The following is a 115,343-nucleotide window of genomic DNA, read 5'->3' on the forward strand; positions in this document are numbered from 1 at the left end:
TCGCCGGAACACAGGCCCAGAAGGTCACACCGTTACGCCGCTGGAGTCGTAGCCAAGCATCGGGGTCCGGGCCCGCTGCCTGAGCTGGCACCACCACCGAGCCGCCGTGCAGCAGGGGGCCGAAGATATCGAAGACCGACATGTCGAAATGCAGGGCTGCAGTGGCCAGATGGCGAGTGGAGGCATTCAGGCCAAAGCGCTCGACGACGTCATAAACGTGGTTGACTACTGCGGCTTCCGGGATCTCGACACCCTTGGGGTTACCGGTAGAGCCGGAGGTGAAGATCACATACGGCGAGTAGTCCGCAGCCAAAGGTGGGAGAGTCAGCTCCGTGTTCTCGGCAGTCCAGTAATGCAGGTCCTCATCGGTCAGTACCAGCCGCTGGACCTGCTCCGGCAACGGGGTATCAATACCGGCGATAACCGTGTGCACTCCGGCCTGCGACAGCACAGAACGAATACGCTCGGACGGCAGATCGATATCCACCGGCACATAACCGACCCCGGCCAGCAGGCAGCCATAGACAGCCGCGTAGTGGCCGCTACCCTTGGGCAGGACGATGCCGACAAAACGTTCATCAGGGTTACGTGTGTGTCGGATCATCTTGCTGATCCGTGCCGCGGCCCGGCCGATTTCACCCCAGCTGTAGCTCCTCCGGGTATCGATCACTGCGGTTTCCCCGGCGCGCTCGGCAATCCGTGCCAGTAGCAGGTCACGCAAGTGAACCTGCGGCACGGGGGCCTGAGTCGCGTTTACGGCACGACGTATGTCAATCTGCGCGGCGGGGCGCAGGTCAAGCCAGGTGCGTTGCCAGATCTCACTGTCGTCGGCCAGTTGCTGCAGCAATGTGCTGAATGCGCCGAACATCGACTCCACGACTTCGGGGCGAATGACCCCGGTGAGGTAATCCCATTTGAAGTACAACGTGCCTTCGGATTCGCGCAGTTGCACATCGAGGGTGACTTGCGGTGTCTGCGAGACGCCGTAAACCTCTGGCCCAAGCACCGCCACATCATGGCGTCCTGGGTGCCCGAGCAGGCTGGTGAGTACGATCGGCATCAGTGGTGCGCCGCCACTGCGTCGGACCCGGGCCAGCTCGCGCAGCACCTCTACACCGTTGAAAAGGCGATGATCCAGCGCCTGCCAGATGGCGCCCTGCAGTTGCTGGCCACGAATCTCGAGGGTGTCGGCGGCCGCGGTTTCATAGGGCACCAGCAAGGTGTTGGTGAAGTCACCGACAACCTGGTCGATATCGGTAGTGACGGGCATCCGGTCGGAGACCGGGAAGTTCAGGGTGAAACGGTCTTCTTCGCTCCAGCAGCGCAACACTTCGCACAAGGCCAGCGCGACCACGCCGGACGGCGATATGTTGCGCGCCTGCGCCCGGGCCTGCAGTCGCTCCCAGGCATCGACGGCGAGGGTGCCTTCGTGTCGCTCGAAGTGCGACGTACCGCTGAACTCTCCAGGCTCCAGTTGAGGCAGGCGCGGGGCTGCCGGCAAGTGATTGATCTTCTCCAGCCAGTATTCGCGGTCGGCCTGGTACTGGGCGCTCTTGAGCACTTTTTGCCGATAGGCGACGTAGTCATGGAAGCTGGTCTGCAGCGCCGGAAGTTGTGGATCATCTTCCAGATACAGATCAATCAGGTCGGGAATGATCACCTGGAAAATCGACCAGGCGTCGGCGATCAACATGTCGATGCACAGATGCACTCGGCTGGCGCTGGCACTGAGGCGGCTGATGCGGAACTGGAACAGCGGCCATTGCGTGGTGCCGATTTCTTCGTTGGCCATGCGGTCGCGAACCGCATCGATCTCGCGCTCGATCTGCGCGCCGTCCAGAGCACTGAGATCGACATATTTCACCGCTTGCGTGCCGTCGACGTCGCCGATGCTCTGACGGCCGCTGGCATCGATGGTCATGCGCAGCATTGGATGTCGCTGCACCAGCAACCCCACGGCACGGGTGAAACGCTCGCTATCGAGGGCTTGCACTTCCCACTCGAAATACCCCTGGCAGCCGACGCCGCCGTAGTCGTAGAACGAACCACGACCGATCCACAGCGCCTGCTGGCTTTCGTTGAGCTCGAACGGCAGCCGTTGCTGCTCTGCCGGCAAGTGCTCGAACGTCGGCAACTGAGTGTTGTGCGAGGCATTGGCCAGGCGCACCAGATTCGCCAGGACCGGCTCCTCGAGGAATGCCCCCATTTGCACATGAATGCCATGCTTGCAGGCCAGCTCGCCGACCATGCGCAAGGCGCGCAGGGAGTCGCCACCGGCGTCGAAGAAGCTCGCCTCCAACATGGCTTCGTCACAGAGCGTCCAGGCCAGCCAGCAGTCACGTACCGCGTGGTCTGCCGGGCTCTGCGGGACAAAAACGGTCTGGTTCGCATCGCGCTCGATCGGGCTGACCTGCAACGCGCTGTAGTCCACCTTGCCATTGCGCCCGAGGGGCAGGGCGCCGGTCAAGATCTGGCTGGGTTGGGCTGCCGGATGCAAGCGCGCGGCCAAGTGCTGGCGAACCCGGGCGACCACTTCGTTGGCACCGGGAGCCAGCTCCAGGAACAATGCCAGCGTCGCGCCGAGGTCATTGCTCAAGCAATTGGCCGCGGCCTTCACCACGCCCGGAACTTGCAGCGCGGTGATCTCCAGTTCAGTCAGGTCGACCCGGTGGCCGCGGATCTTGACCACCGAGTCGGTACGGCCAAAGATTTCCACGGTGCCATCGGCCGCCATGCGCGCCCGGTCGCCGGTGCTGTATTGCAAGGCCGACGTGGCGTCCAGAGTGTTGCCACGAAAGGCTTTCCTGGTGTCCTCGGGATTGACATAGCCCACCGACAGCGTTTCGCCGGTGATGATCAACTCACCGACACAACGGGCCGGCAGTTGTTGGCCGTTGCGGTCGACCACGTACATCCGGGCGCCAGGAATCGCGCGGCCTACCGAGGGTAGCAAGGTGCGGCGCGGGGCGCTCAGGTCTTCGATGGAAACTACGGCGGCTTCTGCGGAGCCGTAGACATTGATCACCCGGTAGCCGAGGTCGCTCGGCGGCCATTGCTTGCAGCGTTCACCGGCGATCAGCATGGTGCGCAGACCGGTTCGGGTGTTCGTTGCCCACAATGCTTCGGCAATGGAAGTCATGGCCAGTGTGTGGTTCATGTCGCCTTCAAGTAGCCAGCGTGCCAGCAGGTTGACGTCCTGTAGCACCTGGGGCGCGGGAATGCATACCGTGCCGCCGGCACACAGAACCGGCAGGGGGTCGACTTCGACCATCCCGTAGCCGGGCGACGACAGCCATGAGCCGCGGCTATGCTCGCCAAGTCCGGCCTGCTCGATGACAGCGTCGAGGGTCGCGGCCATCCCTCGATAGGACAGGCAAACGGCTTTGGGCCGTCCGGTACTGCCGGAAGTCCCGGCGATAAAACAGGCTTCATTGGTGCTGTCGACCCACTTGCCGTGCTCCCAATCGACGAGGGTAGGACGGACCTGCATCTTATCGATATCCAGCAGCGGAAAGGTCAGCAGATCGCACGCGCGTTCGGTGGTGCTGCCAGCGGTCAACACCGCATGCGGGCTGCACTCTTCGATGAAGGCACGGATGCGTTCATCGGGATGCGCCGGGTCGATCAGTACGCAGGTACCGCCCATGCGTTGCACGGCGACGATCGCGACCAGATGCTGCCAGCCGCGTTCCAGGAACAACGCCAGGCGCGGGCTCGAACGGCGAGAAGTGACGCGTTCGCGTATGTGCTGGACCAATGCCTCGGAGGCGTTCCAGAGCTCGGCGTAAGTCAGGGTGCGATCGCTGTTGTCATCGACGATTGCCGCAGCCGAGGGTTTGCTCTGCACATGCCGGTAAATGCGCTCCACGAGAAACTGGCGTTCGACGGCCTCGGCCGGGGCCGGGCGGCCCGGTTGGAGCGCGGGCGCCGGCAGGGCCTTGGAATCAAGCACACGGGCGCAGGCGAAGGCCACCAACTCCAGTAATTCCAGGCTTACCGCCGGGGTCATGTAATCGCTGCGTACCGACAGTTGGCAGCGGCCCTCGTGCACCAACAGCCAGACCGGTGTTTGCGCCGCTGGCAGGTGCTTGCCATCGCTGATCTCGATATCGGCCCGCAATTGCGGCTCGCCATGGGACGCTTCGGCACTGTTGCGCAATTGTGAGATGTAGTCGCGAGCGTCTTCTGCAAGGTTCAATGTCATGCAATCGACGCTGAGCAGTGACGGCTTGGCGTCATCATGTATTGCCAACGTCAGCCGGCCTTCCGGACTGAGCAGGGAGCCCAGAACCGCAGCGACCGTGACCAGGTCATTAATGGTGGCCGTCAGGCCAGCGGGCAAGACGATCTCTTGCTGTTCTCGGGTGTTGTCTGCTGATTGCCCGGCCTGTGGTTGCGCAAAGGCGTCCCACAGGCTGCGCTCACTCCCTGACAGCGATTGTGGCGCTTGGGGTACTGATGTCATGTCGTCCCTCATCTTGTTCATGCTTCCCTGTTTTCACGCTGTGAGTTCGTTTTCGATCTGGTGAATAGCCCCGATCTGCTCCGCCAGAACCGTGGCAGCTTCAAGCACGGCTGCACGTTCCTGGTCAGTCAGTGTCGAGGCATCGACTGCGATGACGCGTTTGCTGCCCTTGGCCGCCGTGTGCCAGGTCGCGGCAGCCCGGCCACCGATGAGCACCACCGGCCGGCCGTTACCGGCCGGGTCGTAGCCGCCGATGCGTTCCAGTTCAAGGCAGTCGCGCTGCCTGGAACCGGGCGCATAGCCCATGACCAACGGGTCCCAGGCCGGCAGAAAGCGGATCTGCTTGCTCGCGGGTTTCTGCTCGCGTTGCATGAACTGCTCAAGACGCGCTTTCCCGGCCTCGCTATGCCACATCTGATCGGCGACCCGGCAGGCTGCACAGCCTTGAAGCAGCGCGCGCGCGGTCTCCTTTGAAACACCGAGCCACCAGGCAAGGTCATCGACCGTGACCGGTCCATAGTGCTCGACGTAGCGCCCGGCGATGTCACGCAGCAACGAGTCGCGGTCCAGTGGCGCACCGTCACCCGGCAACAGGCCTTCAGGTGCAGCTGAATACAGCCAGCGGTTCGACCAATGATTGGCCGCTGGTATGCGAACCAACGCGCCGTCATAGGTCGCCACTGACGTCAACGCCCGCGCCTGGGGCGCCGGCAGTTCGAGTGCTCTGGCGATGTCTTGCAAACGCACGGCGGCGCCTGTGCTCAAAGTGATCAGCGCAGGCAGCAGGCGTCGGTAATCGTCCAGGCCAAGCCCGACGTCCCGTAGCCGCCACTCGTGGCCTGCCAACGGCAGGCGAGTGGCCGCAAAGACGTTGCCTGCCAGCTCGCCGGGCAGCAGGAACTTGGAGCGTCGCATACCCGGGATACGCAACAACTCGCTGTCGTTTTCTTTCGCCAGTACGCTCTTGCGATCAAGGTTTTGATTGCGTGCCATGACCGCCAGCCAACTGGTGGGTCGCGCCGAATAAACGCCGATATAGGCCTGTGCTATCTGTGCCACCGTTGCTTGTGCAAGGCGCTCGAAATGTTCCGACACCATCCATTCCCGCAGGAGAATGTCAGTGAGGCCATTGCAGGCAGTTCTAATGCTCATATGATTCTCGATTGGCTCTGGGGCTGCGCTGTTCAGTCGCCGACGACATCGAAGTTGCAACTGCGAGTGGCCTCGACCTGATACATGTCGGACTTGGTCGGTACGAAGAACTTGCCGTCGTTACCCTCGCGATGGCGTTCCCCAGGCACCGAGACCGGCAGCGCCGGCTGCCCGGTGAGTTGTTCGTAGTCGCGGATCAGACGCGTCATGGACACCATGCGATCAAGCATCCGACGCAGCATCTCCATGCCTTCCTTGTCACCCAGCACTTCGCCTTTCTTGTCGCCTACGAGCATCGCCGGGAAGCCGTAGCCGACCATGATCATTCGGTTGAGCAAGGCGCACTGGAGCATCTGGTTGTAGACCTCGACATGGCCCATGCGCCGACCAGTGACCATGACCCCGGCCACTTTGTTGGTGAGGGTGCGGTCGTGGCGCAGGAACCCGGTGCCGACCCGTTCCAGGAACGCCGACATCAGAGGGGTTGCGCCAAAGCCATGCACGGCACAGGCGAAGATCACGCCATCGCTGGCTTCCATGAGGCGCACGGCGCGCGCGGCGTCATCTTTCTGGGCGCAGGGTTCGTTGCGAAAATTGCAATCACCGCAGGCCCCGCAAGGGTCGATTTTGGCGTTGGCCAATGAGAACACTTCGAGAATGACATCCTGTTTTTCCAGGTACTCAGCCGCCCACTCCAGCGCCCTGGCATTGTTGCCATCCACCCGTTCCGAGCCATTGATGGCGACATACTTGATCTTGTCCGTCATGGTGCTTCTCTCTCCTTAGAGTTTTGCCTGTTCCCAGGCACGATGATCGGCGGACCGTCGTGCCATGCCTCCAGCGTTGCCGGAGACTGTTTTAGCGTGCGAGGTAATCGGCGATCGGATACTTCGCGCAAAGCGCCTCGGCCTCTGCGCAGAATTGCTGGCGTAGGAGCGGATCGAGGGTGAACTCGCTGTCACCGAGCGGCGTTACCTCGTCCAGGATCCGGCAGAGCAGGTCGACGATCTCCCGGCAACCTTGCGGGTCGACATGACGCTGGGCGAGGGCGCCGGTACCTATGCGCAGGCCGCTGGTGACGAAAGACGAGCGGGTTTCGCCGGGCACACGGTTCTTGTTGACGACGATTCCACAGTGCTCCAGCGCGGTCTCGGCGATAGCGCCGGTCATCGCTGCACGCAGGCGGATCAGAATGGTGTGGTTCTCGCTGCGACCACCCACCACTTCATAGTCCCGGGCCTGGAATTCGCTGGCCATTACGTCCGCTGCAGTGCGGATGCGCTGCATCTCGGCATCGAACTCAGGGGTCATGGCGTACCCCAGTGCCGCGGCCTTGGCAGCCATCATGTTGACGGCCGGTGCGCCTTGCATCCGCGGGAACACCGCCAGTTCGAGCACGCGGCTGAACGTCGCTTCACGGCCAGGGACTTTTTCGTGGGCGTCACGGCCGGAGAGAATCAGGCCACCACGCGGGCCGGCGAGCTGCTTGTGGGTACAGGTGGTGGTGACGTGCGCAGCGTTAATCGGGCTTGGATGCCGCCCGGTTGCCACCAGACCGGCAATGTGCGAGATGTCGGCCATCAGGATGGCACCGGCTTCGTCGGCGATCCGGCGGAAGCGCTCGAAATCCACGACTCTGGAGTAGGCCGTGGCACCGCAGATGATCAGTCGCGGGCGATGTTCCAAAGCCAGCCTGCGGACTTCGTCGTAGTCGATCAGGCCTTCCTTGGTGGTGCCATAGCCAATGGCGTTGTAGTAAGTGCCCGAGAACGTCACGGGACTGCCATGGGTCAGGTGGCCGCCGTTATCCAGAGCCATGCCCAGCAGCGTGTCGCCAGGTTCGAGCAAAGCCGCGAGTACTGAGTAGTTGGCGCTGGAAGCCGAGTGCGACTGCACACCGGCGTACTGCGCAGAGAACAGCTCGCGGGCGCGTTGGATTGCCAGAGACTCGACCAGGTCGACGTTCTCGCAACCGGCGTGATAACGGCGTCCGGGCACACCTTCGGCAGTCACGTTGACCAGTACGGAGGAGGACGCGGCCAGGGTGCGCGGCTTGACCGCGCAGCAAGAGGCCACCAGCGAGAGCGTGCGTTGCTGGCGAGCGACCTCGGCGTCGAGAATCCGCGCCAGTGCGGCATCATGTTCCTGCAGATCGGCCAGGCCCCGCTTGAGCAGATCAGCCTGGGTCAGAAGTGGTTGATGATTGACTGTCATGACTTGCTATCCCTTCCTTTGGTGGTTTGTGCTGTAAAAGCCAGTACGGTTTCCTCGACCTCGTGCGCATGGGTACGCACAAAGTAGTGCCCGCCACCGGCGAGGGTGGCGGCTTGGGTGACGTTGATGAACTTGCCCCATTGCGCCAATACGACTTCAGGCTCGGCGGTGGCCGGGTCCTCGTCGCCCAGCAGCACCAGTGCAGATACGCCGTTGGCCGGGTACTGTGTCAGGTAGCGATAGGCTTCGCAGGCGATCAGGTGGTCTCTTCGACCGCGAGCCAGCATGCTCTCGACCTGAGTGTCAAACAGCCCGGTGAAGGCCCCCAGCGATCGCAAGTAGTCGGTCCAGATCTGGTCCGAGGTGGTTTCAGCAGCACGAATCGCGGCGTCTGCATCCAGTACCGGGCGTGAGGCGGCCACCACCAGAGCGAGATGGTTGTGGTGGGCGGCCATGCTTGATGCAATGCACGCAGCGGTCGCCGCGCCTGCGCAGTGGCCATAGATCACCAGATGGGCAGCGCCGATTTCTTCGATTTCGCTGGCAAGGCTGTCGAGCAGACTTTGAAAATCCGCGGCGTTCTCCACCTCGGTATCACCGAAGTCCACGCCGAACACCTGCACATCCGGATTACCTTGAAACAGATTGCGGTAGGCCGTGGCGTCTCCGCCGCCGAAAGGCACCGCAATCACCGCAGTCGAACCCGCGGCTGCTTGAACGTCGCCAAAACAGACCAGACGTGCGGCTTGTCGGGCGGCGGCGCGGACAATGCGTTGAGCAAGTCCCGCTGCCGTCGGGTGCTCGAAAAGAGTCACTATGGGCAAATTGCAAGACAGCCGCGACATCACGCGAATCGCTTCAAAGGAGTCGCCGCCGAGGTTGAAGAAGTTGTCCTCGTGGCCAACACTCGGCAGGCCGAGCACCTCGGCAAAAGTGGCGCAGACGCGAGCCACTTCATCAGCCAGAGCGTGTTCATCAAGCTGGATGTTTTCAGTCATTCCATTCACTCCTATCCATAAATACATCAGCGAGTTCATTGAGCAGATTGGTGGCTGCGCTGGCGTCGCAAAACGGTCCCTCGAGTTCCAGGAGCAGTTGCGAAGCGCCGGTACGCCGTATGTCGATGCCGACCGGAAAAGTTGCACTCATCACATGTGAAGCCGGTATGCCGCGTCGACCGGCACCATTGATGAACAGCTCGGACGCGCGGCAGCAGGCCAGCGCCTGGCGCGCCGCCGGCGAGCGACGGGCGCATGCTTCAAGGCTGATTTGCCCGGGCAGCACAAGCGCTCCAGGGGTCGCCACAGAGCGTGGAACAAGACCCGTCATCATGCCGATGGCATCCTGCTGGTGAGCCTCGCGCCAGTTGTGCGACGAACACAGGGTGTCGCCTTCGGCGATAACAGCGGCCCGCTGCAGGCAGTCCAGGAGTTTCGCTACGGGCGGCTTGTCGGCATTGATTGATGCGATGTCCAGGGTGCGTTGCAGGCTGATGCGCTGCCGTTGGATGTCGAAGGCCAAGCGCCCGGTTTGCAGCAAACGCACGGGGGTCATGGCGTGCGCCGCAGCGGTCAGATGCGCGCCATCAACTTCCGCGAGCTGTGTTTGCGCCCGGATGTATTCGCCATGGCGTTCGCGCCCTCGACGCATGCACATCAGGGCCGAGTCGATATCTTCTGTTTGTAGCTGTCGTGCCAGCACCTCAAGGCTATGTTCGTCGGCCAACCCATGATGGATCGAGACCAGGCAGTGCACTCCAGCGCGGGTGGTCAGGCTGCCGACGGCAAATAGCGCAGTGCCGGATCTGACAGCCAACTGAACCTTGCGCAAGGCTTCTGGAACGCCGTCTTCCTCCAGATCAAGCACTGCAAGATACTGGCCGAGCGCTTCGCCCCATCCAGCGATCACCAACTGACGCAAAAGTCTAAAATCCGGATGGGTCGCGGTTTTGAAAGGTATGACGATGGAAACTTCCTGAGCGACCCCGGCATAGATGCCTTGGGCGACCAGGGCCTTGGCCTCGACACTCAGACTGGCATCGGCAAGTGCTTGCGTCATGCTCATCTGCTCGGTCGATTCTTTGTTCGAGCGTTCAACTGTTATTTTTGACACGTCAGGTCCTCGGCGCATAGGCAGCAGCCGGCGGCGATCTCGATCCATTGAGGAGTACATTCCCGGGCAGTCGCATCTCTCCCGTTCAGCGGGAAAGACATAGAACGCGCACAGGTTTTTGTACGACAGACTCAGTCAGTCATGTCGTAAAAATGTGTCAGTTATTTGCTGGCTATGAGCGGGCCAATCAATTTCTAAGGCGCACGCTAAGGAGAGAGCCTGACGTCATCTCGGGCAGGGCTCTGGGGGTATGGGAAATATTGCTTACAGCATTTCGCTCATGGGGTGAGGTGCTGAAAGCTGGAGACACAGGCGAGTGCGGCAGGCATCGAGCCACAGTCATGTCGGCAGAGAAAAACATTTAGCCATTCCTTAGCTTTGGTCGAAAAGTGTCGCCTCTTGGCGAACTCAACAATGCATCCTTTGACGCGGCTCCAAACTCGTCCTGATGGAGCCAAGGAAACCCCCTACGCGTCATGTGGATAACTTAAGTCGGAAATGTCGTAATCGCAAGTAAGATTTTTCCGATTATTAAAAAATTGTCGGACGATCTGAGACTGCGGTTCGGCAGTGAATAACAAAAAGGGGCTTTTGTCAGCGCAGTATTGGAGGAGTGGTTCAACGGTGAAGTGCGCTACGGCCCGGTAACAGGCCGCAGCGCCGAGGTGAGGGGAGAAATAGAGGGAAAGGGTTCAGCCGTGAATATGTTCAGCCGCATGCATGGCCAGGTAGGCATCCAGCTTCTTGTCGTTCAAACCCAAGGTGTCGAGAATTTGCGCCATGAAACTGACCGGCGCGCTGCCGGGAGCCGTGACCACACCCTGGTCGGCAACAGCGTACGGTACGTCCTGGTAATAATCTGCTCCGCGATAATGCACCTGCTTCAGGTTGTCAACGCAATTAGAGGTGTGCTGCAAGTGATCCAGCACTCCAGCCTTGGCCAGTACGCGGGTACCGTCACAGATTCCCGCCACGACGATATTCCTGTCGTGGGCCTCACGGACCAGCGCCTCGATGGCGGGTGCCTTGTCTGTTTTCCAGATTGGGCCTCCCGTCACAATCAGCAAGTCGACATCGTCCAGCCGAATGACCTCGATGGCCAGGTTGGGGATGATGGTCATGCCTCCGGATGATGTCACTTGCTTGCCACCGGGAGCGGCAAAACAAGTCTCGAAGCCATAGTAGGCTCGGCCCGTGGAGTTGATCAGCGCGGGCTCCCAGTCAGAAAAATTTTCGGTGAGAATAGTAACGGCACGTACCATTTGAGTGTCCTTCTCAAGTTTCCATGATGATCAGCAGCAACCTGCCCAGCAGGGTTTTCCAGGTGGGCATGGCCGTCGAGTGTAGATGCAAGCGGGGCTGATGAATGATGCGGCTGAGTATTGGCAGTGTGTATTTCAACTGACAATGACAGTGATCAACGCGGCGGCATATTCAGCCGCTGGAGAGAACTCCGTCCCTTCATCTGATGCCGACTGCGAATTGGCAACAGCAGCGGATGACCCTGATTCCTTACGAGGCAAGTGCTCGATATCGAGGTAGCGCAATAGAAATCAGAGCCACCAGCAGTACAAAACCACTGGAACAGGCTGGCGGCGGGGGAGGAGACCCCACAGCAAGCGATCTGGTATTGCTGCGTTGCGAGGGGGTAGTCTGAAGCATCAACGCATTACGGCCTATCAAACAGCAAAATTTTCCAATGAACAGACATCCTCATCCTGTTCATCCACTTCTTTGATCTGCTCAATCATCGCCTCCGCCAACGGCGACAATCGGTACCCCGCACGGCTGACAATTCCATAGCGGGTGTAACGCTCCTCCAAGTCCTCAGCCAGCCCATCAATCGTCAAACACACCAATTCCCCCCGGGCCATGTGCAGCACATCGCTATTGGCACTGACGATGCCGATGGCGTCCGAGCGCAACACCACGCCCATCAGGCTGTAGCCGTTCTCGCATTCCACATTGGGCAGGTAGTCCGGCCGCCCGCTGAGGTCGACGATGACCTTGCGCAGGTTCGGCGGGCGGATGGTCACGGCCAGGGGATAACTCATCAGCTCGGCGGCGGTGACGCTGGCTTGCCCGGCCAGCGGGTGGCCGGCGCGGCAGCAGAAATACCAGCGGCGCGCGCGCAGGCGATGGGTGTGGTAGTCGGGGTTGGCTTCGAAGTGGCGGGTGTCGGCGACGAAGAATTCGAACTCTTCGCTGAGCAGGCGCTTGCTCAGGCTTTGCCAGTCATCCACCTGGAATTGCACGCGGGCCTTGGGGTAGCGCCCGATGAAACTGCCGATGGCGCGGGGGATCAAGCCGCCAGCCGGTGCCGGCCCGCAGCCGAAGCGCAGTTCGCCGGCCTCCAGGCCATTGAACTGGCTGATCTCGTTGGCCAGTTGCTGCGCGCCACTGACCAGACGCCGCGCATGTTCAAGCAGCACCTGGCCTTGTTTGGTCGGCGCCAGGTCCTTGCGGCCACGGTCGACCAGTTGGCACCCGGCGCTATGTTCCAGCGCCTGGATGCTGCGACTGAGCGCCGACTGCGACAGGTTCACAGCCAGCGCCGCTGCAACAAAACTGCGGTGTTCGGCGAGGGCGATGAAGTGGCGGAGTTGGCGCAGGTCGATATGCATTTTTCACATCAAAAATATCCGGGAAATGCATTGGCTATGCATCAGGTCGACTCCTTATAAAGGCTATCTCTTATGCAGTAAATGTTCGATAAAAAATAAATAAATAACTTTGTGGAATATGCGCTGTTGGATATTTCCAGGTTTGGGAGCCGCTTATGAGTCTGTTGAAGTCCTTGCCCATGGCCCTGTTAGTGGCCGGCAGCACCCATTGGTCGCCGACCCAGGCCGCCGAAGCACCCGCGTCGGCAAGCAAGGGCGAAAGCGCCGGCGGCCAACTGGAAACCGTCACGGTCACCGCCCGGCGGCGTACCGAAAGCGCCCAGGAGGTGCCCACGCCCATGAGCGTGATCGGCGGCCAGGCCCTGGAAAGTCAGCGGGTGTATCGGATTCAGGACCTGCAGCAACTGGTGCCCAGCGTCAACGTCGCCTATATGCATGCGCGCCAGTCCAGCGTGTCGATTCGCGGGCTGGGCAACAACCCGGCCAGCGACGGCCTGGAAGGCAGCGTGGGCCTGTATATCGACAACGTGTACCTTGGACGACCGGGCATGGCGGTGTTCGACTTGATGGACATCGAGCAGCTTGAAGTGTTGCGCGGCCCGCAAGGTACCCTGTTCGGCAAGAACACCACGGCGGGTGTGATCAACATCAGCACCCGCGCGCCGAGTTTCACCCCCGAGCGCAGTATCGAAACCTCGTTGGGCGAGGACGGTTACTTCCAGACCAAGGGCACGATCTCCGGCCCGCTCAGCGATGATCTGGCGGGACGTTTCTCGGCCTATCGCACGCGCAGCGACGGCGATATCAAGAACGAATACGACGGCCACGACCTCAATGGCGGCTCGCGTCAGGGCTTTCGCGGGCAACTGCTGTACAAGCCCAGCGAGACGTTCAACCTGCGCTGGATCGGCGATTACAACGAGGAAGACTCCAGCGCCGGCACCCGCGTGTTGTACAGCACGGGGCCGACCATCAATGGCACCAACCTCTATGCGTCTCGGGCCGCTGCAGCGGGGGCGACGCTGGTGGATGGCACTCATCGCAAGGTCAACCTGGACAGCGACCAGCACGTCACGGTGTTCCAGGGCGGTACATCGCTGGAGGCCAACTGGACGCTGCCGAGTGACTTCACGCTGACGTCGGTCAGTGCCTATCGCTGGTGGAATTTCACCCCGCGCAACGATGATGGGCTCAACGTGCCGGCGTCCTATAACGCTGGCGTGTCGGTGGAAGATAAACAGTGGTCCCAGGAGTTTCGGCTGGCCTCGCCCACGGGTGGGTTCTTCGACTACGTGCTGGGCGCGTATTACTTCGGCTCCGACCTGGATAACAGCTCCTTCGCCTATTACGGGCCTAAGGCCGATATCTGGAACGGCACGCCGACTGGCGCCTTGAACAATGTCAGCAGTGTCGGTAACGGGCATATCCGTACCGACAGCTTCGCATTGTTCGCCCAAGGCACCTGGCACCTTACGGAGCGCCTGGATTTCACCGCCGGCTTGCGCGGCACCTATGAAGAGAAAAGCGCGTGGGTCACGCGTAATGCCCCACTTGGTGGTGCCGCGGTGGCCGGCGCCGCTGCCACGGCACGACGCGGGCGCACGGGAGCGTATGATTCGGGCGACCTTAATCAGTACAGCGCCACGCCGTCGGGGCTGCTCAACCTCAGTTACCACTTCAATGAAAACCTGCTGGGCTACGCGACGCTGTCCCATGGCGAAAAGTCCGGCGGGGTCAACCTGGCAGTGGGTTCGGCGCCGACTGCGGGTGCCGACTCCTTGCTGATCGGCACCGAGCGCGCCAACAACGCCGAGTTGGGCTTCAAGAGCACGCTGTGGGATCGTCGCCTGCAGCTCAACGCCAACCTGTTCTGGACCCAGGTCAACGGCTACCAGACCAACGCTTACGATCAGGACAACCGCGTGCAGTACCTGACCAACGCCGGTTCCGTGCGTTCGCGTGGCGTTGAAGTGGAAAGCACCCTGGTGCCGATCAAGGGCCTGACGCTGAACCTCAACGGCTCGTTCAACGATGTGAGCTACCTGTCATACAAGGATGCACCCTGCCCGCCGGAAGTCAGCTTGCGCCCCGGCGCCCCGGCATCCTGCGACCTTACGGGGCATCAAGTGGTCGGCGCGTCGAAATGGATCGCCAACGCCAATGGTGAGTACAAATGGAACCTGGATAACGGCTTCGAGCCCTACGTGACCGCCAGCTATGCGTTCCGCTCCAAAGCGGTGGGTACCGTGGAGGATTCCGATTACGGACAGATTCCGGCCTACGCCGTGGTCAACCTGTCCACCGGCCTGCGCGGCAACTACCAGCAAGGGCAGTGGGACGTGTCGTTGTGGCTGAAGAACGCCTTCGACAAAACCTACTACACCACGCTGTGGACGGGCGGCAACGGCGGCTATGAAGGCTTGCTGGGCACACCGCGCACCCTAGGCGTGACCGGGCGCTACGACTTCTGACCCGGTGCGATAGGTGGCCGGGCTGAACACCCGCGTCACCATCAGCATCGCCACCACCGTGACGATCAGCACGACCCAGGCGCTGACAAAAGTGCCGGTGAGTTCACGCAGCCAGCCGGTCAGCCAGGGTGAAATCGCGTTGATCAAAAAGCCTACGCCTTGCACGAAAGCCGCCAGTTGCCCGGCCTGGCGCGGGTCGCGGTGGTGGTCAAGGGTCAGCAGCAAACTCAAGGCGAAGCAGGCACCCAAGCCGAAGCCGATCAGCGCCACCCACACATGGGGGAATTGTTGCGGCGCTATCAGCAGGCCGAGGTAGCCCACGGTCTGTGCCAGCAAACTGATACCGAGCAGGGGACGACGGTCGATGCCGCGCTGTGCCAACACCGGCATCAGTAGTGCGGCAATCACTTGGAAGATGGTCATGAACGCCAGCAACGAACCGCTGGGCAACACGCCCCAGCCCAGTTGCTGATAGTACGCAGGCAGCCACGCCACCATGCTCATGTAGCCGCAATTGACCAAGCCGAAGTACAACGCCAGCAGCCATGCCCGACGATTGCGCAGGCCCTTGAAGGCGGGGATTACCTTGGCGCTCCTGGCCGCACCCAACGGTACGAACCCCCACAGCAACAGGGCGGCTATCGCAGGCAGCAGCCAGATCCCCAGGCCCGCCTGCCAGTGCTGAAAGTGTGTGGCCACCACCGGGCTCAGCAGGGCCGCCAGCCCACCACCGGCCATCAATGACGCGGAGTACACGCCCATCGCCACCGGCACGCGGTGATGGAATTCGCGCTTGATCATTGCCGGCACCAACGCCTGGATCAGCGCCACACCGGCGCCTCCCAGCAGCGCCGTAACCAGCAGGGCCGATGCCTGGCCCATCAGCCAGCGCGCCAGGCAGGCCAGCAGAATCATCATCAAGCCCAGGGCAATGCCGCGCCGCTCTCCCAGGCGCGCCTCCACGCGCACGCCCACCAGCGCCACCAGGCCCATGCAGATCACCGGCAGGCTAGTCAGCAGGGCACTGCTCTGGAAGCTCAAACCGGTGGCCTGGCGAATTTCCCCGAGCAACGGGCTGATGGAACTGAGGATCGGCCGCAGGTTCAGCCCCAGCACTACCAGCAGGCCCCAGCCGGCGAGGGATTTATTCAGCTGCATGCAGGTTTTTCCAGTGTTGGTACAGCGCGGTCATGGCCGCATCGGGCCGGTGTTGGATGGGCAGGCGTTGTTCGCTCAAAGGCAAGCCGACCTGTTGCCCAATGGTCGCCGTCGACAAACCGTACGGCTCGGCCATGGCGTTACTGGCGGCGAACACCACACGCTCGACGCCGCACAGGTACATGGCGCTCAGGCACATCGGGCAAGGTTGGCCGCTGGCGTAGATTACGCAGCCTTCCAGGCGTGTGCCGAGCTGCCGGCTGGCAGCGCGGATCGCCAGCAGCTCGGCATGAGCGGTGGGGTCCTGGCTGAGGTGGATTTCATTCACGGCTTCCACCAGTGCTTCACCTTTGTGCGTCAGCACGGCGCCAAATGGGCGACCGCCTTGGGCCACATTGGCCCGGGCCAGGGCGACAGCGCGGAGCAGGTGCTGTTGATCGGCGCTCATGAACGTTCCTTTGGGCAGGATGGAGGGTGAAGTATGGTCAGTGGTCTTGGTATTCTGAAATTAAATATAAGCATGCCAATCAGTGGCAAATACGATGGTGACGTCCATGTTCGATCCTGTGTTATTGCGCAGTTTTGTCGCCGTGGTGGACTGCGGCAATTTCACCCGCGCCGCCGAACGCCTGCATCTGACCCAATCCACCGTGAGCCAGCAGATTCGCCGCCTGGAAGAGGCGGTTGCGTGCCAATTGCTCGACCGTGACCAGCGCCGGGTGGTCGCCACCGTCGAGGGTGAGCGGTTGCTGGCTTATGCACGGCGCATCCTGGCGCTGCATGAAGAGGCCGCCGATGTGTTGGTCAACCAGCAAAGCGACGGTGTGTTGCGCCTGGGAGTGCCGGAGGATTTTGCCGCCGAACGCCTGATGCCGTTGCTCTCGGCTTTTGTGGTGGCTCACCCCAGGGTGCGGCTGGAGGTCACCAGCGGTCTGGGCCCTGAATTGCAGCGCCAGTACCGGGGCGGTGAGTTTGACGTGTTGCTGGTCAAGCAGATGGGCGACAGCGATGACTGCCTGGCGTCCTGGCCGGAACCGTTGTGCTGGGTCGACAGCCGTAACACGCCATCCCTAGGGCGCGACCCGTTGCCGCTGGTGGCGTTTCCGGTGGGTGGGTTGTATCGCAATGAAATGCTCCACCATCTGGAGGTGGGCGGTTGGCGCTGGCGCATCGGCTATTCCAGCGCCAGTCTGGCCAGCGTGTGTTCGGCGGTGTCGGCGGGGTTGGGGATCAGCCTGCTGCCGCGACGGGTGTTGCAGCCTGGGCATGTGGTACTCGGCGAAGACAGCGGTTTGCCGACGGTGCAGGGCGTACGGCTGGCGGTGTATGGCCGCAGCGGTTTGGGGGCGGCGGGGCAGACGTTGCAACGCCAATTGCTCGATTTGTGTGCAAACAGCCCGGGTTGAACCATGCCTTTGCAGAATATTTTGTATGCCTGCAAAGCATTGAAAAATAACGCCTTCGCCCGAGGCCACGGCGGGCGCGGGTTTGGCGTTTCAGCACGTTTCCCTTATTCAAATCAGGCATATCTATAACTTTAAAGATTACTTTAAGAGATAAGCGTCTGGCCCCGATGATTCAGCCCTCGACGGCCGCTTTGGCAGGCCTGTCGGTTTTTTTGTGTGAAAACCGTAGGGAGTGAACCAATGGGCAATGTCCAGACCGCCGCCAGTGCACACGAGGCGCCATGGCGCCAGGCACCGGGTGGTGAGTTGGTCGACCTTGGCCGGCCGCACCGCGCGCCGTTGGGGCAACTGCGATTGCAGAGGACGCCGAAGCGTATCTCGAGTCGCCGCGAAGGGATTCTGCTGGGGCTGCTGGTGTTGGCTTTGCACGGTGCGGTGATTTATTGGCTCAGCCAGAAACCCACACCGGTGCTGCCGGTCGTGCCGCCGGAAATCCCACCGATGACTATCGAATTTTCCCAGCCGGCGCCGCCGCTGGTTGAACCGCCACCGCCTGTGCCGCCGCCACCACCTCCCGTGGTCGAGCCACCGCCACCGGTAGTGGATGAACTGGCGGCTAAACCTGCGCCGCCAAAACCGATCCCCAAGCCAAAGCCCGTGCCCAAGCCCAAGCCAAAACCTGAGCCGGCACCGAAAGCGGTCGAGCAACCGCCTGCGCCACCGACGCCTGCGCCGCCCGCCCCGGCAGCACCCGCCCCTGTCGCCGCGCCAGCACCGGTCACGCCGGCTTCGGCCAACGCCGCTTACCTGAAGAACCCGGCGCCCGAATACCCCTCACTGGCCCAGCGCCGCGGTTGGGAGGGCACGGTGTTGCTACGGGTACATGTCTTGGCCAGCGGCAAGCCGGGTGAGATCCAGGTCCAGAAAAGCAGCGGTCGCCAGCAACTCGATGATGCCGCATTGGCCGCTGTAAAGCGTTGGAGCTTTGTACCGGCCAAGCAGGGCGATGTAGCCCAGGACGGTTGGGTCAGCGTGCCGATCGATTTCAAGATTCACTAACTATCGCGCTGCGGTGTGCCGTACACGCCGCAATCTGTACAGAGGGAAAACATCATGGCATTAGCATCTCCACTTGAATCCATCGAAAGCGCGGTGATCTGGCTGCTGGTGGTCTTTTCGGTCGCCACCTGGGGCTTGGCATTGCTGAAGGGTGTGCAATTCGGGCGCCTCAAGGCCCAGGATCGCAAGTTCCACAAGCAGTTCTGGGCGGCGTCGAGCCTCGATTCCGCTGCTGAACTGGCCGAGACCCAACCGGGCGCGGCGGCCCGTGTGGCCCAGGCCGGTTATGCGGCGATCCAGGTCGGCGAGGCGCCCCATGCAACAGACCTGAGCCAGGCGATCAATCATCAGGACCGCCTCGAACGTGCCCTGCGCCAACAGATCGTGCGCGAGCGTCGCTCCCTGGAAACCGGCCTGGCCGTGGTCGCCAGTATCGGCAGCACTTCGCCGTTCATCGGCCTGTTCGGCACCGTGTGGGGGATCATGGAAGCGCTCAAGGGCATCAGCGCTGCTGGCTCCGCCAGCCTCGAAACCGTAGCCGGCCCGATTGGTGCAGCGCTGGTCGCCACCGGGGTGGGGATCGCCGTGGCCGTGCCTGCAGTGTTGGTTTACAACTACTTCCTGCGTCGCCTGAAGCTGACGGCTGCCGACCTGGATGACTTTGCCCACGACTTTTACAGCCTGGCGCAGAAGAACGCCTTCCGCGTCCTGCTGCATCCGACGCTGACCAAGAACGCGGCCGGCAACCCGCAAAAAGTGAAGGAGGCATCCTGAGATGGCCTTCTCCACGCAAGACAGCGATGAGGTGCTGAGCGAGATCAACGTGACGCCATTGGTGGACGTGATGCTGGTGCTGCTGGTGGTGTTTATCGTCACCGCGCCGCTGTTGACCAACGCGATTCCGATCAACCTGCCCAAGACCCAGGCCGTGGCTCCCGTGGAACAGAAAGACCCGCTGGTGGTGAGCATCGACGGCACCGGCAAACTCTTTATCAACAAGGACGAAATCCAGCCGGACCTGCTCGAATTCAACCTGCAGGCGGCCAAGGCCAAAGATCCCGATGTGCGGGTGCAACTGCAGGCCGACGACGGTGTGAACTACGGCGAAGTGGCGCGAGCCATGGCGTCTATCGAACGTGCGGGAATTACCAAGTTATCGGTGATAACGGCGCGTTAGCGGACAGCTGCAAGCTACAAGCTACAAGCTACGAGCTACGAGCTACGAGCTACGAGCTACAAGCTACAAGTAAAAGCGGATTGGCTCTTGACTTGTAGCTTGCAGCTAACCGCTCGAAGCTGCTTTTTTAGGCCGTCTCCTTGGCAGGGTGCGGCCTTTTTTTTGCTTTCAACTTGCAGCATGCAGCTTGTAGCTAAAAACTAACTTTCAGTTATTAATAAATAGCTTCTTATTCCTTAACGAACATAAACCCCGTCCCTATACTGATCGGCAACGTTAAACGCTGCAGGAGGGCACACCCATGCACAGCGAGTCGATTCGTTACCTGATCGTGCCGGGCTGGCAAGGATCGCCAGAAGATCATTGGCAGAGTCATTGGCAGAACAGCCTACCCAACAGTGCGCGCGTGGAGCAGGCCGATTGGCTGACGCCACGTCGCGAAGACTGGGTGGCCGCGCTGGCCGAGGCCATCGCCGCCGACAGTACGCCGGTGATTCTCATCGCCCACAGCCTGGGTTGCATCACGGTCGCCCACTGGGCTGCCACGGCACCGCTGGCGTTTTTGCGTCAGGTGCGTGGCGCCTTGCTGGTGGCCCCGGCCGATGTCGAACGCCCGGCCTGTGCTCCCGCTCTGCGCAATTTCGCGCCGATACCGACCGACTTGTTGCCGTTTCCCAGTCACGTGGTCAGTTCCGACAACGACAGCGCCGTCAGCGCGCCAAGAGCCTTGGAGCTTGCGCGCCATTGGGGCGCCGAAGCCGGTATTTTGTCCGGGGCCGGCCATATCAATGTGAAGTCCGGCCACCAGCGATGGGAGCAGGGTTTCGCCTACCTTTATCGCCTGCAAAGCCGCCTCGAACATCACGCCCGGCGCACTGCCTGATATTTTTTCAACGCCCCGTCCCTTGAGTGGATTTGGGGCGGGAGCCTGCCATGAGTCATGAAACCTACGGCCAGCCGCTGCTGACCTTCCCCGATTCGGAAAAAAGCCCGCTGAGCATCCGCGCCAAGGCGTTGGTGTTTGTCGACCCGCGTTCGCGGCAATTGCGCGAAGACTTGGAAAGCCTCGCACCGCTTGCCCTGCCCGTGTTGATTCGCGGCGAGACGGGGACGGGCAAAGAGTTGCTGGCGCGACAGATCCACCGCGGCAGTGATCGCACCGGGCTGTTCGTCTCAGTCAATTGCGGCGCGATCAGCCCCACCTATGCCGATGCCGAGTTGTTCGGGTACGCCGCCGGCAGCCACAGTGGCGCGGCCAGCAGCCGCGCCGGGTGGTTTGGTTCGGCCAATGGCGGCACGTTGTACCTGGACGAGATCGGCGACCTGCCACTGCCGATCCAGGTGAAACTGCTCGCCGCCCTGGAAAACCATGAGGTCACCCGCGTCGGTGCCCATCAGCCCAGTCCGGTGGATGTGCGCCTGGTGGCCGCGACGAGTATCGACCTGGCCCAGGCCGTGGCCGCCGGCAAGTTCCATGAGCGCCTGTTCCATTACCTGAGCGAAGGCCAACTCGAACTGCCTGCCTTGCGCGAACGCGTCGGTGACATCCTGTCTTTGGCCGAATACTTCCTCGGCATCTACAGCCAGCGCCTGGACCTGCCGGTGCCGTTGATCAGTGAAGCCGCCCAGCATGTGCTGGAACGCCACAGTTGGCCGGGTAATACCCGCGAGCTGGAAAACGTCATCCACTTTGCGTTGCTGGTGAGCAGTGGCGATGAAATCCTGCCCGAGCATTTGAACCTGCCGGTGGCGGGCTCGCCGCTGGAACAGGTGCAGCGGATATTCCATAGCGCCACGGCGGCCGAGCAGGAAACCTTGCGCAAATGGCTACATGAACAAAATGGAATATCAACGTGAATAAAAGATATTGTTCGGGAATAAAAAATCTAGGTATTGTCCCATTCACGCCGCGATAGCACTTCGCTGGCACACCACATAAGAACGGTCGTCAGAGACGCCCCGGAATTTCGATAAGGACACTGCATGAAAAAGGTTCTGTTGTTTACCGCACTGGCGGCTGCCCTGACTGCAAGCTTGGCCCAGGCCAACGAGAAACTGGTGGTCGCTGCGACCCCGATCCCGCACGCCGAGATCCTCGAGCTGATCAAGCCGACCCTGGCCAAAGAAGGCGTGGACCTAGACATCAAGGTTTTCACCGACTACGTGCAGCCAAACGTGCAGGTGGCCGAGAAGCGTCTGGACGCCAACTACTTCCAGACCCTGCCGTACCTGGAAAACTTCAACAAGGGCAAGGGCACCAACCTGGTGACCGTGGTCGGTGTGCACGTTGAACCTTTCGGCGGCTACTCGAAAAAGATCAAGAACATTTCTGAGCTCAAGGATGGCGCGACCGTTGCCATTCCAAACGAGGGCTCCAACAGCGGCCGTGCCCTGTTGCTGCTGCAGAAGGCCGGTGTGATCACCCTGAAAGACCCAAGTAACGCCCTGGCCACGCCGAAAGACATTGCCAGCAACCCGAAACACCTGAAATTCAAAGAGCTGGAATCGGCCTTGCTGCCGCGCGTACTGGACCAGGTGGACCTGGACCTGATCAACACCAACTACGCCCTGGAAGCTGGCCTGAACCCGGCCAAGGACGCATTGATCATCGAAGACGCCAAATCGCCGTACGTGAACTTCCTGGTGGCTCGCCCGGACAACAAGGACAGCGACGCTATCCAGAAACTGTCCAAGGCCCTGACCAGCCCGGAAGTCAAAGCCTTCATCGAGAAGAAGTACAACGGCGCGGTCGTGCCTGCGTTCTGATGTAAGCCAAACCCCCTTCAAGGTTTGAACGCCGACGGCTCCTACAGCGTCGGCGTTTTTTTATTGGGCCTTGGCAGGCAAAAACTGTGGGGGGAGCTTGCTCCCGATAGCGGTGGTTCCGTCAGCACATCGATAAGCCGGCAGGTCACTACCGGGAGCAAGCCCACTCCCACATTGGATCTACAGTGGTTAGAGCGAGCGGCTGTTGATCGCCCTGCGCAACGCCACCAGCCACTTCACCAACTCCTGCGGATCCATCGGTTTCGCTTCGTTCATGGTTCGATCCCTCGAATCTTTCGACCCCAAGACCTTAGCTGCCAGCGGTGAAACCCGCGAACCCGGCGGTTATCTTTTTGGGTGATATCAATATGCTATTTGGGTATTTAAATTTTACTTTTTATACCTTTAAAGTTCGCGCTACCCGACGTTACCCACGTTGATATGGACCGCTCTCGCTGCATTACCCCTGCGGCGTCATGGACTCACAATGACCTTCGATTTCGCGTTTATCCTCAGCACCTTGCCGGCATTTCTCAAGGCCGTGGGTGTGACGCTGCAAGTGGGCCTGATCGCTATCGCCACCTCGCTGCTGGTGGCGTTGATCAACGCAGCGCTGCTGGTGTTTCGCACGCCGTATGTGTCGCGCCTGGTGGCGCTCTATGTAGAGTTGGCGCGCAACACCCCGCTGTTGATCCAGCTGTTCTTCGTTTACTTCGCCTTGCCGGCCCTGGGTTTGAATATCTCCGGGTTCTGGGCAGCGATTATCACCATGACGTTCCTCGGCGGCGCCTACCTCACTGAGGTGCTGCGTGCCGGTGTGGAAGCGGTGCCTCTGGCGCAGATCGAGTCGGGCAAGTCCATCGGCCTGTCCGACTGGCAGTTGCTGCGCCATGTAATTCTGCCCCAGGCCGGCATCCTCAGCCTGCCGGCGCTGTTCGCCAATTTCATCTTCCTGCTCAAGGAAACCACCGTAGTGTCTGCCGTGGCGGTGCCGGAGATTCTCTACACCACCAAGAGCTACATCGCGCTCTACTACAAGACTTACGAAATGCTCGCGGTGTTGACGCTGATCTGCGTGTTGCTGTTCTTGCCGCTGTCGTTGCTGCTCAGCCGTCTGGAAAGGAGGCTCCAGCATGGCCAGTTCGGGTCTTGAATTGTTGTGGGTGTCGTTGCCGCAACTGGGCAAGGGCGCTGCGCAAACCCTGTCGATTTCTTTGTTGAGCATCGCCTTCAGCACCGTCGGCGGCGTGGTATATGGCGTGTTGCGCACGCTGAACAAGCGGGCGATCAACCTGGTGCTGCGGGTGTACCTGGAACTGTTCCGGGCGATTCCGGTGCTGGTGTGGTTGTACCTGCTGTTTTTCGGCCTGCCGATTTTCTTTGGCCTGAGCCTCCCCAGTTTCTGGTGTGCGGTGTTGGTGTTGTCGCTATGGGGCGCCAGTGAAGTCGGCGAAGTGGTGCGCGGCGCGTTGCATTCATTGCCCCGTGGCCAGCGCGAAGCGGGCTTGTCGATTGGCCTGTCCGCGCCGCAACTGTACGGCTACGTGCTGCTGCCCCAGGCCCTCAAGCGCATGACGCCACCCACCATCAACGTCTACACACGCCTCATCAAGACCAGTTCGCTGGCCGTACTGATCGGCGTGGTGGATGTGATCAAGGTCGGCCAGCAAATCATCGAACGCACCTATGAGTCGGTATTGATCTACGGCGTGCTGTTTCTGTTTTTTTTCTTTATCTGCTACCCGTTGTCGGCTGCCTCCAAGGTGCTGGAACGGCGCTGGGCCCAAGCATGAGTGCATTGATCGAGTTCCAGGGTTTCAACAAATTCTTTGGCGAGGCGCAGGTGCTCAAGGGCATCGACCTGAGCGTGCAACGCGGCGAAGTGGTGGTGATCCTCGGCCCCAGCGGCTGCGGCAAAAGTACCTTGCTGCGCTGCCTCAACGGGCTTGAGGTCGCGCATAGCGGCAGCCTGCGTTTTGCAGGTAGGGAATTGCTGGATACATCCACTGACTGGCGCCAGGTACGCCAGGACATCGGCATGGTGTTCCAGAGCTACCACTTGTTCCCGCACATGAGCGTGCTCGACAACATCCTGCTCGGCCCCTTGAAAGTGCAAAAGCGCGACCCCCGCGAAGCCCGCGCCCAGGCCGAAAAACTGCTGGAGCGCGTGGGCCTTGCCGACAAGCGGGACGCCTTCCCGCGCCAGCTCTCCGGCGGCCAGCAGCAACGCATCGCCATCGTGCGCTCGTTGTGCATGAACCCTCAGGTCATGCTTTTTGATGAGGTCACCGCCGCCCTCGACCCGGAAATGGTCAAGGAGGTGCTGGAGGTGATCCAAGGCCTGGCCCGCGATGGCATGACCCTGTTGATCGTCACCCACGAAATGGCCTTCGCCCGCGCCGTCGCCGACCGCGTGATCTTCATGGAGGCGGGGCGCATCCTCGAACACAACACCCCCGAAGAATTCTTTACGAACCCGCAAACCGCACGCGCGCAGCAGTTCCTCGAGAAGTTCTCCTTTATGTCAACACTGCCCAAGAAAACCAAGGAACTGGAGCTGATATGAAAAAATTACTGCTGCCGCTGTTTGCCGTCGCACTGCTGGCCGGTTGCGATAAAAAGGCCGAAGAGCCCGCAAAACCTGTCGCCGCTGCTGCGAGTTATATCGACAAAATCAAGGCACGGGACAAACTGATCGTCGGCGTGTTCACCGACAAACCGCCGTTTGGCTTTGTGAACGAAGCTGGGCGTTATGTCGGCTTCGATACCGACATCGGCCGCCAATTCGCCAAGGACCTGCTGGGGGATGAAAACAAGGTTGAATTCGTTGCCGTGGAGCCGGCCAGCCGTATTCCGTTTCTGCAAAGCGACAAGGTCGACCTGATCCTCGCCAACATGACCGTGACGCCGGAGCGTAAGGAAGCGGTGGATTTCACCAATCCCAACCTGAAAGTCGCGGTACAGGCCCTGGTGCCCAACGACAGTGCGGTGAAGCGCCTGGATGACCTGGCCAGCCGTACCACTATCGTGACCACCGGCACCACCGCCGATATCTGGCTGACCAAGAACCACCCGGACTGGAAACTGCTCAAGTTCGAGAAAAACTCCGAGTCGCTGCAAGCGCTGTCGGCCGGCCGTGGTGATGCTTACGCCCAGGACAACCTGGTGTTGTTCAGCTGGGCCAAGCAGAACCCGGGCTATCGTGTGCTGGAGGAGAAGCTCGGTGACGAAGCGCCGATTGCGCCGGCGGTGAAGAAGGGCAATACCGAGCTGCGTGATTGGGTGAATGCCGAATTGGCGAAGTTGGGTGAAGAGAAGTTCTTGCTCAAGCTGTATGACCAGTATGTGCGTAAGGAGCTGAGCGATGACACCAAGCCTGAGAGCGTGATTGTCGAAGGCGGAAAGTGGCAGGGCTGATAGCCTTACCCCTGTAGGAGCGAGCAAGCTCGCTCCTACAGGGGGTTGCGCCTACTCCGGCCAATGCCAGGCCGGCGCATCCAAAACCCGTTGCCCGACGATTTGGGTCTCTCCCATTACCTTTTCCAACACTATCGAGTTACACCCCTCATCCTGCTGCAACGCCGCAATCAAGCGGCTGGCATGGGACACCACCCATACCTGGCATTGCTGAGACGCCTGGATAATCAAGCGCGCCAACGCCGGCAACAAATCCGGGTGCAGGCTGGTTTCCGGTTCGTTCAGCACCATCATGGTCGGCGGGCGTGGCGTCAGCAGTGCCGCGATCAGCAGCAGATAGCGCAGGGTGCCGTCCGATAGCTCCGCCGCCGACAGTGGCCGCAGTAAACCTTCCTGATAGAACTCAATGGCAAAGCGCCCGCCCTGCAACGGTTCGATATTCAGGCGCGCACCGGGAAACGCATCGCTGATTGCGCGCTGCAACGCCTCGGGGTCACCGATTTCGCGGATGGTCTGCAACGCCGCGGCCAGATCCCGACCATCGTGGTGCAGCACCGGCGTGCGCGTGCCTAGTTGTGGTTGGCGGACAGGGGCCTCCACGTCACTGCGAAAGTGATCATAAAAGCGCCACCCGCGAATGCTTTCGCGCAGCAACAGCACCTCTGGCGAGCTGCGTAGGCTGCCGACCTGATCGAACAGGCTGTGGTAGTTGGGCGTATGTTGGGCCAGTACGTCCCAGGAGCGCCCGTCACGCGCTCGCACCATGGGGCCGGAGCGCTGCACCAGCAGGCTGGCCGGGCGATAGAGGTGGCCGGCCCAAATGCATTCCTTCTTGACCTCGGGGTCGAGGGAGAAAAACGACATTGACGGCTCAGGCAGCCCCAGGGAGATGGCGTAACTGAAGTCCTCCCCGGCAAATCCCAGGCGCAGGCGTTTCACACCTTGGCGTGCGGTGGCCTCCACGGGCACCTCACCGTTGCGCATGCGCCGGCTGATGTTTTCCGGCCCGGCCCAGTAGGTCGAGTCCAGCCCGCCCTCGCGGGCCAGGGCATTGATCACTCCACCCTGGGCGGTTTCCGCCAGCAGGCGCAGCGCGCGATACAGGTTGGACTTACCGCTGCCATTGGGGCCGGTGATCAGGTTCAACCGGTCAAGGGGCACCACCAATTTATTGATCGAGCGGTAATTGGCTACCGCCAGGGTCTTGAGCATAAGGGGTCGGTCGCTGTGGGAACCATTGGAGTATGGGAGTCTCCATGCAGATAAGGAACCCTCAACTAAGCTCACAGTCGCATAGACTGGCGAGTCGGCATCACGCGAAAGGAGCCTGCATGGGCGGTCGTATTTCCACCTGTATTCTCGGCCTTGGTCTACTGACGCTATTAAGCGGCTGTGGCCAGGAGAAGGCTGAACCCAAGCAACATTCCAGGGTATTCGTGCAGACCGTGCAGCCGGCGGATTTTGCCGCGGCGGTCACGCTCACCGGTGATATCCAGGCGCGGGTGCAAACCGACCTGTCCTTTCGCGTGGGCGGCAAGATCATCCAGCGCATGGTGGATGTAGGCGACCGCGTGAGTGCCAAGCAAGTGCTGGCCAAGCTCGACCCCAAGGACTTGCAGACCAATGTCGCCTCCGCCCAAGCCCAGGTCGTGGCGGAACAGGCCCGGGTCAAGCAGACGGCCGCCGCCTTTGTGCGCCAGGAAAAGCTGCTGCCCAAGGGTTATACCAGCCGCAGCGAATACGATGCCGCCCAGGCCGCACTGCGCAGCAGCCAAAGCGCGCTTACCGCGGCCCAGGCCCAACTGGCCAATGCCCGCGAGCAGCTCGGCTATACCGCGTTGGTGGCCGAAGCACCGGGTGTGATCACCGCACGCCAGGCCGAAGTCGGCCAGGTGGTGCAGGCCACTGTGCCGATCTTCAGCCTGGCCCGGGACGGCGAGCGCGATGCGGTATTCAACGTTTACGAATCCCTGCTGGTGGAACCGCCGCCGGATGCACCGATCACGGTCAGCCTGCTGGATAACCCCAGCATCAAGGCCGTGGGCAAGGTGCGTGAAGTGACCCCGGCCGTGGCCGCGAATACCGGCACCGTCCAAGTGAAAATCGCCCTGCAAAGCCTGCCCAAAGGCATGGAGTTGGGGTCGGTGGTGAGCGCCACCGCCAATGGCCCGGCCAAGGCCAGTATCGAACTGCCGTGGGCGGCGTTGACCAAAGACCTCAACGAACCCGCCGTCTGGCTGATCGACGCTGACGGCAAGGCGCAACTGCACAAAGTCAGTGTGGCGCGTTACCTCACCGGCAAAGTGATCATCGGCGACGGCCTCAAGGGCGGCGAAAAAGTCGTGGTGGCCGGCGGGCAACTGCTGCACCCCGGCATGCTGGTCGAGATTGCCCAGCAAGGAGCCCAGCCATGAAGCGCCTGACGGCATTACTCGCCGCCAGCCTGTTGCTGGCGGCCTGCTCCAAGGAAGAAGCACCGCCCGAGCCCGTGCGCCCAGTGTTGTCCATGGAAGTGAAGGCTGAAGACCAGGAAAACCTCGGCCGCTTTGCCGGCACCATCCAGGCGCGCTATGAAAGCAACCTGGGGTTTCGCGTGGCCGGGCGTATCGCACGGCGCGCCGTGGATGTGGGCGCCGAGGTGGAGCAGGGCGCATTGCTCGCCGTGCTCGACCCCACCGACCAACAAAACCAACTGCGTGCTGCCCAGGGCGACCTGGCCCGGGTGCAGGCACAGTTCATCAACGCCCAGGCCAGTGCGCGCCGCCAGCAGGAATTGTTCAACCGGGGCGTTGGCGCCCAGGCCCAGCTCGACGCGGCGCAGACCGACCTGAAAACCACTCAGGCTTCCCTCGACCAGGCACGGGCATCGGTCAACCAGGCCAAGGATCAGCTCAACTATGCCGAGCTGCGCACCGATCACGCCGGCATTGTTACCGCCTGGAATGCCGAGGCCGGCCAGGTGGTCAGCGCCGGCCAGCAGGTGGTGACCCTGGCCCGCCCGGACATCAAGGAAGCGGTGATCGATCTGCCTGCCGGCCTCGCCGAGAGACTGCCCGCCGATGTGGTGTTCCTGGTCGCCGGGCAGCTTGACCCCAGCGTCCATACCACCGCCATCGTGCGTGAGATCGAACCCCAGGCCCAAAGCGCCACGCGCACTCGTCGTGCTCGCCTGACATTGGCCGAGACGCCGCCCGCATTTCGCCTCGGCACCGCGATCAGCGTGACCTTGAGCACCGCCATTGCGCCGCGTATCGAAGTGCCGTCGAGCGCCTTGCAGGAGGTCGACGGCAAGACCCGCATCTGGCTGCTCGATACCCAGAGCCGGACTGTGCAGCCGCGTGACGTCACGGTGCTCAGCCGTGACGCCGACAGCGCCTTGCTCAACGGCGGCGTCAAACCCGGCGAACGCATTGTCACCGCTGGCGTGAACAGCCTTAAACCAGGGCAAAAAGTCAAAATCGATGAGGACAGCCCGCGATGAAAGGGAGCTTCAACCTATCCGACTGGGCCCTCAAGCATCAGTCCTTCGTCTGGTACCTGATGTTCGTCGCGCTGCTGATGGGCGTGTTCTCGTACATGAACCTGGGCCGCGAGGAAGACCCCTCGTTCACCATCAAGACCATGGTGATCCAGACCCGTTGGCCGGGTGCGACCCAGGAAGAAACCCTCAAGCAGGTCACCGACCGCATCGAGAAGAAGCTCGAAGAACTCGACTCCCTCGACTACGTGAAAAGCTACACGCGCCCGGGTGAGTCCACGGTGTTCGTGTTCCTCAAGGACACTACCAGCGCCAAGGCCATCCCTGAGATCTGGTACCAGGTGCGCAAGAAGATCGACGACATTCGCGGCACCTTTCCCCAGGGGTTGCAGGGGCCATCGTTCAACGATGAGTTTGGTGATGTATTCGGCTCGGTGTACGCATTTACCGGCGATGGCCTGTCGATGCGTCAGCTGCGTGACTACGTCGAACAGGTGCGCGCCGAAATCCGCTCGGTACCGGGCCTGGGCAAGGTCGAGATGATCGGCCAGCAGGACGAAGTGATTTACCTGAACTTCTCCACGCGCAAACTCGCGGCGCTGGGCATCGATCAGCGCCAAGTGGTGCAAAGCCTGCAATCACAGAACGCCGTGACGCCTGCCGGGGTGATCGAGGCCGGGCCGGAGCGGATTTCCGTGCGCACCTCGGGGCAGTTCGCCTCGGAAAAGGATCTGGCCAACGTCAACCTGCGGCTTAATGACCGCTTCTATCGCCTGGCGGATATCGCCGACATCAGCCGTGGCTACGTGGACCCGGCGCGACCGATGTTCCGTTTCAACGGCAAGCCGGCCATCGGCTTGGCGATTGCCATGCAGAAGGGCGGCAATATCCAGTCCTTCGGCAAGGCCCTGCATCAGCGCATGGATGAACTGACCGCCGACCTGCCGGTGGGCGTCGGCGTGCACAAGGTCTCCGATCAGGCCGAAGTGGTGGAGGAGGCCGTGGGCGGCTTCACCAGCGCGCTGTTCGAGGCGGTGATCATCGTCCTGGTGGTGAGCTTTATCAGCCTCGGCATGCGCGCCGGGCTGGTGGTGGCGTGCTCGATTCCCTTGGTGCTGGCGCTGGTGTTCGTGTTCATGGAATACAGCGGGATCACCATGCAACGGGTGTCGCTGGGCGCCTTGATCATCGCCCTCGGCCTATTGGTGGACGATGCGATGATCACTGTGGAGATGATGATCACGCGCCTGGAAAAAGGTGAAAGCAAGGAACAGGCGGCCACCTACGCCTACACCTCTACCGCGTTCCCGATGCTCACGGGGACGCTGGTGACCGTCGCAGGCTTCGTGCCGATTGGTCTCAACGCCAGCTCGGCGGGCGAGTACACCTTTACCCTGTTTGCGGTGATTGCCGTGGCGATGCTGGTGTCGTGGGTGGTGGCCGTGCTGTTTGCGCCGGTCATCGGCGTGCATATCCTCAGCGCCAATGTGAAACCGCACGACGCAGAGCCTGGGCGGATTGGCCGAGCCTTCAATGGCGGCATGCTGTGGGCCATGCGCAACCGCTGGTGGGCCATCGGCATCACGGTGGGGCTGTTCGTGGCGTCGGTGTTCTCGATGCAGTTTGTGCAGAACCAGTTCTTTCCGTCGTCGGACCGCCCGGAAATCCTCGTCGACCTCAACCTGCCGCAGAACGCCTCGATCAATGAAACCCGCAAGGCCGTCGACCGCCTTGAAGCGATCATCAAGGATGACCCGGATATCACGCGCTGGAGCACCTACATCGGCCAAGGCGCGATCCGTTTCTACCTGCCCCTCGACCAGCAACTGGAAAACCCCTACTACGCACAGCTGGTCATCGTGAGCAAGGGCCTGAAAGAACGCGGTGCCTTGATTGCGCGCCTGCAAAAGCGCCTGCGCGATGACTTCGTCGGCATCGGCAGCTTTGTGCAGCCGCTGGAGATGGGCCCGCCGGTGGGGCGTCCGATCCAGTATCGCGTGTCCGGCAAAGACACCGACCAGGTGCGCAAGCACGCCATCGAACTGGCGACTTTGCTTGATCAGAATACCCACCTGGGGGAGATCATCTACGACTGGAACGAGCCGGGCAAAGTGCTGCGCGTGGACATCGCCCAGGACAAGGCGCGGCAACTCGGGCTGTCGTCGGAAGACGTGGCACAGTTGATGAACAGCGTGGTCAGCGGTGCCTCGGTGACCCAGGTGCACGACGATATCTACCTGATCAATGTGGTCGGCCGTGCCGAAGACGCTGAACGGGGCTCCCCGGAAACCTTGCAGAACCTGCAGATCGTCACGCCCAACGGCACCTCGATTCCGCTGCTGGCATTCGCCACCGTGCGCTATGAGCTGGAGCAGCCATTGGTATGGCGTCGCGACCGCAAACCGACCATCACCATCAAGGCTTCGGTGCGCGATGAGATACAGCCCACCGACCTGGTCAAACAACTGGCGCCGACCATCGAGAAATTCAGCGCCGGGTTGCCGGTGGGCTACAAGGTCGCCACGGGCGGCACCGTGGAGGAAAGCGGCAAGGCCCAAGGCCCGATTGCGAAAGTGGTGCCGCTGATGCTGTTCCTGATGGCGACCTTCCTGATGATCCAGCTGCACAGCGTGCAGAAGATGTTCCTGGTCGCCAGTGTCGCGCCGCTGGGGTTGATTGGCGTGGTGCTGGCGTTGATACCCACAGGCACACCCATGGGGTTCGTGGCGATCCTGGGTATCCTCGCCCTGATCGGCATCATCATCCGCAACTCGGTGATTCTGGTAACGCAGATCCACGAATATGAACTGGCGGGTTACACACCGTGGGATGCGGTGGTGGAAGCCACCGAGCATCGGCGCCGGCCCATCTTGCTCACCGCTGCGGCGGCGAGCCTGGGCATGATCCCGATTGCGCGTGAAGTGTTCTGGGGGCCGATGGCCTACGCGATGATTGGCGGCATCATCATTGCCACGTTGCTCACACTGCTGTTCCTGCCGGCGCTGTACGTGGCCTGGTACAAGATTCGTGAACCCAAGCAGGAACATCAGGCCGAGTGAAATCAAAAAAATGTGGGAGCAAGCGTGCTCCCACAGTTGAATTTTCACAGGCTTCAGCGGTTGTAGGAAACTTCCCGAAATACCTTGCCCTTCCCCTGCACGCCCTCGAGTGTTTTACCCTCCGTTCCCCCCTTTCCCAACAGGTCGATCCCATGAACTGCCTGCGTCCTGTCTTACTGGTCTGCGGCTTACTGATCTCGCCCCTGGCCTTCGCCGCGACCGTGCTGGAAAACCCCCTTTGGCGTATTGAGCTTGACCCCGCGACGCTGGCGCTGCGTGTCACACCTGCCGATGAAGCGCCCGTGCAGGCCTCCAGCGGTGTTGCCGCGCATGCCGTCAGCGAACTGCAGGCGGACGCCGAGCAAGCCACCTGGCAATGGGATGACGGCGCCTATCGCCTGACCGCCCGCCTCGAGCAACGCGACCTTTCCCTGACCATCACCGCTCGCGAGTCGGGCGAGTTGCCGCTGCTGCGCCAACCCGCTCAGGCAGTCGGCAAGGGCTTGATCTGGCCATTGGCCGAGGGGCATTACGTACCGGCCGACAACCCGGTGTGGAAGGCATTCTTGCTGGAGCAGGGCGAGCTCAATACCACGCAGGACCTCAGCCTACCGCTATGGGGTATGGACCATGGCGGTTTCACCTTGAACTGGTTGCTGACCAACCCCTACAACAACCGCCTGCACTGGCAGAAAGGCTTGGCATTGTCCCTGGCCCATGAATTTACCGCGCTCGATCCTTCAGCGCCGATGACCCTGTTATTGCACCTGGGCGACGCCGACCCGTTGGCCGGCGCCAAGCGCTATCGCCAATGGCTGGTTGAGCAGGGGCGCTATGAGCCGTTGGCGGACAAACTGCGGCAAACGCCTGAAGCACACAAGCTGCTGGGCGCCAGCCATGTCTACCTGTGGGGCAATGACCTGTTGGCTGCGCAGGATGTGCGTGACTGGTCGTTGTTGCTCAAGCGCCTGCGTGGTCATGAACTCAAGGGTTTGTTGGACAAGGAGTCCGCACAGGTGCTGGCGCAGACCACGGCGTTGAATCGCTATGAGCAGACGGTGCTGTTGCGCGGCCTCAATGCGGCGATCAACAAGAAAGCCCGGCAGAGCTGGCAGGTGGACGCACCCGACATGAGCCGACTCGCCGCCCGCTACAGCGAGCTGCGCAACGAGCTGGCCGTGACCTTTGCCGGCGCCTTGCGTGATCATCCGCAAACCTGGGGCAGCCAGGCTATCCGCTCGCTGCGCGACGCCGGGCTGCAACGCGTGTTGCTGACCCTCGGCGAAGGCTGGGAAGGCGGCCTCTGGCATCCCGAAGCGATACGTGTCGGAGTTGAGGCCGGTTACCTGATGGCGCCGTACGACTCTTATGAAACGGCGTTATCAGCGACGGAAAACCCGGACTGGACCACCGCCCATCTGGGTAGCACGGCCTACCGCGACTGCGCGATTGTGTTGAAAAGCGGCACATTGAAAACCGGCTTCCAGCAATCCGGCCATTACACCGACCCGCGCTGCGTGCGACCTCTGCTGGAAGCCCGAGTGAAGGCGATCCAGGCTAAGGCCGGGTTCAATGCCTGGTTTCTCGATGCCTATGCCACCAGTATGGTTTTCGACAGCTACCGCGACGGCGCCACGATGACCCAGGCACAAAACGCCGAAGGCAATATCGACGCGTCGCGCTGGCTCAACACAGTACTCAAGCTGCCTGCCGGTTCCGAAGACGGCAACGCCATCACCGCCCAAGGCATTCTGTTCGCCCATGGCATGCAGACGCCGGTGATCGGCTGGGGGGACCGCCAGATGACCCAGGACAAACAGTCGCCCTATTACGTGGGCAACTGGTATCCACCGGAGGAGCCGACCGTATTTTTCAAGCCGGTGCCGCTCAACGAGCCGTTCCGTACCGTGCATTTCGCGCCGGCCATGCGGTTGCCGTTGTATCAGGCGGTGTTCCATGGCTCGGTGATCACCACCCATCATTGGCTGTTCGATAGCCTGAAACTGAGCAATGTGCAGGCTGAGAACGAGCTGACCCAACTGCTCTACAACGTGCCGCCGCTGTACCACCTGAGTGCCTCGACGGTTAAACGACGGCTGCCGGTGATTGCGCGCCAGGAGCGTTTTTTCCGGCCGTTGCATCAGCGCCTGGCCACTCAGGCCATGACGGATTTTCGCTGGCTGACGGCAGACAAACTGGTGCAGCAGACCACCTTTGCCGATGGCACGCGGCTGGTGGCCAATTTTGCTGCGCAGGAACAAGGCGGGTACGCAGCGCGCAGCGTGACGGCGCTGGTGGTGGGTGAAAACCCCGTGGTGTATCAAGTGGATTAGGGGTGCGCACTTCGGGAGCAAGCCCCTCGCACTTTTGAAATGCATTTAAAAAGTGGGAGGGGGATTGCTCCCGATGGCGTCAGGCCGGGCAACGAAAACCTATGATTTGCGCCACACACTCGCCAACCAAGGCTGCTGCTCCCGCGGCAAACCCGTCGGCCGGTAGTAATGCTCCAGCTCCACAAAACCCGCCGCCGTCAGCAACACCTGCCACGCCTCCAGGTCGTGATAGGACCCATAGCGTGGCCCATTCCAGCCCTCCTGGTTTTCACCCCGAGGGTTGGAGCTGAACAGCACGCCGCCCGGCTTCAGCGCGCCATGGAGTTGCTTGAGTACACGGGGCAATTCCTGCTTGGGAATATGGAACAGCACGGCATTGGCAAAAATCCCATCGAAACGTTCGCCAGGCAGATCCAGCTTCAGGAAGTCTTGCTGCAACACTTCGCAGCCACTGTCTTCCCGCGCCATCTGCGCAAACCGCTCGGAGCCGTCTAGCCCCACGGCGATATGGCCCTTGCGCGTAAATGTCTGCAAGTCCCGACCCGGCCCGCAACCGAAATCCAGCACGGTAAACGGTGCCGTGCCGTGGATGTGCCGCAGCAAGGCGTCGATGTTCTGGCTCACATCGTGATCGCGAGTGCCTTCACGGAAGTCTTCGGCCACCTTGTTGTAGTGGTCGAGGGTGGTGGAAGTGATCCGGTTGAGATCGTCGGGCTTGAGAGTCATGGCGGGCCATACCGATTACTGGGATGTCCCGACTATACCTCACCGTTTGTTGAGTACCCGCGCCAGGCGATCACCGCCCAACTGAATCACCGCCACCAGCACCACCAGCAGCACGATCACCGTCAGCATGATCTGGGTATCAAACCGCTGATAGCCATACCGATACGCGATGTCGCCCAAGCCGCCCGCACCAATCGCCCCGGCCATGGCCGACGAGTTGATCATGGTCACCAAAGTGATGGTGAACCCGCCGACAATCCCCGGCAGCGCCTCGGGCAACAGCACGTGCCAAATGATGTGCCAGCGCCGGCAGCCCATGGCCTGTGCGGCTTCGATCAAACCGTGGTCGACCTCGCGCAGGCTCACCTCGGCGATACGTGCAAAGAACGGCGTGGCGGCGATGGTCAGTGGCACCACGGCCGCCCACACGCCATAGGTGGTACCGACAATGAGCCGGGTGAACGGGATCAGCGCCACCATCAGAATCAAAAATGGAATAGAACGGAACAGATTGACGAACGCGCCCAGCACGCGATTCAACGCCGGTGCCTGGTAGATTCCGCCCTTGTCGCTGGTGACCAGGAATACCGCCAGTGGGATCCCCACCAGCAAGGCGATCAGTGACGAAACACCCACCATCAACAGCGTGTCGATGGCGCCTTGCAGCAAACGATCAAACCACATAACCCAGCACCTCCACCTGTTGCGCCCAATTTGCGGCACGCTTGCGCAGCTCCGTGGCGTCGTGGGGCGAGCCATTCACTGCCAACAGCAATTGCCCCAGGGCGTGACCCTGAATACGTTCGACACCGCCTTGCAGTAAGCGCACTCGCCCGCCGAGGGCGCCGAAAAGCGCGGCCAGGTCGGGCTCGTCGTGGGCGCTGCCGGTGAACTGCAAGCGCAAAACCAGCGCAGCCTCAGCCGAGGTCCGGGTGGCTTGCAGACGGTTTTGCAGCTCTTGCGGCAGCCCATGTTGCAGCGGCGCCAGCAGGGTTTTGCTGACCTCGTGCTGCGGGTTGCCGAACACTTGCCACACCGGGCCTTGTTCGACGATGCGTCCGTGTTCCAGCACTACCACGCGGTCGCAGATCTCGCGGATCACCGCCATCTCATGGGTGATCAGCACGATGGTCAGGCCCAGTCGCTGGTTGATCTCGCGCAGCAGGCCAAGGATCGATTGGGTGGTCTCCGGGTCGAGGGCCGAGGTGGCCTCGTCGCACAGCAGGATCTGGGGATCGTGCACCAATGAACGGGCGATGCCCACGCGCTGCTTTTGCCCTCCGGACAATTGCGCCGGGTAGGCATTGTGTTTGTCCCTGAGGCCCACCAGTTCCAGCAGCTCACGGACCTTTTGCTCACGCTGCGGCCTGGGCACGCCGGCAACCTTGAGCGGCAACTCGACGTTTTGCCACACGGTCTTGGCCGACATCAAATTGAAGTGCTGGAAGATCATACCGATGCGCCGACGCAGCGCCACCAGGCGGTCTTCGTCGTACTCACCGATGTCCACCTGGTCGATCAGCACTCGCCCGCTGCTGGGTTGCTCCAGGCGGTTGATGGTGCGTATCAGCGAGGATTTACCGGCACCGCTGCGGCCAATAATGCCGAATACTTCGCCGCGCTGGATGGCCAGGTCGATGCCTTGCAGTGCATGCACCGTGCCGTCATAGGTTTTGCCCAGGTTGATAAAACGCACATGGGCGCGGTTCAGGTCGGGGTGCAATTCGGTCTGCCCGGCCTCCCTGGGCGCGGCGCCCAGGTCGCGCAGTTGGCTGTTGGCGGCGGTCATCTTCAGCCTTCCCAGCCGACTTGATAGAGCTTGCCGAGGGATTTATCCAAGGCGGCGCGGACTACCGGCGAGTGTTGGTAGATATCGACGAATTTGATCACCCGCGGGTCGGTTTTGCTTTTCGGCTGGATCACGAACTGGATCACGTATTCGGGGTGGTCGAGGCCGTCGAACAGCAATGCCGATTCGGCATCGAAGGTCTTGGACAGGCGGATATACGCCGGGTAGCCCTGCACCAGGTCGGCGTCGTCATAGGCGCGCACCAGTTGCACGGCTTCCACTTGCAGGATCTTGATCTTTTTCGGGTTGGCGATGATGTCTTCTTCGGTGGCCTTGTAGCCCACGCCCGGCTTGAGGGTGATCAACCCGGCCTTGGCCAGCAACTGCAGGCCCCGCCCGCTGTTGATCGGGTCGTTGGCGATGGCCACGCTGGCGCCCTGGGGCAGGTCATTCAGGCTTTTGTACTTCTTCGAGTACAGGCCGATGTTGTTGATGATGCCCGGCGCATACGGCACCAGGTCAAAGCCAGCGGCGGCCTTGGCGTTTTCCAGGAACGGGATGTGCTGGAAGTAATTCACGTCGATATCACCGGCCGCCAGGCTGACGTTGGGCGCGATCCAGTCGGTGAACTCCACCAGTTCGACATTCAGGCCTTGCTTGCCGGCCTCGGCCACGGCAGCTTCCAGGGGAATCGCGAACGCGGCGGTAGTGCCGATCTTGAGTGGCGCGTCGGCGGCGAACACCGCTGAGCTGAACAAACCGAGGGCCAGGGCCAGTACTTTGACTGGGTGGGTGAGCAGTGTTTTTTTCATGGTCTTTCCAGTCATAAGTGATTGATGCAAACAGTCGAGATCCAAGGTGAGAGGCGGCTTGCCCCTCGCGCATTTTTCGTTCAGTGGCGGTAGGTGGAACCGGTGTGTTGTTCGGGTAGGTGAGCTCCGGCGTGGAAGACTTTTTCACGCAGCGTGCCGTTCTCATATTCAGTCTTGTACGACCCGCGCTTTTGCAGCTCCGGCACCACCAGATCAATGAAATCCACATAGCTTTCCGGCGTCACGATCCGCGTCAGGTTGAAACCATCCAGCCCGGTTTCGCTGATCCAGGATTCCAGCTCATCAGCGACCTGTTCCGGCGAGCCGACCAAGGTGATGTAGCGCCCGCCGAGGGCGTGCTGCTCCAGCAATTTGCGCCGGGTCCAATCGTTGTTCTGCAGGTTCTTGGTCGCCGACTGGATCGCGTTGCTCTTCACGTACTGGATCGGTTCGTCCAGTTCATATTGGGCAAAATCAATCGCCGTGGAGGCCGAGAAGTGCGCCACGCCGGCTTCCGCACTGGCGTAGCTCAGGTATTCGGCATGCTTGGCCCAGGCCAGCTCTTCGGTGGCGCCAACGATCACGTTGAGGCCCATGAAGACCTTGATGTCATCCGGGTTACGGCCGGCCTCGACCGCGCTGGCGCGCACCTTGTCCACCTGGGCTTTGGTCGCCGGCTTGTTCTGCCCGCTGATGAACACACATTCGGCATGACGCCCGGCGAACAGCAAACCGCGCTCGGAACTGCCTGCCTGGAACAGCACCGGCGTGCGCTGCGGCGAGGGTTCGCACAGGTGATAACCCTCTACCTGATAGAACTCGCCGTGGTGCTCGACCTTGTGCACTTTGTTCGGCTGGGCATACACCCGCGTCTGCGGGTCGTTGAGCACCGCATCATCTTCCCAACTGCCTTCCCAGAGCTTGTAGAGCACCTCCAGGTACTCGTCGGCCTGGTCGTAGCGCCGGTCATGCTCGGGTTGCTCGGTGAGGCCCATGGCCCTGGCGGCGCTGTCGAGGTAGCCGGTGACGATGTTCCAGCCCACTCGGCCACGGCTCAGGTGATCGAGGGTGGACATGCGTCGGGCGAACAGATAGGGCGGCTCGTAGGTCAGGTTGGCGGTGAGGCCGAAGCCGAGATTGCGGGTCACGGCGGCCATGGCCGACACCAGTAACAATGGGTCGTTGACCGGCAGCTGAATCGACTCTTTGAGCGGCACATCGATGGAGTTCTGGTAGACGTCGTACACGCCGACGATGTCGGCGATGAACAGACCGTCGAACAGGCCGCGCTCCAGGGTCTTGGCCAGTTCGGTCCAGTACTCGATGGTTTTGTACTGGGTCGAGGTGTCTCGTGGATGAGTCCACAGGCCATGGTTGATGTGCCCGATGCAGTTCATGTTGAAGGCATTGAGCAGGATTTTCTTTTTCACTTTCTCAAGAGCGGGCATCAGATCGTCCCCCGCAGTGGCGGGTTTTCATCATTGAGGTAGTAATTGCCCACTGCGTGGTACTTCCAGCGCACCGGGTCGTGCAGGGTGTGCACGCGGGCGTTGCGCCAGTGACGGTCGAGGCCGTGCTCGGCCAGTGTGGCCTGGCTGCCGGCCAGTTCGAACAGGGTGCTGCCGGCGGCCAGGGAAATCTCGGTGCTCAAGGCACGCACTTCGGCGACGGCGATGGAGGCGGCGGCAACGGTCTCGGCATTGCTCTGGGCCTGGGCGCGGTCGAGAAACTCTCCCGAGCGCTCCAGCAGCGCCTCGGCGGCATGCAAACGAGCGCTCAGGTGGCCGAAGCTTTTCAGGGTCAGTGGGTCTTCGCTGGCCTTGTCGTTGCCGGCATCGATCCATGGCCGGGTCTTGGTGCGCACAAAGTGCAACGCATCTTCGAAGGCGGCGCGGGCGATGCCGGTGTCGATGGCTGCATGCAGAATCTGCGCGAGCGGGCCGACGGTAGTCGGGCGTTCGAAGGCGCTCTGGAACGGGACCACATCGTGCGCCGCGACCCACACGTTATCGAACACCACCGAGCCGCTGCCGGTGGTGCGTTGGCCGAAGCCACTCCAGTCGTCGATCACGCTCAGGCCTTCGCTGTCGCGAGGAACAAAGGCCAGTTGCTGCACGCCGTGTTCATCCACCACCGAGGTGGGAATGCGCTGGGCGTAGATCGCACCGGTCGAGTAGAACTTGCGACCAGTGATGCGCCAACCATCGCCGTCGCGGGTGAGGGCCGTCACGCGATCGTGGGCAGTTTTGGTGCCCAGTTCCGCCAGGGCATTGCCAAAGCGCTGGCCGGCCAGCACCTCGGCATACAAGCGTTTTTGCTGCGCCGGGCTGCCGTTGACGCGCAGTACTTCCAACGCATAGAAATGGTTCTGCGGAATCTGGCCCAGGGAGGCATCCGCTTGGGCTATCAGCGCGATGACCTTGGCCAGGGTGACGTTGGACACGCCCGCGCCGCCGTATGCCTTGGGTACGCTGATGCCCCACAGGCCGGAGCGGGAAAACACCTCCAGCTCGGGCAAGGGTAGGCGGCGTTCACGGTCACGCTGGGCGCTGTCGCGGCGAAAGTCTTCGGCCAGGTCGCTGGCGACAATGAGCGCTTGTTCATCGCTGGTAATAACCGCGACGTTTGTAGAGAGAGTCATGTGTGTTCTCCAGAAGCTCGTGGAAAAAGTGTTCTGGTCGGTTAAATCCAGGAGTGACGAGCAGGCAACGTACCGTTCAAGCGATAGGCACCGATGGCGTGATACTTCCAGCGCACCGGGTCATGCAGGGTGTGCACCCGGGCATTGCGCCAATGGCGGTCGAGGTTGAATTCGGCGAGGGTGGCGCGGCTGCCGGCGAGCTCGAAGAGCTTTTCGCTGACCTGCAGCGACACTTCGGTGGTCAGCACTTTCGCCTCGGCCACGGCAATCGAGGCCCTGGCGGCGGACTGTGCGGTGATCGGCGCGGCACTGACTTCGTCCAGCACCTTGCCGGCCTTGCGTAGCAGGGCTTCGGCGGCGTGCAGTTCGATTTTCAGCTTGCCGATATCGGCGATCACATACAGGTCATCGCTGGCGCGTTCGACCTTGGCGTCGATCCACGGGCGTGAACGTTCACGCACGAAGGCGATGGTGTCATCGAGCGCACCCCGGGCTATGCCGGCGTCGATGGCGGCCTGGATCAACTGTGAAACCGCGCCCTGGATATTCGGGGTTTCACCGATGCGCCAGTTATCGACCACCAGTTCTGCGTCCACCGGCACGCGGTCCAGCAGCACAGTGCCGCTGGCGGTGGTGCGTTGGCCGAAGCCCGACCAGTCATCAACGATGCGCAGCCCTTCGGTGCCACGGCGCACAAACGCCATGACTTGCTTGCCGTCATCGTTCAACGCCTTGATTGCCACCCAATGGGCGAATAACGCACCGGTGGAATAGAACTTCTGCCCGCTGACGACGTAGCCATCGCCCTCGGCGGTGAGGCGGGACTTGAGCTCCAGGGTATTTTTGGTGCCGCGTTCCGGGCCGCCATTACCGATGCGCCAGCCGTCGAGCACGCTCTGGAACAGGTGTTTCTTCTGGCGCTCGGTGGCGCTGCCCTGCAACAGGTACAGGATGCCGAAGTGATTTTGCGGGATCTGCCCGAGGGCCGGGTCCGCCGCGCTGATGATCGCGAACACTTCGGCCAGGGTCACGAATGACACCTGCGGGCCGCCGTATTCACGGGGAATGGAAATGCTGCCCAGCCCACTGCGGGTGAACTGTTCGATCTGTGCCCACGGCAACTGGCGTTGGCGGTCGCGCTTGGCCGCCTGCAGGCGCGCGGCCTGGGCCAGCTCGTGTGCCGCCTCCAGCGCCTGGGCGTCGCTGCGCAGCACGGTGGCCGGCAACAACAGTGGGGCTACGTCCAGATCACTCTGGGGGGGTGTTAGAGCCAAATTAGACATCAGCGCCGCTCCTTGGCTGCACGTAATGCCCTGGCGTTATGCACCGGGGTAATTCTGACCATACCGACCTCGCATTCAATGAAATAAAACCAGAAAAATCAGAGATGTCCGGTGGTCCGGTGCATATACCCTAAGCGTGTTTATTTTTTTAATAAACTAACTTTTAGGAATATGCATAGAAGGGCTGTCACCCCGGCTCGCAGGGTGAGCCGGGGTGACGCGGTTGATAGATCGACGCAGCCCTGGCCGGGCGGGCCGGCGCCTGTGGCGCACAGGCGGCGATGTTCAAGGTGCGGCTCGGTGCCCAGCGTGAATTATTGCCGACGCAATCGAGAATGCAGTAGGTCACGTCCAGGCGGATGTCGTCGCCGGCTTCGAGGATCATTGTCGAGGGCACCCACACCTGCACCGCCACCCCGATGCCCTTGGCCTGGATTTTCGGCAGGTCCATCCGCACATCGCCCCAGCGCAGGGTAATGGCGTCGCCGCTGGCCATGTTCAGGTAGGGCTCGATGGTCAGCGGGATGCCGCGCCGAACCTGGCTCGGGTTGACCCCATGGCGGCGGATGGTATCGGGCAGTCCGACGGGGGCAAGGTTCTGGTTTTCGTCGCTGAACAGCACCGAAGGCAGGCCGCCCGGGTAGTTGGTCTTCACCCGTACGTGCGTTACTGCGGAGCGGGCCGGGCCGTAGCCGACTTGCATGACTTGGTAATGAACCTGGGCCTGGCCATCCAGCACAAAGCTTTCCGGGACACGCAGGTGTGTCGGCGTACCGACCTTGCAGGCAGTTATCCGCCGTGAGGCGGTAAAGCAGTTGTTCCAGAACAACTCGATCAGGTCGCCTTCCTCCATCCCGGGGTAGGGCGCGATGTCCACCTGCAATTGGGCGGCGGCGAGGGCATTGATGCCATGCCGTTGCGCCTGGGGCAGGGTCGGAGCGGTGAGCATGGCCGGGGTTGCAGTGCGCGTCATAAGTAATCTCCTTGATGCAGCCAGCAGCAATCGTTCCAGCAGCGGTTGCGCGGTTGCGCGCAGGGTGCCGAAAGAAACGATTCAGTGAATAGCCGGGATAGGATCCAATCCTCTGGGGGCTAGATAAGAGGGTTGGCCAGGAGGCGTCAATGGCGGCACAAGGCTAAACGGCGGGTTGGAGCAGATTCAGAAAGGGCTGACTGGGCAGGGGGTTTTAAGCACGCCGGCGCGGGGCGCTTTACCGATTGGAATGAGGATTTTTTGTAGGACTGTGGCGAGGGAGCCTGCTACCGCTGGAGTGCGAAGCGCTCCCTGGATTTCGGGGCCGCTACGCAGCCCAGCGGGAGCAAGCGCCCTCGCCACACTGCAAGGCTGTCAGTGTGCGAGGAATTTGCTCAAGAACTGTTTGGTCCGTTCTTCCCTGGGGTTGGCAAACAGCGCCTTGGCTTCACCCTGCTCCACGATCACACCCTTGTCGAAGAAGATCACTCGGTTGGCCACGTCCCGGGCAAAACTCATCTCGTGGGTGACGATCACCATGGTGCGGTTTTCTTCGGCGAGGCTGCGGATGGTCGCCAGTACTTCGCCTACCAGTTCCGGGTCGAGGGCCGAGGTGGGCTCATCGAACAGGATCACCTCCGGCTCCATGGCCAGCGCCCGGGCAATCGCCACACGCTGTTGCTGACCACCGGACAAACGCCTGGGGTACGACGCTTCCTTGCCCGCCAAGCCAACCCTGGCCAACAGCTTGCGACCCAACTCGGTCGCGGCTTCGCGTGGCATCTTCTTGACCACTATCGGCCCTTCGATGACGTTTTCCAGTGCGGTGCGGTGGGGGAACAGGTTGAAGTTCTGGAACACAAAACCCACGTGCTGGCGCAAACGTCGCACCAGGCCCTGTTGCTGGTTGAGCGGTTTGCTGCCGTCGATCTCGATATCACCCACCTTGATGCGGCCGCTGGTGGGTTCTTCGAGGAAATTCAGGCAGCGCAGGAAGGTGGTCTTGCCGGAACCGCTGGGGCCGATGATGGCGACGACTTCGCCTTCCTTGACCTCAAGGTCGATACCGTTGAGCACCACCTGACCGTTGAATTGTTTGGTCAGTTTTTCAACCATGATCATGCTTCAAGACTCCAGGTCGTGCCGGTTGACCCGGTCTTCCAGGCGATTTTGAAAATGCGCCAGGATGCTTGCCAGTATCCAGTAGATCAGGGCTGCGGACAGGTACATGGTGAAAATTTCGAAGGTGCGCGCCGACACCAGTTGTGCCTGGCGAAACAGCTCTGGCACCTGGATGGTGGCGGCCAGCGCGGTGTCCTTGACCAGCGAAATAAAGCTGTTGCCCAACGGCGGCAACGCTGTGCGCATGGCCTGCGGCAGGATGGCCCGGCGCAGGGTCTGCGCGCGGGTCATGCCGATGCTGGCGGCTGCTTCCCATTGGCCGCGCTCGATGGAGGCAATGGCGGCACGCAGGATTTCACAGGCATACGCGGCCATGTTCAGCGAAAAGCCGATCAGCGCCGCGGGGATCGGGTCCAGCTCGATGCCCACTTGCGGCAAGCCGTAGTAGATCAGGAACAATTGCACCAGCAAGGGCGTGCCGCGAAAGAACGACACATAGATCCGTGCAATCCAGCTCAACAGCTTGAAGCGCGACAGGCGCATCAAGGCCAGGCCGAAGCCCAGCAGCAAGCCGAAAAACATCCCGCCGAGGCTGAGAATCACCGTGTAGTACGCGCCCTTGAGCAGAAAGGGCGCGGAGTCCAGCGCGAGTTGGAAGCCTGCTTCCATTATTCAGTGACGTCAGCGTTGAAGTACTTCTCGGACAGCTTTTTCAAGGTGCCGTCGGCGCGCAGCTTGTCGAGGGCCTTGTTCACCGCGTCGAGCAATTCAGGCTCGCCTTTGCGCAGGGCAATACCGGCTTCCTGACGCGAGAAGGCAGCGCCGGCAGCGGCGGTGTCCGTGGCTTTCTTGGCGTATTCGAGGGCGGCCAGGCGGTCGATCAGGATGACGTCGGTACGGCCGATGCGCAGGTCCTGGAACTTGGTGGGGTCATCGTTGTAGGTCTTGATAATGGCTTTGGGTTGGTTGTCCTTGAGCCATTGTTCGTAGTTGGTACCCAGGCCCACACCGACTTTCTTGCCGGCCAGGTCGTCGGCGGTCTTGATGGTGTCGACGTTTTTCTTCAGGGTCAGCGCCTGGATACCGGAGACGGTATACGGCTTGGAGAAGTCGTACTTCTTCTTGCGCTCTTCGGAGATGGTCACTTGGTTGACCACGGCATCGAGGCGCTTGGACTCCAGGGCGGCGAGGATGCCGTCCCACGGCGTGGCCTGCAGCTTGACCTTCACACCCAGCTCCTTGGCCAGCGCTTCGGACAGCTCGACTTCGAAGCCACTGAGCTTGCCGTTTTCATCGACAAAGCTGAACGGTGGGTAGGTGCCTTCCAGGCCGATCTTGATCTCGCCAGCCTTCTTGATGCTGTCCAGCTGTTCACCTGCGATAGCTTGGCCCATCAGGCCAGCTCCGAGTGCCAGGCCCAAAGTGCCAACCAACAACGTGCGACGGAATACAGAAATAGTCATGAAGAGCCCCTGTGTTTTTATGTTGAGCGAAGCAGGTGACGCAGTAGTCGTATCCTGCCTTAAAGCGCGTAGCGCGTCTTCGCCTACGGCGCGACTATAAAGCCGGTTTTTAAGACTTGAAAATAATATAAATTATCCTGCTTATTTCTTTATTGAATAAAAGAGAGTCTGTAGGAGCGAGCTTGCTCGCGAAAAACGTCAACGATCACTGGGTGAATTGGGGTGAGCGGCGGCGTCTGTTGGTTCTTCGCGAGCAAGCTCGCTCCTGCAGGGGTAGGCGTGAATCAGAAGACAGAGTCGTAGGCAAACAACGCCGGCGCCCCACCGGTATGCAGAAAAATGATCGGGCCGTCTTCAAAGCGCTGACGCCCGATGCCGTCCAGCAGGCCGGCCATGGCCTTGCCAGTGTAGACCGGGTCCAGCAGCAGGCCTTCCTGGCTCGCCAGTAACTTGACCGCAGACAACGTGCCGGCGTTCGGTTCGCCGTAGCGCGGGCTGAAGTATTCGTCCCATAGGATCACTTTGAAGGCTTCGGGAACATCCACACCCAGCAACTCAGCGGTGCGCTCGGCCAGGCCCTGCACTTTCGGACGCTGGGCTTCGTCGGTGCGGGACACCGTGACGCCAATCACCGGCAGGTTCGGCAGCACTTCGCTCAAGGCCAGGGCGAGACCACTGTGGGTTCCCGCACTGCCGGACGCCAGCACCACGGCGGCAAATTCGATCCCGCTGTCTTCGATCTGCGCGGCCAACTCCAGCCCGGCGCGCACATAGCCCAGGGCACCGAGGGCATTGGAGCCGCCGATGGGCACCAGGTACGGTTTCTTGCCGTTGCTGCGCAAGCGGTCGGCGAGGGCGTTGAGCTGTTCGTCGACGTGGTCGAGGTTTTCCACCAGTTCGACCTTGGCGTCGAACAGGTCCAGCAACAGGCGGTTGCCGTTGCCCAGGTAATTGGGGTCTTCGGTGCCAGTGGGGTTCTCCAGCAGCGCGACGCAGCCCAGGCCGAGCTTGGCGGCCAGCGCAGCAGTCTGGCGTACGTGGTTGGACTGGATGGCGCCGGCGGTCACCAGGGTGTCGGCGCCCTGGGCGATGGCATCGGCTGCCAGGTACTCGAGTTTGCGCAGCTTGTTGCCGCCCATGGCCAGAGGCGTGGTGTCGTCGCGTTTGACGTAGATATCCCTGCCCAGCCAGGCCGACAGCCGCTCGAGTTTTTCCAGGGCGGTGGCGCCGCCCAGCAGTTCCAGACGGTTAAAGCGGTCGAGCTGTTGTTTGATCATGGCTACGCACGGTTGCTAAGTGATGGGGCGACTATAGGCAGGCACATTTCATCGGGCAACCGCCAATCGCTTATGCCGTATGGTTCTTAGTATCACACCATTGGTTCTTAAGAGCGGCCAGGGTGCATACCGTAAAGTGAGCGCCATTACGTCAGGAGTGAATACCGTGAGTGAGCGTTCCAGTCATTGGCAATTGCAGACCATCGTCAGCCAACTGCGCAGCGCCCGGGACCAGTGGCGTACGCGCAATGGTCGCTTGAGCGGCGAGCATGGCGGCCGCGAATTACCCTCCCGTGAAGCGGTGGCGCAGATCCTCGAATCACTGTGTGGGGCGCTGTTTCCCATGCGCCTGGGGCCGGTGGATCTGCGTGAGGAAAGTGAAGACTTTTACGTCGGCCATACCTTGGACGTTGCGCTCAACGCGCTGCTCGCCCAGGCCCGCCTGGAGCTGCGCTATGCCGCGCGCCAGGGCGGCAGGAATGACAGCGAAGTCGACGCCCTGGCTATCCGGCTGATCCAGGATTTCGCCCTGGCCTTGCCATCCCTGCGCAGCCTGTTGGACACCGATGTGCTGGCCGCTTACCACGGCGATCCGGCCGCACGCAGTGTGGACGAAGTGCTGCTGTGCTACCCCGGCATCCTGGCGGTGATTCACCACCGTCTGGCGCACCATTTGTACCGCGCCGGCCTGCCGCTGTTGGCGCGGATCAGTGCAGAGATCGCCCACTCGGCCACTGGCATCGATATCCACCCCGGCGCGCAGATCGGTCCGAGTTTCTTTATCGACCATGGCACCGGTGTGGTGATCGGCGAAACCGCAATCATCGGCGAGCGTGTGCGCATCTACCAGGCCGTGACGCTGGGTGCCAAGCGCTTCCCGGCGGATGAGGATGGGCAATTGCAGAAGGGCCATCCGCGTCATCCGATTGTCGAGGACGATGTGGTGATCTATGCCGGAGCGACGATCCTTGGACGCATCACCATCGGCAAGGGGTCTACCATTGGCGGCAATGTGTGGCTGACCCGCAGCGTGCCGGCTGGGGCGAATATCACGCAGGCGAACTTGCAGCATGATGATGGAGCGCAAAAATAAAAAATTGCGCACATCCAATGTGGGTGGGGGCAAGCCCCTCCCACATTTTTGAACGCACTGCACCGAACGATTTCCCCTCCCCACCCGTCATACAACTCCTTGAGCTAGCGTAGGAATTACCTACCATTCAGCCCCGGGATTAGTCCAGAACCGCCTATCCATGTTTAACTTGAACGTTCGTTCAAGTTAAACCCGGTGGTTCGCTGCCCGCTCACAACAGGAGGCTTACCTTTGCTGAGTCCGTTATTTCCAATCACAGCCGATACTCTCGGGGTGCATCGTTCATGAGTGCATCGTCCACCCCATCCAGCGGCCTGGTGCGCATGAATGCGCCCGTTTTCTATTTTGCCGCAACCGCAATCCTGCTATTTGGCATCACTGTCATCGCTATCCCGCAACAGGCTGGAGCCTGGCTGCTGGCGGCGCAAAACTGGGCGGCCAACACGGTCGGCTGGTACTACATGCTGGCGATGACGCTGTATCTGGTCTTCGTGGTGGTCACCGCGCTATCGGGCTACGGCAAGATAAAACTCGGTGCCGACCACGACGAGCCCGAGTTCAGCTACCTGTCCTGGGCCGGCATGCTGTTCGCCGCCGGGATCAGCATCACGCTGTTTTTCTTCTGCGTGTCGGAACCGCTGACGCACCTCGTGCAACCGCCCCAAGGCGCGCCGATGAACGCGGATGCCGCGCGCCAGGCCATGCAGATTCTGTTTCTGCACTGGGGCCTGCACGGCTGGGGTGTGTTCGCCTTTGTCGGCATGGCCCTGGCGTATTTCGCCTATCGGCATAACCTGCCGCTGGCGCTGCGCTCGGCGCTGTACCCGCTGATCGGCAAGCGCATCAACGGCCCCATCGGCTACGCGGTGGATGGCTTCGGCATCATTGCCACGGTGTTCGGCCTGGGCGCCGACATGGGCTTCGGGGTGCTGCACCTCAACTCCGGCCTGGACTACCTGTTCGGCATTGCCCACACCCAATGGATTCAGGTCGGCCTGATCACCCTGATGATGGGCGCCGCGATCATCGTCGCCGTGGCAGGTGTGGACAAGGGCGTGCGGGTGATGTCCGACATCAACATGCTGCTGGCCTGTGCCTTGTTGCTGTTCGTGTTGTTCGCCGGGCCTACCCAGCACTTGCTCAACACCCTGATCCAGAACGTCGGTGACTATCTCGGCGCGTTGCCGACCAAGAGTTTCGATGTGTACGCCTACGACAAGCCCAGCGACTGGCTGGGTGGTTGGACGGTGTTCTACTGGGCCTGGTGGATTGCATGGTCGCCGTTCGTGGGTCTGTTTATCGCGCGGATTTCCCGTGGCCGCACCATCCGTGAGTTTGTGTTCGGTGTGCTGCTGATCCCGTTGGGTTTCACCCTGGCGTGGATGTCGATCTTCGGCAACAGCGCTATCGACCAAGTGCTCAACCACGGTATGGCGGCGCTCGGTCAGTCGGCCATTGATGAGCCGTCGATGAGCCTGTATCTGCTGCTGGAAACCTACCCGTGGAGCAAAACCGTCATCGCGGTCACGGTGTTTATCAGCTTTGTGTTCTTCGTGACCTCGGCCGACTCCGGCACCGTGGTCTTGTCGACCTTGTCTTCAAAGGGCGGCAGCGCCGATGAAGACGGGCCGAAATGGCTGCGGGTGTTTTGGGGCGCGATGACTGCGCTGGTCACCAGTGCGTTGCTGTTTGCCGGCAGTATCGACTCGCTCAAGTCGGCGGTGGTGCTGACCTCGTTGCCGTTCTCGCTGATCCTGCTGCTGATGATGTGGGGGCTGCACAAGGCCTTTTACCTGGAGTCGCAGAAGCAGATCGCCCAGCTGCATTCGCTGGCGCCGGTATCCGCTGCGCGCAAAGGCCGTGGCGGTTGGCGCCAGCGCTTGAGCCAGGCGGTGCACTTCCCGTCGCGAGATGAGGTGTACCGCTTCCTCGACTCCACCGTGCGTCCGGCCATCGAAGAAGTGAGCGCGGTATTTGCCGAGAAGGGTTTGAACGTGGTCACGCAGCCGGACCCGGCCAATGACAATGTCAGCCTGGAAATCGGTCATGGTGAGGAGCGCCCGTTTGTTTACCAGGTGCAGATGCGCGGCTACTTCACGCCGTCGTTTGCCCGGGGTGGCATGGGCAAGAAAGAGATCAACAACCGTCGCTATTATCGGGCGGAAGTGCACTTGAGTGAGGGCAGCCAGGACTACGATCTGGTCGGCTACACCAAGGAGCAGATCATCAACGACATCCTCGACCAATACGAGCGGCACCTGCAGTTCCTGCACCTGGTGCGTTAACCCTCGGTTCCCCGCAAAGCCCCGTTCTACGGGGCTTTCTTAAATTTAATTTCATCCGTCAGGGCGCCGCCTTGACGCGTAACTGTCATCTGGCCACTGCGTAATTGTGTGAAGCGTTTGACGCTTTCATTTCAGAACAGTGACGGAGACCAGTAACAATGAAGACGTTGATAAGCCCCATGGTGGGTGCCGCCATGGCGAGCTTTATGCTGTCCGCCCATGCCGATTTCATCGATGACAGCCACGCCGATGTAACCCTGCTCAACCGCTACCTCAACCAGCAGGGGCGTGATGTGGTGAACAGCAACGCCAAGGCTCATAGCATTCGCGATTGGGGCCAGGGGTTCGAGTTCAACTTCAAGTCGGGCTACACCGAAGGCCCGGTGGGTTTTGGTCTGGATCTGCAGGCCTTTTATGGTCTGAAGCTGGATTCCGGAGGCGACCTCAACGACAAGGATCACCAGGGGCGCTATCCCGGCAGCATGTTCCCGCTGGATAACGGAAAATCAGCCGACCAGTTCGGCGTCTTGAGCCCGACCTTCAAGATGCGTTTCGCCAAGGATGAACTGCGCGTCGGTACGCTGTTTGGCAACAACCCGGTGTTGGCCAACACCGACGGTCGCCTGTACCAGCAGACCAACACCGGTGTGCAATTGGTATCCAAGGACCTCACCGACTTCACCTTCACCGGCGGCGATATCTTCAAGACCAAGATCCGTAATGAAACCGGTGATCAGGGCATGATCACCGCTGGCGGTACCAAAGAAAGCGATCGCTTTCTGTTCGGCGGTGCGGACTACAGCGGCATACAGAACACCACTGTCAGCCTGTGGTATTCCAACCTCGAGGATTACTACCAGCAGTTCTTCCTGGGCGCCAAGCGTCATGATGCATTGTCGGTCGGTGCGATCGATACCGACGTGCGCGTCTTCCGCAGCCTGGGCGTCGGCGCCAACGCCGATGGCGACAAAGACTTTGCCGGTGCCGGCCTCTACGGTGACGGCACCGGCAAGGGGCGCATCAACCAAACCACCGCCAGCCTGCTTGAAAGCTACACGCTGGACGGCCATACCGTTGGCCTGGGCATCCAGAAAAACAGCGGCAACAGTGACTTCCCGTACCTCGATTCCGGCCTGAACAGCGGTGATGCGCGCCAAGGCCCGGGCTCGGGCGCTGACACACCGGCGCTGACCAATATGCAGTTGAACAAATTCCAGCACGCGGGCGAACGCACCTGGCTGGCGCAATACAAATATGATTTCGGCAAGCTCGGTCTTACCGGGCTGACGTTCTCCGCCGCCTACGCCCACGGTGATGACATCCGCACCGCGCAAGGCACGACCAGCGAATGGGAACGTAATATCGCCGTGGCCTATCAAGTACCGACCGGCACCCTCAAAGGCCTGGGTGTTACCTGGAAAAACGCCCACGCCAGCCCGGACATTACCGGTGCCACCGTGCAAGATGAAAACCGCTTTTACGTCAGCTATGTCGTTCCACTCTGGTAGCCAATTGCTGTAAAACGGAAGGGCAGACTTAAGCGATTCAGCCGCTTAAAAGGCCTGGGAATAACCTTATTCCCGGGCCTTATTTGTCCCAAGTTCAAGAGAGGATTCGATGACTTATATTGCTGCCGAAAACCGCTATGAATCTATCCCGTACCGCCGCGTAGGCCGCAGTGGATTGGTGCTGCCGGCGCTGTCCCTGGGGCTGTGGCACAACTTTGGCGACAGCACCCCGATCGATACCCAGCGTGCCCTGTTGCGCACCGCATTCGACCTGGGCATCAACCACTTCGATCTGGCCAACAACTACGGCCCACCCTACGGTAGCGCCGAGATCAATTTCGGGCGTTTGCTGCGCGAAGATTTCAAGCAATACCGCGACGAACTGATCATCTCCAGCAAGGCCGGTTGGGACATGTGGCCCGGTCCTTACGGTCAGGGCGGCGGTTCGCGCAAATACGTGCTGGCCAGCCTGGACCAGAGCCTGCAACGCCTGGGCGTGGATTATGTGGATATCTTCTACTCCCACCGCTTCGACGCCGACACTCCACTGGAAGAAACCGCCAGCGCCCTGGCCACCGCAGTGCAACAGGGCAAGGCGCTGTACATCGGCATTTCGTCCTACTCCGGGGTCAAAACCCGCGAAATGGCCGCGCTGCTCAAAGAGTGGAAAGTGCCGCTGCTGATCCACCAGCCGGCCTACAACCTGCTTAACCGCTGGGTGGAAAAAGACCTGCTGGACACCACCGAAGAGCTCGGCACCGGTGTCATTGCGTTCACGCCGCTGGCCCAGGGGCTGCTGACCGACAAGTACCTCAATGGGGTACCGGCCGACGCGCGGGTGAATCGCCCGGGTGGCGGTTCGTTGCAGGCCAAGCACTTGTCCGAAGCCAACCTTGCTCATGTACGTGCATTGAACGAAATCGCTCAGCGTCGCGGCCAAAGCCTGGCGCAACTGGCCCTGGCCTGGACCCTGCGTGATCCGCGGGTGACCAGTGCGTTGATCGGCGCAAGTCGGCCCGAGCAGATTATCGAGAACGTCGGTGCGTTGAAGAATTTGAGCTTCAGTGCTGAAGAACTGGCGGAGATTGATCGGTTTGCGCAGGAAGGCGGGATCAACTTGTGGGAAAAGCCATCTACTGCTGAATAACCTCACCGATAAACCCTGTAGGAGCCGACAATCCGGCTCCTACAGTAGCGGGTGGGATTAGAAGGGGACGTCGCCCAGGATGGTCGCGCGATGCATCACCCGTCGCTGTGGCCGGTAGTCGTCCACCGCGTAATGCTGCGTCACGCGGTTATCCCAGAACGCCACATCATTTTCCTGCCAGCGCCAGCGGATGGTGAATTCCGGACGTGTCGCGTGGGCGAACAAGAGCTTCAGGATCGCTTCACTTTCCGCCGGCTCAAGCTCATTGATCTTGGTGGTAAACCCATCACTCACGAATAGCGACTTGCGCCCACTCACCGGATGCGTGCGCACTACCGGATGCGACAGCGGAGGGTTTTTCTTGCGGGTTTCTTCCCAGCGCGCCAGGTCTTCGGCGGTGTTGCCAAAGCGCTCCAGCGGGAAGGACTTGGTGAAGTCATGGGTCGCTGTCAGCCCGTCGAGCAAGCGCTTCAAAGGCTCGGACAGTGCCTCATACGCGGCAATGCCGCTGGCCCACAACGTATCGCCGCCAAACGCCGGCAGCAGCTTGGCGCTGAGTACCGCGCCGAGTGCCGGGGTGGGCAGGAACGTCACGTCGGTGTGCCACACGGCGTTGTCGCGCACGTCGGTGACGGCGGTGTCGAGGATCAGCACTTCGGGCTGGTCCGGCACGTTGGGGTAGATCGGGTGGATATGCAGGTCACCGAAATTCGCCGCGAACCGCGCCTGTTGTTGCGGGTTGATTTCCTGGCCGCGGAAGAACAGCACCGAGTGAATGAGCAACGCCTGCTCGATGGCGTCGCGCTGTTCGAGGTTCAGCGGCCGGGTGATATCGACGCCACTGATCTGGGCGCCCAGGGCGGTGCTTAATGGGGTAACGGTCAGGCTGCTCATGCTGTTCTCACTCAATGTGCCTGGCCATGCCAAGGCACTAATCTACGCTGCAGGGCACGCAAGCCCATTTCCATGGCGAAGGCGATCAGGGCGATCACCAGAATGCCCAGTACCACCACGTCGGTGACCAGGAACTGCGCCGCCGATTGCACCATGAAGCCCAGGCCGCTGGTGGCGGCGATCAGCTCGGCTGCGACCAGGGTCGACCAGCCCACACCCAGGCCGATGCGCACACCGGTGAGGATGTCGGGCAGCGCGCTCGGCAGGATCACATGGCGAATCAACTGGGCACGGGTGGCCCCCAGCGATTGCGCGGCCCGTAATTTGGCGGGGTCGACAGTGCGCACGCCGGTCGCCGTAGCGATGGCAATCGGCGCAAAGATCGCCAGATAAATCAGCAGCACCTTGGACAACTCGCCGATGCCGCACCAGATCACGATCAACGGCAGGTAGGCCAGCGGCGGGATCGGTCGGTAGAACTCGATCAGCGGGTCGAGAATACCGCGGGCAATACGATTGGCGCCGATGGCGATGCCCACCGGCACGGCGGTCAGCACGGCAAAGCCCAGGCCCAGGCCGATGCGGCTGAGGCTCGCGCCCAGGTGCTGCCACAAGGTGGAATCCATATAGCCGGTGGTCGCCAGCAGCCAGCCTTTTTGCAGTACGGCGGATGGCGGTGGCAGGAACAGCGGTTCGATCAAGCCGGTGGCGGTCACGGCCCACCAGATGGCCAACAAGGCGGCCAGGGTCAGCAGGCTGATCCAGCGCGTGCTCAGGCTGCGACGTACCGGGATAACCGCGTGCGTCACCGGTTTGGTGGCGGTGGCGGGAAGTTCGTAGCTGCTCATGCGGACACCTGCCGTTGGGAGAACACCTTGCCCAGCACGTGCTCGCGGGTTTCGATAAAGCGCGGGTCGGACTTGATTGCCCGCGCCGACTCACCGGCGGCGTAGCGTTGCCCAAAGTCCAGGCTCAGGCGCTCGACGATCTGACCTGGGTTGGGCGCCAGCAAAATCAGTTCGGTGGCGAGAAATACCGCCTCTTCGATGTCATGGGTGATCAGGAACACCGGCTTGGCCGTGCGCCGCCAGACTTGCAGCAACAGCTCCTGCATCTGTTCGCGGGTGAAGGCATCGAGGGCGCCGAAGGGTTCGTCCATCAGCAACACGCGCGGGTCGGCCGCGAGGGCGCGGGCCAGGCCCACACGTTGTTTCTGGCCACCGGACAGTTGCCAGATACGACGGCTGTCGAAACCCGCGAGATCCACCATGGCAAGCATTTCACGGGCACGCACTTCACGTTGTGCCTTGGGCACACCGGCCAGTTCGAGACCGAAACCGACATTGGCCAGTACGTCCTGCCAGGGCAGCAGGGCGTCGTCCTGGAACACCACGCCACGTTCGGCGCTGGGCCCTTTGACCGGCACGCCGTCCAGGGTGATGCGCCCGGCAGAGGGTTCGACGAAACCGGCAATCAGGTTCAACAGCGAGGTCTTGCCACTGCCGGAAGGGCCGAGGGCCACCAGCAATTGCCGGGGCCCAAGGTCGAGTGAAATGTCAGCCAGTACCGGTTCTGTGGCGCCTGGGTACTGTGCGCTGATGCGCTCCAGTTGTAGCAAGGCCATCGCAATAAACTCCCGATCAGTTGGTGATGAATTTGGCGCTGATGTAAGGGGCGTAGTCCGGCAGTACGGCGTCGACTTTGCCTTGTTCCTTGAGGAACGTCGCGGTGTCGGTCACGGCCTTGGTGGTCGGTGCGCCCAGCAGGGTCACCTGGTCGGCGGCCAGCGGGTAGACGTTGCCTTGCAGCAGTAGCGGGATGTCACTGGCCTTGGCGCCAGAGAGTTTCACCAGCTTGTCGACGTTGCCTTTATCGGCCAGCCAGGCTTGTGGGTCTTTGCGGTAGGCGGCGTAGGCATCCAGGGTCACTTTGGCGAACGCACTGACGATTTCCGGGTGCTTTTCGGCGAAGTCTTTACGCACGATCCAGGCATCGAAGGTCGGTGCGCCGAGCTTGGCCAGTTCGCCCGAGGTGATCAGCACTTTGCCGTTTTCCTTGGCCACGCCCAGGGCCGGGTCCCATACGTAGGTGGCGTCGATGTCGCCGCGCTTCCAGGCGGCGATGATTGCCGGTGGCGCGAGGTTGAGGATGGTCACCTTGGAGGGGTCGATATTCCAATGCTTCAGCGCAGCGAGCAGGCTGTAATGCCCGGTGGAGACAAACGGCACGGCGATCTTTTTGCCGATCAGGTCCTGCGGGTTATTGATGCCTGAACCGTCGCGCGCCACCAAGGCTTCGGCGCCGCCGATCTGGGTGGCTACGAGGAAGGTTTCCACCGGCACTTTGCGGGTAACGGCCGCGGTCAGCGGGCTGGAGCCGAGGTAGCCGATCTGCACGTCGCCGGAGGCAATGGCGGCGATGATGTCTGCCCCATTGTCGAATTTGCGCCAGTTGATCTTGGCTTGGGTGGCTTTCTCGTAAACACCGTCGGCCTGGGCGACTTTGGCCGGGTCTACGGTGGTCTGGTAAGCGACGGTTACATCCGCCGCCTGGGCAAACAGGCTGGCACCGGCCAGGGACAACGCCGCCAGAAGGCGCAGTGGGGTTGAACGTTTCAAGGGGAAGCTCCTCAATCAGGCGGCCGAGGATCGGCGTGTGAGGAGACTAAATGATCTAAGAATCCGAAAATAAATAACCTTTTCGAATTAGCTTAAAACTGTAGGAGCGAGCTTGCTCGCGAAAAAACTTAAGAACGCCGCGTTCATTCAGGTTGAACGCGTCATCGTTAACGTTTTTCGCGAGCAAGCTCGCTCCTACAGAGGGCTGCGCAGGTTCTTAGTTACTGATGGCGAGGATGCTGGCCTGGTAGGAACCCACAAACACATCGAAGTCGCCTACTTCGTTCTGCTCCAGCTCCGCCTGCTGTGCCAGCGACGTACGCGCCAGCTCCTCGAAGCGCGCCTGCTCCTCGGCCGGCAACGGCTCCTTGCGGAAGTATTCGGCATGCAGCTGGCTCTGGTGCAGGGAGAATTGCGCAAAACTCTCTTTACGTTCGGCCATTGCCGCCAACACCTGGGCCGATGGCGTCAGGGACGGATCCTTGACCTTCGCCAGTTGGGCGTCCAGCGCCTGGCTGTGCTCGGTGATGCCGTGGCTTTCATCCAGCAGCGCGGCCAACGGCGCAATCTTCTCCAGCAACTCGGTGGCCCATTCCCTCATGTCCACCGGTGCCCCGTCACGCTGCAACTGCAGGCCCGGTCGACGGCCTTCCTTGACCACGCTGAGGAAGTTGGACGTGGCGTTGCCGCACTCGTTGTTGGCGAACAGCGGGCTGTCGTTCAGGGCGCAGTACAGCAGGAAGGCGTCGAGGAAACGCGACTCCGGCAGGTCGATACCCATCGGCAGGAACGGGTTGATGTCCAGGCAGCGCACTTCGATGTACTGGATGCCACGGGCCATCAGCGCCTGGATCGGCCTCTCACCGGTGTAGGTCACACGCTTGGGGCGAATGTTGGAGTAGTACTCGTTTTCGATCTGCAGGATGTTGGTGTTGAGCTGAACCCACTCACCGTCCTTGTGGGTGCCGACTTCGACGTACGGCGCGTAGGGCGTTGCCACCGCTGTGCGCAGGCTGTCGGTGTAGCTGGCCAGGTCGTTGTAGCACGGCGTGAGTCCGGCCTGGGCGTTGCTCTGGTAGCCCAGGTCGCTCATGCGCAGGCTGGTGGCATACGGCAGGTAAAGGGTGTCGGCGTCCAGTACTTCCAACTGGTGCGAGCGACCACGCAGGAAACCGGCATCCAGAGCCGGCGAGGCACCGAACAGGTACATCAGCAGCCAGCTGTAGCGGCGGAAGTTGCGGATCAGCGCGATGTAGGCATTGGACTGGTAATCGCGGTCGGTGCCGACGAATCCTTCGGTCTCCTTGAGCAAAGGCCACAACTGTTCCGGCAGGGAAAAATTGTAGTGAATGCCGGCAATGCACTGCATGGTCTTGCCATAACGCAACGCCAGGCCCTTGCGGTACACGTACTTGAGCTGTCCGATATTGGAGGTGCCGTAGTAGGCAATCGGAATGTCTTCCTCGGCCGGCAACGGGCACGGCATCGAGGGGCTCCACAGGTATTCGCTGCCGAGCTTGGTGTAGGCAAACCGATGGATCTTGTCCAGGCTGCTCAGGGTATCGGCCGGGTTGGGCAGGGCGGGAGTGATGAACTCCAGCAGCGATTCCGAGTAGTCGGTGGTGATCTGTTCGTGGGTCAGCGCAGCGCCCAGGGCTTCAGGGTGGGGCGTTTGCGCCAGGCGACCTTCACCTGTGACACGTAGGCATTCGCGCTCGATGCCATGCAGGCACTGCTCTAGCAGGGAGAGGTGTTCGCGCTTGCCGAGCAAAGCCAGGCGGCGGTTGAGAAGTTCGCTCAAGTTGGATTCCTTCACGCGTCAGTCGCCCCAATATGGGGGTGGGCAGGACGGTCTACAAGGGTGAAGTTAAAACTGGCGTGATCGCCTGGTTTAGAGTCGATCTGACCCGATCAGTAAAAGCCGACTTCACTCCATGAGTTGGGCTATAGCGCGGCAAGAAAATTCCGACGCTGTTATCGCAGCGCCGAAATTAACTCAAATTGAGGGTGGGGAGCTATAGGGCAGCGAACGTGCCTTGTGCTTTTGCGACTAATCTTTCTTCCTGATACACATCCGCTTCGACCACCAGTGTGCGTCGACCCGCGTGGATCACCCGGGCGGTACACAGCACGTCACCGTCAGACACGGCGCGGATGTAATTGATTTTGCACTCGATGGTCGCACTCTGCTGGTCAAAGCCATGGGCGCTGGAACAGGCCAGCCCCATCGTAATGTCTACCAGGCTGAAGATCGCCCCGCCGTGGAGCTTGCCTGCGCGGTTGCGCAGTTGCGGCTCCAGGGTCAAGGCCACCTCGGCAACGCCCTCGTCGAGGCGTTGCAGGCGGCAGCCGATCAGTTCGCTGAACGCGCTCTGGGTCAAGCCTGCCGGGATTTCCATCAGCGTTTCTTCAACTGCTTGGCATTGGCGAACAGTGACGCCATGGCATTGTTGCTTGGTGCGGCAGTGGCAGTTTCCTTGCGCGGCGCGTTGTTCTGCGACTGGCGCGGCGCCGAGCCGGGGCGGGCACCACGGGCGCCGTCGATTTTCTCACCTGGGGTGTCGCTCATGCGCATCGACAGGCCGACGCGTTTACGCGGGATGTCGACTTCCATGACCTTGACCTTGACCACGTCACCGGCTTTCACCGCTTCGCGTGGATCTTTGATGAATTTCTCCGAAAGCGCGGAAATATGCACCAAGCCGTCCTGATGCACGCCGATATCCACAAAAGCGCCAAAGTTGGTCACGTTGGTGACTACGCCTTCGAGGATCATGCCCGGCTGCAGATCCTTGAGGTCCTCGACACCGTCCTGGAACTCGGCGGTCTTGAACTCGGGACGTGGGTCGCGGCCAGGTTTTTCCAGTTCCTGCAGGATGTCGGTGATGGTCGGCACACCGAAGGTTTCATCGGTGTACTTCTTTGGGTCCAGGCGCTTGAGGAATGCCGCGTCGCCGATCAGCGAGCGGATGTCACGGTTGGTCTCGGCGGCGATGCGCTGCACCAGCGGGTAGGCTTCCGGGTGGACCGCGGAGGCATCAAGCGGGTTGTCACCGTTCATCACGCGCAGGAAGCCGGCGGCTTGTTCGAAGGTTTTTTCACCCAGGCGTGCGACCTTTTTCAGCGCCGCACGGGTTTTGAATGCACCGTTTTCATCGCGGTGGGTGACGATGTTCTGCGCCAGGGTGGCGTTGAGGCCGGAGATACGCGCCAGCAACGCTACGGAGGCGGTGTTTACGTCTACGCCCACGGCGTTCACGCAGTCTTCTACTACCGCGTCCAGACCGCGCGCCAGTTTCAGTTGCGACACGTCGTGCTGGTACTGGCCGACGCCGATGGATTTAGGGTCGATTTTCACCAATTCGGCCAGCGGATCCTGCAGGCGGCGGGCGATGGACACCGCGCCACGGATCGACACGTCGAGGTCCGGGAATTCCTTGGACGCCAGTTCCGACGCCGAATAGACCGAAGCGCCGGCCTCGGAGACCATGACCTTGGTCATCTTCATCGCTGGGTATTTTTTGATCAGCTCGGCGGCCAGTTTATCGGTTTCGCGGCTGGCGGTGCCGTTGCCGATGGCAATCAGATCCACCGCGTGCTTGGCACACAACGCGGCCAGGATCGCCAGGGTCTGGTCCCACTTGTTGTGGGGTACGTGGGGGTACACGGTGGCGTGGTCCAGCAGCTTGCCGGTGGCGTCGACCACGGCGACCTTGCAACCGGTGCGCAGGCCCGGGTCCAGGCCCAGCGTCGCGCGCGGGCCTGCCGGGGCGGCCAGCAACAGGTCGTGCAGGTTGTGGGCGAACACGTTGATCGCCTCGGTTTCAGCGCCGTCGCGCAGTTCACCCAGCAGGTCGGTTTCCAGGTGGGTGTAGAGCTTGACCTTCCAGGTCCAGCGCACGACTTCACCGAGCCATTTGTCCGCAGGACGATTCTGGTTCTGGATGCCGAATTGTTGACCGATCATGCCTTCGCACGGGTGCATGGTGCCCGGCAGTTCGTCGCCGACTTTCAGCGCGGTGCTGAGAATGCCTTCGTTGCGCCCACGGAAAATGGCGAGTGCACGGTGGGACGGCATGCTTTTGAGCGGTTCGTCGTGCTCGAAGTAATCGCGGAACTTGGCGCCTTCTTCCTCTTTGCCGGCGATGACGCGGGCGCTGAGCGTGGCTTCCTGCTTGAGGTAAGTGCGCAGTTTTTCCAGCAGGCTGGCGTCTTCGGCGAAGCGCTCCATCAGGATGTACTTGGCGCCTTCAAGGGCGGCCTTGACGTCGGCGACGCCTTTGTCGGCGTTGACGAAGCGGGCCGCTTCAGTGTCCGGCGTCAGCGACGGGTCGTTGAACAGACCGTCGGCCAAGTCCCCCAGGCCGGCTTCCAGGGCGATCTGGCCCTTGGTGCGACGCTTCTGCTTGTACGGCAGGTAGAGGTCTTCGAGGCGGGTCTTGGTGTCGGCGAGCTTGATGTCGCGTTCCAATTGTGGGGTCAGCTTGCCCTGTTCCTCGATGCTGGCGAGGATGCTGATGCGCCGTTCGTCGAGTTCTCGCAAGTAGCGCAAGCGCTCTTCCAGGTGGCGTAGTTGGGTGTCGTCGAGGCTGCCGGTCACTTCTTTCCGGTAACGGGCGATGAAGGGCACCGTGGAGCCTTCGTCCAGTAGAGCGACGGCCGCTTCGACCTGTTGTGGGCGTACGCCGAGTTCCTCGGCGATGCGGCTGTTGATGCTGTCCATAAAACCACCTGAAATTCTTGAAAGCAGCTTGCCGGCCCGGAAAACAAGGCTTGCAAGGCTGGTTGAGCGGCCCGACTGGCGCCGCTGCCTGGGTCAACAGGCAGCCTATTGACCCTCGAAATTGAAAAAATCACGACAAACGAATGAAAAAAAGCCCGGCAGTAAACGGTAACGATCTGACGTTGCCCCGCACGAAGGCGCCGCATTATAACCAGCGTTCCGACCTTGGGTGGTAACGCGCCGGTGGTCGCCGCACGCGGGTTCGCTGGCGGCAGAGGAAAAATCTGCTAACAATGCACACGGTGCGTATAACGGCACCTAAGCCATAATGCGCGCCGAGATAAGAGGAGCATCCAATGAGCAGCACTGTACAAACTGCTGAAGGCGAAAAAATTCTCATCGTTGATGACGATCCGGGGCTGAGCAGCCTGCTGGAGCGCTTCTTCAACTCCAAAGGCTATCGCGCCCGCGCGGTGCCGAACACCGAGCAGATGGATCGTCTGCTGGGGCGCGAGGTGTTCAACCTGGTCGTCCTCGACCTGATGTTGCCCGGCGAAGACGGTCTTACCGCCTGCAAGCGCCTGCGGGGTGCGAACAACCAGATTCCAATCATCATGCTGACCGCCAAGGGCGATGAGCTGAGCCGCATCAAGGGCCTTGAGCTGGGCGCTGATGATTACCTGGCCAAGCCGTTCAACCCGGACGAGTTGATGGCCCGGGTCAAGGCCGTATTGCGTCGTCAGGCTCCGCCGGTACCGGGCGCCCCAGGCAGCGAAGACGAAAGCGTCACCTTTGGTGACTACGAATTGTCGCTGGCCACCCGTGAGCTCAAGCGTGGCGATGAAGTGCACATGCTGACCACCGGCGAATTCGCAGTACTCAAGGCGTTGGTGATGAACGCGCGCCAACCGTTGACCCGCGACAAGCTGATGAACCTGGCCCGTGGCCGGGAGTGGGATGCGCTGGAGCGTTCCATCGACGTGCAGATCTCCCGTCTGCGCCGGATGATCGAGCCTGATCCGTCCAAGCCGCGGTATATCCAGACGGTATGGGGCGTGGGTTATGTGTTCGTGCCGGATGGCAATAAAACCAGTTGACCGATGATTTGCAGGGACGGGTATTTCGGCGTTTGGCTCCATGAGAGTCAACGGGATGCCCGGCGTCTGCAATTCTGCGAGCGCCCTTCGTTCCTGCAAGGTATCTAGCTGTCTTCTATGAAAACCCCGCTGTGGTTCCCGCAAAGTTTCTTTTCCCGCACGCTCTGGCTGGTGCTGATCGTCGTTCTGTTTTCCAAGGCACTCACGCTGGTTTATCTGTTGATGAACGAAGACGTGCTGGTGGATCGGCAATACAGTCACGGCGTCGCGCTGACCCTGCGTGCCTATTGGGCTGCCGATCCGGAGAACCGCGAGAAGATCGCCAAGGCTGCGACATTGGTTCGCGTGGCGGGCGCGGGTGTGCCGGAGGGCGAGCAGCACTGGCCCTACAGTGAGATCTACCAGCGACAGATGCAGGCCGAGCTGGGTGATGACACCGAGGTGCGGCTGCGCATGCATGTGTCACCCGCGCTATGGGTGAGGGCGCCCAGCCTGGGTCAGGACTGGCTGAAAGTACCGCTTTATCCGCACCCGCTGCGGGGGCAGAAGATCTGGAACGTGCTGGGTTGGTTCCTGGCCATTGGTTTGCTTTCTACCGCATCCGCCTGGATTTTCGTCCGTCAGCTCAACCAGCCCCTGAAACGTCTGGTGTTCGCTGCCCGTCAACTGGGGCAGGGGCGTAGCGTGCGCCTGCCGGTCAGCGATACGCCCAGTGAAATGACTGAGGTGTACAGCGCGTTCAACCAGATGGCGGAGGACGTCGAACAGGCAGGACGCGAACGCGAACTGATGCTGGCGGGCGTATCCCATGACCTGCGCACGCCATTGACGCGCTTGCGGCTGTCCCTGGAGTTGATGGGCAGCCATAACGACCTGACGGATGACATGGTCCGCGACATCGAGGATATGGACGCGATTCTTGATCAGTTCCTGGCGTTTATTCGGGACGGGCGAGATGAAGTGGTTGAAGAGGTCGACCTCACGGACCTGGTTCGTGAAGTCGTGGCCCCTTACAACCAGAACGGCGAGCAGGTGCGCATGCGTCTGGAACCGATCCAACCGTTTGCGCTGCGCAGGGTGTCGATGAAGCGTCTGCTGAATAACCTTATCGGCAACGCTTTGCATCACGCCGGTTCAGATGTGGAAGTGGCGGCCTATGTGTCCGGTGACAGCGCCGCGCCCTATGTGGTGCTGAGCGTGATGGATCGGGGGACGGGTATCGACCCGGCGGAACTGGAAGGTATCTTCAACCCCTTCACCCGTGGCGATCGTGCCCGTGGGGGCAAAGGTACTGGCCTGGGGCTGGCGATCGTGCGGCGGATTGCCTCGATGCACGGTGGCAATGTCGAACTGCGTAATCGTGAGGAAGGTGGCCTGGAGGCACGAGTGCGCCTGCCGCTTGGCTTGATGCTGCCTAGGGACGCGGTGTAGGTGTAGGAGCAGCTACAAGCTACAAGCTACAAGCTACAAGCTACAAGCTACAAGCTACAAGCTACAAGCCACAAGCCACAAGCCACAAGAAAAAAGCAGCCTGCCTTTCTCTTGCAGCTTGCAGCTTGCAGCTTGTAGCTGCTTCATTACCCCTTCCCTTTGGTCCTGGTCATATTCGGCCCGCCATTCTTCTCCAGATGCTGAATGATGATCCCCGCCACATCCTTGCCCGTGGTGGTCTCGATGCCTTCCAGGCCCGGGGACGAGTTCACTTCCATCACCAGCGGCCCATGGTTGGAGCGCAGGATATCTACACCCGCCACGCTCAACCCCATCACCTTGGCTGCGCGCAGCGCGGTCATGCGTTCTTCCGGGGTGATCTTGATCAGGCTGGCGCTGCCGCCACGGTGCAGGTTGGAACGGAACTCCCCTGGCTTGGCCTGGCGCTTCATCGCCGCAATCACTTTGTCGCCCACCACGAAGCAGCGGATATCCGCGCCACCGGCTTCCTTGATGTATTCCTGCACCATGATGTTCTGCTTGAGGCCCATGAATGCCTCGATCACCGATTCCGCCGCCGTCGCCGTTTCACACAGCACTACGCCGATGCCCTGGGTACCTTCCAGTACCTTGATTACCAGCGGCGCGCCGTTGACCATGTCGATCAGGTCGGGGATGTCGTCCGGTGAGTGAGCAAAACCGGTGACCGGCAGGCCGATGCCTCGACGCGAGAGCAATTGCAGCGAACGCAGCTTGTCCCGAGAGCGTGCGATGGCTACCGATTCATTAAGGGGAAATACCCCCATCATTTCGAACTGGCGCAACACCGCGCAGCCGTAGAAAGTGACCGAGGCACCGATACGCGGGATCACCGCATCAAACCCTTCCAGCGGCTTGCCCCGGTAATGGATCTGTGGCTTGTGGCTGGCAATGTTCATGTAGGCTCGCAACGTGTCGATCACCACCATTTCATGGCCACGTTCGGTGCCGGCCTCAACCAGGCGGCGGGTGGAATACAGACGCGGGTTTCGCGACAGCACAGCAATCTTCATGCAGCACCTGGGACAGAAATAGTTGAGACCGGGAACACCGGCTTGTCTTGAACGTACTTGATGCCGGGATTGACCACCAACTGGCCGTCAATCAGCGCCTTGGAGCCGAGCAACAGGCGATAACGCATGGCCTTGCGGCAGGCCAGGGTGAACTCCACCCGCCACACCCGGTCACCCAGCGCCAACGTAGTGCTGATCACGTAACGTACCTGCGCATGCCCGTTGGAGCTCTTGATGGTCTTCATCGTCACCAGGGGCGCTTCGCAACGGCGGTGACGCAGTTGCACAACGCTGCCCAGGTGCGCGGTAAAACGAACCCATTTTTCACCGTCACGCTCAAACGGCTCGATATCGGTGGCATGCAGGCTGGAGGTGCTGGCGCCGGTGTCGATCTTCGCGCGCAGGCCCGCCACCCCCAAGTCGGGAAGGGCCACCCACTCACGCAGACCCACAACGGTCAAATGGTCAAATGTCTTCAATATAGGTAACCGGTCAGTTCGCCCAGGCGTGAGGGGGAACCTCGGCCAGGGCTTTGAATGCGGGCTGGGCGAACCAGAAGCCTTGCATCAGAAATATTCCACAGTCGGACAGGAAGTCGCGCTCGCCGGCACTTTCAATGCCTTCGGCGATGACGGTAACCCCCAACTGCTCACAAATTGTGACAATCCCGTGGACGATCACCTGACGGACACGATCCTGGTCGACATCGCGGATCAGCGCCATGTCGAGTTTTATCAAGTCAGGTTGGAAATCGGCCAGCAGATTTAGCCCCGAATAGCCCGCGCCGAAATCGTCGATGGCGGTCTTAAAGCCGAATTCGCGATATTCACGCAGAATATTCGTCAAATGGCGATAGTTATCTACATGCTCGCTTTCAAGTGTCTCGAAAATCAGCTGGTTGATGGGAAAGTTGTGTAACCGAGCCGCTTCCAGAGTACTGCGTATACACAGTTCTGGCCGATAGACGGCATTAGGCATGAAGTTGATGGACAGGTGAGTCTGCATCCCCAGTGCGGCTGCGCCGGCAATCGCTTGGGTACGACAACGCTGGTCGAAGCGGTAGCGGTTGCTCCCGTTGACTTGCTCCAGTACGGACAGCGCTCCTTCGCCATTGACTCCGCGCACCAGGGCTTCGTTGGCAAAAATGGAGTGATCGCGAAGGTCTACGATAGGCTGGTAGGCGAAATCGAAGTCGAAACCCAGCGGCTCGCTTTGCTGGCAGCCCACGCAACGTTGGTCAGGCGAGGTGAGTGAAGTGGGGAAGTCGGTCACGGCGTGTCCTCGCGAAAACAGGGTGCTACCTGGCGTATCTTAGGTGAGCCTTGGGGTTTATGCGTCGAAGGGATTCAACGTTAAAGTTGCGACATTTTTCAGCGCGAGGAATTCAAGTGGCTCAAAAGCAGGAAGAGGAAGAAAAAGTCCGTTTGGACAAATGGTTATGGGCTGCACGCTTTTACAAGACCCGTGCCCTGGCCAAGGCTGCCATCGAGAGTGGCAAGGTGCATCACCGTGGTGAGCGCTGCAAACCGGGCAAGGAGCCGCGCGTGGGTGATGAGTTCCAGATTCGTACCGGTTTTGATGAAAAGACCATTGTGGTTCAAGCACTTTCCATTGTCCGTCGTGGCGCGCCCGAAGCTCAGGCGTTGTATGTCGAGACTGATGCGAGTATCGCCAAGCGTGAGAACGCGGCGGCAATGCGCAAGGCGGGGGCCATGGGGGTGACTACCGATGGGAAGCCGAGCAAGAAGCAACGCCGCGATCTGTTCAAGTTCCGTGGCGGTGGCGGCGATGAATAAAGTCGCCGGTAATCGCCTGGGGCTTCACTTGGCTTGGAACAAACCAGGATTGTTCATAAACTGCGTCATCTTCGCGTCACTATTCTTCAACTCAGATACCCAGACCTATGACTGATCTACCGGATACCGACTTCACCCAACGCTTCATCTTCGACGAGACCGATGCCCGCGGCGAACTGGTCTCATTGGAGCGCAGCTATGCCGAAGTCCTCGCCAAGCATCCCTATCCGGAGCCGGTCGCGCAACTGCTCGGAGAGCTGATGGCGGCGGCGGCGCTGCTGGTGGGCACCATGAAATTCGACGGTTTGCTGATCCTGCAGGCGCGTTCCGAAGGCCCGATTCCACTGCTGATGATCGAGTGCTCCAGTGAGCGCGACATCCGTGGCCTGGCCCGTTACGACGCTGACCTGATCGCCCCGGACGCGGCCCTGGCCGACCTGATGCCCAATGGTGTATTGGCGCTCACCGTCGACCCGACCGAGGGCCAGCGCTATCAGGGGATTGTCGACCTTGATGGTGAAACCCTGTCGGACTGCTTCACCAACTATTTCGTGATGTCCCAGCAAATCGGTACGCGTTTCTGGCTTAAAGCCGATGGCAAGCGTGCCCGTGGCCTGTTGCTGCAACAACTGCCGGCTGACCGTATCAAGGACGACGACGACCGCGCCGAAAGCTGGCGCAACCTCACCGCCCTGGCCGGCACGCTGACCACCGAGGAGTTGCTGGCGCTGGACAACGAAACCATCCTGCACCGTCTCTACCACGAAGAGACCGTGCGGTTGTTCGATGCACAAAGCCTGCGCTTCCATTGCAGTTGCTCCCGCGAGCGCTCGGCCAATGCCCTGGTCAGCCTGGGCCTTGAAGATGCACAGAATCTGGTGGTGGAACATGGCGGCAATATTGAGATCGACTGCCAGTTCTGCAACCAGCGCTACCTGTTCGATGCGGCTGATGTAGCCCAACTGTTCGCTGGCGCGGGCATCGACACCCCTTCCGACACCCGCCACTAAAACGTTTAAGCACAGGTAAATCACCTGACAAACGCCGGATTAGCGCAGTTCTGACGGGAGGGCCCTACTCTTTTTGGGCTTTTCTGGCATAATCCGGCCCACTTTTTTCGCGGTAGTAGTGCGCAACTTTCTACTACAAAACGTTTGGAGCACTCGGCTACAGGCCGACGGGGAACCTCATGACGCAAGCCAATAACGCTGTATACACCGATCTGAGTGTTGATGATCTGGTCAAAGAAGCCCTGCAGCGCGGTGAAGGCGTGCTTGCCGATACTGGCGCGCTGGTCGTAGAAACCGGTCACCGCACCGGCCGTTCGCCAGTCGATCGTTTCATCGTTGAAGAGCCTTCCACCCAGGACGCCATCGCCTGGGGCCCGATCAACCGCAAGTTCCCGGCCGACAAGTTCGATGCTCTGTGGGCTCGTGTCGAAGCCTTCAACAGTGCGCAAGAGCATTTCGTTTCCCACGTTCACGTAGGTGCTGCGCAAGAGCACTACCTGGCTGTGAAAATGACCACCCAGACTGCCTGGCAGAACCTGTTTGGTCGTTGCCTGTTCATCAACCCGGCCCAGTACAACCCGGCCGGTCGTGAAGAGTGGCAGGTGCTTAACGTGGCCAACTTCGAGTGCGTGCCAGAGCGTGACGGCACCAACTCCGACGGTTGCGTGATCCTCAACTTCGCACAGAAAAAAGTGCTGATCGCCGGCATGCGTTACGCCGGTGAAATGAAGAAAGCCATGTTCTCGGTGCAGAACTTCCTGCTGCCGGCCTCCGACGTACTGCCGATGCACTGCGCCGCCAACATCGGTGAAGCAGGCGACGTGACCCTGTTCTTCGGCCTGTCGGGCACTGGTAAAACCACCCTGTCCGCCGACGAAAGCCGTTACCTGATCGGTGACGACGAGCACGGCTGGGGCGAAGGCGTGGTGTTCAACATCGAAGGCGGTTGCTATGCCAAGTGCATCGACTTGTCCGAGAAGAACGAGCCGGTTATCTGGAAAGCCATCAAGCACGGCGCGGTGCTCGAAAACGTCGTGATCGACGACGCCAAGCACGCCGACTACGCTGATGTCAGCCTGACCCAGAACAGCCGCGCCGCCTATCCGCTGGAGCACGTTGCCAAGCGTTCCGAGAAGAACCTGGGCGGCGAGCCAAACGCTGTGATCTTCCTGACTTGCGACCTGACCGGCGTCCTGCCGCCAGTGTCCATCCTCAGCGAAGAGCAAGCGGCCTACCACTTCCTGTCCGGCTACACCGCTCTGGTGGGTTCGACCGAAATGGGTTCCGGCAGCGGCATCAAGTCGACCTTCTCCACCTGCTTCGGCGCGCCGTTCTTCCCTCGCCCGGCCGGTGAATACGCAGAGCTGCTGATCAAACGCATCCGTGGCTTCGGCTCCAAGGTCTACCTGGTCAACACCGGCTGGACCGGCGGTGGCTACGGCGTCGGCAAGCGTTTCAACATCCCGACTACTCGCGGTGTGATCGCAGCGATCCAGAGCGGCGCGTTGATTGGTGCGCAAACCGAGCACCTCGACACCATCAACCTCGACGTGCCGTTGGCCGTACCGGGCGTTGAAACCGGCCTGTTGAACCCGCGTAACACCTGGGCCGACAAAGCTGCGTACGACGAAGCGGCGAAAGCGCTGGCCGGCCTGTTCATCGAGAACTTCAAGAAGTTTGAAGTGAGCGATGCGATCAAGGCTGCGGGTCCGAAGTTGTAAGATTCGCTTGTTGTGAAAAAGCCGCCTCTAGTAGGCGGCTTTTTGTTAGTAACCAAGAATATCTTTAGTGTGGCTCTTTGGCCTATGTGAAGGGCTCATTGTGAAAAAATCTATTTTTTCAAAGTCACAGCTGCTGTTCATACAGCAACATGCAAAACCAAGGCTCCCGTCAACACCAGCACAACGCCCAATACCTGCACCGCCGACAACCGCTCCTTGAAAAACACAAACCCCAGAATCGCCGCGATCCCGCCCGATAATGTACTAATCACCGTCACCACCGACACCGAACCCGCCATTGCCCCCCACGAAAACGCCGAGAATCCACCCAGGTTCATCAAGCTTGCCCCGGTCAGCGTCGCGCAGTTTTTCAGCGGTGGGATTTTCAGGCCATCCTTGATCTTCAGCACCATCACCACCAACACGCACAGCCCCACCAGGTAGCCGAGCCAGAGCATGGTGATCGGCCCAAGCGCCGGCAGTGTGTAGCGGCCTTGCAGCCAGAAACTGGTGCCATACAGCAAAGCCGCGAGCATGGCGTAGGCGATGGACAGGCGTGGGTTGTTGTGAGGGACACCGTTGTCCTTGTGAACGCTGGAGAGGATCACGCCGATCACGCACAAAGCGATGCAACCCAGCTGCGTCAGGCTGATGTGCTCACCGTTGGCCCAGGACAGCAAGGTGGTCACCACGCCGTAGGACGTCACGAGCGGCGCGACAATCGCCGCTTTGCCGAGGGCGAAGGCCTTGGACAGCGCGAGGGCGCCGGAGACGGTGAGCAGGGCGGCAGCGATGCCCAGGAGCCAGACGTTCAGCGGGGCTCCGAGGGATTTGAACAGGAAGCTTGGGAGAATGACCAGCAGCAGGGTCATGATCAGGAAGCCCAGGGCTTGGCCGAAATACACCGCGCGTTTAACGCCCACGGCTCGGGCGTTGAGGCCCACCAGAAAATCCGTGCCGCCCCAGAGCAGGGCGGCCAGCAGGCCCATCATTACGTCCATGTAAGGTCCTTGTGTTTCAGCTCAGGTTTTCCAGCGTCTGCGTGTCCCAGCTGTGGGTCTTGATGGCCAGGTAGAGCATGCCGATGGTCAGCGGCACTTTGTCGCCTCGCCCCTTGGCTCGACGTTTGAGAAATACATCAAATACCGGCGGGTTGAAGTAACGATAAGTGTCGAAATCGCCCAGGTCGAGCGCAAATTCCTGCTCCAGTGCTTCCATCAGTAGTTTGGCCTCGCCGCCGTCGCAACCCAGGTCAAAGTTGATCGAGGTTTGCAGGCGAAGGGTCTTGTGTTCCGGCAGGCCGATTTCTTCGTGCAGCAGTTGCAGGAGTTGCTGCATAACGACGTCTTCAGGGAAGTTGGGGGCGAGGTTCATTGGTAGTGGCACGCGGGAGTGGGTGAGGGGAGGGTTGTATCGTCGGCGAATTTTTCGAGTAGGAAGGCGTTCCAAGCCTAGCAAGAATAGAAGCAGAGGAGGCCGCGTGCCTTGTGGTTTGCCGCGTCATCGTTGAGGATTTTCGCGAGCAAGCTCGCTCCTACAGAGGGTGTCTCTTAAATTTGCGGTTTTGAGGGTTGCGCAGCTTCCAGCAGATCACAGCCGTCCTGCACGAGCAGGTACAAGGCATTGGTGATGTGGGAGATGTCTTTGAGGTCGGCGTGTTCGAAGGTCAGGCAGGAAAAGGTTTCAAGCAGATCGGTGGCTGCGCGAATGCGTTGATGGGCGGCGGACTGGATGCCTTCGGCTCTGGCTTGCGTATCGATGATAAGCGGATGGGTATCGGTGAAATTAGTAGCAGTACGGATCCTGGCCCACCCCCATATTTGTCGAGCATCAGCGCAGGGTGTTGCGGTACTTGGCGAGGACGGTTTCGCGGGTCGGCAGAGGTTTGTCGACGTCGGCCGGTTGGGCGTTGAATCCTTCCAGGCGCAAGCTGGCCAGGTAACTGGAGCGGCGGATCTTGTGGTAATGATCCTGTTTTTGCGCAAACGTCAGTTCGCTCATCGCAATGTGCTCCTGGGTCGCAAGGCTTGGTTGTAGCGCAATGCTTCAGCGGGCAGGCGGTATAAAACCCACGTCACATTTTGTATAAAAAATCCGCAAACAGACTGAATTCAGCGTATGTTTCACCGCAAAATCTTGTAGGGCGATTCCGCCCATCACTTAAAGGGAGTTAAGCATGGGTTTGCTTCGTGTCGCCTCGGCGATGTCATTGTGTGCGGTGGCGTTTTCGGTTCAGGCCGAGCAACTGCCGATTGAAGTGCTGAGCGCGGTGGTCAAGGACCAGAAAATCGCCGACGCCGAAGTGTTGCTGCAGCGCAACGGTGCACAGAATGTCGTGGGCCGCACCAACGCCCAGGGCCAGGTGACGCTGACCAGCGAAGCCGCCGACGATGCGTCCAGCCTGCTGATCGTCAAGAAGCCCGGCTACTCCAACCTGGTGGTGAAGTGCCCATGCAAAGGCATGACCTATGCCATCAGCCCGGTGATGGAAAATCTCGACGGCCTGCGTGTAGTCCTGACCTGGGGCAAAACCCCGGAAGACCTCGATTCCCACATGATTTTCCCTGGCAATAACATCTACTTCGAGAACAAGAACGGCACCGACGCCGAACTGGATGTGGACGACGTCGACAGCTACGGCCCGGAAACCATCACCCTGCAGAAAAAGCACTACGGCGAAAGTTATGTCTACGCCGTGCATGACTTCACCAACAGCAGCAATCCAGGCTCTCGCCAGCTGTCCAACAGTAAGGCCAAGGTATTCGTATACATGGGCCAATCTCTGGTGCGCACCTACTACGTACCGAAAAACCGTAGCGGTAACCTGTGGACGGTGTTCCGCATGACCGGCAGCGGCGATTTCCAGGACATCAACAATTTCAGTGGTGTAACAGTTGATGCTCCGAACGTGCTTAATGAAGTGAAGGCGTTGCTGGACGACAGTGTTGCTGTGACCGCCGTAGCCGTCAGCTCTTCCGCGCAAACCGATGCGAAGCGTCTGAACCTACAGGGTGAAGCTGCTTACCAGGCGGGCAATCTGGATCAGGCAATCGACCTGTTCCGTCAGGCCATCGACTTGGACAATGGCTTCGGTAAAGCCTACGGTAACCTGGGCCTGGCTTATCAGAAAGCCGGTAACACCGCCGAGTCGATCTGGGCCAACCGCAAGGCTATTGCTCTGGCCACCGGCGCTAATGCCGCAACTGTGCGCGCAGGGTCCTACTACAACATTGCGCGAATCTACGAGGCCGCTGGGCAGTTCCCGGATGCCTTGCGTCACTACCAGTTAGCCAAAGAGCAGAAGGCCAACCCTGTATATGACACGGCGATCGAGCGGGTGCAGAACCGCTGATTCAGCCGGGTAGATAACTAAAAATGTGGGAGGGGCTTGCTCCCGATTGCGACACGTCAGTCACGGATTCATTAACTGACGCACTGCAATCGGGAGCAAGCCCTTTACCACATTTGGATGCGCGTCTTTCCTGCTACCACCTCGGATTATTCCCTCTTCGGCCCTAGGCCATCCTTGAGCCTGTGTATCATCCTGTCTCTTTTTCACTTGCGACCGTTCTCGATTCGCTGAGATTCACGGGCTATGTTTTGAGCCTACTCAGCGGTCAATGGAGTGACAGCCTATGCACGACACCCTCCAACAGGTCTTTGGTTATCCACAATTCCGTCCAGGGCAGGAACAAACGGTCAGCGCCGTGCTTGCCGGGCGTTCTGCGGCCGCCATTTTTCCAACAGGATCGGGCAAGTCCCTGTGCTATCAGCTTTCGGCGGTGTTGCTGCCGCACCTGACGTTGGTGGTGTCGCCACTGTTGGCGTTGATGCAGGACCAGCTTGGGTTCTTGCAGCGCCATGGCATTTCGGCGGGCAGTATCGATTCGGCCCAGAGCCGCGATGAGGCCAATGAGGTGATGGCCCGTGCGCGTTCCGGCGAGCTGAAGATTCTGATGATTTCCGTGGAGCGCCTGAAGAACGAGCGCTTTCGCAACTTCCTGCAAAGCGTGCAGATCTCGCTGCTGGTGGTGGACGAGGCACACTGTATTTCCGAGTGGGGCCACAACTTCCGTCCGGACTATTTGAAGCTGCCGGCCTACCAGCGTCAGTTCAATATCCCACAGGCGCTGCTGCTGACGGCTACGGCCACGCCTAAGGTGATTGCCGACATGCAGGCCAAGTTCAGCATTGCGCCGCAGGACGTGGTCACCACGGGCTTCTACCGGCCCAACCTCAATCTATTGGTGGAGCCGGTGAGCGGCCACGACAAACGTCGGCGCTTGGTCGAATGGATGAGCGAACGAGCCGATCAGCCGAGCATCGTCTATGTCACCTTGCAGAAGACCGCCGAGCAGATTGCCGAACACCTGAATCGCAATGGCATCCAGGCTGAGGCCTACCACGCCGGTTTGCCCCACGATAAACGTGAGGGCATTCAGCAGCGCTTCATGGGCGGACGCTCCAATTGCATCGTTGCCACCATCGCGTTTGGCATGGGCATCGACAAAAGTGATATCCGCAATGTGGTGCACTTCGACCTGCCCAAATCCATCGAGAACTACAGCCAGGAAATCGGCCGCGCCGGGCGTGATGGAGAGCCCTCCGATTGCCTGGTGTTGGCCAACCGCGACAGCCTCAATGTGCTCGAGAATTTCGTCTACGGTGATACACCGGAGCAAGAGGGCATCCTGCGTGTGCTGGAGGAGTTGCAGGCGGCACGGCAAGAGGGGCAATGGGAGTTTCTGCTGAGGTCATTGTCGGAGCACAGCAATATCCGTGAATTGCCGCTCAAGACGCTGCTGGTGCAGCTGGAACTCAGAGGTGTGATTGCGCCCCGCTACGCATTTTATGCTGAATACCGTTTCAAATACCTGATCGAGCCTGAGGCGTTGCTTGCACGGTTTTCCGGTGAGCGGCAACAGTTCGTCGCGGCGATCATCGAGGTGTGCAAGCGCGCGCGAACCTGGGCGACGGTGGATTTCGACGCGCTGTATCAGCAGCACAATGCCGAACGCAATCGCGTGGTGAAAGCACTGGATTACTTCCAGGAACAAGGCCTGATTGAGCTTGAGAGCAAGCAGATGACCGAGGTCTACAGCCTGCTGGATACCGACTTTGATCCACAGGCCTTGAGCGCCGAGTTATACACAGGCTTCAAGGCGCATGAAGTAGGCGAAGTCGCGCGGATTCACGCCATGCTTGATCTGTTCGCCACGGACCGCTGCCTGGGGCAGCGCCTGGCGCAGTATTTCGGTGATGAAAACGCCCCCCGACGCTGCGGGCATTGCTCGGTGTGCCACGGCCATGTTGCGTACCTTCCACCCCCGCCAGGCCTGCCGCCGCTTGTGGATAAGAACTTCACGGGACTGTGCGGTGATTTTATCCACAGGCATCATGAACACACCGGCCAACTGCCTGAGGCGGAACGCCTCACACGTTTCCTCGCAGGCGTCAGCGTACCGTTGTTCACCAAGTTGAAGGCCCGCGGCATTCCGGGCTTTGCTGCTCTGGAAGATTACCCGTACGCCGAGGTACGCGAGTGGGCTCAGGCCCATCTGAACGACCTGTAAACCTACTTTTCACGAGACTTGCCCATGCCCGACTCAGTGCCGCAACGTGCCGATTACCCACACTTCCAGCCGATCATCACGCGTTGGCACGACAATGATGTGTATGGCCATGTGAACAACGTCACCTACTACAGCTTCTTCGATACGGCGGTGAATACCTACCTGATCGAACAAGGTGGGCTGGATATTCATGACGGTGAAGTAGTGGGGTTTGTGGTGAGTTCTGCGTGCGACTACTTCGCGTCGATTGCCTTTCCCGAACGCATTGACGTTGGCTTGCGAGTGGGCAAGTTAGGCAACAGCTCAGTGCAGTATGAGCTGGCGGTGTTCAAGACGGGCGAGGAGGAGGCCTGCGCGGCGGGGCGTTTTGTACATGTGTTCGTGGATCGAGGGTCGAACCAGCCGGTGACTATTCCGGGCATGTTGCGCGAGGCGTTGCAGCGTTTGGTGGTGTAGGCGCGAACGCCTACACCCAGGACGAAGGCGTCAGGCCTTATCAATCATAACGGTAGTGATGCTTGTTCTTGCGATGCCCATAAGCATGACCACGCCCACGATGGTCATCACGGTCATAGCGACGGTTGTCACGCCCACGATAGTGGCGGTCATCGTTATCGCTCTTGTTGCCCATGTAGTTGCCCAGTGCGCCGCCTGCGCCGCCACCGGCTGCTGCGCCGATCAGGCTGCCTGTGCTGCCGCCGACACTCCGGCCAACCACGTTGCCGCCCGCTGCGCCCAGTGCGCCGCCAATGGCAGCTTCGCCGCGGCTGCGCTTGTCGGCACCGACGGCGCTACCACCCGCACCGCCCAAGGCAGCACCAATGGTCGAACCGGTGTTGCCGCCTAGCTGCTGGCCAACGACCGAACCTAGAACCCCGCCCAATGCGCCGCCCACGCCTGCTTCGGTGGTGCCGCCAGCCATGGCTGCGCCACTGACCAGGCCAAGGGACAACAAGAGAATCGAGGAGAACTTCATTAGGGAGACCTCAAGAGGATGACGGCGCGATCTTGGGGCTGTATCGAGATTGTGACAATGGAAATCCGACCAGTAGCACGAGTTGTACACAATTCTCTAAATTACTGTTTTAACTAAGGAACTTAAATCTTTTTTACGAGTCTTTAGCTACTTGGGAAAGGCCGCTTTTATGCAAAAGCGGCCTTTTTTGTGCCTGAAACTTACGCCGAGCGTGCCATGATCAGGCCGTCGTCACTCGCCGCCTCCAGGCAAATAGCCACGAACTTCGACGTGGGTGTGTGGCTGCCATCCCCGATGCTTTCCAGCGGCACCAGTGGGTTCACTTCCGGATAGTAAGCGGCTGCCTGCCCCGCCGGAATATCAAATGCCAGCAAGGTGAAGCCCTTCACGCGGCGCTCACGGCCGTCTTCCCACAACGACACGATGTCGGCTTTCTGCCCAGGCTTGAAGCCCAGGCGGATGATGTCGGCTTCGTTGACAAACAGCACGTCACGTTGGCCTTTCACGCCACGGTAGCGGTCATCCAGGCCATAAATGGTGGTGTTGTACTGATCGTGGGAGCGCATCGACTGCATGATCAGGTCCGGCACACGGCCGGTGGCATGGGTGCGTTCGTGAATCAGGTCTTCAGGCAGGATATTCGGACGGAAATTGGCGCGGCCTGACGGGGTATTCCAGCGACGCGCGCCGGCAGCGTTGCCCAGGTAGAAGCCGCCCGGATGCTTAATGTTCTCGTTGAAGTCCTTGAAGCCCGGGATAGTGTCGGCGATCAGGTCGCGAATGCGCCCGTAGTCAGCCACCAGCCAGTTCCAATCCACCGGTTTCCTGCCCAGGGTAGCGGCGGCGATGCCGGCCAGGATCGCAGGCTCGGATTTCATCAGCTTCGACAACGGTTGCAATTGACCGTTGGAGCCGTGAACCATGCTGAAGGAGTCCTCCACTGTCACCGCTTGTGGGCCGTTGGCTTGAATGTCGATATCGGTACGGCCCAGGCATGGCAAGATCAGCGCATCTTTGCCGTGCATCAGGTGGCTGCGGTTGAGCTTGGTGCTTATCTGCACCGTCAGGTCGCAGTTGCGCAGGGCTTCGAAGGTTCGCAGGCTGTCCGGGGTGGCTTGTGCGAAGTTGCCGCCCAGGCCGATAAACACTTTGGAACGGCCCTCGAGCATGGCGTGAATCGCTTCGACCACGTTATGGCCATTAGTGCGCGGCACCTGGAACTGGAAACGGCGTTCCAGAGCGTCAAGGAAGGCCACCGGCGGGCGTTCGTTAATGCCCATGGTGCGGTCACCCTGCACGTTACTGTGGCCGCGCACCGGGCACAGGCCGGCGCCAGGACGACCGATGTTGCCGCGCAGCAGCATCAGGTTGGCAATTTCCTGGATGGTAGGCACCGAGTGGCGGTGCTGGGTGATGCCCATCGCCCAGCACATGATCACGTTCTTGCCGGTGGCGTACATGCGCGCCGCTTGCTCGATTTCCAACAGGGTCAGGCCGGACTGCTTGACGATGTCATCCCAGGAGGTGTCGTCGATCTGGCCCAGGTAATCGAGCACGTTGGCAGTGTGCGCGTTGAGGAAGTCGTGATCGAACACTGCTTCCTTGCCTTCAGCCAGGGCTTGGCGTTCCCACAGCAGCAAGAACTTGGCCATGCCGCGAAGGATGGCCATGTCGCCGCCCAGTGCTGGGCGGAAGTAGGCGGTGTTGGTCGGCTTGTCGCCGTTGGTCAGCATTTCCAGTGGGTGTTGCGGATGCTGGAAGCGCTCCAGGCCGCGCTCTTTGAGCGGGTTGATGCACACCACCTGAGCACCACGCTTAACGGCTTCGCGCAGTGGTTCCAGCATGCGTGGGTGGTTGGTGCCAGGGTTTTGGCCCCATACGAAAATCGCGTCGGCATGTTCGAAGTCGTCGAAGGTCACGGTGCCTTTGCCCACGCCTACGCTCTGCGCCAGGGCCACGCCGCTGGCCTCGTGACACATGTTCGAACAGTCCGGGAAATTATTGGTGCCGTAGGCGCGCACGAACAGCTGATACAGGTAGGCTGCTTCGTTACTGGCCCGACCCGAGGTGTAGAACTCGGCCATGTCCGGGCTTGGCAGCGCGTTGAGGTGTTTGCCGATCAGGTCGAATGCGGCTTCCCAACTGATGGGCTTGTAGCGGTCCGTCTCGGCGTCATATCGCATTGGTTCGGTCAGGCGGCCTTGATACTCCAGCCAGTAGTCACTCTGTTCCAGCAACGCGGTGACGCTGTGCTTGGCAAAAAAAGCCGCATCGACACGACGCTTGGTAGCTTCCCAGTTAACGGCCTTGGCGCCGTTTTCGCAAAACTTGACCATGCCGCTTTCCGGCGAGTCGCCCCAGGCGCAGCCCGGGCAGTCGAAGCCACCGTTCTGGTTGGTCTTGAGCATCATGCGCAGGTTCTTCAGCGCGTTGTCGCTGGTCAGCCAGGCTTGTGCCACGCTGATCAGCGCGCCCCAGCCGCCGGCCGGGCCTTTATAAGGCTTGTAGCGTGGGGTTGGGGTCTGGTCGGCTTGGTGATGATTGCTCATGGCTGGTTCTCCAACGCCGTGTTAGCGACAGTTGTATGGTCAAGATTGCAATAGGGGTCGCTCAGGCTCGCAGCGGGCAGGCGTTTCAAGAGCGGCGCCGCGCAAACTGGCCGCCTGGCGTTCGCGGCGCGATACCACCGATGGATTAATCACTGTTTAGCCTAGGCGCGACAAAGAGTCGCGTCTAATTGCCAGTATTGATGTATTGATAGATGGCGTCGATCAAAGCTCTGGCCCGGCTTCATGCAGCAGGCGTTGGCTTATTCCAATCACGGCCGTAGTTAGCGCGTTTGTGTCTTTGGCCAACGGGGAACCCAAGTCTGTAGGACTGGTCTAGTCTTGGGCATCTGGAAACCAAATCCCAAGGAGAGCGCACTATGAGTCTTTTTAGTTTTGTCAAGGAAGCCGGCGAGAAGCTGATTGATCTGTTGACGCCGGGTAACGCCAGCGCCAGTGACGATTTGAAAAAGCACATCGAGGATGTCGGGCTGGGTAATCCGAACGTGCACGCCACCGTTGACGGCGACAAGGTCACGATTACCGGTGAAGTGGCCAGTCAGGAAGAGAAAGAAAAAATCATTCTGGCAGCAGGCAATATTGCCGGTGTGGCCAGTGTAGATGACCAGATTACGGTTTCCGGGCCTGCTGTTACCGCAGCTCGTTTTGTCGTGGTGAAAAAAGGCGACACCCTGAGTGCGATTTCCCTGGCGGTGTACGGTAACGCCAACCAGTACAACAAGATCTTCGAGGCCAACAAGCCTCTGTTGTCGCACCCGGACAAGATTTACCCAGGACAGACGCTGCGTATCCCTGAGTAATACGAATGTGAGAGGGGGCTTGTCCCTGATAACGCAAGTTCAGTCACAGCATCTCTGACTGGTACTTGCGTTATCGGGACAAGCCCCTCTTACATTGGGTCAGAGTCCGATAATCAGATCGCGGTAGCCCCCGACGGCGGCAAACTCCGCGGTATCCTTGGGCCCTTTCTGGCTGTCCGGCTCCTTCACCGCCAATAAGTGCTTCACCCCAAAATCCCGGGCGCTGCGCAGGATCGGCAAGGTGTCGTCAATGAACAGGCTGCGTGCCGGGTCAAAGCCGGCGTCGGCGTGCAGGGCGTGCCAGAACTGCGGGTTTTCCTTGGCGAAGCCGTAGTCGTGGGAACTGATCAACCGCTCGAAATATGGCGCCAGTTCAATGCGTTCCAACTTCAATGACAGCGAGTCACGATGAGCGTTGGTGATCAGGATCACACGCTTGCCGGCCTGTTTGACCGCCTCCAGGAAGGTATCTGCATCCGGGCGCAGGGCGATCAGGTGAGCGGTTTCCAGCTTGAGCTCACGCACCGGGATCTTCAGCTCCGAGGTCCAGAAATCCAGGCAATACCATTGCAACTGTCCGGCGTTACGCTCGAAGAGAGGCTGCAACTCCATCTCGGCCATGGCCCGGCTTACCCCATGCAGTTCGGCATAGCGCTGGGGCAGGTGCTCCAGCCAGAAGTGATTGTCGTAATGCAGGTCGAGCAAGGTGCCGTCCATGTCCAACAGGACGGTGTCGATGGCGTGCCAGGGCAAAGAAGGCATGGTGCGGTCTCATGTAAGTAAAAATATCCGACACAGACAATCGGAAAAGCCACGGTATAGTAACCCGATCACGCCAAGGAGCCGCTTATGCGCCAGAAACCCACCGTTCTCGCCCGAGAAATAGTCGCCAGTAGCCGTTTGTTCCGCGTGGAGGAAGTGCAATTGCGCTTTTCCAACGGCGTTGAGCGGACCTACGAGCGGCTGGTGGGCCGCGGCGCCGGCTACGGGGCGGTGATGATTGTGGCAATGATCGATGCCGATCACGCGTTGCTGGTGGAAGAATACTGCGGCGGCACCGATGAATATGAGTTGTCCTTGCCCAAAGGGTTGATCGAACCCGGCGAAGACGTGCTGGCGGCGGCAAACCGCGAACTCAAGGAAGAGGCCGGCTATGGCGCGCACCAGTTGGAACACCTCACTGAACTCTCGCTGTCGCCTGGCTATATGAGCCAGAAAATCCAGGTGGTATTGGCCACCGATCTCTACGAAGAACGCTTGGAAGGTGATGAGCCCGAGCCGATGCGGGTTGAACGGGTAAACCTGCGCGAGCTGTCGCAATTGGCGCAAAACGAGCAGTTCAGTGAAGGCCGTGCACTGGCGGCGTTGTACCTGGTCCGAGACCTGTTGACCCAGCGTGGAGCGTTTACCGCATGAGCGAACTGTTTTTGGGTCATCCGTTTATCGCTCCAGTGATCGAGCTGGCGCGCCAGGCCGGTGAAGTCATCCTGCCGTACTGGCGGGCCGATGTTGAGGTCACCTCCAAGGCGGACGATTCCCCCGTGACGGCGGCGGACCTGGCCGCTCATCACCTGATTCTGGCGGGCCTGACCGCGCTGGATCCGAGCATTCCGGTACTGTCCGAAGAAGATGCGGATATAGACCGGAGCGTGCGTGCCGGCTGGCAGCGATGGTGGCTGGTGGACCCGTTGGATGGCACCAAGGAATTTATCAGCGGCAGTGAAGAGTTCACCGTCAACATTGCGCTGGTTGAGCAGGGCCGCGTGGTGTTTGGCGTGGTATCCATGCCTACCAGCGGCCGCTGCTATTTCGGTGGAGCGGGCCTGGGCGCCTGGCGTTCCGATGTGAATGAAGCACCGAGGCAGATTCAGGTGCGCGAGGCACCGACAGCGGGCGAGCCCTTTACGGTGGTTGCCAGCCGTCGCCATACCAGCCCTGAGCAGGAACGCCTGTTGGACGGTTTGAGTGAAGGATTGGGAGAACTGAAACTGGCCAATATCGGCAGTTCGTTGAAGTTCTGCCTGTTGGCCGAGGGCAGCGCCGATTGCTACCCGCGGCTGGCACCGACTTCGCAGTGGGACACCGCAGCGGCTCAAGGTGTATTGGAAGGCGCTGGCGGTGAAGTGTTGGAGTTGAGTGGCGAGCCATTCACTTACCCGGCCCGGGAATCGTTGTTGAATCCGTTCTTCCTGGCTCTGCCGGCCAAGGCTGCCTGGCGCGAACGGTTGCTGGCCCTGGCCCGATCCTAGCGCCACGGCAATCCCTATGTGGAAAGGGCGGTGCGACGGTTCGGTTTATTCTCGATAGCGACGCATCGGTCATCGTATCCGCGATGGGCACTCCCTCATCGGAGTAGCCCTTCCTGCATTTATCGATGCAGCACGTACTGGCCGGTAAAGGTCACCGCGTGGTCTGCACTGCCCTCATTCACAATCCATGTCTGCAGCATCAGCCGTGCACGGCCGTAGCGCTTGTATGTCGCCAGAAAGCGCTTCCACGCCTTATCTTCGGTGGCTGGGCACACCACTGTCGCATCCCGTGTGACCGGCAGCGGGTAACTGATTTGCCCTTCCTGGATCACAATGTGCCCGTTTTCAATCCCTTCTTCGCGCAGCTTCAAGTGCAGCCAACCCCAACCTGCCAATACCGCGCCGCAGTAGAGACTGCCGCCGAACATGGTGCTCTTGTGGTTGATGTTGGCCTGCAACGGCAGATGCAGCTCTAATTGCCCATGCTCCCAGCCAACTACCTTGAGACCCATTTCCCGGGTGAGGGGAATGTCGTGGTGAAGCACGGATTCCAGGTGACGGCTGTCGCGGTTCATTTGGGCCTCTTGGCGTGTGGTGGGGGTCATTCGTCGTCGGTGCTTTGGTTGGCGAAGGTCAGGCCGTGCTTGCGCAGTTTGTCGTGCAGGGTTTTGCGCGGTATGCCGAGGGCTTCGGCGAGGCTGCGCACGGAGCTGTGAGGGCGGGTCAGTTCGGCGGCGATCAGGCTCTTTTCGAATTGTTCGACTTGCTCGCTCAAGCCGCCCGATGTGGAGGTGAGCACGCTGGTAGATGGGCTGTCCCGGGTGTTATCCAGTGCCAACTCCAGACCCAACGCAAAGCGCTCTGCAGCGTTCTGCAGTTCGCGCACATTGCCCGGCCAGTTGTGGCGCAACAGCAACGCGCGCTGGCCCGGTTGCAGTTCCTGCAAGGGCAGGCCGTGGCGGCTGCCGGCTTCGTCCGCGAAGTGCTGGAACAGCATCAATGCATCTTCACCCCGCTCCCGCAGCGGTGGAATGCGCAACGGCGCGACATTGAGCCGGTAATACAAGTCGGCACGGAAGCGGCCTTGGTCGGCGGCCTGGCGCAGGTCTTCCTTGGTGGCGGCAATGATGCGGATATCGAGCGGGATCAGTTGGTTTCCGCCCAGGCGCTCGACCACGCGCTCCTGCAACAAACGCAGCAGCTTGACCTGGACATCCAGGCTCATGCTTTCGATTTCATCGAGGAACAATGTGCCGCCGTTGGCGAATTCGAACTTGCCGATACGACGCTTCTGCGCGCCGGTAAAGGCACCGGGCTCATGGCCGAACAATTCGCTTTCTACCACCGACTCGGCCAGGGCTCCGGCATTGATCGCCACGAACGGCCCGCTGCGCCGGCTCGACAGGTCATGCAGTGCACGGGCCACGACTTCCTTGCCGGCGCCGGTTTCGCCGAGGATCAGTACGTCGGCCCTGGTCGCCGCCAGGGCCCCGATCTGCTCGCGCAGGCGCAGCATTTGCGGCGAATGCCCCACCAGGCGTGTGCTCAGTTGCTGGCGGTCGCTGAGGGCCAGACGCAGGCTGCGGTTGTCCAGCACCAGGCGACGCAGGGCGAGGGCACGGCGCACGCTGTCGAGCAGGGCGTCGCTGGCGAATGGTTTTTCCAGGAAGTCGTAGGCGCCTGCACGCATGGCCTGCACCGCCAGCGGCACGTCGCCGTGGCCGGTGATCAGCAGCACCGGCAGGTCCGGGTCCTGGCCGTGCAATTCGGCGAGCAGCTCCAGGCCGTCCATGCCGGGCATGCGGATGTCGCTGACCACCACGCCTGGCCAGTCCCGCGACAGGCGCGCGGTGAGGCCGGTGGCTTCGCCCAGAGGCAGGACCGCCAGCCCGGCCAGGTCCAGGGTCTGGCACAGGGCCTGACGCAGGTGTGGATCGTCGTCGATCAACACCACCTGAATCTGGTTATCGATACTCATACACTGCGGTCCTCGGACGGTTGCAGACTGACGCCCGGCGAGCCGGCACGCAATTTCAAGGTTAACAACGCGCCGCCTTCCTTGTGGTTGGCGAATAGTAGTTCGCCGCCAAAGGCACGCATCAGGGTGTCACAGATCGCCAGGCCCAGCCCCAAGCCCTGGGTGCGGGTCTTGGTGGTGTAGAACGGCTCGCTGGCTCGGCCGAGGGCTTCCATGCAAAAGCCCGGGCCATTGTCGCGAATGTACAGGTTGACGCCCTGTTCGGTGGTTTGGGCACTCAGCCAGAGTTTTCGCGGTGGGCCTTTTTCGGTGAGGGCGTCCAGGGAGTTGGCCATCAGGTTGCCGAGCACTTGGCGCAAGCGGGTCTCCCCGGCTTGCACCCATAAGGTCGCCTCCGGCAGATCGCGGATCAGCTCGACTTCCATCGAGCGCCGCCGTTTGGCCAGCAACGCCAGCGCATCATCCAGCGCCGGCTGCAGGGCCACGCTTTCCGGCGCATGGCGGTCGCGGCGGGCGAATGCGCGCAGGTGAGCGATGATCGACGCCATGCGCCCGGTCAGTTCGCTGATCAGCTTGAGGTTGCCGCGGGCGTCGTTGGTGCGTTCATGGTCGAGCAGGATTTCGGCGTTTTCCGCGTAACTGCGAATGGCCGCCAGGGGCTGGTTCAACTCGTGGCTGATGCTCGCCGACATGGTACCCAGGGCTGACAGCTTGCCGGCTTGCACCAGGTCATCCTGGGCGCGCACCAATTCCTGTTGGGCGTGCTCGCGCTCCAGCACTTCCTGTTTCAGTCGCCGGTTAAGGCCCTCCAGATCGCTGGTGCGTTCGGCTACGCGTGCCTCCAGCTCGCGGCGCGCCTTGGCTTCGAAGGCAATGCGCTCCAGGTAGTGGCGCCGACGTTGCATCATCAAACCCAGCAGCAGCATCAACACCAACAGCGTCGCTCCACCGACGGCAACCACTGTGCGTACCGGGCGATTGATCAGCGAGCGTGGCGCAAGGATTTCCACATTCCAGCCGGTTTCGGCGATGGCGGTAGATTGGCGCAGCCATGCCGTGGCGCTCAGCGCCAGCGGTTTCGGGTCGCGGGTCGGATAAGGTTGGATCGCGATAATCGCCTCACGCTCTTCTGCGGTCAGCGGCCGGGTGGCACGAAACCGCCATTGCGGGCGCGAGGTCAGGATCACCACGCCATTATGGTCGGTCACCAACAACTGTTCCGGCGTGTTACCCCACAGGCTTTCGGTATGGTCCAGGTCGACCTTGACCACCAGCACACCGACGATTTTTTCGCCATCGCGTACGGCGGCGGCAAAAAAGTAGCCGCGCTTGGCTGAAGTGGTGCCCAGGCCGAAAAACCGACCCAGCCGCCCCTCCATGGCCTCGCTGAAATAGGGGCGAAACGAGAAGTTACGGCCCACGAAACTGTCCTGCTTGTCCCAGTTGGAAGCCGCGAGGGTCTTGCCGGTGGTGTCCATCAGGTACATCACCTCAACCCCGGCTTGCGCGGCGACGTCCTTGAGCAGCAGGTTGGCGTTGGCCAGGTTGGTGCTCACCTGAGGCGCATCCAGGGCTGTACGCAGGGCCGGCAGGTCACCCAGGATTTGTGGCAGGATTTCGTAGCGGTGCAGGGTGCCCAACAGGTTGGCGACGTACAGGTCGAGGGTCTGGCGGTTCTGGCCGGCCAATTCGCTGCGGTAGTAACGCTCGGCCAAGTGTTCCAGCGGCCACAGCAGCGGGGCCAGGCATAACGCCAACAGGGCAAGGCTGCGCCAGCGAGGTCTTCGTGGAAGGGGTGGAGTCATGGGAGTCATGCGCCTGTGGGTACAGGCGCATTATGCCTAGTGCTGCTCTGCAAGACACTCGTGCAATGCGTCTTGCCAGTGCGGCTGGCCGACCTGCCATTGTTGCTGCAGGCGGCTGCAATCCAGGCGCGAGTTCAGCGGGCGCTTGGCGGGCGTCGGGTAAGCGCTTGACGGGATCGCTTCCAGTTCGGCGCAAGGTTTGCCCTGCGCACGCAGGTGTTCGCCAATCGCCTGGGCAAAGCCAAACCATGAGGTTTCGCCTTGAGCGGCCAGGTGATAGACACCCCACTCACCTGCCTCACCCGCCAACCAGCGTTCAATCAGGGCTCGGGTACTGTTGGCGATGCTGCCGGCCCAGGTCGGCGCGCCGATCTGGTCAGCGACGATACGCATGTGCGGTTTTTCTTGCAGCAGGCGTTGCATGGTCAGCAGGAAATTCTTGCCGTGGCTCGAATACACCCAACTGGTGCGTAAGATCAGGTGCTCGCCACCCATGGCTGCAATCGCCTGCTCGCCCGCCAATTTGCTCTGGCCGTAGACGCCCAGCGGGTTTGGCGCATCGCTCTCGGTATACGGCGCGGGCTTGCTGCCGTCGAACACGTAGTCGGTCGAGTAGTGAATCAGCGGGATGCCCAGGGCCTTGGCTTCCTCGGCGAGGATACCGGGCGCGGTTGCATTGATGGCAAACGCTGCGTCCGGTTCGCTTTCGGCAAGATCGACAGCGGTGTGAGCCGCAGCGTTGATGATCAGGCCCGGGCCATGGGCGTGCACCTGCCGGCGGATCTGATCGACGTTGGCCAGATCGAGCTGGTCGCGGCCCAATACGATGAGCTCGCCCAGGCCCAGGAGCCGCTGTTGCAGCTCCTGAGAGACTTGCCCGTGTTGGCCGGTAATGAGGATTTTCATGGGAACAGATCTGCTTCTTTCAGGCTTTTGCCGTTTTGATCCTTGGCGGACAAGGTCGGCGAGCCACTCAATTGCCAGTCGATGTTGAGCTCGGCGTCATCCCAGCGAATGCAACGCTCTGCAGACGGCGTGTAGTAGTCAGTCGTCTTGTAGAGGAACTCGGCGTGGTCACTGAGCACGACAAACCCGTGGGCAAAACCCGGTGGAATCCACAGCTGACGGTTATTTTCGGCAGACAGACGCACACTGGTCCACTTGCCGAAATGTGGGGAGCTGCGGCGGATATCCACCGCCACGTCCAACACTTCACCGGCGGTCACGCGTACCAGCTTCCCTTGAGCGTGCTCCAACTGATAGTGCAGGCCCCGTAGCACGCCTTTCTGCGAGCGGGAGTGGTTGTCCTGCACAAATTGCAGCTGCAATCCGCTGGCCCGGGCAAATTCCCGGGCATTAAAACTCTCGTAGAAAAAGCCGCGTTCATCGCCAAAAATCTTCGGCTCGATGATCAGTACACCGGGCAGCTCAGTGGCGATTACATTCATTTAGTATCCCCGGCTAGAGTGTACAAATATTGACCATAGCCGGTTTTGCCGAAGTATTTGGCGCGCTCCAGCAGGTAATCACGATCAATCCAGCCGTTTTCGTAGGCGATTTCTTCCAGGCAGGCGACTTTCAGGCCCTGGCGGTGCTCGATGGTCTGCACATAGGTTGAAGCTTCCAGCAGGCTGTCATGGGTACCTGTATCGAGCCAGGCGAAACCACGGCCGAAGCGCTCAACGTGCAGGTCACCGCGTTGCAGGTAGGCGTTGTTGACGTCGGTAATTTCCAGCTCGCCGCGAGGTGAAGGCTTGACTGCCTTGGCAATCCTGATCACGTCGTTGTCGTAGAAATACAAGCCTGTCACGGCGTAGTGCGACTTGGGCTTGACTGGTTTTTCTTCGATGGACAGGGCACGGCCCTCTTTGTCGAAGTCGATCACGCCGAAACGCTCAGGGTCTTTGACCCAGTAGCCGAACACCGTGGCGCCGGACGGGCGCTCGGCTGCGGCGCGCAGTTGGTCGCCGAAGTGCTGGCCGTGAAAGATGTTGTCGCCCAGGATCAGGCACACGGGGTCATTGCCGATGAACTCTTCACCAATGATGAAGGCTTGAGCCAGCCCGTCCGGAGAGGGCTGCTCGGCATAGCTGAAACGTACGCCAAACTGGCTGCCATCGCCCAACAGGTTGCGGTATTGCGGCAAGTCCGTTGGTGTGGAGATCACCAGGATGTCCTTGATCCCCGCCAGCATCAGCACGGAGATCGGGTAGTAGATCATCGGCTTGTCGTAAACCGGCAACAGTTGTTTGGACACGCCCAGGGTGATGGGGTGCAAACGGGTGCCGGAACCGCCGGCCAATACAATACCTTTCATCATGCGATCAGATCCTTTGCTTCAGAGTTGCCGAGTCGTTCACCTTGATAACTGCCATCCTGGACCCTGCGGCACCATTCGAGGTTATCGAGGTACCACTGCACGGTTTTGCGCAGGCCTGTTTCAAAGGTTTCTTCCGGAACCCAGCCCAGTTCGCGTTCGATCTTGCTGGCATCGATCGCGTAGCGCTGATCGTGGCCTGGGCGATCCTTGACGAAGGTGATCAGGTCGGTGAATTTTTCCACGCCGGCCGGACGCTGGGGCGCCAGTTCTTCCAACAGGGCGCAGATGCCGCGCACCACATCGATGTTCTTCTGTTCGTTGTGCCCACCAATGTTGTAGGTCTCGCCCACTACGCCGGTGGTCACCACTTTCAGCAGTGCACGGGCGTGGTCTTCGACGAACAGCCAGTCGCGCACTTGCAGGCCGTCACCATAGACCGGCAGTGGCTTGCCTGCGAGGGCGTTGAGGATGACCAGCGGAATCAGCTTCTCGGGGAAGTGGAACGGCCCGTAGTTGTTCGAGCAGTTGGTCAGCAGCACCGGCAGCCCGTAAGTGCGTTGCCAGGCGCGTACCAGATGATCGGAGGCTGCCTTACTTGCGGAATACGGCGAGCTGGGTGCGTAAGGCGTAGTTTCAGTGAAGAGGTCATCTACACCGTGCAGGTCACCGTATACCTCATCCGTGGAGATGTGGTGGAAGCGGAACGCGCTTTTCGCCGGTTCTGCCAGTTTCTGCCAATAAGCACGTGTGGCTTCCAGCAGGCTGTAGGTGCCGACGATATTGGTCTGGATAAAATCCGACGGACCGTCGATGGAACGGTCGACATGGGACTCGGCCGCCAGGTGCATGATCGCCTGAGGCTCAAAGCGTGCCAGTACGGCACTGACGGTGGCCTGGTCGATGATGTCGGCCTGGACGAACTCATAGCGGCTGTTGGACGCGATGCTGACCAGCGACTCAAGGTTGCCGGCGTAGGTGAGCTTGTCCAGGTTGAGCACTTCGTGCTCGGTATTTTCAATCAGGTGGCGGATCAGGGCGGAGCCAATGAATCCGGCACCGCCGGTGATGAGAATGCGCATGTCGAGGGCCTTTTCCTTAGACGGACACTGGGCGAAAGAAGCATAGCTTGAGTTGTGAGCCGGGCTCGTGCAAGCACGGCGAGCATGAGGGGTTGATTAACTGCCCATAACAATGGCGATATAGACGCCTGAAAAAACAGAGGTCGTCACAATGTTGCTTGCCACATTGATCCATCGTGCCAGTTTACCTTGCCCACAAGTGAGCCCTGACCAGGCGGCGCAATTACTCAAGCAGCATTATGGCCTTGATGGCTCATTGCAGTCATTGGGTAGCCAACAAGACCTCAATTACAAGATCGACAGCGAGCGTGGCCGGTTTGTTCTGAAAATAAGCCGGGGCGACTATGCCTCCATTGAATTACAGGCCCAGCATGCAGCCCTCAAAGACTTGCAGGGGCGAGAGCACATACGTGTGCCGAAGGTCATTCAGACCCTCGAGGGTGGTGAACTGCTGACTGTAAGCCTCGACGGCCAAACCCTGCATGTGCGGCTGTTGGAGTATATCGATGGTCGGCCCTTGACCGATTTGCCGCACTTGAGCCGCGAAGTGGTCGCAGGTTTCGGTGCGTTGTGCGGCCGGATGAGCCAGGCCCTGGCCGGTTTCGAGCACCCTGGCCTGGAGCGTACCCTGCAGTGGGACCCGCGCCATGCACAGGAACTGATCACCCATCTGTTGAATACACTCGACGACCTGCCTCACCGTGCCGCCCTGACACAGGTGGCTCGACAGGTCGACGAGTGCATCAGGCCTTTGGCACACCGGTTGCCATGGCAGGCGGTGCATATGGACATCACCGACGACAATGTCGTGTGGCAGCGCGACGCCCAACGGCACTGGCAATGCCAGGGCGTGATTGATTTCGGCGACCTGGTGCGCACCTGGCGCATTGCCGACCTGTCAGTCACCTGTGCGGCGCTGTTGCACCATGCCGAAGGGGACCCGGTCGTCATCTTGCCGGCGATCCAGGCTTGCCACGCGGTCACGCCGTTGCAACGTGAAGAGCTGCAAGTGCTATGGCCGTTGATCGTCGCCCGTGCGGCAGTGCTGGTGCTGAGCAGCGAGCAACAACAACGCCTTGACCCGGACAATGCTTACCTGTTGAAAAACGCTGAGCACGAGTGGGAAATCTTCCGTGTGGCGACATCGGTGCCGTTCGAGTTGATGGAGGCCGCGATCCTCAAGTGCGCCGGTGAAGCGTCGCCGACGAGTGCCGAACACGATTTCGCCCCATTGCTGCCGGGCCTGGTGGGGCGTGAATTCGCGCTGATCGACCTGGGGGTACTCAGCCCGCATTTCGAGGCCGGCAACTGGGAAGTGCCGGGTATCGACCGACGGCTGCTGGATGAGGCGGCGGCGGTGCATGGGCTGGCCGCCAGTCGATATGGGCAGTATCGGTTGTCGCGCACGCGTCCCGACAGCGCCGTCGAACCGGATACTTTTCCCCTTCATGTGGAGCTGCACCTTCCCCACGGCACCGTCGTACAAGCCCCTTTTGCCGGGACCCTGCGCGAGGGTGACGACGGTTTGCTGTGCTTGCAGGACACGCCGTTGAGCCTGCGCTTATGGGGGGTGAAAACGCAGTTGGCGCCTGGCTCGGTAGTGGTCAAAGGGCAAATCCTGGGTGAAGTTCATGCGCCGCTCACGGTCCAGTTGTGCCATGCAGACCTTGAGCCGCCGTTATTCTGCACGCCGTCCAGGGCTCCGGCATGGCAAGCGCTCTGTCCCTCACCCGCGGCACTGTTGGGCCTGGCCTGTGACGCCGAACCGGAATTGGACCCCGAAGCCCTGCTGGCGCGGCGTGACGCCAGTTTTGCGCGTTCGCAGAAACACTATTACGTCGACCCGCCGCGTATCGAGCGGGGTTGGCGCAACCACCTGATCGACATGCAGGGCCGTTCCTACCTGGACATGCTTAACAACGTGGCCGTGCTGGGCCATGGTCATCCGCGCATGGCGGCGGTGGCGGCGCGGCAATGGGCGCTGCTCAATACCAACTCGCGCTTTCACTACGAGGCGATTGCCGAGTTTTCCGAGCGTTTGCTGGCGCTGGCGCCAGACGGCATGGACCGGGTCTTTTTGGTCAATAGCGGCACCGAGGCCAACGACTTGGCGATCCGCCTGGCTTGGGCCTATAGCGGCGGGCGTGACATGCTCAGTGTGCTCGAGGCGTATCACGGTTGGTCGGTGGCGGCGGATGCGGTATCCACCTCGATTGCCGACAACCCTCAGGCATTGAGCAGCCGACCGGATTGGGTGCACCCGGTGACCGCGCCGAACACCTATCGTGGTGAGTTCCGCGGGCCGGACAGTGCTGCGGATTACGTACGAAGTGTGGAACACAACCTGGCGAAAATCGCTGCGAGTAAACGTCAGCTGGCGGGCTTCATCTGCGAGCCGGTGTACGGCAATGCCGGTGGCATCTCCCTGCCCCCGGGCTATTTGCAGCAGGTATATAGCCTGGTGCGTGCCCAGGGCGGTGTGTGCATCGCCGATGAGGTGCAGGTGGGCTACGGCCGCATGGGCAATTTTTTCTGGGGGTTTGAAGAGCAAGGCGTGGTGCCGGACATCATCACCATGGCCAAAGGCATGGGGAACGGCCAGCCACTGGGTGCGGTGATCACCCGAAGAGAAATTGCCGAGGCGTTGGAAGCCGAAGGGTATTTCTTTTCGTCGGCAGGGGGCAGCCCGGTCAGTTGCCGCATCGGCATGGCGGTGCTGGATGTGATGGAGGAAGAAAAATTGTGGGAAAACGCCCAGATAGTCGGTGGGCATTTTAAAGCGCGCCTGGAGGAACTGATCGACCGTCACCCGTTGGTGGGGGCCGTTCATGGCTCTGGCTTCTATTTGGGATTGGAGTTGGTTCGTGATCGGCAAACCCTGGAGCCCGCCACCTTCGAAACCGCACTGTTGTGTGATCGGCTGCGGGAGTTGGGGATTTTCATGCAACCGACCGGTGACTATCTCAACATCTTGAAGATCAAGCCTCCCATGGTCACGTCCAGACGCAGCGTGGATTTCTTTGTCGACATGCTGTCGAAGGTGTTGGATGAGCAATTATGATCAGCCGATTTTTATCGGCTATTTTTTGTAATGTTTGCTTATCATGATCTCTTCTCTCTTTTAAAGCCGATTTTTATCCGCTATAAAGTCGGCCATCCACTCATTCGGAGCCCTGAACGCCATGACTACCCTGCACAGCACACCTCGCGCCGATGGCTTCCATATGCCCGCCGAATGGGCGCCACAGACCCAAACCTGGATGATCTGGCCCGAGCGTCCGGACAACTGGCGCCTGGGCGGCAAGCCGGCGCAGGCGGCTCACGTAGCGGTGGCCAAGGCTATTGCACGTTTTGAGCCGGTGACGGTGGCTGTTTCAGCCGGTCAGTACGAAAACGCCCGTACGCGTTTGGACGTGCCCAATATCCGTGTAGTGGAAATGTCCAGCGATGACGCCTGGGTGCGGGACACCGGCCCGACCTTTGTCATCAACAACAGTGGCGAAGTGCGTGGGGTGAACTGGGATTTCAACGCCTGGGGCGGTTTTGACGGCGGTTTGTATGCACCGTGGAACCGTGACTCGCAGGTGGGCGGCAAGATCCTGGAGATCGAGCGCGCGCCGCGTTACCGCACCGAAGGGTTTGTGCTGGAAGGCGGTTCTATCCATGTCGACGGCGAAGGCACGCTGATCACCACCGAAGAATGCCTGTTGAACCGTAATCGCAACCCGCACCTGGATCGCGCGGCCATTGAGGCCGTGCTCAGCGACAATCTGGCTGTGGATAAAATCATCTGGCTGCCGGACGGTCTGTTCAACGACGAAACCGACGGCCATGTGGATAACTTCTGCTGCTACGTGCGCCCGGGTGAAGTGCTGCTGGCCTGGACCGACGACCCGCAAGATCCGAACTACGCGCGCTGTCACGCTGCCATGGATGTGCTGAAAAGCAGCACCGACGCTCAGGGCCGCTCGTTCATCGTGCACAAAATGCCGATCCCGGGGCCGCTGTTCGCCACCGAGGAAGAGTGCGCGGGCGTGGACCCGGTGGATGGCAGCCAGGAGCGCAACCCGACCGTGCGGTTGGCCGGTTCCTATGTCAACTTCCTGATCGTTAACGGCGGCATCATTGCACCGAGCTTTGACGACCCAATGGACGCCCAGGCCAGGGAAATCCTGCAGAACCTGTTCCCGCAGCACGAAGTGGTGATGGTGCCAGGTCGTGAACTGTTACTGGGCGGCGGTAACATCCATTGCCTGACCCAACAACAGCCGGCGCCGCACAAAAACTGAGTGCAGTTGTAACAGTGTTTGAACCCTACCTGCGCGCTACCCTTTTTTAGCGTGCACAGCAAGCCCGCGGCCCACCACGGTCGCGGGCTTTTTTGTGTCCGGAAGCCTATAAACACGGGACATTGGCATAGCTTTTGTATCGGTATTGCCTCCGTAATTCAGGTTTGATGACTGCGCAGTTCTGTCATAAACCTTGAGTAAGTTAGCCGCTCACGCAGTAGGAGAGAGCGCTTAAATGAATGCCGATATCAACCGGATCTACACGCGCCCGTTCCACCCGACGCGGGTCAACGGTGATGCGATCCATGCATTGGGGCTGTGGTTGAAGGCAAACGGCTCGCGACATGCCAGGCGGGAAGACCTGCGCAGCGTGATGATTGAGCGCTACCCGGCGGGGTTCTTCAGTGAAGATGAAGTGCAAGCGTTGTGTGAGTTGTTGAAAAACTGAAGGGCGGGCAGATGGGGGCTTAGAATTATTTCGCCTAAATACAGACGATTCACGAAATTGACACATAGTTCAGCGCGCGCATAGGATTGCGCCCAACGCCTGTGGCTAACCGCCATGACTTAATCCAATAAAAAAGGCCTGCGGCAGTTCAGTCGTCCGCGGGCCTTCTTTTTTCCGGAGAAAGTCGACACCAGAAAGCGACACGGAGCCTGGTGTCACAGTGCGTACTCAACCAGTAATAAGGAATATAAGAACATGTTGAAGCAACGGATGAGTTTGATCGCTCTGGGGATTTTGAGCGCATCGACAGCCATGGCAAACGACCAGGAGCAGTCCAAGGGTTTTGTCGATGATAGCCACCTGAACATCGCTGCCCGTAACGCCTACATCAGCCGCGACTACAAAAACGGCAAGAAAGACAAAGCCGAATGGGGCCAAGGCTTCATCGGCAAGTTCGAGTCCGGCTTCACCCAAGGCACCGTCGGTGTGGGTGTGGACGTGATCGGCCAATACGCTATCCGTCTGGACGGTGGTAAAGGCCGTAGCGGCGCTGGCGGTATCGACTTCTTCAAACAAGGCGACAGCGGCGAAGCTGCCAACGACCTGGCCAAAGGTGGCGCAGCCGTCAAGGCACGCATTTCCAACACCGTAATCAAATACGGTCAGCAGATGCCAGCCGTACCGGTCCTGCAGTACGACAACTCCCGCCTGTTGTCGGAAACCTATGAAGGTACCTCGATCGTTTCCAAAGAGATCGCCGGCCTGCAACTGGACGCTGGTCACTTCACCAAAGAAGCGCGCAAGAGCGCCGAAGGCAGCGACAGCGGCCACCTGAAAAGCATCGACTACATCGGTGGTAGCTACAAATTCACCGAAAGCCTGTCGGCTGCACTGTATGCCTCCAACATGCAGGACGTGCTGAAGAAGCAATATGTCAATGTCAACTACGTGCTGGCCCTGCCAGAGAAACAGTCCCTGACGTTTGACTTTAACGGTTACAAAACCAAGCTGGACAAGAGCTTCGCCCAGCAGACCCAAGGTGACGCAGACGCCCGCGACAACAAGATCTGGAGCCTGGGCGCTACCTGGGCGGTCGGCCCGCACAGCTTCACAGTGGCCCACCAGCGCAGCACCGGTGACACCGGGTACCTGTACGGCGGCTACCGCGACAACACCAAGGACAGCGGCATCGGCGACGGTGGCAACACCATCCTGCTGGCCAACTCCTACTGGTCTGACTTCAACGGCAAGGACGAGCGTTCCTGGCAGGTTGGCTACGGCATCGACTTCGCCACCTTCGGCGTACCGGGCCTGACCTACAACGTTGCCTACGTACGCGGTACCAACATCGACGACGGTAGCAACCGTGGCGACGGCACCGAGCGTGAAATCTGGAACCAGTTCAAGTACGTCGTACAGAGCGGCCCAGCCAAAGACCTGAGCCTGCGCGCTCGTGCGTCCTGGTTGCGCGTCTCCAACAACGCCAGCAACTACAACGTAGGCGGTAACGAAATCCGTCTGTTCGCCGACTACCCGATCAACGTTTTCTGATTGATCGCAAGTCGCGCCTGACGACAGGCGATAAAAACCCCGACTGGTTCGGGGTTTTTTTATGCCCAGGCAATCATTTGTCTGAAGAGCGTCGGGCGTTGTCGTCCCGAGGCGAACGCCCGAAAAAGGTTTTATAGGCTCGACTGAATGCGGCCTCGGACTCATAGCCAACCGCAAAACCAACCTCGCCGATGCGACCTCCCTGCCTGGAAAGCATGGTTTTCGCCAAGGTCAGCCGCCATTCATTCTGATAACGCAACGGCGAGCGCCCGACCAGCGCGCTGAACCGCTCGCAGAAATTGGAGCGCGACATGCCGGCAACTTCCGCCAGCGCGTCAATGCGCCATTGCCGGCCAGGCGTTTCGTGCAGAGCCCTCAGCGCCCGCGCGATACGCGCATCCGATAACCCACCAAGCCATCCCGAAGCGCCACCCTGCTGAACCCAGGTGCGCAGGATGCGAATCACCACCAGATCAATCAGGCGAGAAATCATCAACGCACCGCCCGGCTGCGTGTCATGCGCTTCGAGCAGCATGAAATGCAGAATGCCTTCGGCCCAGGCCGCCGCCTCGGTTTGTCGAATGTGGATCAACTGGGGCAGGGCAAACAGCATCGCCTGGAAACTGCTCGCATCGAACCAGAATCGGCAGACCACCACTGCGGCTGGCTCGTTGCGCGCCGTAATCGTGATGCCTGTGGGATCGTGAGGCAACAGGAGCACGTCGCCCTGTTCCAGCGTCACCGATGGTTGGCCGCCGCCCTCCAGATGCAACTGACCTTGCTGGACTACGCAGATATGCGCGCTCTTTTCATCGAGCATGAGCGGCTGCCCGATAACCAGCTCAGATGCATAGACGCGGTCGCCCGTCAGGCGAATCTGCGCAGTACCTGAGACAAAAGGTCGCCCTTGGCCAAGCCTTCCAGCTGCATTTCCGGATGAATGATCAAATTTTCGAGGGGATTGGTCATGTCTGTCCGGCCATGCCTTCAATAAGCTGATTCCCGGATCATAACGCTCTGAGGCGATCTGGATGAACGTTTCCAGCGCCGGTCGTTTATGCCTATCTTCCAATCACACGGGAAAAGCAAAATGTTCGGAATCTCCGCCCTTGGCTGGATCCACACCCTCGGCAGCCTGCCCGCCATTCCACTGGCGGCTTACATGTTCATCCGCTCCGGCCGCATTGTTCCCCGTTCAGCACCGGGCAGGTTCTACCTGGTGTCGATGCTGATCGGCGCTTTCAGCGTGTTCCTGGTCGCCAAGCAGCCGGTCAGCAACCTCATTGGCGTCATCACGATTGCCTTGCTGGTGGCGGGTTACGGCGTAGGGCACGTGGCTTGGCTGGGACGCGCACGGGCGTACCTGGAAACCATTTTCCTGAGCCTTACGGCATTTTTCCTGATGGTGCCCACCGTCTCCGAAACACTGCGCCGAGTACCCGACGGGCATCCCTTCGTCACCGACTTGAAATCGCCTGTACTGATCGGCGCACAAGCCAGCATCGCAGTGGCGCTGATCATCGGCGTCACCGCGCAGATGATGTACCTGCGCAGAAAAGGTGGTCGGTTTGCTTGATCCGGTGGGCCGGCGAGTTCGTACTGGGCGCTGAGGTAGAGTCGTCTACTGAATAGGAGTTATATGCAGGTGGTGTGGGCGTTTGGTGTTTGGGAGGGCTAGACAATACGAGCAAGGAAAGCGGATGGGGCTTAATACGAAGGGAAGGGCGTGGACGTTTTGTGGACACGGTGCATCCCAAACTCCAGAAACAACAAAGCCCTCACATTGCTGTGAGGGCTTCGTCTTATATGGTGCCGGCACCAGGAGTCGAAAAATAACACAAGTGTATAATTTTTAAGATGATTATTTTTATTGGTGGGGAACTCTATCTCTAAATCTATCCCCAGATACTTGTCTGATCGCTTTCAGCTGTCAAAAATATCCAAAGCAGGATGCGTAGGGGACCATTTTGCGCCTGAACTGCTGTCGTGATTCACATGACCCCCTATTTGGGGCCGCGGCGGTCTACTAACGGTTAACTGCAGCAAACGACTCATCTGCCTTTTTCGCGGGGGCAGCTAACGGGCATATACAGTCATGGCGAACCTACAAACGCAGCTACGTCTCAGTGGTAGGCCGCGCCATCACACTCAATACCCATTAAATAGCGGCCAAGCTGGCAAGGATCGCGAACAGCCAGATCGATGAAGAAGCCTGCGGCACCGAGCTGAGGCTCGCACTGATAGCTTTGGCGCTCTAGCTCCTCAATAGCGGCGAATTCCCAGTCATAATCTGACGTCTGCCTGTTTCGCGGTTATACAGCATATGGCCGATTCGGCGAACTGTAGGAAGTGGCGCAGGGCAAGCACGCCGCGGCTGCATATACCTGTAGTAAGGAAATCACTCCGCTCATCCTAACCAAACCTCATCAGGCCCCCGGCAAATTAAGGGGGGCGATGAGACTACTGACTACACTCTGAATCATTCGCACGACTTGTAAGCCCTAAATTCGGCGCTACTCTCTCCCTGCTGAAGTAGTTTTAATTTCTTTTGCGAACTCTATACTGAAAACGTCGTCGCACACCAAGTGTAATATGTTACGGAAGAAACTAATATTTACTCGGTGCGACACTTTGCAATGATAAAGTCGAACAGTGGTCTGAACGGGGCAAAGTATTCGGCCGATAATGTTGGAACGAAAGTTTTAGCGAACTCAACTTTATCCCCAAAAAATTCAATAATTTCGCCACCACCAGGAGTCGGCCTCAGCCTAAACCATTTTCCCATTTGTTCTTCGCTATAGAAAAGCAACTCAATAGACAAATGGGAGTCCTGGCCACGCCCCCATGGCTTACCTGTTTTGTCCAGAACTTGGCACTTGAGCGCATCAACATTAGGCACAGGAAGGAGCGTGGCGTAATGGTGAGGATAAACGAGTTGCTTTGTTAAACCTAGATGAGGGTCGGTGACTTCGTCACGTGCCTTCTTTAGACCATTCCAGTCATCGAAAGCCTCATCAAAATCAAACAAGGCAAACATTTTCCGCTCAGGAAAGTTATTCTTCAAATCTTCGCGAGAAAATAGATTTCTTAAAAATATACGATCAAATGCATTTTGTATTCCGCAGGGACACTCTGCATCTGGATAAAGTTTTGACCAGGCCAATTCAAGAATCATTTCATCTGTGATTCCTTCTGCAAACAGAACTGCACCTGATGTGCCTCGAAGGATATGATTTATATTTAATCTAGCTTCGCTCTCTGAGAACGAAATCAGTCCAGCAGACAGCGAACGGATAATTTCATCTTTATTCGCCCTACGGGACGAGACTTTGGTCCCATCAAATGAAATCAGATTTATCTGATTCTGGTCAGCGCTAGTAATAGTAGACGCACTGTGACTACTCATTAGTATATGGTTATTCCTTACAGCATTACTCGTGATTTCGAACACCTGCTTGAGGAAAAGAAACTGCCATTCTGGATGTAAAAACGCATCTGGTTCATCAAGTAATGTCAAGCAGTTCCGGCCCTTGAAGAGCTCGACTATGGAATAAATATATACCGATTGAAACTGACCGTCGCTGAAGTGATTAAGGTTACCTTCACCTCCGGAGATAAGCCGCAGGGGAACCGAGACATCCGCCAACATTCCCAATGTTTTTAGATTGTCAAAATAAAGGAATAGATCCTGCAATTTATCTGCGAATGCCTGCTGAAGCTTATTGATTGAAATATACAGTACATAACGATCGCTACCGGAAAGATAGCCCTCAGTAACTGTTAGCCCTTCTGAATTTCCCCAAGTACAGCTCCTCAGAATATCCAAAAAGTCCTTAGTAATACCCTGAGCTTTCCAATATCGATCATCATCATTATTTTCGAAATTGAACTCATCTTTTCCTTCGGCATACTCGGGGCGCCGCAACTCGATACGGAGTACAGGTTCGGTGACTTCAACGGTCCCAGGCTTGGTGATGCCTAGTTTTTCGATTCCCAGCTTTTTAGAAATGAACGTACGAGCTGTAGTTCCTTCAGGCTGCACTAGTAGCACCGCAAGCAACAGAGCTTTGTACTCAGGTCCGATACCAATGAAACGCCGTGAATCTTCAAGGCTGGCTCCCTTGATGCGGCGCCGAAAACTCTCCGTGTAGCTATCTATAAGATTTGATACGGTAGTGTTGTGGCCAGAGTAATAAATCAGCACATTATCAGGAAACGGTGTTTGGCCTAGACTTGTACGATTTTGGTCCTTGTTGATACGCAGCTTACCGCCATTCCACTCAATCTCGGTCTCGATACCGTCGATCTCGTAGTTTATTTTGTAGTCGAACGCTATCTCATTATCGGCTCGTTCCAGCTGATCGAGATGGCGAAAAATCTCAATAAGAGCTTCAAATAGATTGGATTTTCCACTGCCGTTAGTACCGACAAAAACGTCGATAAAATTGCTGTCTTCAAAGATAAGAGAAAAGTCACGTAAGTTTTTGTACTGGGCGATGTAAAGAGATTTTAGGCGCATATATAGGTACTCACGCCTGTGCCAGGACGGATTTAAGTAGTTCAGCCTGCTTCGTAGTAGAGGCTTGAATCTGATGCTCCAACGCATCGCATAACTTCATGAGGCGTTCAACGCTATCAACAATTTTCTTTTGTGTTTCAAAAGGTGGTAGTGGTATTGGAAGGCTGACTAGCGCTTGTTGGTTGATTTTTGGCATCGTCCCAGAAGTACCTGACGCATTGCTCCGAAAATAGTCACGACTTTGCTCAGAGCTCATAACGTAATATACGTAGTCAGTATCAACTTCTTTAGTTAGTCTAATCTTCATCATAAGATCAGGGTAGATATATTTTTTTGATTCCCCTCGATAGACTGCGGACACACCAACGTATTCCATCGAATTTCCCCTTTGAACCAATATATCTCCGTCCTGAAGCCATAACTTCGAGTCCTCGGGCACGTCAATATCAAGGTACTTGTAAAACTCCTCCTTGAACTTTCCGCTAGTTGTGGCACTCAGAGTAAGAGAACGCACTTTTGTTTCATATTCGACAGCTTTAGGAGAAAAACCATTTGAGGGACCGAAAATGATTAAATCTTGAAGATGGACCCATTGCCATTCGTCGGGCAAAGGGTAAGACATATTCTCCGACGTCAAGGGCCGCTGTGGCTTAGGCGCCTTGATTTTTCCCTCCTTGAGCAGCAAATTTTTTTCGCTGTGAATTTTTTGTATCAAAAAATTGGAAGGTGACGCATTTTGGATCGACGGCACAAGTTTTCCTAGAACCGCCAGTTGTATAATAGCCTTGCGCAGTTCGGTAACGTTTTGCGTGACCGTGTAAAGTTCGGAAAAGTGCCGGCCAATAAAGTCTTGTGCGTGCAGTTGGTCATGTGCTGCTGAGGAGGTCAACAGTTGCTTAATAGCTGCTGCATTAATGGTGATCCTTTTTTTCTTTCGCTCCGCACGTAGTTTTTCCAGCGTATCGCAGCGTGCCATCAACTCGTCAAGTTTGGTAACAATGCGGTGTTGCTCCGCCAAAGGCGGCAACGGAATAAGATGAGAGAGAACTGTCGATGTGTTTAGCTCGATCTGATTTGTTGTGCCGGACGCGAAACTCTCGATTTTCGATTGAACCATAGGACTTTGAATCCAGCGCCAAAGGAAGCTCTTATCAATCAATAACGAACGAACAACTGTCACGTGCGTGTCAGCTACTAGCTTTGCCCCATCAAAAGAGTCAGGAACTAAGCAGGCTCGGCCAATAGTACCTGTCCCTGTCGAATTCCACAGAAGATCGCCACGGCGTAGAAATCGGATTGATTCATAATTTTCTAATGAAGAAGGATCAATATACCGGGCCGGCTCTATATCTAACCCATTCCAGCGGACACACTTTTGAGAAATCACTTTATTTGGTGAGATTTCCACATAGCTTGGACTTTTACCCCGCTGAATATATGAGCAGATAGAGCCGAGTCGCACCCAAATCCATCCCTGTGGCAGTGCGTATGGTTTTTCCTCAGTAGTTACTGGCCGCAGTGGTTTTGGAACTTTGATCTGACCTTCCGCTTGTAACCTGCTTTTATTGGCTTCGATCTCTGCGAACAATTCACTACCTGGCTGGTCATTCGGATCTTGCGAAACGAGTTTGCCTTGCATGGCCAGCGTCAAAATAAATTCACGCAGTTTCTCTACGCCATTAGGTGCTTCAAAGGCAGCGTCAAAATGCGATGCTCTAATTACCATTAGAGAGGTCCTGTCGCAGTTTTGAGCGCTGTCAACAGTTCAGCTTTCAGGGTCTCTTGAACCTCCTGCAACTGGCGGGAAATCTGTTGATACTCAGCCATCAGTTCTTCAGGATCGCTATGTTCGATTTCAAATTTATAGGGGTTCTTGCCTACTTTATCGAGGTTGTAATTTTCTTCTACAATCTGCGTAGCTGAGACCTTCCAAGCGTTTGGGGTCGTTTTACGACCTTTCCGTGCCGCTCCACCCCACCAGGCTTTTTCAAGATCGAACTCTTCGATGGTTAGAGGCTTACCACGTGAATAGCTTTTGTAACCAGCTGGGTAGGGATGCTCAAAGAACCAAACATCTTTGGTAGGGCCACCTTTTTCGAAGAACAGGATATTGGTGGAAATACTGGTGTAGGGCGCAAAAACGCCCTTGGGCAGACGCACGATGGTGTGGAGATTAAACTCCTCTAGAAGCTCACGTTTGAGTGTTGTTTTGACACCTTCGCCGAACAAAAAGCCATCCGGTAACACTACAGCAGCGCGACCAGTGTCATGTTTGAGCAATCGCATGATTAGTGCCATGAAAAGGTCAGCTGTTTCGCGGGTTTGATACTTTGCGAGAAAATTCTTTTCGATGTCATCCTCTTCCATGCCTCCAAAAGGCGGATTGGTTATGATGATATCTACGCTGTCGAGTGCGCTATAGTCTTTGAAGGGACGGGCCAGTGTGTTTTCATGGCGAATATTTGTAGGAATATCAATTCCGTGCAACATCACATTGGTCATAGCCAACATATGAGGCAGAGGCTTTTTCTCCACACCATGGATGCTTTCTTGCAGGCGCTGCCGGTCTACCGGTGTTTTAACTAACTTCTTGAGACTTTCGATGGCGCAGGTGAGAAAACCTCCTGTGCCGCAAGCTGGGTCAAGGATACTTTCGCCGATTTGGGGATCGAGGACATCGACCATAAACTGGGTGACTGCACGCGGAGTATAGTACTCGCCCGCATTGCCAGCGGATTGTAAGTCAGCCAAGATTTTTTCGTAGATATCGTTGAATAGATGGCGATCATTGGGAGAATTGAAATCCACATCTTCTTCGATGGTATTGATTACCTGACGTAGCAGAGTACCAGACTTCATATAGTTGTAGGCATCTTCAAAAACCGAGCCTATGACGCGTCCATGAGCCGACACACCCGCAGAGATTGCCAGCTTCTTCAGCGAGGGGAAAAGATCATTATTGACGAAGTCAATTAGTTCGTCTCCGGTCATACCGTCCGAGCTTTTTGCCCAATTCTTCCAACGAAAACGGCTCTGCAGCGGCGACTTGTAACCAGCAATGCTGGTTAGCCATTCCTGCTCTTTGTCATCGAAAATTTTCAGAAACAGCAGCCAGCAGATCTGGCTGATGCGTTGGGCGTCGCCATCGATACCGACGTCTTTTCGCATGATGTCCTGAATGGATTTGATGAGGGTTGCGAGAGACATGATTACTTCCTAACATTAATTTTTCAGGTGGCGCGCTGCGTTTGTTCGAATACGTAGATGACTTATAGATCTTACCGCCGAAAACTCAGAATGAATGCAAGGGTGACGGTGATGGCATTGCATCCTAGAGTCAATGGACGTAGGGGCGATTCAGTCTGTCCGGCCAAGAAAGCCTTGGCTCACTGGGTAGTCACTGCTTCCTCCTCTCAACCTGGCAGGGAAGAATGTATAGCTGATATCGCCAGGTTGACCGCAGGCATGACTAGGCCACAATTTTTTAGCCTCACTCCAAGAGGCGCAACTTGGCAAAAATGGCCGTAGCGCCGAGCGCCTGCTTGTGGCCGGCCGCGAACAGATACATTGTCGACCGTGGCTATCGAAATTCGATGCTCGTTCAGAGATCGAGCATCCAACATTTTTCCAACCGACGAGCGAGCAGCCGTAAAGTCAGCAAATAGTAATACCGCGTCTCCGCACTGCGCTTGGCTATGTGATGATCGAGAAACCAAACCACATGCTTTCTCTGCCAAGCCCAGGGTGTCTCTCGCTGCCAGCGGTCCGCAATTTTAGCCTGGATAATTTTCGCTTGCCGCAAATGGCGTTGCTGCGTCGCGTGCGACCCGGTCAGCACGCCAGCCAAGAACAACTCCATATCGAATGGCTTACTCATGCTCGCCCCCCAATATAGGCGGCAACTATATCAACTCGACCGTGCCCTAGCTCACAGCTGATTTGCCTTCGGGCCTCACGATCAAGGCGTCGGTCTATCTGGCAGCATCTACCACCGTTTATAGGCGCGCGGTGCTGGATGATCTGCTCATAGCGCTCACAAGCGTACGCCGCCCGTAATTCATGAAAGCCTTTTAATTTGAGTACATGGAGAATGCCCCGCGCAGGACGGACGGCTTCCCGCAGAACGCTCAGGTAGCTCTCACTTGGAGCAATCAGGTTGCGGCTACCCGCGGGCGATACCTGCTCCGCAAATTTAAGCGCATCGCTAACATGGTCATCCACCACAATCCAACGAGGGGCCGAGGCACCGGAGCGGCCGCCTTTGGTGCCGTCCTGGATGTTGATTTTGCCGAAGTCTTTAGCCTCACGGCTTAGCCGTGGTAAGTCAGCCAAGATGGCCTCACGCAAACGCATGCCGGTGGCTCGTGCCAACTTAACGATCGCTGCGGCCCGTAGCTGGTGATGGCTGCAAAGCGCGTCGACGATCAGCTGAACCTGTTCGCGGTCTTGGCCTTGCGGTACCGCGTGACGAATCCCGCTACGGCGCATACCCAACGCCTCGCTCGGACTTGGCAATTTCACACACTGATCACCGCGAAGCGCTGCCATGGTCCTGTTAACGCTGGATAGCCGGTTTTGGGCAGTGCTGATAGCAAGGTGGCCCAGCCCAACCAGGTCATGAAGGTATACCGCATAATCCGACATTATTTCCCGATCAATCTGCCGCGCATCATTGATTCCGGGACCTTCTTCGGAACGACACCACTTCACGAACGACTGCCATCGATCAGAGTGCGCTTTGACCGTGCCGTAATGGCCACCGCCGAACATGTCTTTTAGAGCCTGCGGCCCTGCGTAGCTTAATTGCCTGCCGTAGCCGAAATTTCGGCCATCACGTCTACCCACTAACGCCATGTCGGTTACCTCATATCCTTTTCGCCGGTCTTCGCCCCACTTCATCCCGCCAAGAATGCTGAGTGTTATCAGGGATCAAGGCCCCTGCGGCCTGTGGGGATGTCCACTAACGCGGGACTAGCGACTCCTTACGACCGGGAGCTTGGGCATCTCATGATCTGACCTCCTGAGCACTTCCGAAGAAGTGGGCAGGTGGAGGCTGCACTGGCTGACGAGACCAGCGCCGCGAGATCCTGAGTCGGGTGAAGGCAGTGATGCGATGACCGGGGCATGCCTGACAGTCAGTCAGGTGCAGTCCATTCCTTGGACTGCGGCACCATCATCTGCATCGCTGTTGCTGGTGATTTCGGTGTTTGTCACGCCGATTGTCACGAGGGGGAATGCCGCAAAGCCTTGTACGAGTTGGGCTGCAGCAGTGGTAGGAGCGCCCGTCTCTTTCCGGGAGAAAGAGACGGGCGCAGGTTGGCGCACGGGAATGGCCAAGCGGATAGGTTGCTGCAGGGCAGCTATGAAAGGGGGATGAGTTGCCGCAGTGGGCACACTGGTAAAAGTAGGCATCCATCACATCGCTGTGACCGTGCGAGCCGCCGGACGCTAATCGCACTTTGGGAGAGCCACCACGGTGTGGCGTAGCCTTAAAGGTTCTGGCTACCTGGGTTGCTGTCAGCGACAGCGATTTGCCAGATCTTTTCTACGCCTGTGGATAATTCGGGTCAAGGCTCGAATTTTTGGGAGTTCTGCGGCTGTGGATGAAATTATCCACCGGTGGAAATCTGTGGTTTTCCACAGACAGTTGCGTGGGCTTTAGATTTTTTAAGTGAGGTCCATCCAAACTGGGCGGCTTTGCAGCCCTGTTTGGATGGACCCGCGTGGACAAGCGGATCACTGAGATATGAAGACCGAGCGCTTACTCGGTTGCGCCACGTTTTGCTTTTAGGCGAGCGACGTTCGCTCCGGTCTGGTTTGCGAATTCGTGTGGAGTGACATGCTCCTGCCGGTTGGCCTCCAGATACCGGCTCCACCAGTTCATGATCAGCCTGCGCTCCTCGATGAACTCAGCCTTGTGGATGTAAGCGGCACGGACGTTGTTGCGTTCCTTGTGGCTCATCTGCCTTTCAATGGCGGTCTCGGACCACAGTCCTGACTCGATCAGTGCGCTGCAGGCCATTGAACGAAACCCATGCCCGCAGATATCGGTTTTGGTGTCGTAACCCATATTTCGAAGCGCGCTGTTCACCGTGTTTTCAGACATCGGTTTCGACGGGTTGGCATCGCCTGCAAATACCAGGTCGAATTCGCCGGTGAGGGTGCGGATCTGTTCAAGCAGGGTCACGGCTTGCGGCGATAAGGGTACAAGGTGGATGTCCCCGGCCATCTTCGTGCCTCTTGTTGAAAAGGGTACTCCGTCCAACGCGGGTCGAGTGTCCGGTATCTCCCAGGTGCCGCGCTTGAGGTCGAACTCGCTCCAGCGGGCGAAGCGCAGTTCGCTGGAGCGTACGAACACATGCAGCGAGAGCATGACCGTCAGACGGGTAAGTGCGCGGCCTTTGTAGGTGTCGATACGCTCCTGCAATTCAGGCAGGCGCGATAAGGGTAGAGCGGGGCGATGAACCACTCTCGGGGCTTTGATCAAACCTTCAAGGTCGTAGGCAGGGTTTGCGGTGATCTGCCGAGAACGCTTTGCCTCGCGCATGATGCTTTGCAGGTAGTTTTGTACCCTTAAAGCGACGTCAATCGTGCCGCGCTTCTGGATCGCTTCCAGAGGTTGCATCAGGTCATGGGTGTCCAGATCGACAATGGAGCGAGCGCCGATCAGCGGGAAGACGTGGGTTTTTAGGCGGCTCAGAACTGTCTTGGCGTGGCCCGGTGCCCATTTGGCAGACATCGCTTTGTGCCAGTCCAAGGCTGCGCTCTCAAAGGTTCGGCCTCGGATTGTGGCTTGCGTCTTGGCTTGGTGTTTGGACTCGATGGGGTCGATGCCTTCCGCCAGCATCCGCTTGACCTCCAGCCGCTTCTTGCGCGCATCGGCGAGGCCGACCACGGGGTAGTTGCCAAACGAGGTCAGTCCTTCACGACCATCAGGTTTTACATACCTGAAACGCCAGCCTTTGCGGCCATTGGGTTGGACTAAAAGGTAGAGGCCGTCGCCGTCGAAAAGCTTGTAGGCGCGGTCGGTGGGCTTGGCTGAACGGCAAGCCGAATCAGAGAGCGGGGCAGTGGTGCGCGACATAAGGGTACTCCTCCCTTTATCGAATGACCTTACCCCTATCTTTATCCTTAAAACGGCTGGTATCCATAAGATTTTGGCGGAATCCGACGGAACGCCAAAACGAAAAAACCCGCCAGAGGGCGGGTTTTTCGGGGGTTTCAGAGATTTTGAAAGCCTTCTCTGGAACCTTGTATGGTGCCGGCACCAGGAGTCGAACCCGGGACCTACTGATTACAAGTCAGTTGCTCTACCAACTGAGCTATACCGGCGTGTTAGGGCGACGATTATAGCGATTGGTAAGCTTCTGTAAACCCCTGAATTCTGACTATTTTTGCAGAGACGGAGGTTTTTTTGCGATTGGTGATTTTTCAGCCAGCCAGAGGCTTTAAATCAGCCTCAATTGCCGTCGCCACAATGGTCGGTGAATTTCATGTAATCCAATACCCGCGTCTCGCCTTTGGAATCCAGGTAGGTCATCCGTGCATTGACCACGCCGCATCCCGGGAGGGTGGTTTCGCTGGTCGACAACACGCGTTGGATGTCGGGTTTGTGGGCGACGTCGGCGTGGGCGGTGAAGGTGACGGCGAATAGGCTGGCGGCGAGGAAGGCTTTCCAGTTGTTGGGGTTCATGGTGGTGTCCTCATGGGAGTCAATGGTGGGTGAGGCCATTGAGCGCCGAAGAGGTATCTGGGCTGTGTCGTCGGTGTTGGGTTTTTGTCTCGTTGTGTATTGGCGAGAGACTTATGTACTTGCTAATACGAAGGCGCTGGAAATGTGCTGAACGGAGCGCCTAGTCATAAAATTGACTAACTACCGCTTGTCTAAAAAGTGATCGATGAAAACAACAAAATAATGACACTCTGCCATGCCTGTCACAAAATGCGACGACTGAGACGCCTATAATAAGACCTGCGGCTAGTGCCTGCTTGCCGAGCATCACGTCTTTAGTTGCGTCGTGAGGAGAGGGCTATGAGCCTTAGCGAAGAACTTCTGGCGCTGTTTGGTAAAGATGTCAGCCACGATGCCCAAGGCATCAATGCGCGAATGCACTTTTTTGGCAGTGTGCCCGCCGACGAGAACCCCCCATTACATTCCCAACCCGCCGATACCGCCGTCGTGCGCGCGAAAGTTGTCGCGTTGGTGTCTATCAACGGCGGCGTTGGCCGCAGCACGCTGGCTACGGCTTTGAGCAGCGGGTTGCAGCGTCATGGTGAGTCGGTGGTGGCGCTGGACCTGGATCCGCAAAATGCCCTGCACCACCACTTCGGCGTCAGTGCGACGTTGCCCGGTATTGGCCGCACCAGCTTGGAACATGGCCAATGGCGGGATTTGCAACAGCTCGGGTTTGCCGGTTGCCAGGTGATTACCTTTGGCGATATCGATACCCAACAGCAGGAAAATCTGGAACGCTGGCTCAAGCACGAACCTGGCTGGCTGGCACGGCGTCTTTCGTCCCTGGGCCTGAGCGAGCGGCAAACGCTGATCATCGATACGCCTGCCGGTAATAATGTCTACTTTCATCAAGCGCTGAGTGTCGCCGATGTGGTGCTGCTGGTGGTTCATCCAGATGCGGCGTGTCTGGGCACCCTGGACCATTTGGACCCATTGCTGGCGCCCTACCTTGAAGGTGAGCGCCCACCCTGTGTGTATGTAGTGGTCAACCAGGTGGATGAGAGCGATGCCTTCAGCCTGGACATGGTCGAGGCCTTCAAGCAGCGCCTGGAGAAACCTCCGCTGGAAGTTCATCGCGATGTGGCGATCAACGAGGCGCTGGCGTTTGCGGCCGATCCATTGGATAACGTGGCCAAACATCTGGCCAGTGACGATATCAACGAGATTTGTCGGGTGTTGAAGGCGCCGAAAAAAAGCGCGTAAAAACGCTGTTTATAGGCTTAACGCCAGATGCTTATGCACAATCGGTTGGTTGAGGCTGTCATGAAACAGCCATTTTGTGGCGCGGTTCTCAACACGCTGCAACTGCCTGTTTTGTGTGCGTTTTATTTTGTGAACAAAAAATGATCAGCTTGCCTTTTGGGCTGTAGCGCAGATGGTGACAGCCTCTGTAAAGAATTCATCAACAGAGTTATCCACAGGGGCATGTAGGAATTTTTGCCCCTTAATCGCGCTCGGCAAGCACCATCAAGTTGCGTGGGGTCAGTGCGGGTTCACAGAAGCTGCCTATTTCAACCTTGTAGCCCTGTTCCGACAGATAAAGCGCGCGGTCCAGCACGAGCCACATCTCCAGCGGGCGCCGAAACAAGCCACGCACCAACTCCAGGTTTCGCACCTGCGCCAGCCGGCGCCATCCATGGGCCTCCAGCGCCACCCAATCCTGTTCACCTGTGGAAATACCCTTGAGGTCGGCCAGATCCCGGCAGTAGTCGGCGAAGGTTTTGTCCAGCCAACTGGCGGGCAGCGACGGTGTGGGTAAATATTCGTCGCGGCCGCTCAGCTGCCGTTGCAACTGATCAAAGCCCAGGCGTCGAGCCATGGACATGTCGCGTTGCTGGCGTACGCGGTTGCCGGCTGTGACGGTTTCGCTCAGTGGCAGGCCCAGGTCATCAATTGACAAGCGCAGGGCTGACCTGCGGCCGGCACTGGACAGCGGTTGGTAGTGTGTGGCGCTGATGCGGTTGTAGCAGCAGGGTGCCAGCGCCAGTTGTTTGCAGCCAGCCGCACTGGCCAGTTGCAGCAGGCGCACATGCAAGTCGCCGCAGGCGTGCAAGGCCACGGGCGTGTGTTCGGGGCTGAGTGTCACCTGCGCCATTACGTCTTGCAGGCGATGCGTGACGGCCAATCCATGGTGCTCGCTCAGCGCCTGGCCCGAGGCGACAAGGGCCGGATCGTATTCCAGGCAAGTCAGTTGTTGGTTGGGTTGCAGCAGGCGGCGACCGAGATGACCTTTGCCGGCACACCAGTCCAGCCAGTGGCCAGGTGTTTCGGCGAACTGCAATGCGGCGCCGAAGGCTTCGATCTGCTGCCATTTGCGGCCTGGCACATCGACGTTCAGGCGGTGGCGAGCGGGAGCAAGTGGCCGTTTTGGCAGCTCGTCTACCGCGCTGAGGCGCAATGCCCGCTCCGCCAACTGCGGGAAAGGTGCGGGTGCCGGCAGCTCATGGGCGTGGTTGTGACTGGCTTCGGCGTCCGCCAACGGACGTTGGCGGAGCCAATGGGCCAACTCGGGATGCTCGGCTTCCCAGGGTAATTGCAGGTGCGTAAAGGGCCGTGGTCGCCACAGCCCCTGGTGCTCGATCAGAAACGCATCCAGCGCCTCGAAACGCGCTTCAGCGCCCCTGGCAGGCATCGACGCGCAACCAGCGTTCGAGCAGTTTGAAGCCGCGTACCAGGATGTAAGCCATCAGCAGATAGAACAGCCCGGCGGCGAAGAAGATCTCCACCGGCAGGTAGGTGCGGGCGATGATCGTGCGCGCCATGCCAGTCAGTTCGAGCAACGTTACGGTACTGGCCAGGGCGCTGGCCTTGAGCATCAGGATCACTTCGTTGCTGTACGCCGGCAGGCCGATGCGCGAGGCGCGGGGCAGGATGATGTAGAACAACGTCTTGGGCCTGGACATGCCCAAGGCGCGTGCCGCTTCGATTTCACCCGGCGGGATGGCCTGGATCGCGCCGCGCAGAATCTCGGCGATATAGGCGGCGGTGTGCAGGGTCATAATCGCCGTGGCGCACCAGAACGGATCGCGCAGGTACGGCCACATGAAGCTCTCGCGCACCGTATCGAACTGCGCCAGGCCGTAGTAGACCAGGAACAACTGCACCAGCAACGGCGTGCCGCGGAAGAAGAAAATGTAGGCGTAGGGCAGGGCGCTCACGCACCAGCGGCGTGAAGAACGGGCAATGCCCAGCGGGATCGCCAGCAGCAGGCCGGCAATAACGGCGATGGCCACCAGTTCCAGAGTGAGGGTGGCGCCCTGGGCCAGTTTGGGTAGCCACTTGATGATCACGGCCCAGTTCAGGCCCAGGTCGAAATGCGCCAGCCAGCTGTAGTCGCCGCTCATTGGGTGCTCCTTGCAAAGCCGCGGGCGGCGCGTTTTTCCAGGAAGTGCATGCTGGTCATGGCCAGCACGGTGAGGCCCAGGTACATGAACGCCGCGACCATGAAGAAGGTGAACGGCTGCTTGGTAACGGTCACGCCAATCTGTGCGTGGCGCATGATCTCTTCGAGGCCGATCACCGAGACCAGCGCGGTGTCCTTCATCAGGATCATGAACAGGTTGCCCAGGCCCGGCAGGGCGATGCGCCACATCTGCGGCATGATCAGGCGGGTGAAAATCCTGAGTTTCGACAGCCCCAACGCCACGCCCGCTTCGCGGTGGCCCTTGGGAATCGCGAGGATCGCGCCACGGAACACTTCCGTGGCATAGGCCCCAAAGCACAGCCCCAGAGCGATCACCCCGGCGGCAAAGGCGCTGAGAGAAAGATCGGGGTTGCCGAAGAACTCGCCGAGGGCGCGCATCAGGTTGACCGTGCCGAAATAAATCAGCAGCACCCACAACAATTCCGGAATGCCGCGAACGATGGTCGAATAAGCGCCGCCAAGCCATTGCAGCGGCTTGTACGGGGAGGTCTTGGCCAAGGCGCCGGCAAGGCCCAGCACCAGCCCCAGGCACAGGGCCGTGAGCGCCAGTTTGACGGTCATCAGCGCGCCGGCGGCAAGCGCCGGGCCGAATCCGTAGAGATCGAAATTCATGGTGTTTTCATATCGCAAGGCATTGCTAAAAGCCGGCGTGCCCAAGTGAGCACGCCGGGCAAGTCGTTCAGATCATTCGATGCTGAACGGGAAGTACTTGTCGTTGATCTTCTTGTAGGTGCCGTCTGCCTTGATCTCCGCCAGGGCTTTGTTCAGGCGCTCGCGCAGAGGGTCGCCCTTGCGTACGGCGATACCGATCTTGTCGCTCTCCACCACGGGGTCGCCTTTGAACTCGTAGGCCGAGCCGTCTTTGCTCTTGAGCCATTCGTACTGCACGTACTTGTCGGCAAGGATGCCGTCGAGGCGCCCGGACGTCAGGTCGAGATAGGCGTTTTCCTGGGTGTCATAGAGCTTGGCGGTGGTGTCCGGCAGCTTGTCTTCCAGGTAAGTGCCGGCCAGGGTCGCTCGTTGTGCGCCGATGGTTTTGCCCTTCAGGTACGCCGCATCGGTCTTGAAGTCCGCAGTAGCTTTCGGCGCAATGAATTGCAGCTTGTTGGAGTAGTACGGGTCGGTGAAGTCGACGGCCTGCTTGCGTTCATCGGTGATGGACAGCGAAGACACCAGGAAGTCGAACTTCTTGGCGTTCAAGGCCGGGATGATGCCGTCCCAGTCGGACACATACACTTCACACTTCTCGACTTTCATCTTGGCGCACAGGGCGTCGCCGATGTCTTTGTCGAAGCCCACGACATTGCCGCTGGCATCTTTATTGTTGAAGGGCGGGTAGGCCGCCTCAATCCCCATCTTCAAGGTTTCTGCCATGGCCGTGGCGCTGAACGCCATCGAGACGGCCGCGGCCAGAAGGAATTTTTTATAGGTCTGCATGCATGTTGCTCCGTTAGCGGTTGCTGGACATGAATTGTTTGCAGCGCGCCGAAAGCGGGTTTTCAAACACCTGCTGTGGCGATCCTTGCTCTTCGACCAGGCCTTGGTGCAAGAACACCACTTCACTGGACACTTGGCGGGCGAAGCCCATTTCATGGGTGACCAGCAGCATGGTGCGACCTTCTTCGGCCAGCGCGCGGATCACATTAAGTACTTCCTGAACCATTTCCGGGTCAAGGGCCGAGGTCGGCTCGTCGAACAGGATGACCTTGGGCTGCATCGCCAGGGTGCGTGCAATGGCTGCCCGTTGTTGCTGGCCGCCGGACAGTTGCGCAGGGTAGGCGTGGCGCTTGTCGGCGATGCCGACCTTGGCCAGCAGGGCTTCGGCTACTTCAATGGCTTCGGCCTTGCTTTGGCCGAGCACACGGCGGGGCGCCTCGATGATGTTGTCGAGGATGCTCATGTGTGGCCACAGGTTAAAGTTTTGAAACACAAAACCGATTTCGCTGCGCAGGCGGTTGATCTGCTTGCCATCGGCGGCCATCAGCTCGCCGTTTTTCGCGGCCTTGAGCTTGAGCTCTTCGCCGGCTACCAGGATCTGGCCCTGATGGGGGTTTTCCAGCAGGTTGATGCAGCGCAGAAAGGTGGACTTGCCGGAACCGGAGGAACCCAGGATCGAGATCACGTCGCCGTCGCGGGCGGTCAGCGAGATACCTTTAAGTACCTCCAGCTCACCATAGCGTTTATGCAAGTTGCGGATTTCAAGCGCGGGCGTGGCCTCGGCCATGTGCGGTCCTCATTGTGTTCGTTGCGTTCTTCGCTGTTGGGCCGCCTTCCTGGCGAGGCGCCAAGCTAGCATGCGTTCGGATGGCCGCCAACAGCGCTGCGGACGGTTGACCGGTGGTCTGCGGCAGGGTGTCGCATCGGCACAGCGGCGTGTCGCGCCATCTACAACCTACAGACGTTTGACCCCGGAAAATCCACAGGCTTCGCGTAAAAAAGGGCGCGATGGTGCCAGCTTTGGCCGGGTGTTGGAAGGGTTAACCGGGCAAACGGCGCATATCAGCCCTTTTATGAGGCGTCACGTACTTTTTGTGTGTGTTTTTGGTGCGTTTGTTGGGGGTGAATGTGAGTCGCACGGTAACGCTATAGCGGAATGCCATTGTTCTCAATGACTTGCGACGGTTGTGGAATCGTCCTACAGGCCGCGTCAATCGGGACTTTGTAACATTTTGGCGCAGTTCTTGCGTAAAAAATAAAGAACGCCCCGTTGCATTCTTTTCACGAGAAAGATAGCAGGCGGGACGGACCGTTTTCGCAATTCCTCGCAAAGGTGTGTCAATGAGTAGTACGCAAAGCTCCAATGACCTCGAACAGGGGCTCAAACCGCGTCACGTCACGATGCTGTCGATTGCCGGCGTAATTGGTGCCGGTTTGTTTGTCGGTTCCGGCCATGCGATCGCTGCAGCCGGCCCGGCCGTTCTGTTGGCCTATGCGGCTGCCGGTACGCTGGTGGTATTGGTGATGCGGATGTTGGCCGAGATGGCCGTTGCGTCGCCGGACACCGGTTCGTTTTCCACTTATGCCGACCGTGCGATCGGCCACTGGGCCGGTTTCACGATTGGCTGGTTGTACTGGTGGTTCTGGGTGCTGGTGATTCCTTTGGAGGCCAACGCCGCTGCGACCATTCTCCATGCCTGGTTCCCCGGTGTGGCGATCTGGGCGTTTACCCTGATCATCACGTTGCTGCTGACGGCGACTAACCTGTTCAGCGTGAAGAACTATGGCGAGTTCGAGTTCTGGTTTGCGCTGATCAAGGTGGTGGCAATCGTCGGCTTTGTGATCCTCGGGCTGGCGGCCGTTTTCGGTTTCCTGCCAACCAGCCAGGTCAGCGGCGTTTCGCACCTGTTCGACACCCAGGGTTTCATGCCTAACGGCATGGGCGCGGTATTGGCGGCCATCCTGACGACGATGTTCTCGTTCATGGGCACCGAGATCGTCACCATCGCTGCAGCTGAATCGAAGAACCCCGGCCAACAAATCACCAAGGCCACCAACTCGGTGATCTGGCGGATTGGTTTGTTCTACCTGTTGTCGATCTTCATCGTCGTGTCCCTGGTGCCATGGAACGATCCTTCCCTGGCGGCGGTAGGTTCCTACCAGACCGTGCTGGAGCGCATGGGCATCCCGAATGCCAAGATGATCGTCGATCTGGTGGTATTGGTTGCCGTGACCAGTTGCCTGAACTCGGCGCTGTATACCGCCTCGCGCATGCTGTTCTCCCTGGGCCGTCGCGGTGATGCACCGGCCGTGTCCAAGCGCACCAACAAAAGCGGCACGCCTTACTGGGCGGTTTTGCTGTCCACTGGCGCGGCGTTCCTGGCGGTGTTTGCCAACTACGTGGCTCCGGCGGCCGTGTTCGAGTTCCTGCTGGCCAGCTCTGGTGCCATTGCGTTGCTGGTGTATCTGGTGATTGCGGTGTCGCAATTGCGCATGCGCCAGAAGCGCACGGCGGCGGGCGAGAAGATCGCGTTCAAGATGTGGCTGTTCCCTGGTCTGACCTACGCAGTGATGGTGTTCATCGTCGGTACGTTGACCATCATGCTGTTCCAGGAAGCACACCGGGTCGAGATTATCGCGACCGGTATCTTGAGCTTGTTGGTGGTGCTGGCGGGGTTGCTTGTGGCGAGCCGTCGCAAGGCACAGAAGCTGGGTGCTGCGGTACTCAATTGATGTGATTGAATGCAGTGCTTGATGTGCTGCAGTTCAAGTGTGGGAGGGAGCGAGTCCCTCTCACATTTGGTTTTGGGTCAGTCCGCTGACTGGGTCAGTGCCTGGGACGCCGCCACGTAATCCGCCTGGAACTGCGGTGACTCGATCCACGCCAGCGCAGCCGCTTCGTCATCGCTGTCCGTGACCCACTGTCGATATTCAATCAGCGCCGCCAGGATAAAGTCGGTGGCTTCCTCTTCGCCCTCCTGCTCCAGCACCAGTGCCAGCAGTGGATGCGCCAGGAATGCCGCGCACAACGCCTGCTGGCTGATATCACCTGCCGTGCGCATCTCTACAAACAGCTCGGTCAAATCCACCGATTCAAGGTCGATACGGCTGTCATCGCCGGCGAATGCATCCGGCTTCGCCGCGACGGCGCGCTGGGTGCGGTTTTGCTTGGCCTTGGCCTTTGCCCGGTGGGCACGTTTTTGCTGTTTGTTTGGCGAAGCCATGGGCTTGCGTCCTTGGT

The 115,343-nt window shown here is 59.6% G+C and carries 101 protein-coding genes and 1 tRNA gene (1 of these 102 only partly in view); 39 read left to right on the top strand and 63 right to left on the bottom strand.

What is annotated here, in order from left to right; translation table 11 throughout:
• From EXW71_RS23260 to EXW71_RS23295, 8 genes are all read right to left on the bottom strand, one after another.
• Positions 1 to 4,465, bottom strand: the 5' portion of a protein-coding gene (locus tag EXW71_RS23260) for a non-ribosomal peptide synthetase (RefSeq protein WP_256657107.1). The gene continues 1,034 nt to the left of window position 1, outside the view; 4,465 of the gene's 5,499 nt are visible here — the first part of the coding sequence; its start codon is at positions 4,463 to 4,465; its stop codon lies off the left edge, out of view.
• Positions 4,466 to 4,498: 33 nt separating this feature from the next.
• Complete coding sequence (locus EXW71_RS23265) at positions 4,499 to 5,617, bottom strand: DNA glycosylase AlkZ-like family protein (RefSeq protein WP_134660335.1); 1,119 nt, start codon at positions 5,615 to 5,617, stop codon at positions 4,499 to 4,501.
• 32 nt (positions 5,618 to 5,649) lie between these two features.
• Entirely contained in the window at positions 5,650 to 6,384 is a 735-nt protein-coding gene (locus tag EXW71_RS23270; RefSeq protein WP_104995203.1) for a flavodoxin family protein, read from the bottom strand.
• Between the two features lie 91 nt (positions 6,385 to 6,475).
• Positions 6,476 to 7,831: a serine hydroxymethyltransferase gene (gene glyA, locus EXW71_RS23275; RefSeq protein ID WP_104995204.1), complete on the bottom strand. Its 1,356-nt coding sequence runs from the start codon at positions 7,829 to 7,831 to the stop codon at positions 6,476 to 6,478.
• Positions 7,828 to 8,829: an alpha/beta fold hydrolase gene (locus EXW71_RS23280; RefSeq protein ID WP_134660336.1), complete on the bottom strand. Its 1,002-nt coding sequence runs from the start codon at positions 8,827 to 8,829 to the stop codon at positions 7,828 to 7,830. The genes glyA and EXW71_RS23280 overlap by 4 nt, the downstream gene beginning before the upstream one ends.
• Entirely contained in the window at positions 8,822 to 9,991 is a 1,170-nt protein-coding gene (locus EXW71_RS23285; RefSeq protein ID WP_134660337.1) for a hypothetical protein, read from the bottom strand. Before EXW71_RS23285 ends, EXW71_RS23280 begins: the two co-directional genes overlap by 8 nt.
• A gap of 644 nt (positions 9,992 to 10,635) precedes the next feature.
• Positions 10,636 to 11,205 (bottom strand): DJ-1/PfpI family protein, encoded by a 570-nt coding sequence (locus tag EXW71_RS23290; protein ID WP_104995207.1) that lies wholly within the window; start codon positions 11,203 to 11,205, stop codon positions 10,636 to 10,638.
• Positions 11,206 to 11,622: 417 nt separating this feature from the next.
• Complete coding sequence (locus EXW71_RS23295; RefSeq protein ID WP_134660338.1) at positions 11,623 to 12,567, bottom strand: LysR family transcriptional regulator; 945 nt, start codon at positions 12,565 to 12,567, stop codon at positions 11,623 to 11,625.
• A gap of 155 nt (positions 12,568 to 12,722) precedes the next feature.
• On the opposite strand from EXW71_RS23295, the gene EXW71_RS23300 reads away from it, so the two are divergent.
• On the top strand, positions 12,723 to 15,038 hold the full coding sequence (locus EXW71_RS23300) for a TonB-dependent receptor (RefSeq protein ID WP_134660339.1): 2,316 nt from the start codon (positions 12,723 to 12,725) through the stop codon (positions 15,036 to 15,038).
• Here EXW71_RS23300 and EXW71_RS23305 read toward each other — a convergent pair.
• Both EXW71_RS23305 and EXW71_RS23310 read right to left on the bottom strand, forming a co-directional pair.
• A complete protein-coding gene (locus EXW71_RS23305; protein WP_134660340.1) occupies positions 15,009 to 16,196 on the bottom strand; it encodes a CynX/NimT family MFS transporter in 1,188 nt (395 codons plus the stop codon). The two genes, EXW71_RS23300 and EXW71_RS23305, sit on opposite strands and share 30 nt — an antisense overlap.
• Complete coding sequence (locus EXW71_RS23310) at positions 16,183 to 16,644, bottom strand: nucleoside deaminase (RefSeq protein WP_134660341.1); 462 nt, start codon at positions 16,642 to 16,644, stop codon at positions 16,183 to 16,185. Before EXW71_RS23310 ends, EXW71_RS23305 begins: the two co-directional genes overlap by 14 nt.
• A gap of 106 nt (positions 16,645 to 16,750) precedes the next feature.
• Here EXW71_RS23310 and EXW71_RS23315 point away from each other — a divergent pair, with 106 nt between their 5' ends.
• The 12 genes from EXW71_RS23315 (at position 16,751) to EXW71_RS23365 (ending at position 26,021) form a co-directional block, all read left to right on the top strand.
• Entirely contained in the window at positions 16,751 to 17,602 is an 852-nt protein-coding gene (locus tag EXW71_RS23315) for a LysR family transcriptional regulator (protein ID WP_134660342.1), read from the top strand.
• Between the two features lie 240 nt (positions 17,603 to 17,842).
• A complete protein-coding gene (locus tag EXW71_RS23320) occupies positions 17,843 to 18,661 on the top strand; it encodes an energy transducer TonB (RefSeq protein ID WP_134660343.1) in 819 nt (272 codons plus the stop codon).
• A gap of 51 nt (positions 18,662 to 18,712) precedes the next feature.
• The gene (locus EXW71_RS23325; protein ID WP_123717116.1) at positions 18,713 to 19,435 is read left to right on the top strand and encodes a MotA/TolQ/ExbB proton channel family protein; all 723 of its coding nucleotides are present in this window, start codon (positions 18,713 to 18,715) and stop codon (positions 19,433 to 19,435) included.
• 1 nt (position 19,436) lies between these two features.
• Positions 19,437 to 19,838, top strand: coding sequence for a biopolymer transporter ExbD (locus EXW71_RS23330; RefSeq protein WP_134660344.1), 402 nt, complete (start codon positions 19,437 to 19,439; stop codon positions 19,836 to 19,838).
• Between the two features lie 301 nt (positions 19,839 to 20,139).
• Positions 20,140 to 20,721, top strand: a complete 582-nt coding sequence (locus EXW71_RS23335) for an alpha/beta hydrolase (protein ID WP_123717043.1) — start codon at positions 20,140 to 20,142, stop codon at positions 20,719 to 20,721.
• A 50-nt stretch (positions 20,722 to 20,771) separates the two neighbouring features.
• The gene (locus EXW71_RS23340) at positions 20,772 to 21,695 is read left to right on the top strand and encodes a sigma 54-interacting transcriptional regulator (RefSeq protein WP_123717044.1); all 924 of its coding nucleotides are present in this window, start codon (positions 20,772 to 20,774) and stop codon (positions 21,693 to 21,695) included.
• A 126-nt stretch (positions 21,696 to 21,821) separates the two neighbouring features.
• Positions 21,822 to 22,604: a MetQ/NlpA family ABC transporter substrate-binding protein gene (locus tag EXW71_RS23345; protein ID WP_123717045.1), complete on the top strand. Its 783-nt coding sequence runs from the start codon at positions 21,822 to 21,824 to the stop codon at positions 22,602 to 22,604.
• Between the two features lie 205 nt (positions 22,605 to 22,809).
• Positions 22,810 to 22,965 carry a hypothetical protein gene (locus EXW71_RS28845; RefSeq protein WP_167659666.1) on the top strand — a complete coding sequence of 52 codons (156 nt, stop codon included), beginning with the start codon at positions 22,810 to 22,812 and terminating at the stop codon, positions 22,963 to 22,965.
• Positions 22,966 to 23,091: 126 nt separating this feature from the next.
• The gene (locus EXW71_RS23350; RefSeq protein ID WP_123717046.1) at positions 23,092 to 23,757 is read left to right on the top strand and encodes an amino acid ABC transporter permease; all 666 of its coding nucleotides are present in this window, start codon (positions 23,092 to 23,094) and stop codon (positions 23,755 to 23,757) included.
• Positions 23,738 to 24,397 (top strand): amino acid ABC transporter permease, encoded by a 660-nt coding sequence (locus EXW71_RS23355; RefSeq protein ID WP_134660345.1) that lies wholly within the window; start codon positions 23,738 to 23,740, stop codon positions 24,395 to 24,397. Before EXW71_RS23350 ends, EXW71_RS23355 begins: the two co-directional genes overlap by 20 nt.
• Positions 24,394 to 25,170, top strand: coding sequence for an amino acid ABC transporter ATP-binding protein (locus EXW71_RS23360; protein ID WP_134660346.1), 777 nt, complete (start codon positions 24,394 to 24,396; stop codon positions 25,168 to 25,170). The genes EXW71_RS23355 and EXW71_RS23360 overlap by 4 nt, the downstream gene beginning before the upstream one ends.
• On the top strand, positions 25,167 to 26,021 hold the full coding sequence (locus tag EXW71_RS23365; protein ID WP_134660347.1) for a transporter substrate-binding domain-containing protein: 855 nt from the start codon (positions 25,167 to 25,169) through the stop codon (positions 26,019 to 26,021). Before EXW71_RS23360 ends, EXW71_RS23365 begins: the two co-directional genes overlap by 4 nt.
• 51 nt (positions 26,022 to 26,072) lie before the next feature.
• Here EXW71_RS23365 and EXW71_RS23370 read toward each other — a convergent pair whose 3' ends face one another.
• Complete coding sequence (locus EXW71_RS23370; RefSeq protein WP_134660348.1) at positions 26,073 to 27,233, bottom strand: AAA family ATPase; 1,161 nt, start codon at positions 27,231 to 27,233, stop codon at positions 26,073 to 26,075.
• 119 nt (positions 27,234 to 27,352) lie between these two features.
• Here EXW71_RS23370 and EXW71_RS23375 point away from each other — a divergent pair, with 119 nt between their 5' ends.
• From EXW71_RS23375 to EXW71_RS23390, 4 genes are all read left to right on the top strand, one after another.
• Complete coding sequence (locus tag EXW71_RS23375) at positions 27,353 to 28,435, top strand: efflux RND transporter periplasmic adaptor subunit (protein WP_134660349.1); 1,083 nt, start codon at positions 27,353 to 27,355, stop codon at positions 28,433 to 28,435.
• Positions 28,432 to 29,502 (top strand): efflux RND transporter periplasmic adaptor subunit, encoded by a 1,071-nt coding sequence (locus tag EXW71_RS23380; protein WP_134660350.1) that lies wholly within the window; start codon positions 28,432 to 28,434, stop codon positions 29,500 to 29,502. The genes EXW71_RS23375 and EXW71_RS23380 overlap by 4 nt, the downstream gene beginning before the upstream one ends.
• Entirely contained in the window at positions 29,499 to 32,558 is a 3,060-nt protein-coding gene (locus EXW71_RS23385; RefSeq protein WP_134660351.1) for an efflux RND transporter permease subunit, read from the top strand. Before EXW71_RS23380 ends, EXW71_RS23385 begins: the two co-directional genes overlap by 4 nt.
• A gap of 152 nt (positions 32,559 to 32,710) precedes the next feature.
• Positions 32,711 to 34,891: a glycoside hydrolase gene (locus tag EXW71_RS23390; protein WP_134660352.1), complete on the top strand. Its 2,181-nt coding sequence runs from the start codon at positions 32,711 to 32,713 to the stop codon at positions 34,889 to 34,891.
• A gap of 99 nt (positions 34,892 to 34,990) precedes the next feature.
• Here EXW71_RS23390 and EXW71_RS23395 read toward each other — a convergent pair whose 3' ends face one another.
• The 12 genes from EXW71_RS23395 to EXW71_RS23450 all read right to left on the bottom strand — a co-directional run bounded on the left by EXW71_RS23395 (position 34,991) and on the right by EXW71_RS23450 (position 46,977).
• On the bottom strand, positions 34,991 to 35,617 hold the full coding sequence (locus tag EXW71_RS23395; RefSeq protein WP_134660353.1) for a bifunctional 2-polyprenyl-6-hydroxyphenol methylase/3-demethylubiquinol 3-O-methyltransferase UbiG: 627 nt from the start codon (positions 35,615 to 35,617) through the stop codon (positions 34,991 to 34,993).
• A gap of 39 nt (positions 35,618 to 35,656) precedes the next feature.
• Positions 35,657 to 36,301: a methionine ABC transporter permease gene (locus EXW71_RS23400; RefSeq protein WP_056858169.1), complete on the bottom strand. Its 645-nt coding sequence runs from the start codon at positions 36,299 to 36,301 to the stop codon at positions 35,657 to 35,659.
• The gene (locus EXW71_RS23405; RefSeq protein ID WP_134660354.1) at positions 36,291 to 37,406 is read right to left on the bottom strand and encodes a methionine ABC transporter ATP-binding protein; all 1,116 of its coding nucleotides are present in this window, start codon (positions 37,404 to 37,406) and stop codon (positions 36,291 to 36,293) included. Before EXW71_RS23405 ends, EXW71_RS23400 begins: the two co-directional genes overlap by 11 nt.
• 2 nt (positions 37,407 to 37,408) lie before the next feature.
• Entirely contained in the window at positions 37,409 to 38,218 is an 810-nt protein-coding gene (locus tag EXW71_RS23410) for a MetQ/NlpA family ABC transporter substrate-binding protein (protein WP_134660355.1), read from the bottom strand.
• A gap of 80 nt (positions 38,219 to 38,298) precedes the next feature.
• Positions 38,299 to 39,666, bottom strand: a complete 1,368-nt coding sequence (locus tag EXW71_RS23415) for an LLM class flavin-dependent oxidoreductase (RefSeq protein WP_134660356.1) — start codon at positions 39,664 to 39,666, stop codon at positions 38,299 to 38,301.
• The gene (locus EXW71_RS23420) at positions 39,666 to 40,859 is read right to left on the bottom strand and encodes an SfnB family sulfur acquisition oxidoreductase (RefSeq protein WP_123717057.1); all 1,194 of its coding nucleotides are present in this window, start codon (positions 40,857 to 40,859) and stop codon (positions 39,666 to 39,668) included. The genes EXW71_RS23415 and EXW71_RS23420 overlap by 1 nt, the downstream gene beginning before the upstream one ends.
• Positions 40,860 to 40,900: 41 nt before the next feature.
• Positions 40,901 to 42,142 carry an SfnB family sulfur acquisition oxidoreductase gene (locus tag EXW71_RS23425; protein ID WP_134660357.1) on the bottom strand — a complete coding sequence of 414 codons (1,242 nt, stop codon included), beginning with the start codon at positions 42,140 to 42,142 and terminating at the stop codon, positions 40,901 to 40,903.
• Between the two features lie 187 nt (positions 42,143 to 42,329).
• Positions 42,330 to 43,115 carry a hypothetical protein gene (locus tag EXW71_RS23430; RefSeq protein ID WP_134660358.1) on the bottom strand — a complete coding sequence of 262 codons (786 nt, stop codon included), beginning with the start codon at positions 43,113 to 43,115 and terminating at the stop codon, positions 42,330 to 42,332.
• Positions 43,116 to 43,490: 375 nt separating this feature from the next.
• On the bottom strand, positions 43,491 to 44,237 hold the full coding sequence (tcyN, locus tag EXW71_RS23435; RefSeq protein ID WP_134660359.1) for an L-cystine ABC transporter ATP-binding protein TcyN: 747 nt from the start codon (positions 44,235 to 44,237) through the stop codon (positions 43,491 to 43,493).
• 3 nt (positions 44,238 to 44,240) lie between these two features.
• Positions 44,241 to 44,906 carry a cystine ABC transporter permease gene (gene tcyL / locus EXW71_RS23440; protein ID WP_123717061.1) on the bottom strand — a complete coding sequence of 222 codons (666 nt, stop codon included), beginning with the start codon at positions 44,904 to 44,906 and terminating at the stop codon, positions 44,241 to 44,243.
• On the bottom strand, positions 44,906 to 45,700 hold the full coding sequence (gene tcyJ, locus EXW71_RS23445) for a cystine ABC transporter substrate-binding protein (RefSeq protein WP_123717062.1): 795 nt from the start codon (positions 45,698 to 45,700) through the stop codon (positions 44,906 to 44,908). The genes tcyL and tcyJ overlap by 1 nt, the downstream gene beginning before the upstream one ends.
• A gap of 284 nt (positions 45,701 to 45,984) precedes the next feature.
• Positions 45,985 to 46,977 carry a D-cysteine desulfhydrase gene (locus EXW71_RS23450; protein WP_134660360.1) on the bottom strand — a complete coding sequence of 331 codons (993 nt, stop codon included), beginning with the start codon at positions 46,975 to 46,977 and terminating at the stop codon, positions 45,985 to 45,987.
• A 166-nt stretch (positions 46,978 to 47,143) separates the two neighbouring features.
• On the opposite strand from EXW71_RS23450, the gene epsC reads away from it, so the two are divergent.
• The 4 genes from epsC to mgrA all read left to right on the top strand — a co-directional run bounded on the left by epsC (position 47,144) and on the right by mgrA (position 53,010).
• Positions 47,144 to 48,070 (top strand): serine O-acetyltransferase EpsC, encoded by a 927-nt coding sequence (gene epsC / locus EXW71_RS23455; protein WP_123717064.1) that lies wholly within the window; start codon positions 47,144 to 47,146, stop codon positions 48,068 to 48,070.
• A gap of 323 nt (positions 48,071 to 48,393) precedes the next feature.
• The gene (gene betT, locus EXW71_RS23460) at positions 48,394 to 50,355 is read left to right on the top strand and encodes a choline transporter BetT (protein WP_167659669.1); all 1,962 of its coding nucleotides are present in this window, start codon (positions 48,394 to 48,396) and stop codon (positions 50,353 to 50,355) included.
• Between the two features lie 179 nt (positions 50,356 to 50,534).
• A complete protein-coding gene (locus EXW71_RS23465; protein ID WP_123717117.1) occupies positions 50,535 to 51,863 on the top strand; it encodes an OprD family outer membrane porin in 1,329 nt (442 codons plus the stop codon).
• 109 nt (positions 51,864 to 51,972) lie between these two features.
• Positions 51,973 to 53,010, top strand: a complete 1,038-nt coding sequence (mgrA, locus tag EXW71_RS23470; RefSeq protein ID WP_123717066.1) for an L-glyceraldehyde 3-phosphate reductase — start codon at positions 51,973 to 51,975, stop codon at positions 53,008 to 53,010.
• Between the two features lie 57 nt (positions 53,011 to 53,067).
• Here the strand turns inward: mgrA and tauD are convergent, their stop codons facing one another.
• The 7 genes from tauD to EXW71_RS23505 all read right to left on the bottom strand — a co-directional run bounded on the left by tauD (position 53,068) and on the right by EXW71_RS23505 (position 61,245).
• Complete coding sequence (tauD, locus tag EXW71_RS23475) at positions 53,068 to 53,904, bottom strand: taurine dioxygenase (RefSeq protein ID WP_134660362.1); 837 nt, start codon at positions 53,902 to 53,904, stop codon at positions 53,068 to 53,070.
• 11 nt (positions 53,905 to 53,915) lie between these two features.
• Positions 53,916 to 54,752: a taurine ABC transporter permease TauC gene (tauC, locus tag EXW71_RS23480; RefSeq protein WP_134660363.1), complete on the bottom strand. Its 837-nt coding sequence runs from the start codon at positions 54,750 to 54,752 to the stop codon at positions 53,916 to 53,918.
• Positions 54,749 to 55,528, bottom strand: coding sequence for a taurine ABC transporter ATP-binding subunit (gene tauB, locus EXW71_RS23485; RefSeq protein ID WP_134660364.1), 780 nt, complete (start codon positions 55,526 to 55,528; stop codon positions 54,749 to 54,751). Before tauB ends, tauC begins: the two co-directional genes overlap by 4 nt.
• 16 nt (positions 55,529 to 55,544) lie before the next feature.
• Positions 55,545 to 56,522 carry a taurine ABC transporter substrate-binding protein gene (gene tauA / locus EXW71_RS23490; protein ID WP_134660365.1) on the bottom strand — a complete coding sequence of 326 codons (978 nt, stop codon included), beginning with the start codon at positions 56,520 to 56,522 and terminating at the stop codon, positions 55,545 to 55,547.
• Between the two features lie 217 nt (positions 56,523 to 56,739).
• On the bottom strand, positions 56,740 to 58,323 hold the full coding sequence (gshA, locus tag EXW71_RS23495; protein ID WP_134660366.1) for a glutamate--cysteine ligase: 1,584 nt from the start codon (positions 58,321 to 58,323) through the stop codon (positions 56,740 to 56,742).
• A gap of 214 nt (positions 58,324 to 58,537) precedes the next feature.
• Positions 58,538 to 58,921, bottom strand: coding sequence for a PaaI family thioesterase (locus EXW71_RS23500; RefSeq protein ID WP_134660367.1), 384 nt, complete (start codon positions 58,919 to 58,921; stop codon positions 58,538 to 58,540).
• Positions 58,921 to 61,245 carry a Tex family protein gene (locus EXW71_RS23505; protein ID WP_134660368.1) on the bottom strand — a complete coding sequence of 775 codons (2,325 nt, stop codon included), beginning with the start codon at positions 61,243 to 61,245 and terminating at the stop codon, positions 58,921 to 58,923. The genes EXW71_RS23500 and EXW71_RS23505 overlap by 1 nt, the downstream gene beginning before the upstream one ends.
• 356 nt (positions 61,246 to 61,601) lie before the next feature.
• On the opposite strand from EXW71_RS23505, the gene ompR reads away from it, so the two are divergent.
• On the top strand, positions 61,602 to 62,342 hold the full coding sequence (gene ompR / locus EXW71_RS23510) for a two-component system response regulator OmpR (protein WP_090367501.1): 741 nt from the start codon (positions 61,602 to 61,604) through the stop codon (positions 62,340 to 62,342).
• A 117-nt stretch (positions 62,343 to 62,459) separates the two neighbouring features.
• Positions 62,460 to 63,773, top strand: coding sequence for an ATP-binding protein (locus EXW71_RS23515; protein ID WP_060754665.1), 1,314 nt, complete (start codon positions 62,460 to 62,462; stop codon positions 63,771 to 63,773).
• A 146-nt stretch (positions 63,774 to 63,919) separates the two neighbouring features.
• Here EXW71_RS23515 and rimK read toward each other — a convergent pair whose 3' ends face one another.
• The 3 genes from rimK to EXW71_RS23530 are packed head-to-tail and all read right to left on the bottom strand — an operon-like array spanning position 63,920 to position 66,097.
• Positions 63,920 to 64,825: a 30S ribosomal protein S6--L-glutamate ligase gene (gene rimK / locus EXW71_RS23520; RefSeq protein ID WP_010214091.1), complete on the bottom strand. Its 906-nt coding sequence runs from the start codon at positions 64,823 to 64,825 to the stop codon at positions 63,920 to 63,922.
• The gene (locus EXW71_RS23525; protein ID WP_177421603.1) at positions 64,822 to 65,271 is read right to left on the bottom strand and encodes an ATP-dependent zinc protease; all 450 of its coding nucleotides are present in this window, start codon (positions 65,269 to 65,271) and stop codon (positions 64,822 to 64,824) included. Before EXW71_RS23525 ends, rimK begins: the two co-directional genes overlap by 4 nt.
• 46 nt (positions 65,272 to 65,317) lie before the next feature.
• A complete protein-coding gene (locus tag EXW71_RS23530; protein WP_134660369.1) occupies positions 65,318 to 66,097 on the bottom strand; it encodes an EAL domain-containing protein in 780 nt (259 codons plus the stop codon).
• Between the two features lie 116 nt (positions 66,098 to 66,213).
• Between EXW71_RS23530 and EXW71_RS23535 the strand changes: the two genes are divergently transcribed.
• The 3 genes from EXW71_RS23535 to EXW71_RS23545 all read left to right on the top strand — a co-directional run bounded on the left by EXW71_RS23535 (position 66,214) and on the right by EXW71_RS23545 (position 69,352).
• Complete coding sequence (locus EXW71_RS23535) at positions 66,214 to 66,621, top strand: RNA-binding S4 domain-containing protein (protein WP_123717075.1); 408 nt, start codon at positions 66,214 to 66,216, stop codon at positions 66,619 to 66,621.
• Between the two features lie 107 nt (positions 66,622 to 66,728).
• Positions 66,729 to 67,631 carry an Hsp33 family molecular chaperone HslO gene (gene hslO, locus EXW71_RS23540; protein WP_134660370.1) on the top strand — a complete coding sequence of 301 codons (903 nt, stop codon included), beginning with the start codon at positions 66,729 to 66,731 and terminating at the stop codon, positions 67,629 to 67,631.
• Between the two features lie 179 nt (positions 67,632 to 67,810).
• A complete protein-coding gene (locus tag EXW71_RS23545) occupies positions 67,811 to 69,352 on the top strand; it encodes a phosphoenolpyruvate carboxykinase (RefSeq protein ID WP_134660371.1) in 1,542 nt (513 codons plus the stop codon).
• 137 nt (positions 69,353 to 69,489) lie between these two features.
• On the opposite strand, the gene EXW71_RS23550 is transcribed toward EXW71_RS23545, so the two are convergent.
• The 4 genes from EXW71_RS23550 to EXW71_RS23565 all read right to left on the bottom strand — a co-directional run bounded on the left by EXW71_RS23550 (position 69,490) and on the right by EXW71_RS23565 (position 71,353).
• Positions 69,490 to 70,353, bottom strand: coding sequence for a DMT family transporter (locus EXW71_RS23550; RefSeq protein WP_256657108.1), 864 nt, complete (start codon positions 70,351 to 70,353; stop codon positions 69,490 to 69,492).
• Positions 70,354 to 70,369: 16 nt separating this feature from the next.
• Positions 70,370 to 70,726, bottom strand: a complete 357-nt coding sequence (locus tag EXW71_RS23555; protein WP_134660372.1) for a DUF1493 family protein — start codon at positions 70,724 to 70,726, stop codon at positions 70,370 to 70,372.
• A gap of 176 nt (positions 70,727 to 70,902) precedes the next feature.
• Entirely contained in the window at positions 70,903 to 71,172 is a 270-nt protein-coding gene (locus tag EXW71_RS29155) for a hypothetical protein (RefSeq protein WP_134660478.1), read from the bottom strand.
• Between the two features lie 10 nt (positions 71,173 to 71,182).
• Positions 71,183 to 71,353 (bottom strand): YhfG family protein, encoded by a 171-nt coding sequence (locus tag EXW71_RS23565; protein WP_134660373.1) that lies wholly within the window; start codon positions 71,351 to 71,353, stop codon positions 71,183 to 71,185.
• Between the two features lie 175 nt (positions 71,354 to 71,528).
• On the opposite strand from EXW71_RS23565, the gene EXW71_RS23570 reads away from it, so the two are divergent.
• From EXW71_RS23570 to EXW71_RS23580, 3 genes are all read left to right on the top strand, one after another.
• Positions 71,529 to 72,704, top strand: a complete 1,176-nt coding sequence (locus tag EXW71_RS23570) for a tetratricopeptide repeat protein (protein WP_134660374.1) — start codon at positions 71,529 to 71,531, stop codon at positions 72,702 to 72,704.
• A gap of 283 nt (positions 72,705 to 72,987) precedes the next feature.
• Positions 72,988 to 74,925 carry an ATP-dependent DNA helicase RecQ gene (locus EXW71_RS23575; RefSeq protein WP_134660375.1) on the top strand — a complete coding sequence of 646 codons (1,938 nt, stop codon included), beginning with the start codon at positions 72,988 to 72,990 and terminating at the stop codon, positions 74,923 to 74,925.
• Between the two features lie 24 nt (positions 74,926 to 74,949).
• Complete coding sequence (locus EXW71_RS23580) at positions 74,950 to 75,381, top strand: thioesterase family protein (RefSeq protein WP_134660376.1); 432 nt, start codon at positions 74,950 to 74,952, stop codon at positions 75,379 to 75,381.
• A gap of 40 nt (positions 75,382 to 75,421) precedes the next feature.
• Here EXW71_RS23580 and EXW71_RS23585 read toward each other — a convergent pair whose 3' ends face one another.
• Entirely contained in the window at positions 75,422 to 75,901 is a 480-nt protein-coding gene (locus tag EXW71_RS23585) for a glycine zipper domain-containing protein (RefSeq protein WP_123717082.1), read from the bottom strand.
• A 200-nt stretch (positions 75,902 to 76,101) separates the two neighbouring features.
• On the bottom strand, positions 76,102 to 78,450 hold the full coding sequence (locus EXW71_RS23590; protein ID WP_134660377.1) for an FdhF/YdeP family oxidoreductase: 2,349 nt from the start codon (positions 78,448 to 78,450) through the stop codon (positions 76,102 to 76,104).
• Between the two features lie 377 nt (positions 78,451 to 78,827).
• Here EXW71_RS23590 and lysM point away from each other — a divergent pair, with 377 nt between their 5' ends.
• Positions 78,828 to 79,268, top strand: coding sequence for a peptidoglycan-binding protein LysM (gene lysM / locus EXW71_RS23595; RefSeq protein ID WP_134660378.1), 441 nt, complete (start codon positions 78,828 to 78,830; stop codon positions 79,266 to 79,268).
• 99 nt (positions 79,269 to 79,367) lie between these two features.
• Here the strand turns inward: lysM and yrfG are convergent, their stop codons facing one another.
• Positions 79,368 to 80,030: a GMP/IMP nucleotidase gene (yrfG, locus tag EXW71_RS23600; protein ID WP_134660379.1), complete on the bottom strand. Its 663-nt coding sequence runs from the start codon at positions 80,028 to 80,030 to the stop codon at positions 79,368 to 79,370.
• Between the two features lie 87 nt (positions 80,031 to 80,117).
• Between yrfG and nudE the strand changes: the two genes are divergently transcribed.
• Positions 80,118 to 80,684, top strand: coding sequence for an ADP compounds hydrolase NudE (nudE, locus tag EXW71_RS23605; RefSeq protein ID WP_134660380.1), 567 nt, complete (start codon positions 80,118 to 80,120; stop codon positions 80,682 to 80,684).
• Positions 80,681 to 81,517, top strand: coding sequence for a 3'(2'),5'-bisphosphate nucleotidase CysQ (gene cysQ, locus EXW71_RS23610; RefSeq protein WP_134660381.1), 837 nt, complete (start codon positions 80,681 to 80,683; stop codon positions 81,515 to 81,517). The genes nudE and cysQ overlap by 4 nt, the downstream gene beginning before the upstream one ends.
• Before the next feature lie 119 nt (positions 81,518 to 81,636).
• Here the strand turns inward: cysQ and EXW71_RS23615 are convergent, their stop codons facing one another.
• From EXW71_RS23615 to rfbB, 7 genes are read right to left on the bottom strand one after another with little or no spacing between them, the layout of a single operon-like run.
• The gene (locus EXW71_RS23615; RefSeq protein ID WP_134660382.1) at positions 81,637 to 82,092 is read right to left on the bottom strand and encodes a YiiD C-terminal domain-containing protein; all 456 of its coding nucleotides are present in this window, start codon (positions 82,090 to 82,092) and stop codon (positions 81,637 to 81,639) included.
• Positions 82,093 to 82,118: 26 nt separating this feature from the next.
• The gene (locus tag EXW71_RS23620; RefSeq protein WP_134660383.1) at positions 82,119 to 83,495 is read right to left on the bottom strand and encodes a sigma-54 dependent transcriptional regulator; all 1,377 of its coding nucleotides are present in this window, start codon (positions 83,493 to 83,495) and stop codon (positions 82,119 to 82,121) included.
• Positions 83,492 to 85,300: an ATP-binding protein gene (locus EXW71_RS23625; RefSeq protein WP_134660384.1), complete on the bottom strand. Its 1,809-nt coding sequence runs from the start codon at positions 85,298 to 85,300 to the stop codon at positions 83,492 to 83,494. The genes EXW71_RS23620 and EXW71_RS23625 overlap by 4 nt, the downstream gene beginning before the upstream one ends.
• 36 nt (positions 85,301 to 85,336) lie before the next feature.
• The gene (rfbD, locus tag EXW71_RS23630) at positions 85,337 to 86,206 is read right to left on the bottom strand and encodes a dTDP-4-dehydrorhamnose reductase (RefSeq protein ID WP_134660385.1); all 870 of its coding nucleotides are present in this window, start codon (positions 86,204 to 86,206) and stop codon (positions 85,337 to 85,339) included.
• On the bottom strand, positions 86,203 to 86,748 hold the full coding sequence (rfbC, locus tag EXW71_RS23635) for a dTDP-4-dehydrorhamnose 3,5-epimerase (protein WP_134660386.1): 546 nt from the start codon (positions 86,746 to 86,748) through the stop codon (positions 86,203 to 86,205). Before rfbC ends, rfbD begins: the two co-directional genes overlap by 4 nt.
• Positions 86,745 to 87,620, bottom strand: a complete 876-nt coding sequence (rfbA, locus tag EXW71_RS23640) for a glucose-1-phosphate thymidylyltransferase RfbA (RefSeq protein ID WP_134660387.1) — start codon at positions 87,618 to 87,620, stop codon at positions 86,745 to 86,747. The genes rfbC and rfbA overlap by 4 nt, the downstream gene beginning before the upstream one ends.
• Positions 87,617 to 88,699 carry a dTDP-glucose 4,6-dehydratase gene (rfbB, locus tag EXW71_RS23645; protein ID WP_134660388.1) on the bottom strand — a complete coding sequence of 361 codons (1,083 nt, stop codon included), beginning with the start codon at positions 88,697 to 88,699 and terminating at the stop codon, positions 87,617 to 87,619. Before rfbB ends, rfbA begins: the two co-directional genes overlap by 4 nt.
• A 151-nt stretch (positions 88,700 to 88,850) precedes the next feature.
• Between rfbB and EXW71_RS23650 the strand changes: the two genes are divergently transcribed.
• The 4 genes from EXW71_RS23650 to EXW71_RS23665 all read left to right on the top strand — a co-directional run bounded on the left by EXW71_RS23650 (position 88,851) and on the right by EXW71_RS23665 (position 94,987).
• Positions 88,851 to 91,760, top strand: coding sequence for an aminotransferase (locus tag EXW71_RS23650; RefSeq protein ID WP_134660389.1), 2,910 nt, complete (start codon positions 88,851 to 88,853; stop codon positions 91,758 to 91,760).
• Positions 91,761 to 91,881: 121 nt separating this feature from the next.
• Positions 91,882 to 92,988 (top strand): agmatine deiminase, encoded by a 1,107-nt coding sequence (gene aguA / locus EXW71_RS23655; RefSeq protein ID WP_134660390.1) that lies wholly within the window; start codon positions 91,882 to 91,884, stop codon positions 92,986 to 92,988.
• A 235-nt stretch (positions 92,989 to 93,223) separates the two neighbouring features.
• Positions 93,224 to 93,436, top strand: a complete 213-nt coding sequence (locus EXW71_RS23660) for a hypothetical protein (protein WP_123717097.1) — start codon at positions 93,224 to 93,226, stop codon at positions 93,434 to 93,436.
• Positions 93,437 to 93,691: 255 nt separating this feature from the next.
• A complete protein-coding gene (locus EXW71_RS23665) occupies positions 93,692 to 94,987 on the top strand; it encodes an OprD family porin (protein WP_060754639.1) in 1,296 nt (431 codons plus the stop codon).
• Positions 94,988 to 95,060: 73 nt separating this feature from the next.
• Here the strand turns inward: EXW71_RS23665 and EXW71_RS23670 are convergent, their stop codons facing one another.
• Positions 95,061 to 95,807 (bottom strand): AraC family transcriptional regulator, encoded by a 747-nt coding sequence (locus EXW71_RS23670; protein WP_256657109.1) that lies wholly within the window; start codon positions 95,805 to 95,807, stop codon positions 95,061 to 95,063.
• Positions 95,808 to 96,077: 270 nt separating this feature from the next.
• On the opposite strand from EXW71_RS23670, the gene EXW71_RS23675 reads away from it, so the two are divergent.
• Positions 96,078 to 96,563, top strand: coding sequence for a hypothetical protein (locus EXW71_RS23675; RefSeq protein WP_134660391.1), 486 nt, complete (start codon positions 96,078 to 96,080; stop codon positions 96,561 to 96,563).
• 547 nt (positions 96,564 to 97,110) lie between these two features.
• Here EXW71_RS23675 and EXW71_RS28850 read toward each other — a convergent pair.
• From EXW71_RS28850 to EXW71_RS23720, 9 genes are all read right to left on the bottom strand, one after another.
• Positions 97,111 to 97,254 (bottom strand): hypothetical protein, encoded by a 144-nt coding sequence (locus EXW71_RS28850; RefSeq protein ID WP_167659670.1) that lies wholly within the window; start codon positions 97,252 to 97,254, stop codon positions 97,111 to 97,113.
• 347 nt (positions 97,255 to 97,601) lie between these two features.
• Positions 97,602 to 99,506: an AAA family ATPase gene (locus EXW71_RS23680; RefSeq protein ID WP_134660392.1), complete on the bottom strand. Its 1,905-nt coding sequence runs from the start codon at positions 99,504 to 99,506 to the stop codon at positions 97,602 to 97,604.
• A 10-nt stretch (positions 99,507 to 99,516) separates the two neighbouring features.
• Positions 99,517 to 101,232 (bottom strand): restriction endonuclease subunit S, encoded by a 1,716-nt coding sequence (locus tag EXW71_RS23685; RefSeq protein ID WP_134660393.1) that lies wholly within the window; start codon positions 101,230 to 101,232, stop codon positions 99,517 to 99,519.
• Complete coding sequence (locus EXW71_RS23690; protein WP_134660394.1) at positions 101,232 to 102,713, bottom strand: class I SAM-dependent DNA methyltransferase; 1,482 nt, start codon at positions 102,711 to 102,713, stop codon at positions 101,232 to 101,234. The genes EXW71_RS23685 and EXW71_RS23690 overlap by 1 nt, the downstream gene beginning before the upstream one ends.
• Before the next feature lie 394 nt (positions 102,714 to 103,107).
• On the bottom strand, positions 103,108 to 103,383 hold the full coding sequence (locus EXW71_RS23695) for a hypothetical protein (RefSeq protein WP_134660395.1): 276 nt from the start codon (positions 103,381 to 103,383) through the stop codon (positions 103,108 to 103,110).
• On the bottom strand, positions 103,380 to 104,360 hold the full coding sequence (locus tag EXW71_RS23700) for an integrase domain-containing protein (RefSeq protein WP_134660396.1): 981 nt from the start codon (positions 104,358 to 104,360) through the stop codon (positions 103,380 to 103,382). Before EXW71_RS23700 ends, EXW71_RS23695 begins: the two co-directional genes overlap by 4 nt.
• 907 nt (positions 104,361 to 105,267) lie before the next feature.
• Positions 105,268 to 106,590: an integrase arm-type DNA-binding domain-containing protein gene (locus EXW71_RS23710; RefSeq protein ID WP_134660397.1), complete on the bottom strand. Its 1,323-nt coding sequence runs from the start codon at positions 106,588 to 106,590 to the stop codon at positions 105,268 to 105,270.
• A 172-nt stretch (positions 106,591 to 106,762) separates the two neighbouring features.
• Positions 106,763 to 106,838, bottom strand: a tRNA-Thr gene (locus EXW71_RS23715).
• A gap of 127 nt (positions 106,839 to 106,965) precedes the next feature.
• Positions 106,966 to 107,199: a DUF2790 domain-containing protein gene (locus EXW71_RS23720; RefSeq protein ID WP_134660398.1), complete on the bottom strand. Its 234-nt coding sequence runs from the start codon at positions 107,197 to 107,199 to the stop codon at positions 106,966 to 106,968.
• A gap of 339 nt (positions 107,200 to 107,538) precedes the next feature.
• Here EXW71_RS23720 and bcsQ point away from each other — a divergent pair, with 339 nt between their 5' ends.
• The gene (bcsQ, locus tag EXW71_RS23725; RefSeq protein ID WP_134660399.1) at positions 107,539 to 108,444 is read left to right on the top strand and encodes a cellulose biosynthesis protein BcsQ; all 906 of its coding nucleotides are present in this window, start codon (positions 107,539 to 107,541) and stop codon (positions 108,442 to 108,444) included.
• Between the two features lie 241 nt (positions 108,445 to 108,685).
• Here bcsQ and EXW71_RS23730 read toward each other — a convergent pair whose 3' ends face one another.
• The 5 genes from EXW71_RS23730 to EXW71_RS23750 all read right to left on the bottom strand — a co-directional run bounded on the left by EXW71_RS23730 (position 108,686) and on the right by EXW71_RS23750 (position 112,889).
• Positions 108,686 to 109,873 carry a methyltransferase gene (locus EXW71_RS23730; RefSeq protein WP_134660400.1) on the bottom strand — a complete coding sequence of 396 codons (1,188 nt, stop codon included), beginning with the start codon at positions 109,871 to 109,873 and terminating at the stop codon, positions 108,686 to 108,688.
• Positions 109,854 to 110,543 (bottom strand): ABC transporter permease, encoded by a 690-nt coding sequence (locus EXW71_RS23735; RefSeq protein ID WP_134660479.1) that lies wholly within the window; start codon positions 110,541 to 110,543, stop codon positions 109,854 to 109,856. Before EXW71_RS23735 ends, EXW71_RS23730 begins: the two co-directional genes overlap by 20 nt.
• A gap of 38 nt (positions 110,544 to 110,581) precedes the next feature.
• Complete coding sequence (locus EXW71_RS23740; protein WP_003187757.1) at positions 110,582 to 111,277, bottom strand: ABC transporter permease; 696 nt, start codon at positions 111,275 to 111,277, stop codon at positions 110,582 to 110,584.
• A gap of 72 nt (positions 111,278 to 111,349) precedes the next feature.
• The gene (locus EXW71_RS23745; RefSeq protein WP_123717106.1) at positions 111,350 to 112,102 is read right to left on the bottom strand and encodes an ABC transporter substrate-binding protein; all 753 of its coding nucleotides are present in this window, start codon (positions 112,100 to 112,102) and stop codon (positions 111,350 to 111,352) included.
• Between the two features lie 13 nt (positions 112,103 to 112,115).
• A complete protein-coding gene (locus tag EXW71_RS23750; protein ID WP_010213906.1) occupies positions 112,116 to 112,889 on the bottom strand; it encodes an ABC transporter ATP-binding protein in 774 nt (257 codons plus the stop codon).
• A 554-nt stretch (positions 112,890 to 113,443) separates the two neighbouring features.
• Between EXW71_RS23750 and gabP the strand changes: the two genes are divergently transcribed.
• Positions 113,444 to 114,835 (top strand): GABA permease, encoded by a 1,392-nt coding sequence (gene gabP / locus EXW71_RS23755; protein ID WP_134660401.1) that lies wholly within the window; start codon positions 113,444 to 113,446, stop codon positions 114,833 to 114,835.
• A 77-nt stretch (positions 114,836 to 114,912) separates the two neighbouring features.
• On the opposite strand, the gene EXW71_RS23760 is transcribed toward gabP, so the two are convergent.
• Positions 114,913 to 115,326, bottom strand: a complete 414-nt coding sequence (locus tag EXW71_RS23760; RefSeq protein ID WP_134660402.1) for a hypothetical protein — start codon at positions 115,324 to 115,326, stop codon at positions 114,913 to 114,915.
• Positions 115,327 to 115,343: the final 17 nt, after the last annotated feature.

The sequence above is a fragment of the Pseudomonas sp. BCA17 genome (genome assembly GCF_004519405.1).
Classification (GTDB): domain Bacteria; phylum Pseudomonadota; class Gammaproteobacteria; order Pseudomonadales; family Pseudomonadaceae; genus Aquipseudomonas.

Coding starts and splice junctions, on each gene's coding strand:
- rfbA (WP_134660387.1), bottom strand. CDS start 87,620: ATGATGAAAGGTATTGTATTGGCCGGCGGTTCCGGCACCCGTTTGCAC.
- EXW71_RS23380 (WP_134660350.1), top strand. CDS start 28,432: ATGAAGCGCCTGACGGCATTACTCGCCGCCAGCCTGTTGCTGGCGGCC.
- EXW71_RS23335 (WP_123717043.1), top strand. CDS start 20,140: ATGCACAGCGAGTCGATTCGTTACCTGATCGTGCCGGGCTGGCAAGGA.
- EXW71_RS23340 (WP_123717044.1), top strand. CDS start 20,772: ATGAGTCATGAAACCTACGGCCAGCCGCTGCTGACCTTCCCCGATTCG.
- tcyJ (WP_123717062.1), bottom strand. CDS start 45,700: ATGACTATTTCTGTATTCCGTCGCACGTTGTTGGTTGGCACTTTGGGC.
- EXW71_RS23320 (WP_134660343.1), top strand. CDS start 17,843: ATGGGCAATGTCCAGACCGCCGCCAGTGCACACGAGGCGCCATGGCGC.
- EXW71_RS23685 (WP_134660393.1), bottom strand. CDS start 101,232: ATGGTAATTAGAGCATCGCATTTTGACGCTGCCTTTGAAGCACCTAAT.
- EXW71_RS23760 (WP_134660402.1), bottom strand. CDS start 115,326: ATGGCTTCGCCAAACAAACAGCAAAAACGTGCCCACCGGGCAAAGGCC.
- EXW71_RS23680 (WP_134660392.1), bottom strand. CDS start 99,506: ATGCGCCTAAAATCTCTTTACATCGCCCAGTACAAAAACTTACGTGAC.
- EXW71_RS23700 (WP_134660396.1), bottom strand. CDS start 104,360: ATGGCGTTAGTGGGTAGACGTGATGGCCGAAATTTCGGCTACGGCAGG.
- EXW71_RS23315 (WP_134660342.1), top strand. CDS start 16,751: ATGTTCGATCCTGTGTTATTGCGCAGTTTTGTCGCCGTGGTGGACTGC.
- EXW71_RS23555 (WP_134660372.1), bottom strand. CDS start 70,726: ATGAACCTCGCCCCCAACTTCCCTGAAGACGTCGTTATGCAGCAACTC.
- EXW71_RS23575 (WP_134660375.1), top strand. CDS start 72,988: ATGCACGACACCCTCCAACAGGTCTTTGGTTATCCACAATTCCGTCCA.
- EXW71_RS23710 (WP_134660397.1), bottom strand. CDS start 106,590: ATGTCGCGCACCACTGCCCCGCTCTCTGATTCGGCTTGCCGTTCAGCC.
- EXW71_RS23300 (WP_134660339.1), top strand. CDS start 12,723: ATGAGTCTGTTGAAGTCCTTGCCCATGGCCCTGTTAGTGGCCGGCAGC.
- EXW71_RS23360 (WP_134660346.1), top strand. CDS start 24,394: ATGAGTGCATTGATCGAGTTCCAGGGTTTCAACAAATTCTTTGGCGAG.
- glyA (WP_104995204.1), bottom strand. CDS start 7,831: ATGACAGTCAATCATCAACCACTTCTGACCCAGGCTGATCTGCTCAAG.
- EXW71_RS23365 (WP_134660347.1), top strand. CDS start 25,167: ATGAAAAAATTACTGCTGCCGCTGTTTGCCGTCGCACTGCTGGCCGGT.
- mgrA (WP_123717066.1), top strand. CDS start 51,973: ATGACTTATATTGCTGCCGAAAACCGCTATGAATCTATCCCGTACCGC.
- bcsQ (WP_134660399.1), top strand. CDS start 107,539: ATGAGCCTTAGCGAAGAACTTCTGGCGCTGTTTGGTAAAGATGTCAGC.
- EXW71_RS23730 (WP_134660400.1), bottom strand. CDS start 109,873: ATGCCTGCCAGGGGCGCTGAAGCGCGTTTCGAGGCGCTGGATGCGTTT.
- EXW71_RS23620 (WP_134660383.1), bottom strand. CDS start 83,495: ATGAGTATCGATAACCAGATTCAGGTGGTGTTGATCGACGACGATCCA.
- EXW71_RS23670 (WP_256657109.1), bottom strand. CDS start 95,807: ATGCTCGATGAAAAGAGCGCGCATATCTGCGTAGTCCAGCAAGGTCAG.
- EXW71_RS23265 (WP_134660335.1), bottom strand. CDS start 5,617: ATGAGCATTAGAACTGCCTGCAATGGCCTCACTGACATTCTCCTGCGG.
- EXW71_RS23280 (WP_134660336.1), bottom strand. CDS start 8,829: ATGACTGAAAACATCCAGCTTGATGAACACGCTCTGGCTGATGAAGTG.
- tauB (WP_134660364.1), bottom strand. CDS start 55,528: ATGGCCTTGCTACAACTGGAGCGCATCAGCGCACAGTACCCAGGCGCC.
- EXW71_RS23345 (WP_123717045.1), top strand. CDS start 21,822: ATGAAAAAGGTTCTGTTGTTTACCGCACTGGCGGCTGCCCTGACTGCA.
- EXW71_RS23675 (WP_134660391.1), top strand. CDS start 96,078: ATGTTCGGAATCTCCGCCCTTGGCTGGATCCACACCCTCGGCAGCCTG.
- EXW71_RS23355 (WP_134660345.1), top strand. CDS start 23,738: ATGGCCAGTTCGGGTCTTGAATTGTTGTGGGTGTCGTTGCCGCAACTG.
- EXW71_RS23270 (WP_104995203.1), bottom strand. CDS start 6,384: ATGACGGACAAGATCAAGTATGTCGCCATCAATGGCTCGGAACGGGTG.
- EXW71_RS23585 (WP_123717082.1), bottom strand. CDS start 75,901: ATGAAGTTCTCCTCGATTCTCTTGTTGTCCCTTGGCCTGGTCAGTGGC.
- EXW71_RS23565 (WP_134660373.1), bottom strand. CDS start 71,353: ATGAGCGAACTGACGTTTGCGCAAAAACAGGATCATTACCACAAGATC.
- rimK (WP_010214091.1), bottom strand. CDS start 64,825: ATGAAGATTGCTGTGCTGTCGCGAAACCCGCGTCTGTATTCCACCCGC.
- EXW71_RS23615 (WP_134660382.1), bottom strand. CDS start 82,092: ATGAACCGCGACAGCCGTCACCTGGAATCCGTGCTTCACCACGACATT.
- EXW71_RS23415 (WP_134660356.1), bottom strand. CDS start 39,666: ATGCCCGCTCTTGAGAAAGTGAAAAAGAAAATCCTGCTCAATGCCTTC.
- tauC (WP_134660363.1), bottom strand. CDS start 54,752: ATGAGCAGCTACGAACTTCCCGCCACCGCCACCAAACCGGTGACGCAC.
- EXW71_RS23420 (WP_123717057.1), bottom strand. CDS start 40,859: ATGACTCTCTCTACAAACGTCGCGGTTATTACCAGCGATGAACAAGCG.
- EXW71_RS23665 (WP_060754639.1), top strand. CDS start 93,692: ATGTTGAAGCAACGGATGAGTTTGATCGCTCTGGGGATTTTGAGCGCA.
- EXW71_RS23395 (WP_134660353.1), bottom strand. CDS start 35,617: ATGACTCTCAAGCCCGACGATCTCAACCGGATCACTTCCACCACCCTC.
- EXW71_RS23750 (WP_010213906.1), bottom strand. CDS start 112,889: ATGGCCGAGGCCACGCCCGCGCTTGAAATCCGCAACTTGCATAAACGC.
- ompR (WP_090367501.1), top strand. CDS start 61,602: ATGAGCAGCACTGTACAAACTGCTGAAGGCGAAAAAATTCTCATCGTT.
- rfbC (WP_134660386.1), bottom strand. CDS start 86,748: ATGAATGTAATCGCCACTGAGCTGCCCGGTGTACTGATCATCGAGCCG.
- EXW71_RS23500 (WP_134660367.1), bottom strand. CDS start 58,921: ATGGAAATCCCGGCAGGCTTGACCCAGAGCGCGTTCAGCGAACTGATC.
- EXW71_RS23330 (WP_134660344.1), top strand. CDS start 19,437: ATGGCCTTCTCCACGCAAGACAGCGATGAGGTGCTGAGCGAGATCAAC.
- EXW71_RS23515 (WP_060754665.1), top strand. CDS start 62,460: ATGAAAACCCCGCTGTGGTTCCCGCAAAGTTTCTTTTCCCGCACGCTC.
- EXW71_RS23305 (WP_134660340.1), bottom strand. CDS start 16,196: ATGCAGCTGAATAAATCCCTCGCCGGCTGGGGCCTGCTGGTAGTGCTG.
- EXW71_RS23425 (WP_134660357.1), bottom strand. CDS start 42,142: ATGTCTAATTTGGCTCTAACACCCCCCCAGAGTGATCTGGACGTAGCC.
- EXW71_RS23375 (WP_134660349.1), top strand. CDS start 27,353: ATGGGCGGTCGTATTTCCACCTGTATTCTCGGCCTTGGTCTACTGACG.
- EXW71_RS23740 (WP_003187757.1), bottom strand. CDS start 111,277: ATGAATTTCGATCTCTACGGATTCGGCCCGGCGCTTGCCGCCGGCGCG.
- cysQ (WP_134660381.1), top strand. CDS start 80,681: ATGAGCGAACTGTTTTTGGGTCATCCGTTTATCGCTCCAGTGATCGAG.
- tcyN (WP_134660359.1), bottom strand. CDS start 44,237: ATGATCATGGTTGAAAAACTGACCAAACAATTCAACGGTCAGGTGGTG.
- EXW71_RS23625 (WP_134660384.1), bottom strand. CDS start 85,300: ATGACTCCACCCCTTCCACGAAGACCTCGCTGGCGCAGCCTTGCCCTG.
- EXW71_RS23465 (WP_123717117.1), top strand. CDS start 50,535: ATGGTGGGTGCCGCCATGGCGAGCTTTATGCTGTCCGCCCATGCCGAT.
- EXW71_RS23310 (WP_134660341.1), bottom strand. CDS start 16,644: ATGAGCGCCGATCAACAGCACCTGCTCCGCGCTGTCGCCCTGGCCCGG.
- EXW71_RS23570 (WP_134660374.1), top strand. CDS start 71,529: ATGGGTTTGCTTCGTGTCGCCTCGGCGATGTCATTGTGTGCGGTGGCG.
- EXW71_RS23410 (WP_134660355.1), bottom strand. CDS start 38,218: ATGAAAAAAACACTGCTCACCCACCCAGTCAAAGTACTGGCCCTGGCC.
- rfbD (WP_134660385.1), bottom strand. CDS start 86,206: ATGAAAATCCTCATTACCGGCCAACACGGGCAAGTCTCTCAGGAGCTG.
- EXW71_RS23505 (WP_134660368.1), bottom strand. CDS start 61,245: ATGGACAGCATCAACAGCCGCATCGCCGAGGAACTCGGCGTACGCCCA.
- EXW71_RS23450 (WP_134660360.1), bottom strand. CDS start 46,977: ATGATCAAACAACAGCTCGACCGCTTTAACCGTCTGGAACTGCTGGGC.
- tauD (WP_134660362.1), bottom strand. CDS start 53,904: ATGAGCAGCCTGACCGTTACCCCATTAAGCACCGCCCTGGGCGCCCAG.
- EXW71_RS23390 (WP_134660352.1), top strand. CDS start 32,711: ATGAACTGCCTGCGTCCTGTCTTACTGGTCTGCGGCTTACTGATCTCG.
- lysM (WP_134660378.1), top strand. CDS start 78,828: ATGAGTCTTTTTAGTTTTGTCAAGGAAGCCGGCGAGAAGCTGATTGAT.
- rfbB (WP_134660388.1), bottom strand. CDS start 88,699: ATGCGCATTCTCATCACCGGCGGTGCCGGATTCATTGGCTCCGCCCTG.
- tcyL (WP_123717061.1), bottom strand. CDS start 44,906: ATGGAAGCAGGCTTCCAACTCGCGCTGGACTCCGCGCCCTTTCTGCTC.
- EXW71_RS23350 (WP_123717046.1), top strand. CDS start 23,092: ATGACCTTCGATTTCGCGTTTATCCTCAGCACCTTGCCGGCATTTCTC.
- gabP (WP_134660401.1), top strand. CDS start 113,444: ATGAGTAGTACGCAAAGCTCCAATGACCTCGAACAGGGGCTCAAACCG.
- EXW71_RS23720 (WP_134660398.1), bottom strand. CDS start 107,199: ATGAACCCCAACAACTGGAAAGCCTTCCTCGCCGCCAGCCTATTCGCC.
- EXW71_RS23405 (WP_134660354.1), bottom strand. CDS start 37,406: ATGACCGCCGCCAACAGCCAACTGCGCGACCTGGGCGCCGCGCCCAGG.
- EXW71_RS23295 (WP_134660338.1), bottom strand. CDS start 12,567: ATGCATATCGACCTGCGCCAACTCCGCCACTTCATCGCCCTCGCCGAA.
- yrfG (WP_134660379.1), bottom strand. CDS start 80,030: ATGCCTTCTTTGCCCTGGCACGCCATCGACACCGTCCTGTTGGACATG.
- EXW71_RS23695 (WP_134660395.1), bottom strand. CDS start 103,383: ATGAGTAAGCCATTCGATATGGAGTTGTTCTTGGCTGGCGTGCTGACC.
- EXW71_RS23385 (WP_134660351.1), top strand. CDS start 29,499: ATGAAAGGGAGCTTCAACCTATCCGACTGGGCCCTCAAGCATCAGTCC.
- EXW71_RS23285 (WP_134660337.1), bottom strand. CDS start 9,991: ATGGATCGAGATCGCCGCCGGCTGCTGCCTATGCGCCGAGGACCTGAC.
- EXW71_RS23550 (WP_256657108.1), bottom strand. CDS start 70,353: ATGGACGTAATGATGGGCCTGCTGGCCGCCCTGCTCTGGGGCGGCACG.
- aguA (WP_134660390.1), top strand. CDS start 91,882: ATGACTACCCTGCACAGCACACCTCGCGCCGATGGCTTCCATATGCCC.
- EXW71_RS23580 (WP_134660376.1), top strand. CDS start 74,950: ATGCCCGACTCAGTGCCGCAACGTGCCGATTACCCACACTTCCAGCCG.
- EXW71_RS23430 (WP_134660358.1), bottom strand. CDS start 43,115: ATGACGCGCACTGCAACCCCGGCCATGCTCACCGCTCCGACCCTGCCC.
- EXW71_RS23650 (WP_134660389.1), top strand. CDS start 88,851: ATGTTGCTTGCCACATTGATCCATCGTGCCAGTTTACCTTGCCCACAA.
- nudE (WP_134660380.1), top strand. CDS start 80,118: ATGCGCCAGAAACCCACCGTTCTCGCCCGAGAAATAGTCGCCAGTAGC.
- EXW71_RS23690 (WP_134660394.1), bottom strand. CDS start 102,713: ATGTCTCTCGCAACCCTCATCAAATCCATTCAGGACATCATGCGAAAA.
- betT (WP_167659669.1), top strand. CDS start 48,394: ATGAATGCGCCCGTTTTCTATTTTGCCGCAACCGCAATCCTGCTATTT.
- EXW71_RS23745 (WP_123717106.1), bottom strand. CDS start 112,102: ATGCAGACCTATAAAAAATTCCTTCTGGCCGCGGCCGTCTCGATGGCG.
- hslO (WP_134660370.1), top strand. CDS start 66,729: ATGACTGATCTACCGGATACCGACTTCACCCAACGCTTCATCTTCGAC.
- EXW71_RS23370 (WP_134660348.1), bottom strand. CDS start 27,233: ATGCTCAAGACCCTGGCGGTAGCCAATTACCGCTCGATCAATAAATTG.
- EXW71_RS23660 (WP_123717097.1), top strand. CDS start 93,224: ATGAATGCCGATATCAACCGGATCTACACGCGCCCGTTCCACCCGACG.
- EXW71_RS23290 (WP_104995207.1), bottom strand. CDS start 11,205: ATGGTACGTGCCGTTACTATTCTCACCGAAAATTTTTCTGACTGGGAG.
- EXW71_RS23590 (WP_134660377.1), bottom strand. CDS start 78,450: ATGAGCAATCATCACCAAGCCGACCAGACCCCAACCCCACGCTACAAG.
- EXW71_RS23400 (WP_056858169.1), bottom strand. CDS start 36,301: ATGTGGTTTGATCGTTTGCTGCAAGGCGCCATCGACACGCTGTTGATG.
- EXW71_RS23545 (WP_134660371.1), top strand. CDS start 67,811: ATGACGCAAGCCAATAACGCTGTATACACCGATCTGAGTGTTGATGAT.